The sequence below is a fragment of the Streptosporangium sp. NPDC051022 genome (assembly GCF_040683035.1).
Classification (GTDB): domain Bacteria; phylum Actinomycetota; class Actinomycetes; order Streptosporangiales; family Streptosporangiaceae; genus Streptosporangium.
This window is the reverse complement of record NZ_JBFBCF010000022.1, coordinates 1-110613: the sequence shown is the minus strand read 5'-3', so window position 1 is coordinate 110613 and position 110613 is coordinate 1. Positions and strand designations below refer to the sequence as shown.

Here is a 110613-nt window from a genome sequence, read left to right as displayed (position 1 = left end):
GCGAGTGGTAGACGAAGGCGGGAGGGAGGTTGCCCCACACGGTCTTGCCGATGACGACCTCCTCGAAGGTGTCGTGCAGGCGCCGGCGGAAGCGCTGCGCGGGCCGCATGACCTTGGCGAAGCTGTAGGCGAAGGTGGTGAAGGCCGTGTGCTGCCCCATGATCGCGACGACCGCGTCCATCAGGCGCGTCTGCGTCTCCTCCGAGAACGCCGCCCAGGGCAGTCCGCTCACGATCGCGTCCGCCCTGTCCAGACCCCGCTCGCGCAGCAGCTCGGGCAGCCGCGCCGCGTCGTCGACCACCACGTCCACCTTCGGGTGCCGGGCCGACAGGAACGAGGCCAGCGCCGGGTTGATCTCGACGGCCAGGTGGTAGCCCCTGCCACCGAGCCGCCGCTGGATCTCCGCGGTGAACGCCCCGGTGCCGGGACCGAGCTCGACGACCACGGGGTCGCCTCGATGGGGGACCGGGGTGGCCACCGTCTCGGCGAGCCGCTGCGAGCTCGGCGCCACCGCCCCAACGGTTCCCGGGGAGCGTAGCCACTGTCCCAGGAAGAGCGTGGTGTCTTTGGTCATGAACTGAAGGGTAGAGGCTGAGCCGGGCTCTACGACCCAGTAATTCGGCTGATTTTCGTGCCGATCCCTGGAAGGAGCTTTCCTTCCTGAGGAGGAGGGACACGAGAGATCTGTGGTGTTTTTTACCGTTTCGTAGACCGGCTGGATCCGTACGGTCTCACATGGCTGAGCTCTTCCGTGTCCAGGGGCCGTTCACGCCGATATGGAACGGCCCCGCGGCGAATCCCCCCTGCGGCGGATCGGCGGGTAAACCCCCGGGCTGACGACCCGGCGGGCCCGCGCGCCCACGATGTGTTCCGAACCGACCGCCGGAAGGAGCACATCCCATGCGGGAGATCGTCGCCCAGCCGTCCGCGGCGCCCGGGCGCGCCGTCTCCGGGGGCCTGCTGTACGGCCTGCGCGTCCTGGTCACCGCCCAGCTGGTCGGCCTGCTCGTCGCGGCGTCCTTCGCCGGGCAGGCGGTACGGGGCGGGGCGGTCCCGGCCGAGACCCACGTCATGGTCGGGACGGTGGTGCACCTGATCGCGCTGCTCCAGAGCGCCGCGGCCCTGCTGGTCTGGCGCCCGGGGCGGGGGGCCGGATGGCCCGCGGCGGCCAGCCTCGGCCTGCTCCTGGGCGGCCTCGGCCAGCACTTCGGCCCCGAGCCGCCGAGTCTCCACGTGGCCGGCGGCCTCGTCCTGTCCGGGCTGACCGCGGCCCTGCTCATCTGGGCCTGGTCGCCCCGGGCCGCGGTCCGCCGGTCCTGAGACGGGGCACGGCCGCGACCGGGGTTCGCGGAGGACCGGAATCCGGGCCGCGGCGGCGCGGCGGACCCGCCCGCCGTGCGACCGAGGCCTTCGCCGTGCGGCCGGAGCCGTCGCGGTCGGAAAGTTATTGACAGGGAGAGTTGCGAATAGTTGGATGCTACGTGGGTCAAGGAACATCCGTGGCCGGGTCCGTCACCCGCCGTCCTTGGTCACCCGCTCGATGGCGAGCGAAGTGTTCGGTGCACCAAATGCGCAGTTCCGGCCCCTTCTTGATGACACGTGCGATGGCGGCGCTTCACCATTCCCAAATGGTTCAATTTTCAATCACACGTCGACCTGTCGGGTGCCGGTTCACCCAGAGAACTACATCGCAACAGGAGAGACGTCATGCTGGAGAGAATCGGGCCATTCACCCTGCTGTTGGCGCGGGTCGTCATCGGCATCGTGTTCGTCGCACACGGACTGCAGAAGTTCTTCACCGAAGGGATGACCGAGGTCACCAAGGGGTTCGAGTCCCTGGGCATCCCCCTACCGTCAGTGGCGGCCCCCGTCGTGGCGGGCAGCGAGCTCCTCGGCGGCGCGGCCTTCATCGTCGGGGCGGCGCTTCCCTTCTTCGGGGTCTTCCTCGCCCTCGACATGGCCGGCGCGATCGTCTTCGTACACGGGAGCAGGGGATTCTTCTCCCAGCAGGGCGGCTACGAGTACGTCCTCGTCCTGATCGCCGTCTGCCTGGCCGTCGGCTTCAGCGGCGGCGGCGCCTTCGCCCTCGACCGTCTCTGGAGGCGGGACCGCCCACTGGCGGCCGTCGGGAACGCGCGCTGAGGGGCCGGTGACGGGCGCGGCGTCCGCTCCGAAGGGGAACCGCCGCCGCGCCCGTCCCGGTCCGCCTTCCCGCCCCGTCATCCCGCCCTGTGCGTTCCCGGAGCCGGGCCCGATCGTCCCCCGCCACCCGCCACCTGCCTGAATCGGACACAGTAGGGTCGGCATCAAGCACGGGGAGGGGAGACATTCGGGTGAATCCGGAAGCATCGGGAGCCGAAGACCGCATCTGGACGGTTCCCAACGCGCTGAGCCTGGCCAGGCTCCTCGGTGTGCCGGTCTTCCTCTGGCTGGTGCTGGGGCCCAAGGCCGACGGCTGGGCCGTCGCGTTGCTGATGCTGGCGGGCTTCTCCGACTGGCTCGACGGCAAGATCGCCCGCGCGTGGAACCAGACCAGCAGGCTCGGCCGCCTGCTCGACCCCCTGGCCGACCGGCTCTACATCCTGGCCACCCTGCTGGGCCTTGCCCTGCGCGAGATCATTCCCTGGTGGCTGGCCCTGGCGATCCCGCTGCGCGACGTCATGCTGCTGGGCATCCCGTTCTTCCTGCGCCGCCTGGGGTACGGCCCGGCGCTGCCGGTACACTTCCTCGGCAAGGCCGCGACCGCCAACCTGCTCTACGCCTTCCCGCTCCTCTTCCTCGCCCACCACGACGCCTGGTACGCCGGTCCCGCCCGAATCGTCGGATGGTCGCTGGCGATCTGGGGTACCGGCCTGTACTGGTGGTCGGGGGTGCTGTATTGGGTACAGGTGCGTCAGCTCATACGAGGAGCCGCACGCCTTAAGAGGTGATCTGTGAAGGCCGTCGTGATGGCGGGCGGGGAGGGGACACGGCTCCGGCCGATGACCGCGAACCAGCCCAAACCGCTGCTACCTGTAATCAACCGGCCGATCATGGAGCATGTGCTGCGCCTGCTGAAGCGGCACGGCTTCACCGAGACCGTGGTGACCGTGCAGTTCCTGGCGGTGCTGGTCCGCAACTACTTCGGCGACGGCGACGAACTCGGCATGAGCCTCTACTACGCGACCGAGGACACCCCGCTCGGCACCGCGGGCAGCGTCAAGAACGCCGCCGACAAGCTCCGTGACGACCGCTTCCTGGTCATCTCCGGCGACGCGCTCACCGACATCGACCTCGGCGACATGATCCGCTTCCACCGGGAGAACGGGGCCCTGGTCACCATCGGGCTCAAGCGCGTCCCCAACCCGCTGGAGTTCGGCATCGTCATCGTCGACGACCACGGCCGGGTCGAGCGCTTCCTGGAGAAGCCCACCTGGGGCCAGGTCTTCTCCGACACCGTCAACACCGGCATCTACGTGATGGAGCCGGAGGTGCTCGACGAGATCGCCGCCGGGGAGCAGGTCGACTGGTCGGCGGACGTCTTCCCCAGCCTGCTGGCGCGCGGAGCCCCGCTGTACGGCTACGTCGCCGACGGCTACTGGGAGGACGTCGGCACCCACGAGAGCTACCTCAAGGCCCAGGCCGACGTGCTGTCCGGGCGGGTCAGGGTGGACGTCGACGCCTTCGAGGTCTCCCCGGGCGTCTGGGTGGCCGAGGGGGCCTCGGTCGACGCGGACGCCGTGCTCAAGGGCCCCCTCTACGTCGGCGACTACGCCAAGGTCGAGGCGGGGGCCGAGCTGCGCGAGTACACCGTGCTGGGCAGCAACGTGGTCGTCCGCGAGGGCGCCTTCCTGCACCGCGCGGTCGTCCACGACAACGTCTACGTGGGGCCGAGCACCCACCTGAGAGGGTGCGTCGTCGGCAAGAACACCGACCTGATGACCGGCGTCAGGATCGAGGAGAGCGCCGTCGTCGGCGACGAGTGCATCATCGAGGCCGAGGCGTACGTCTCCTCCGGCGTCAAGGTGTATCCGTTCAAGACCATCGAGGCCGGCGCGGTGGTCAACACCAGCGTCATCTGGGAGCCGCGCGGCCAGCGCAGCCTGTTCGGCCCGCGAGGGGTCTCCGGGCTGGTCAACGTGGAGATCACCCCCGAGCTGTGCGTACGGCTCGCCAGCGCCTACGCGACCACCCTGAAGAAGGGCACCTCGGTCATCACCTCCCGGGACTCCTCACGCGCGGCCAGGGCGCTGAAACGGGCGGTGATCAGCGCGCTGAACGCCAGCGCGATCGACGTGCTCGACCTGGAGGCCGCCCCGCTGCCGGTCTCGCGCTTCCACACCGCCAGGGAGAACGCCGTCGGCGGCATCGCGCTGCGGACCACTCCCGGCGACCCGCAGAGCGTGGACATCGTCTTCATGGACGAGCGGGGCGCCGACCTCTCCCAGGGGGCCCAGCGCAAGCTGGAGCGGATCTTCTCCCGCCAGGAGTTCCGCCGCGCGTTCCCCGGGGAGATCGCCGAGCTCAGCTTCCCGGCCAGGGCGGTCGAGGACTACACCCACGAGTTGCTGCGCTGCGTGGACGTCGGCGGGGTCCGCGACGCCGACATGAAGGTCGTGGTCGACTGCGCGGGCGGCACCTCCTCGCTGGTGCTGCCCAGCCTCCTGGGACGGGTGGGCGTCGAGGTGCTCACCGTCAACAACCGCCTGGACGACGCCTCGCCGACCGAGACCCTCGCCGAGCGCCGCCGCGCCCTGCAACGCCTCTCCGAGCTCGTCGGCTCCTCCAGGGCGGCCTTCGGGGTGCGGTTCGACCCGGTGGGGGAGCGGATCGCGCTCGTGGACGAGATGGGCCAGCTGATCAGCGAGGAGCGGGCCCTGCTGGTGGTGCTGGACCTCGTCGCGGCCGAGCGCCGCGGCGGCCGGGTGGCGCTGCCGGTCACCACGACCCGGGTGGCCGAGCAGGTCTCCCGCTTCCACGGGGTGCGGGTCGAGTGGACCCCCACCGCGACCGACGCGCTGACCGCCTCGGCCAGGGGCCATGACATGATCTTCGCCGCCGACGGGCGGGGCGGCTTCGTCGTGCCCGAGTTCGGGCCCACGGTGGACGGCCTGGCGGTGTTCCTGCGCCTGCTCGGCCTGGTCGCCAGGACCCGCCTGTCGCTCAGCCAGATCGACGCCAGGATCCCCGAGGCGAGGCTGCTGCGCCGTACGGTCCCGACCCCGTGGGCGGCCAAGGGCGTGGTGATGCGCTCGGTCATCGAGGCGGCCGAGCTGTACCGCATCGACACCACCGACGGGGTGCGGGTCGTGGCCGACGACGGCAGCTGGGCGCTGGTGCTGCCCGATCCGGCCGAGGCGGTCACCCACCTGTGGGCCGAAGCCGCGGACGTCGACTCCGCGCAGAGCCTGCTGGAGCACTGGGCCGGGGTCGTCGAGGAGGCCGCGGAGACCTGAGGTGCCGCCGGGGCGAGAACGGCGCGGCGGGGTGTGAGGAGCGCGAGCGGGGGACGGGAGAGAGGTTTGCGGGTGGAGAGAGTGGGAAATCCCAGCGCGGCGGCATGGACCGGGGACGCCGCGCGGCTGTAGCTTTGTCAGCGACCCAACCCGTGGTCGAGCGTCGGCCTTGATCTTTGCGTCTCCTCGGTGTATGTTGCGGCATTCGCAGTCTGAGCAAATACTTGAGAAGCGATGAAGCGAGGCGCGCAACACTGAGTACCGTTGCCGCGTCTTCGCGGTAGGAGGCCGAGCCGATCGATGCCGAGCGTCTACTGCACGCAGTGCGGTCATGCCAACCCTGAGGATGCCCGTTTCTGTTCACGATGCGGGTCGCCGCTGACCAGGTCCGATTCTCCGGGAGACAGCACTTCGACGATCTCCCTGTCCGGAATCGAGGCCTACGAGGCGGAGACCGGAGAGACGCTTCTCGCCGAGCGGCAGGCCGTCGAGCAGCTGCCTCCGGGCACCGCGCTGCTCGTCGCCATGCGTGGCCCGAACGCGGGCAGCCGCTTCCTGCTGGACAGCGACCTGACCACGGTCGGCCGCCATCCCGAGAGCGACATCTTCCTCGACGACATCACCGTCTCGCGCCGTCACGTGGAGTTCTACCGCCGCGGCGGCGGGGTGTTCACCGTTCGCGACGTGGGCAGCCTCAACGGCACCTACGTCAACCGCGAGCGGATCGAGGAGGTTCCGCTGTACGGCGGCGACGAGGTGCAGATCGGCAAGTTCCGGCTGGTCTTCCTCACCCGTGGCGCCGCTGGAGGATGATGAGCTCCCAGGCGGCTCGTTCGCACATGAGCATCGGGGAGGTGCTCGCCCTTCTGCAGGGTGAGTTCCCCGACGTCAGCATCTCCAAGATCCGTTTCCTGGAGGGCGAGGGGCTGATCGAGCCGGAGCGCAGTCCCTCCGGCTACCGGAAGTTCAGCTACGCCGACGTCGAGCGGCTGCGCTACATCCTCGGCGAACAGCGTGACCGTTACCTGCCGCTGCGCGTGATCAAGGACCGGCTCGAGGCGGCGGACCGCGAGGAGCGGCCCGTCGCCCCTCCGCGCGCCCTCCCCGACGAGGCGCCGGCCGAGGTCCGGCTCACCCGGGCGGAGTTGCTGGCCGCCGCCGAGCTCGACGAGACGACCCTCGCCGAGCTCGAGGATTTCGGCCTGGTGGCCGCCGTGGCCCGCTACTACGGCGCCGAGGCGCTGGCCGTGGCCCGCAGTGTCGGGGCACTGGCGGCCTTCGGCCTGCGGGCGCGTCACCTGCGGGTCGTCAAGGCCGCGGCCGAGCGCGAGGCCGGGCTCGTGGAGCAGGCCGTCGCCCCGCTGCTTCGCCGCAGGGCCCCAGGAGCCATCGACCGGGCCGACGAGACGGCCAGGGAGATTTCCGGCCTTCTACTGGAATTGCACGCCTCACTCCTGCGTTCCGCCGTGCGTGGAGACTTGGGCCGGTGAGAACCTGACCAGGCACTCGTCCCCCCACGAGTGTTACGTTGAACAAACCGGTCGTAATCCAGCGAAGACGGAGCAGCCCGTGTTGCAGATGGAGGTCGTGGGCGTTCGGGTTGAGATGCCCTCAAACCAGCCTATTGTCCTGCTGAAGGAGGCGCATGGGGAGCGTTACCTGCCGATCTGGATCGGCATGACAGAGGCGACGGCGATCGCCATGGCTCAGGCCGAAGAGCCGCCGCCCCGGCCACTCACCCATGACCTCTTCCGCGACGTGCTCGACGCGCTCGGTGTCCGGCTGAGCACGGTGAACATCGTCGCACTCCGTGACGGGATATTTTTCGCCGATCTCGTGTTCTCCAACGGGGTCGAGGTGAGCGCCCGTCCTTCGGATTCCATAGCCCTGGCGCTTCGAACGGGTGCCCGCATCTTCGCCAGCGAGGACGTGGTCCGGGAAGCGGGGGTGATCATTCCCGACGACCAGGAGGACGAGGTGGAGAAGTTCAGGGAGTTCCTTGACACGATCACGCCCGAGGACTTCGGCCGCGCGGGGTAGGAATTTCGGTGCATTTACGCTTCACGACGCGCCGGGTAGGGTCGTTGACTGATCTTGGTCCCAGTCCTACGGTGCAAGTGAAACCCGTGGCCGTGCGCAAACCCCCAGATCAGGCCGCGGGATGAGAGAAAGCCGGAGGTCCGCGTGGCGGTCAGCAGCGGCGAGGGTAGAAACGCCGACCAGGATGACCCGGAACGGCGCGGGGAGGCACGCCAGCGTGCTGGTGAGGCAGGTCTGCTGTTCGACGGGCAGCCGGTGAAACCGCCCGCCGACATCGGATACCGCGGCCCGACCGCCTGCGCCGCGGCCGACATCACCTATCGGCAGCTGGACTACTGGGCGCGCACCGGTCTGGTCGAGCCGACCGTGAGGGCCGCCCACGGCTCCGGTTCCCAGCGGTTGTACGGCTTCCGCGACATCCTGGTCCTCAAGGTCGTCAAGCGGCTGCTCGACACGGGCGTCTCCCTCCAGCAGATCCGCATCGCCGTCCAGCACCTGCGTGACCGCGGCGTCAACGACCTCGCCCAGATCACGCTCATGAGCGACGGGGCGAGCGTCTACGAGTGCACCTCGCCCGACGAGGTCATCGACCTGCTCCAGGGCGGTCAGGGTGTCTTCGGCATCGCGCTCGGCCGGGTCTGGCAGGAGGTGGAGGGCTCCCTGGCGGACCTTCCCGGAGAGCGCGCGGAGTCGGGCCAGAACCCTTTAGGCGATCACCAGGCGGATGAGTTGGCCCGTCGTCGCCGGGCTCGCCGCACGGGGTAAGGTTGGGGGCGCTGCTGACTCCGCGCGGGAGAGACCCCGACGCGATCGGGGCGCCGAAGGAGCAACCTCCCCGGAATCTCTCAGGCACCCGGTACCGCATGGACGAGGCGACTCTGGAAAGCAGGCGCGTCCGCCAGGCGTGTCTCACCGACGGGGAAAGCCTCCCGCCCGAGGGAGGTGAAACTCTCAGGTTGAGATGACAGAGGGGGAGATCCGGCATACGCCCGCGCCCAGCGCCGGTCTCCACCGCCTCGGGAGGCTTTCCATGACCGATCTGTCACCGCTCAGCGAGCTGACCCCTCTGCCGTTCGTCGCCCGTCACATCGGGCCCGCCGACACCGACCAGACCCGCATGCTCGAGGCGGTCGGATTCGCCTCGACCGCAGACCTGATCGCGGTGGCCGTGCCGGAGGCGATCCGGGCCAAGGACCGGCTGAAGCTGCCGCCGGCCGCGAGCGAGACCGAGGCCATCGCCGAACTGCGCGCCCTGGCGGGGCGCAACACCGTGCTCACCTCCATGATCGGCCTGGGATACCACGACACGATCACCCCGGCCGTCATCCGCCGCAACCTCCTGGAGAACCCGGGCTGGTACACCGCCTACACCCCCTATCAGCCGGAGATCTCCCAGGGGCGCCTCGAGGCCCTGATCAACTTCCAGACGGTCGTCTCCGACCTGACCGGGCTCGCCGTCGCGGGCGCCTCCCTGCTCGACGAGGCGACCGCCGCCGCCGAGGCCATGACCCTGGCCCGCCGCGCCGGCCGTACGGCCTCGAACGTGTTCGTGGTCGACGCCGACGCGCTGCCGCAGACCAAGGCCGTGCTGAGGACCAGGGCCGAGCCGCTCGGCATCGAGCTGGTCGAGAGCGACTTCACCGCCGAGTTGCCCGAGTGTTTCGGTGTGCTGGTGCAGTACCCGGGCGCGAGCGGCCGGCTCGGGGACTTCCGCGCCGTCGCCGACGCCGCCCACGCGCGCGGCGCCCAGGTGGTCGCCGCCGCCGACCTGCTGGCCCTCACCCTGCTGGCCGCCCCCGGCGAGCTCGGCGCCGACATCGCGATCGGCTCCTCGCAGCGCTTCGGCGTCCCGCTGGGCTTCGGCGGCCCGCACGCCGCCTACATGGCGGTCCGCGACGGCCTGCAGCGGCAGATGCCCGGCCGCCTGGTCGGCGTCTCCCAGGACGCCGACGGGCGCCCGGCCTACCGCCTCGCGCTGCAGACCCGCGAGCAGCACATCCGCAGGGAGAAGGCGACCAGCAACATCTGCACCGCGCAGGTGCTGCTCGCGGTGATCGCGGGCATGTACGCCGTCTACCACGGGCCCGAGGGCCTGCGGCGGATCGCCCGGCGCGTCCACCGGCACGCCGTCGTCCTGGCTGAGGGCCTGCGCCACGGCGGCGTCGAGGTCGTCCACGCCGACTTCTTCGACACCGTGCTCGCCCGGGTGCCCGGCCGCGCGGCCCAGGTCGTCGCCGCGGCCAGGGAGATCGGGGTCAACCTGCGCCCGGTCGACGCCGACCACGTGGGCATCACCTGCGACGAGCGGACCGAGCTCATCCACCTGGAGCAGGTCCTGGCCGCCTTCGAGGTCAGCGGCGCCGTCCTGGCCGACGTGGACGCCGCCGCGCACGACGCGCTGCCCGCCGCCCTGACGCGCTCCGGCGACTACCTCACCCACCCGGTCTTCCACAGCCACCGGTCGGAGACGGCCCTGCTGCGCTACCTGCGCAGACTCCAGGACAAGGACATCGCGCTCGACCGGTCGATGATCCCGCTGGGCTCCTGCACCATGAAGCTCAACGCGACCACCGAGATGGAGCCGATCACCTGGCCGGAGTTCGCCGGGCTGCACCCCTACGCCCCCGAGGACCAGGCCGCGGGCTACGCGGAGCTGATCGGGGAGCTCGAGGGCTGGCTGGCCGAGGTCACCGGCTACGACGCAGTCTCGATCCAGCCGAACGCGGGCTCCCAGGGCGAGTTCGCCGGCCTGCTGGCGATCCGCGCCTACCACAAGGCCAACGGCGACTCCGAGCGCGACGTCTGCCTGATCCCCTCCTCGGCGCACGGGACCAACGCCGCCAGCGCGGTCATGGCGGGCATGCGCGTCGCCGTGGTCGCCTGCGACGACAACGGCAACGTCGACCTCGACGACCTCGAGGCCAAGATAGACAAGCACCGCGACCGGCTCGCCGCGATCATGGTGACCTACCCGTCGACGCACGGCGTCTACGAGGAGACCATCATCCAGATCTGCGAGCGGGTGCACGAGGCGGGCGGCCAGGTCTACGTCGACGGCGCCAACCTCAACGCCCTGGTCGGCCTGGCCAAGCTGGGCGAGTTCGGGGCGGACGTGTCCCACCTGAACCTGCACAAGACCTTCTGCATCCCGCACGGCGGCGGCGGCCCCGGCGTCGGCCCGGTCGCGGTCCGCGCGCACCTCGCCGGCTACCTGCCCGGCCATCCGCTGCGGGACGGCTCGGCGGTCGGGCCGGTCTCGGCGGCGCCGTACGGCTCGGCGGGCATCCTGCCCATCTCCTGGGCCTACATCCGGATGATGGGCGCGGACGGTCTCAAGGCGGCCACCGAGCAGGCCATCCTGTCGGCCAACTACCTGGCCCGCAGGCTCGCCCCGCACTACCCGGTCCTCTACACCGGCCGGGGCGGCCTGGTCGCCCACGAGTGCATCGTCGACCTGCGCCAGATCACCAAGGAGACCGGCGTGACCGTGGACGACGTGGCCAAGCGCCTGATCGACTACGGCTTCCACGCGCCGACCATGTCCTTCCCCGTCGCGGGCACGCTGATGATCGAGCCGACCGAGAGCGAGGACCTGGCCGAGCTCGACCGGTTCTGCGAGGCGATGATCGCGATCAGGGGCGAGATCGCGAAGGTCGCCTCGGGGGCGTACGACAAGACGGACAACCCGCTGCGCAACGCCCCGCACACGGCCGCCTGCCTGGTCGCCGACGACTGGAAGCACGCCTACGCCCGCACCGAGGCGGCCTACCCGCTGCCGTCGGTGCGCGAGGGCAAGTACTGGTCGCCGGTCCGCCGCATCGACCAGGCCTACGGCGACCGCAACCTCGTGTGCTCCTGCCCGCCGCTGGAGGCCTACGAGGACTGATTCACACCGTAAGATCCACTTCGTACGGCGGGAGACGAACAGGGCCCCGAGTCGTTAGGCTCGGGGCGATTCCTTATCCGGAAGGACCCTGCATGCCAGAGGTGGACACCCGTCCCTTGGACACCGCGCGCAAGCTGGCCGAGGACGGTGACCTTGACGGTGCCGCGAGGATCTTCGCGGAACTCGCCGCGGACGCGGCCGGCCCCAACCGGGCCCAGGCGGCGGTCGGCCTCGCGGTGGTGCTCCAGGAGCGCGGAGACGTGGCGGGCGCCAGGGCTGCCGCCCGCACCGCGCTGGCGACGGGGCATCCCGAGTTCGCCGCCCAGGCCGCCTGCCTGCTCGCCAGGAGCTTCGAGCGGGAGGAGCTGACCGACCAGGCCAGGGCCGCCTGGCAGGCCGCCCTCGGGGCGGGCAACCCCGCCTACGCCCCGTCGGCGCACATGGGCCTGGCCCGGCTGGCCGAGGACCGAGGCGAGACCGAGGAGGCCCTCAGGGCCGCCCTGGCGACCGCGGAGCCGGAGATCTCCTCCCAGGCGGCCCAGTGGCTGGCCGAGCTCCTGCTCGACGAGGGAGAGGCGGGCGAGGCGGCCGGAGTGCTCCTGGAGGCTCTGTCGGTGCCGGACGTCACGGACGTGGCGAGGCTGCGGGTGCTGCTGGGCATCGCCCACCTCGAACTGGCCTGCCTCGAGCTCACCCGGGCCGTCGAGGAGGGCGGCGACGCCGGGACCGGCGCGCTGGCCATCGAACTCCTGGCCCGCACGCTCCCGCTCAGGGGCCGTGACGAGGACGCCGAGCAGGTGTGGCGCTACGGCCTGGACAGTGAGGACCCGGACCTCGCCGAGGAGGTCAGGCTCCGGCTCAACCGCGGCGTCTGAGCGTTCGTCCCCTCACCCCGTATGGATCCGCCCCGCCGGATCCGTGGGGTCCCTCGTGCGGCGGGCCCGGCTCAGTCGCGGCTGCGCCAGCGGCCGATCGCGTGGGCGAAGTTGATCGCCACGATGCCGCCCCAGGCCAGCAGCAGTCCCGCGGTACCCGCGTTGCCCGCCGCGATGGCGGTCAGCGGAATGCCGATGCCCATCGAGCCCAGCGCGATCGTGATGGCGGGGTTGCCGCCCTTGCGCGGTGGAGGCGGCGGCGGGGCGTAGGGGTGATGGGCACGGAAGCCGTTCCCCTCCATCTCGGCGCGCACGCGGGCGGCGATGGTCGCGTCAAGGCGCTCCACGAACGACTCGATGAGCGCGGCCTCGTAGTCCGGGCCGAGGTCGCGCCGGGCCTCGATGGTGGCGCGCATGTCCTGTCGGATATCTTGATGCTCCTGCACGTTGTGATTGTCCGCTCATCTCCGCCTCATGGCATCGGCCGTTAGGACTAGATCTGTGTCCATCCGAAGTACGGCGCGGCTCATGGAGATCACAACGGCCCACGGCCCGGCCAGGGCGGAGATCGACGAGGTGGCCGATCCCCGCTTTCTATTGGTGCTCACCCACGGATCGGCCGGGGGAGTGGACGCTCCCGACCTGCTGGCCGTGCGGGACGCGGTGCTGCCGATCGGCGGGACGGTCGCCCGGGTGCTCCAGCCGTTCCGGATGCGGGGCGCCAGGGCGCCCGGCTCGGCGGTCAAACAGGACGAGGCCTGGACTGAGCTGGTGGGCGAGATCCGCCGTCACTACCCGGAGTTGCCGCTGACGCAGGGAGGGCGGAGCAACGGGGCCCGTGTCGCCTGCCGTACGGCTTCGCGTACGGGGGCCGAGGCGGTCGTCGCGCTGGCCTTCCCGCTGCACCCGCCGGGCCGGCCGGAGAGGTCTCGCGCGGGCGAGTTGCGGGCGGCGGGTGTGGACGTGCTGGTGGTCAGCGGGGAGCGTGACCCGTTCGGTGTTCCCGAGGCGGCGGACGCCTCGCGCCTGGTGGTGCTGCCAGGTGAAGGGCACGACCTCAAGAGGGATCCCGCGAGGGCGGGCGAGGCGGTGGCACAGTGGCTCGGCGCGAGGACGCGGCCGCTCCCGGAGTGACGCTCAGGCGGTCAGGAGACGCCGGCCAGCGGACGGTGCGGCTCGATGACGGCACCGTCGGGCAGGAGCTCGCCGGTGTCCTCGAACAGCACCACACCGTTGCAGAGCAGGCTCCATCCCTGCTCGGGGTGTGACGCCATCGTGCGGGCGGCTTCACGGTCCAGCGCCTCGGCGGACGGACAGGACGGCTGGTGCGGGCACATCGGCGTGCCTCCGGATCTCTCTTGTCGGCTCGCCGGATAGACATCGGGCAACCGGTGGTTACCGCGTCACCGATGGGATTTCCGCTCCCATCGTTCGACGGGGGACGAGCATCTGGTGGACATATGGCTGTGCGGCCTCGAACGGGGTGAGGCGCGCACATCAGGCAGATCAAGTGTGCGATCTGGATCGCATCCCGCGACATAGCCCGTTAGGACTGTTTGCGAACTCTGGAGAATGGTCCTTCGGAGCCCTCGGGGGTGTGACCTAAAGCACAGGATGCCTCATAAGGGACATCTGGCCAAGAGGAACACGCCGTCTGGCGGGTAAAAAACGATCGGCCGCGGGTTTCTTTGCCGTTCAGCGTGCGTTCAGGCCCGCCAGGAGCGCGCTCAGGCCGTGCTCGAAGTCGGCGTCGGCCGCCGTGGAACCGCCGCCCCTCGACGGTGGAAGCCACGGTTCGTCGTCCTCCCCGGACGGCTCGGCCCAGCCGGACTGCTGCACCTCCACCGCCACCGCGCCGAAGACGTAGGCCCGCAGCGCCCGCACCGCCTGGGCCGGGTCGGGGAGCCCGGCGTCGGTGAGCTGCTCGATCTGCTCCCTGAGGGCGATCGCGGTGCGGCCCTTCGGCGGCTTGGTCAGCGCCAGCGCCAGCACGCCCGGATGCTCCCTGAGCGAGGCCCGGCTCGCCCGGCACCAGGCCCTCGCGCTGTCCTGCCAGCTCCCGGCGGCCTCGACGTGGACGGCGGTGACGTGCTCGGCGAGGGCGTCCATCAGGGCCTCCTTGCCGCGCGGCAGATGGTGGTAGATGGCCATCGCCTCCACCTGGAGCGCGTCGCCGAGCCGCCGCATCGTCAGCCGCCGCAGCCCCTGGCTGTCGGCGATGTGCAGGGCGGCCTCGATGATGCGCTCCCTGGAGAGCGGGACGGGTGGTCGTTTGGCGGGCATGGGGCCGATCCTGTCATCGGTGACCTTACTGCGTAAAGGGCGCCGCGCCGGGAGAGCCCGTACCGCCGCGGCGCGCGAGCCCCGATCTCCGGGGTGGGGGAGGGCGAGGGCCGGTGCCGGGGGTGTCCGGGCGCGTGTGGCTCCCCGGCCGTGGGTGACCGGCCCGACGCCGTCCCCCGCGGAGGCGTCCCGGGTGCGCGCGGCTCCCTGAGTGCGTGATCCGGGGGCGGACGGCGTAGGCTACAGCCGGGATCTGCCGGGATGTGCCCGGCGACGGGCGAGAGAGGGCAGACGATGGCGTTTTTCCGACCGAGCGTGAGCCGGGAGGCGGAGGTTCGTCACCACGCTGACCAGGAGGTCGGGAAGAGCTTCCCCGAGCTTCTGGAGAAGGCGCGCGCGGCGGAGGCCGAGCTGCGGGCCAGGCAGGCCGCCGCCGCCTCTCCCGGGGACCTCAGGGCCGCCGGGCTGGCCTTCGACAAGGCGCTGACCGACGCGCTGTACGCGGCCGAGGCCGGCCAGCGGGCGACGTTCGGCGTCAAGTCCTACGACGACCGGATTCGCCGCCGCAAGGGCAAGGCGACCCCCAAGGGCGCGGAGTGGACCGCGGAGGTCGACCGGCTGCGCACTCTTCGCGAGGAGAACCGTCTGACCGGCATCGCCCGCGTCCCGCGCCCGGTCACCGGCGTCACCCGCTGACCCGCCGGAACGTCACCGTCCCCGGCGGCGCCCCGGGGCGGTAGGTCCGAAGGACCATTCTCCAGAGTTCGCAAGCGGTCACCCCGCCGCGATGTCCGGCCCCCGGGGATCCGCGTGGCCGAGCACGTGGTCGCGGAGCATCCGCCCGGCGGCCGGATCACGCCGCCGGAACGCCTCGGCGATCGGTTCGTGGGCGGCGGCGTCCTCGTGGAGCTCGGCGTCGAACAGGCGCATCGACAGATGGGTCCACACCTCGACGCCGAGCGACTCCCACACGTCCCGCAGCAGGACGTTGCCGGAGGCGCGGACGATCTCCCGGTGAAAGGCCGTGCCGTGCTCGATCCGCCCGGCCGTGTCGCCGTTCAGCGCCGCCTCGCGCAGGCGCGTCACATGGCGCTCCAGCGCCTCCGGGTCGACCGATGGCAGCGCCAGGGCGGCCGCGATCTCCTCCAGGCCCGCCCTGACCTCGCGGATCTCTCGCAGGTCCGACTCGGTGAAGGCCCGGACCCTGGCCCCCTTGTTGGGGGTCGACTCGACCAGGCGGAGCGTCTCCAGCTCCCTGAGCGCCTCGCGGACCGGCGCCTGGCTGACCTCCAGCTCGGCGGCGATCCGCCGTTCGACGATGCGCTCGCCGGGCTGCCAGCGCCCACTGACCAGCCCGTCCAGGAGAACCCGGCGGATCTGGTCGCGGAGCGGGACGCGCACGAGTGAGGACACCGGTCCACCCTACCCGGGGTGCTTTTGCCGTTCAATGATCGATCATTGCGCATTTGGATTTGGGAGGCCGGGTGGTGAGAGGGGCCGAGAGCCGGAGCGCCGGAGGTGAAGGGCCGGGGTGACCGGGCCGAGGACTGAAGGGCCGGAGACGAGCCGGAGGGGGGAGGGGGGCGGTCCCCGGGGCAATCATGTGGACAGGATGTCCGCTTATCGTTAAGCTGACCAAGTGGACAAAGCGTCCACTTTATCGGCATCGAGGACCGGAGAACCATGAGCCGCCTGCTGCACCTGGACGCCAGCGCCCGTCGCGAATCCTTCTCCCGTGACCTGTCGGGGATCTACGCCCGGGCGTGGCGCGCCGCCAACCCCGGGGGCGGATACACCTACCGGGACCTGGCGGCGGACCCGGTCCCGCACATCGGCCAGGCGTGGACCGAGCTGTGCGACCACGTCCTGGCCCACGGCATCACCGACATCGGCCGCTACCGGGAGGCGGTGCGGACGCCCGCCCAGGCGGAGGCCTGGGCGATCGTGGAGCCACTGCTGAGCGAGCTGGAGTCAGCCGACGTCGTGCTGATCGGAACGCCGATGTACAACTACTCCGTCCCCTCGGCGCTGAAGGCCTGGATCGACCAGGTGACCTTTCCCCGGATGAGGCTCACGGGCCGGGCCTTCGTCGTCGCGGGCGCGCGGGGCGGCGCCTACGGCCCCGGAACGCCCAGGGAACCCTTCGACCACGAGGAGCGCTACCTGCGCGACTTCTTCCTCGGCCACTTCGGCGTCGAGGACGTCACGTTCGTCCACGCGGAACTGACCAACGCGCTGGTCGATCCGGCGCTGGCGGGCCTGCGTGGCGAGCACGAACGTTCCGCGGCCGCCGCGCGGGAGCTCGCCGGGAAGACGGCCGTACGGTGAGCTGGGTTCTGCTCGTCCTGGCCGGGCTGGTGGAGATCGCCTGGTCGCAGAGCATCAAACCGACCGAGGGGTTCACCCGTCCCGTCCCCACGGTGATCTGCTTCGTCCTGGCGGCCGTCGCGGTGTGGCTGCTGTCGAAGGCCATGCAGGACCTTCCGGTCGGCACCGCCTACGCCGTCTTCACGGGGATCGGCGCCGTCGGCGCCATCACCCTCGGTGTGGCGCTGCACGGCGACCCGCTGAGCGCCGGCCGTGTCGCGGCGCTCACGCTGATCGTCGGCGGGATCGTGCTGGCCCGCGCCCTCGGCTGATCCGCCCGGCACGGAGACGTCCGGCACGGAGACGGCCGGCACGGAGACGGCCGGCACGGAGACGGCCGGGCGGCGCCGCGGACGGAGGTAGCGACGGCGCCCGGCGCGAGGTCAGCTGGCCCAGTCGAGCAGCGGGCGCGTGTTGCTGGGGTGACGCAGCTTGGACAGGGACTCCTTCTCCAGCTGGCGGATGCGCTCGCGGGTCAGGCCCAGGTGCTTGCCGATCTCGTCGAGGGTGTGGGGCTTGCCGTCGACGAGCCCGAAGCGAAGCGCCATGATCTTGGCCTCCCTGGGGGAGAGGTTGCCCAGCACCCCGCGCAGCTGCTCGCCGAGCAGCTGGCGGTCCACGACCTCGGAGGCCTCGGGCGAGTCGATGTCCTCGATGAGGTCGCCGATCGTGGTCTCGCCGTCGTCACCGATGGTGGCGTTGAGGCTGATCGGCTGGCGGCTGGTGCGCAGCAGCTCCTCGATCTGGTCGGGGGTCTTGTCCAGCTCGACCGCCAGCTCCTCCGGCGTGGGCTCACGGCCCAGACGCTGGTGCATGTCACGCTCGACGCGCGACAGCTTGGAGAGCATCTCCAGGACGTGGACGGGCAGGCGGATGGTGCGCGCCGAGTCGGCGAACCCGCGCTGGATGGCCTGGCGGATCCACCACATGGCGTAGGTGGAGAACTTGTAGCCCTTGGTGTAGTCGAACTTCTCCACCGCGCGGATCAGGCCGAGGTTGCCCTCCTGGACCACGTCGAGCAGTGCCATGCCGCGGTCGGTGTACTTCTTGGCGACCGAGACCACCAGGCGGAGGTTGGCCTCCAGCATGTGGTCCTTGGCGCGGCGGCCGTCGGCGGCCACCCACTCCAGGTCGTCGCGCATGGCGGGGGACAGGCCAGGCTCGGCCTCCAGCTTGGACTCGGCGTACAGCCCGGCCTCGATCCGCTTGGCGAGCTCGACCTCCTGGGCGGCGGTGAGCAGGGTGCGGCGGCCGATCGACTTGAGGTAGGTGTGGACCGAGTCGCCCATGACCGAGGACTGGTCGTCCAGGTCCATGGTCTGCTCGGCCTCCAGCTCCGCCTCGTCGGCGGCGGCGTTCCACTCCGCCTCGTCCGCCTCCGGGCCGAGATCGGCCGGATCCCCCGCGGGGCCCCCGGACTCGGCCTTCGTGCCGTCCGTGGCCTTCTTCGCCGGGGCGGTCTTGGACTTGCGGGCGGCGGTCTTGCGGCCGCCCGTCTTGGCCGCGGCCTTCTTGGTGGCGGCGGCCAGCGCGGGCTCGTCCTCGGCGGCCAGGATGACTCCCGCCTCGGTGAGATCCCGCAGGATCGACCGGCCCTCGGTGGGGCTGATCCCCGCCTCCGCGAAGGCATGACGCAGCTCCGCGAGTGAAAGGTGACCCTGGACTCGCCCTCGGTCAAGAAGCTGCTCGAGGGTCGTCGGGGCCTCCGATGAGGTCGCCACGGCGGTTTGGGGCATGAGGACACCTCCTCCATCACGGAGTCGTCTGTTCACAGATTGTTGGGTGGGGCGGTCCGGGGCCGCTCAACGCACCAGTACCAATAACCCCAGCCAAGAACTTTCTGTTCCCGACTTGACGGGGAAAATAAGATGGGTGGTCGTTCGGAGGCGATCCACCCCCTCACCGGTGCGGGGCAGGGGTTACTCGTTGACGTCCACCGGGCCCTCGACGGCGGGCATGGGGAACGGCTTGGCCTCCTGCATGCGCTGCTCGGTCCAGTAGGTCGTCACCTCTCCCGGATCGGGATTGACCTCCTTGGAGACCACCGTGTCGTCCGGGGGCGTCGTCCGGAAGACGGGCGGGACGTCGGACGGGTCCGTCCGCGGCGGGGCCGTGGGATCGGCGCCCTCCACCGCGCCACCCGGGCCGTCCGCCTCGGGGGTCCTCGCGGGACCCGTCCCGGAGCCCACGCCGGCCTCGCCGGTCTCCGCGTCCCTGCCGACGCCTCTGTCGATCCTGCCCGCCGAGGCCGCGGCCGTCACGGAGATGCCGCCCGCGAGGATCGCGCTGACGAGCCCGGCGGAGACCCACGTCCTGCGGGTGATGTGCATCGGTTCGTCCTTCCTGCTTCGGCTGTCTGTTTGACGTGCCGGGATGTTCTACGGTTCCCGCCGAAGACCATAACGGAGGGCCGCAAGGTCCGGCTTGCCATTGGACAAAAGTGGAATTTCAGGCATGACGACCAGTTCGGCGGGGGCCGCGTAGGCGGGCAGCCGCTTTTTGACGAAGGCACGCAGGTCGGCCAGGCTCGGGGGGGCGGACGAGACCACGACGGCGACCACCCGCTCGCCCCATTCGGGATCGGGGCGGCCGACCACGGCGGCGTCGGTGATCGCGGGATGCTCCGCCACGGCGGCGGACACGGCGGCCGCCACGACCTTCTCGCCGCCGGTGTTGATGACGTCGTCGGCACGGCCCAGCACGCGCAGCCGCCCCTCGGACAGCGTGCCGAGGTCGGAGGTCAGGAACCAGTCGCCGTCGCGGGCCGCGCCGGTCAGGTCGGGGCGCAGCCGGTAGCCGGAGAACAGCACGGGGCCCGCGACGCGGATACGCCCGTCGTCGCCGATTTTCAGATCTACATCGTAAAGGGGGGCGCCGTCGTAAACGCACCCTCCGCAGGTCTCGCTCATCCCGTAGGTGGTCACCACCCTGGCCCCGGCCGCCCTGGCCTCGGCGAGCAGGCCGGGGGAGGCGGCGGCGCCCCCCAGCAGGATCGTCTTGAAGACCGACAGGTCCGCGGGGAGCAGGCGGCGCAACTGCGTCGGCACCAGCGAGACGTGCCGGGCGCCGCTGGCGAGCACGGCCTCGGGGGAGAAGCCGTCGTGCACGATCGGCTCGGTCCCGCTCAGCAGCGACCTGACCAGCACCTGCAGGCCGGAGACGTGGGAGGGAGGCAGGCAGCACAGCCAGCGCTCGCCGGGACGGGCGTCCAGCCGGAGCAGCGAGGCCGAGGCGGACGCGCGCAGGGCGGCGGCCGACAGCTGGACCCCCTTGGGGGTGCCGGTCGTGCCGCTGGTGGCGATGACGACGGCCACCTCGGCGGGCACCCCGACGCCGTGCTCCCGCCGTACCCCGTTGACGTGGGTGGGGCGCAGGGCGTCGAGCGTCGCCCGCAGTGCCGGGGCGGGCAGCGTGGGCGGCAGGGGCAGCACCGCGGGGCCGTCGCCGTCGAGCGCCGCGGCGACGGCCCGGAACAGCTCGGGCCCCGCGGGCAGCACGACGGCGTGCAGCTCTCGCGGCCCGGAAGGCGACTCCGCGTGCACGGGACCGGTCATCACAGTCGTAAGGTTAGTGCCGGGAAGTCGGATAACGGCCGGGAGCACCCCGGCGCGGCGGAAGGGGCACAGCGATCGTGAGCACGGAGCGAGTCGAGCCGGGCACTGAGGAGCGAGTGGTGGGCGAGGCGAAGGCCGTGCCGGCGAGCGTCCAGACGCGCGCCGCCGACTGGAAGCGGTCGGGGGACTACGAGGACATCGTCTACGAGATCGCCGAGGGCATCGCCAAGATCACGATCAACCGGCCCGAGCGGCACAACGCGTTCCGCCCGACGACGCTCTTCGAGCTCAAGGACGCCTTCAACGTCGCCCAGGAGGACCCGGAGATCGGTGTGATCATCCTCACCGGCGCCGGGGACAGGGCCTTCTGCTCCGGCGGTGACCAGAAGATCCGCGGTGACGACGGCTACGTCGACAAGTCGACCCCGCACGTGGGCCGGCTGAACGTGCTGGACCTGCAGGTGCAGATCCGCCGCTGCCCCAAGCCGGTCATCGCGATGATCGCCGGTTACGCCATCGGCGGCGGCCACGTGCTGCACGTCTGCTGCGACCTGTCCGTCGCCGCGGAGAACGCGGTCTTCGGCCAGACCGGCCCGAAGGTCGGCTCCTTCGACGGCGGCTACGGCTCCTGGCTGCTGGCCGAGACCGTCGGCCTGAAGCGGGCCCGCGAGATCTGGTACCTCTGCCGTCAGTACGACGCCAAGACCGCCCTCGACTGGGGCCTGGTCAACACGGTGGTCCCCCTCGAGCGGCTGGAGGAGGAGACCGTCGCCTGGGCCAGGGAGCTGATGGAGAAGTCGCCGCTGGCGCTGCGCATGCTCAAGGGCGCGCTGAACGCGGTGACCGACGGCGCCGCCGGCATGCAGCAGTTCGCCGGTGACGCCACCCTCCTGTACTACATGAGCGAGGAGGCGCAGGAGGGCCGCGACGCCTTCAAGGAGAAGCGCGCCCCCGACTTCGGCAAGTTCCCGCGCAGGCCGTAACAGGCCGGGCGTCATGAGCGGAACCCGGGCCGGTCTCGGAACACGCCGTCCCGGGCCGGTGGAGGCGGCACCGGTCCGCTACCAGAGGCGTCCGACCGCCAGGACGCGACGACCAGAGGAGGCAGTGCGGTGAACCCCGCCACCGCGCTCGCGACCGTGCTGGTCGACGAGCTCGTGCGCTGCGGCCTTAACGACGTGGTGCTCGCACCGGGCTCTCGCTCGGCCCCGCTCGCCCTCGCCGCGCACGCCGACAGCCGTATCCGTCTGCACGTGCGCATCGACGAGCGCTCGGCCGCCTTCCTCGCCCTGGGCCTGGCCCGGCGAGGGGAGCGCCCGGTCGCGCTGGTGTGCACCTCGGGCACCGCGGCGGCCAACTTCCACCCCGCGGTCGTCGAGGCCCACGAGTCCGGGGTGCCGCTGCTGCTGCTCACCGCGGACCGGCCGCCCGAGCTGCGCGACACCGGCGCCAGCCAGACCATCGACCAGGTCAAGCTGTACGGCACGGCCGTCCGCTGGTTCAGCGAGGTCGGCGTGCCGGAGGACCGGCCCGGCCAGGTCGCCTACTGGCGGTCGCTGGCCTGCCGCGCCTACCAGCGCTCGCTGGGCCCGTCCGACCCGGGCCCGGTCCACCTCAACCTCGCCTTCCGCGAACCGCTCGTCCCCGACGGCGACGACTCCTGGTGCGAGCCCCTCGACGGCGACGCCAACGGGCCGTGGATCCGCGCCCGGGTGGCGCCCCCGGCGGTCGCGCTGCACCTGCCGCCGACCCGCAGGGGAGTGCTCGTCGTCGGAGACGGCGCGGCCAACATGCGCAGATACGTCGCGGCCGCGGGAATGGCCGGGTGGCCGGTGCTGTCGGAGCCCAACGGCGGCGCCCGCTACGGGGACCACGCGATGTCGACCTACCACTTCCTGCTCGGCACCCCGGAGTTCGCCGACCGGCACCGCCCCGAGCTCGTGGTCACCCTGGGCCGTCCAGGCCTGTCCCGGCCGCTGCTGAACTGGCTCAGGCACGCCGACGAGCACGTCGTGGTCGCCCCCGACCTGACCCGCTGGCCCGACCCGACCCGCTCGGCGACCCAGGTGGCGCAGGCCGTCGAGATCCCGGTCGCCGCCGGGGACGACGCCTGGCTGCGCTCCTGGCGGCGGGCGGACGCCGCGGCCAGGGCGGCGATCGACGAGGTGCTGGACGGGGCCGGGCTCAGCGAGCCGCGCCTGGCACGCGACCTGGTCGACCTGCTGCCCAACGGGTCGCTGCTGTTCTCCGGCTCCTCCATGCCGATCCGCGATCTCGACCAGGCGATGCGGCCCCGGCGGGGGCTGCGGGTCCTGGCCAACCGGGGCGCCGCCGGCATCGACGGCGTGGTCTCCTCGGCGATGGGCGCGGCGCTGGCGCACAACGGCCCCACCTACGCGCTGATGGGCGACCTGACGTTCCTGCACGACCAGAACGGGCTCATCCTCGGCCCCCGTGAGCCCCGGCCCGACCTTTGCCTGGTCGTGGTGAACAACGACGGCGGCGGGATCTTCTCGCTGCTGCCCCAGGCCGCGCTGCGCGACCCGTTCGAGCGGATCTTCGGCACCTCCCACGGGGTCGACCTGGCCCACGTCGCCGCCGCCACCGGCACCCCGTACACGTTCGTGAGCGAGCCCGACCAGCTTCCGAAGGCGCTGCGCGGGGAGGGCGTGCGGATCGTCGAGGCCCGCACCGACCGGGAGCCGAACGCGGTGCTGCACGCGATGATGCGCGACGCTGCCCACGCGGCGATCCGCGAGGTCATCTGACGGCACTCGGGACCGTTCCCGGCGGCCCGCTCCGCGGGGTCCCACGGGATCCGCCGAGGTGGGAAAGGCCTCGCGCCGGGCCTGGACGGTCCGGGTGACGCAATAGGGTGACGGGCATGCATGTCGACGAGTGGCTCCAGGCGATCCCCTCCGTGTGGGTCTGCGTCCTGGTCGGACTGGTGATCGGCATCGAGAGCCTCGGCATCCCGCTGCCCGGCGAGATCGTCCTGGTCAGCTCGGCGCTGCTGGCGGCCAAGGGCGTGGTCGACCCGCTCTGGGTCGGCATCTGCGCCAGTGCCGGGGCCGTCGTCGGCGACTCGATCGGCTACGCCATCGGGCGCAGGGGCGGCAAGCCCATGTTCGACCGGCTCGGGCGCAGGTTCCCCAAGCACTTCGGCCCGGAGCACATCGGCAGGGCCCAGCGCTACTTCCACCGTTACGGCATGTGGACGGTGTTCTTCGGGCGGTTCATCGCGCTGCTGCGCATCCTGGCGGGCCCGCTGGCGGGCGCGCTGCACATGCCGTACTGGAGGTTCCTGATCGCCAACGTGCTCGGCGGCGTCGCCTGGGCGGGCGGGACGACCGCGGTGGTGTACTACCTGGGCATCGCCGCGGAGAGATGGCTGCGGGGCTTCTCCTGGGTCGGGCTGGTGGTGGCGCTGCTGTTCGGCGCCGCGACCACGCTGATCGTCAAGCGCAGGGCGGCCAGGATGGCCGCGGAGGAGGAAGAGGAGACGCGGGAGCGGCCGAGTTCCGGCGAGCCGGGAGAGCCCGTCGGCGCGGGCTGATTACCAGACCTGGGGATGTGCGGATGCCGCACCCTCATCACGCTGGGTGAAACGAACTCACCGTGAAGGGGAAGTCCCATGGGACTTGACGACACTCTCACCGGCTACGAACAGGTGGCCACCTACACCAGCTACCCGGAGGCCCAGCGGGCCGTCGACTACCTTTCGGACCAGCGGTTCCCCGTCGAGCACGCGATGATCGTCGGAATGGACCTGCGGATGGTCGAGAAGGTGATGGGACGGCTGACCTACATGCGCGCCGCCGGAATGGGGGCGGGGACCGGCGCCTGGCTGGGTCTGCTGATCGGCCTGTTCTTCGCCGTCTTCACCCCGGGCCGCTTCCCCTGGAGCCTGGTGCTGTGGAGCCTGCTCTGGGGCCTGGTGGCCGGAGCGATCTTCGGGCTCATCGCCCACGCCTTCACCGGCGGCAAACGGGACTTCCTGTCCTCCAGCTCGATCGTCGCCAGGCGTTACGAGCTGCTGATCACGACGCCCCAGGCGGCCGAGGCGCGCAGGCTCCTCGAAACCGGCATCGCGCAGCCGCACCTGGCCGGGCCGTAGCCGGGGCGGCGCTCCCCGGACCGGGCGGCCCCGGAGGCGGCGTCCCGGCCGGTCGGCCGCCGCGGGACACGCGCTTCCTCCGGCGGCAGAACTGTCAGATCTGAGGATGTGGCGGCGCGCCCCGAAGACCAGTGTCGGCGGTACAGCGCGCACAACAGGGCCACGAGGGGGAGATCAGCATGGCCAAAGCAGTCGGGATCGACCTGGGCACCACCAACTCGGTGATCGCCACGATGGAGGGCGACAAGCCCACCGTGATCCCCAATGCCGAAGGGTCGCGCACGACACCGTCGGTCGTGGCCTTCACCGAGGACGGCGAGCGTCTGGTGGGACAACTGGCCAGGCGCCAGGCGATCCTCAATCCCAAGGGGACGATCTACTCGGCCAAACGCTTCATCGGACGCCGGTACGACGAGGTCACCAGCGAGATGAACGCCGTGTCGTTCGACGTGGTGTCCGGCCCGGACGACGCCGTCCGCTTCCAGGTCCGCGGCAAGCAGTACGCGCCGGAGGAGATAGCGGCCCTGGTCATGCGCAAACTCGTCGACGACGCCTCCAAGTTCCTCGGGGAGAAGATCACCGAGGCGGTCATCACCGTGCCGGCCTACTTCAACGACTCCCAGCGCCAGGCGACCAAGGACGCGGGAAAGATCGCCGGGCTGGAGGTGCTGCGGATCATCAACGAGCCGACCGCGGCCGCCCTCGCCTACGGTCTCGACCGCAAGGAGAACGAGACCGTGGTCGTCTTCGACCTGGGCGGCGGAACGTTCGACGTCAGCATCCTGACCATCGGCGACGGCGTCGTCGAGGTGCGCGCGACCGCGGGCGACACCCACCTCGGCGGCGACGACTTCGACCGCCGCATCGTCGACTACCTCGCCGACGAGTTCCAGCGCGACAACGGCATCGACCTGCGCACCGACCCCCAGGCCCTGCAACGGCTGTTCGAGGCCGCGGAGAAGGCCAAGGTCGAGCTGTCCTCGGTGACCCAGACGCAGATCAACCTGCCGTTCATCACGGCGGACGCCTCCGGCCCCAAGCACCTGAACACCACGCTGCGCCGGGCGACGTTCGAGGAGATCACCTCTGACCTGCTGGAGCGGTGCAAGGGACCCGTCGAGCAGGCCATGGCCGACGCCAGGCTCACCCCGGACGACATCGACGAGGTCATCCTGGTCGGCGGGTCGACCCGGATGCCGGCCGTACAGAACCTGGTGCGCCGGATGACCGGCGGCAAGGACCCGAACATGACGGTCAACCCCGACGAGGTCGTGGCACTCGGCGCCGCGGTACAGGCCGCCGTCATCAAGGGCGAGCTGAAGGACGTCGTCCTGCTCGACGTGACGCCGCTGTCGCTCGGCATCGAGACGCTCGGGGGCATCATGACCAAGGTCATCGAGCGCAACACGACGATTCCGGCACGTCGCAGCGAGGTGTTCAGCACCGCCGAGGACAACCAGAACGCCGTCGACGTCGTGGTGCTCCAGGGCGAGCGCGAGCGCGCCGCGGACAACCGAGCCCTCGGCCGCTTCCGCCTGGAGAACATCAGGCCCGCGCCGCGCGGTGTGCCCCAGGTCGACGTCACCTTCGACGTCGACGCCAACGGGATCCTCAACGTCTCCGCCAAGGACAAGGACACCGGCGCCGAGCAGCGCATCACCATCAGTGAGAGCTCGACCCTCGACAAGAGCGAGGTCGAGCGGATGGTCAGGGACGCCGAGCAGCACCGGGACGAGGACCTGCGGCTGCGCCAGCTCGTCGACGCCAGGAACGAGCTCGACAGCGTCGCCTACCAGGCGGAGCGGCGCCTGTCCGAGCTGGGGGACGCGGTGCCCGTCCACGAGAAGGCGCGGACCGAGATGCTCGTCTCCGACGCCCGCGAGGCGATCAAGCAGCACGAGACGCCGATCGACCGGCTGCGTTCCCTGACCGGCGAGCTGCAGCAGGTCTACCAGAGTCTCGGCGCCTCCGCCGCGGGAGCCGGGGGAGCAGGGGGAGCAGGAGCAGGGGGAGCCGGCGGCCCCGGCGGTCCCGGTGGTGGTCCCGGCGGCGGTGCCGGTGGCGCGGGCGGCGCCGGCGGACGGCAGGACGACGACGTCATCGACGCGGAGTTCACGACCGATGAGTGAGGCATCCGAGCGGCACGACGCCGACGCCCGTGAGGCCGGAGCCGGAGGGGCGGCCGCGCACGAGGACGGCACCGGCGCCGCCGGGTCCCGGGCGGCCGAGCCGCCGGAGCGGGTCACCGAGTTGCAGGAGCGGGTCGCCGAGCTGGAGGACCGGTGGCGGCGCGCCCTGGCCGACCTCGACAACCTGCGTAAACGGGTCAGCCGCGACGCCGCGAGGGTGCGTGCCGAGGAACGGGCGAGGGCGGCCGCCGAGTGGCTGCCCGTGCTCGACAACCTGGAACGCGCCCTGGACCACGCCGACACCGATCCGGCCTCCATCGTCGAGGGCATGCGGGCGATCCGCGACCAGGCGCTCGACGTGCTCGCCCGGCTGGGCTTCCCGCGCCGCGACGACACCGGTGCGAAGTTCGATCCCGCCAGGCACGAGGCGGTGGGCGTGCTCACCCAGGAGGGCACGCCCGACGGGACCGTCCTGCACGTGGTACAGCCCGCGTACGGGGACGGTGAACAGCAACTGCGGCCCGCGCTGGTCGTCGTCTCCAAGGCGGAATGATGCCACCGAACCGGGACTTCTACGAGATCCTCGGCGTGCCGAGGAACGCCGGTCAGGAGGACATCCAGCGCGCCTACCGCAAACTCGCCCGGGCCAACCACCCCGACGTCAACAAGGACCCGGTGGCCGAGGACCGCTTCAAGGACATCTCGGAGGCCTACAGCGTCCTGTCCGACCCCAAGACCCGCCGCCGCTACGACGCCTTCGGCCCCGACTTCCGCCAGGTCCCCGAGGACGTGGACCCGGAGACCTGGGCGCGCGCCAGGGCCGGGCGGGCCGGAGCGGGGCGCGGAGCGGGCGGATGGACCGGTCAGGCGGGCCCGGCGGGCTTCGAGGGCGTCGACATCGACGACCTCCTGGAGGGACTCTTCGCGGGCAGGGGAGGCCGGGCGGGCCGGGCCGGTCCCGGCTGGGGGCCCATTCCCGGTGCCGATCAGGAGGCCGAGATCGAGCTGAGCCTGGAGGAGGCCTACCGGGGCGGCCGCCGGGCGATCACCGTGGGGGGCCGCAGGATCGAGGTGGAGATCCCCGCGGGGGTGACCGACGGCCAGCGGATCCGGCTGGCGGGACAGGGCGGCAGGGGCAGCGACGGAGCTCCCCCGGGAGACCTCTACCTGATCGTCAGGATCGCGCCGCATCCCCGGTACCGGATCGAGGGCCGCGACATCCACCTCCGGCTTCCGATCACCCCGTGGGAGGGGGCGCTCGGCGCGACCGTCGCCGTCGACACGCCGGGCGGCGAGGCCAAGGTCAAGATGCCCGCGGGCACCTCCAGCGGGCAGCGGCTGCGGTTGCGCGGCCGGGGAATGCCCAATCCCCGGGGCCGGCCGGGAGACCTGTTCGCCGAAATACGGATCATGGTCCCGTCCCATCTCACCGACGAGGAGCGGGGGCTGTTCGAGCAGCTCGCCGCGGTCTCGTCGTTCGAGCCGGAGGGACGGCGATGACCCGCCCGCCGGCCGGAGCCCGGCGTCATGCACGGGGGAGGCGGAGATGATCTATTCCCTCGCCAGGCCGGAGCGCCTGGACATCGAGTCGTTCGCCAGGGTCACCGGGACGCACCCGGAACTGGTACGGCGCCTGGTCGCCCTGGGCGTGCTCGACGCGCAACGCGACGCGGCCGGGCGCCTGTGGTTCCCGGCGTCCCAGCTGGCCGCCATGGCCAGGCTCCAGCGGCTGCGCGCCGGGTTCGCGCTCAACTACGCCGCCCTCGGCCTCGTGGTCGACCTGCTCGACCGCATCGCCGAGCTGGAGAACGCCGCGCGTGACCGTTCCCGAACCACAGGAGGCCCGAAGTGGACGTCAACCAGCTGACGCAGAAGTCGCAGGAGGCGCTGCACGACGCGCAGACCAAGGCCCTTCGCTTCGGGCACACCGAGATCGACGGAGAACACCTGCTGCTGGCGCTGCTGGACCAGCCGGAGGGCCTCATCCCGAGACTGCTCCTGCGCGCCGCCGTCGACACCGAGCGGCTCAAGGACGACCTGGAGGCCGAGCTGAGCCGCAGGCCCCGGGTCAGCGGCCCCGGTGTCGACCCCGGCCAGGTCCGGGTGACCCGGCGCCTGTCGCAGCTGCTGGAGACGGCCAAACGGGAGGCCGACCGGCTCAAGGACGAGTACGTCTCGGTCGAGCACCTGCTGATCGCCCTGCTGGAGGAGGGGAGCGAGACCTCCTCGGGAAGGCTGCTGCACCAGCAGGGACTGAGCAGGGACGCCTTCCTGCAGGCGCTCACCGCCATCCGCGGCAACCAGCGGGTCACCTCGGCGATGCCCGAGGTCGCCTACGAGGCGCTGGCCAAGTACGGCCGGGACCTGGTCGCCGCCGCCGCGTCCGGCAAGCTCGACCCGGTCATCGGGCGCGACGCCGACATCCGGCGCGTCGTGCAGATCCTGTCGCGCAAGACCAAGAACAACCCGGTGCTGGTCGGCGACCCCGGAGTCGGCAAGACCGCCATCGTGGAGGGCCTGGCCCAGCGGATCAGCAACGGCGACGTGCCCGAGGGGCTCAAGGACAAGATGATCTTCAGTCTCGACATGGGCGCGCTCGTGGCCGGGGCGAAGTACCGGGGCGAGTTCGAAGAACGTCTCAAGGCGGTGCTCACCGAGGTCGTGGCCGCCGAGGGCAGGATCCTGCTCTTCGTCGACGAGCTGCACACGGTCGTGGGCGCGGGCGCGGCCGAGGGCGCCATGGACGCGGGCAACATGCTCAAGCCCATGCTGGCCCGCGGTGAGCTGCACATGATCGGGGCGACGACCCTGGAGGAGTACCGCAAGCACATCGAGAAGGACGCCGCCCTGGAACGCCGCTTCCAGCCCGTCATGATCGACGAGCCCTCGGTCGAGGACGCCGTCTCGATCCTGCGCGGCCTGCGCGAGCGGCTCGAGGTCTTCCACGGGGTGACGATCCAGGACGCCGCGCTGGTGGCCGCCGTGGTGCTCAGCCACCGCTACATCTCCGACCGGTTCCTGCCCGACAAGGCCATCGACCTGGTCGACGAGGCCTGCGCGATGCTCAGGACCGAGATCGACTCGATGCCCGCCGAGCTCGACGAGCTCACCCGCAGGGTGATGCGCCTGGAGATCGAGGAGGCCGCGCTGGCCAAGGAGGAGGACCAGCCGAGCATGGCCCGGCTGGAGGAGCTGCGCAGGGAGCTCTCCGACCTGCGCGCCGAGGCCGACGCCATGCGCGCCCAGTGGGAGGCCGAACGGCGCGCGCTGCGCAACGTCCAGGGGTTGCGCGAGGAGATAGAGCGCGTGCGGGCCGAGGCTGAGCGGGCCGAGCGCGACTACGACCTCAACCGCGCCGCCGAACTGCGGCACGGCAGGCTGCCCGAGCTGGAGCGGCGGCTGGGGGCCGAGGAGGAACGCCTGCGCAGCAAGCAGGGGGTGGGGCGGCTGCTGCGCGAGGTCGTCACCGAGGACGAGATCGCGATGATCGTCTCCCGGTGGACGGGCATCCCGGTCAGCCGCCTGCAGGAGGGGGAGCGCGAGAAGCTCCTGCACCTGGACGAGGTCCTGCACGAGCGGGTGATCGGCCAGGACGAGGCCGTGCAGTCGGTGTCCGACGCCATCATCAGGGCCCGCTCCGGCATCAAGGACCCGCGCCGCCCGATCGGGTCGTTCATCTTCCTCGGGCCCACCGGCGTGGGCAAGACCGAGCTGGCCAAGGCGCTGGCCGAGGCGCTGTTCGACACCGAGGACAACATGATCCGCGTCGACATGAGCGAGTACCAGGAGCGCCACACCGTCAGCCGTCTCGTCGGCGCCCCTCCCGGCTACGTGGGCTACGAGGAGGGCGGCCAGCTCACCGAGGCCGTACGGCGCAAGCCGTACTCGGTGGTGCTCTTCGACGAGATCGAGAAGGCGCACACCGACGTGTTCAACATCCTGCTGCAGGTCCTCGACGACGGGCGGCTCACCGACGGGCAGGGCCGGACCGTCGACTTCCGTAACACCGTCCTGATCATGACCTCCAACATCGGCTCCGTCTACCTGCTGGAGGGCGTCACCTCGAGCGGGGAGATCAAGCAGGACACGCAGGAGCGGGTCCTGGCGGAGCTGCGCTCGCACTTCCGGCCCGAGTTCCTCAACCGCGTCGACGACATCGTGATCTTCAAGCCGCTCACCGAGGCGGAGATCGAGCGCATCGTCGAGCTGATGTTCGGCGACCTGCGGGCGAGGCTCGACGAGCGGGGGATCCGCCTGGAGGTCTCGGAGGAGGCGCGCCGGTACATCGCCGAGCGGGGTTACGACCCGGTGTACGGGGCCCGCCCGCTGCGCCGGTTCATCTCCAGGGAGGTGGAGACCCGGATCGGGCGCGCGCTGCTCACCGGGGAGGCGCACGAGGGTGCCGTGATCCGGGTCGCCCTGGCCGAGGGCGAGCTCGCGGTCACCTACGAGTGAGGAGAGACGGGCATGTCGGCGAACATCGTGCGGTGCGAGAACTGCGGCAGGAGGAACAGGGTGCCCTCGGCCGCCGCGGGCGTCCCGAACTGCGGCGACTGCCACCGGCCGTTGCCGTGGATCGTCGAGGCGGGCGACGACGACTTCGCCGACGTGGTGGAGGCGTCGGGGGTCCCGGTGATCGTGGACTTCTGGGCGTCGTGGTGCGGGCCGTGCCGGATGGTCAGCCCCGCGCTCGACCGGATCGCCGGGGACCTCGCCGGCCGGGTCAAGCTGGTCAAGATCGACGTGGACCGGGCACCCAAGCTCTCCGAGCGCTTCGCGATCCGCAACATCCCCTACCTGATGGCGGTCGGCGCGGGGCACGTCGTGGCCGAGAGGGCGGGCGCCGCCCCGGAACCCGAGCTGCGCGCCTGGGTCGACCGGGCGATCGCGACGGTGGGGCGGGAGAGTGCCTGAGATGGACGCGTTCGCGGAGACACCCGACCACCACGGGGCCTTCCCCCGGCTGGGCGACGCGCAGATCGGCGGGCTCGCCCTCCACGGGACCCGGCGGCCGACCAGGCCCGGGGACGTACTGATCCGGGAGGGCGAGGACGCCCCGGGCTTCTTCGTCATCCTGGCGGGAAAGGTCGCCGTCATCGAGGGCGAGCGGGTCACGCTCGTCCACGGCCCGGGCCGCTTCCTCGGCGAGCTGGGGACGCTCACCGGCCAGCGGGCGTTCGTGACGTCGGTCGTCTGCGAGGCGGGCGAGGTCCTGGCGGTCCCCCTGGAGGATCTGCGCCGGATCGTCACCCACGACCCCGAACTCGGCGACCTGATCCTGCGGGCTTTCATGATCCGCCGCCGTTCGCTGCTGATCGGCGGCGGCACCGGGCTGAGGATCATCGGCTCCCGCTACTCGCCCGGCAGCCGGCGGCTGCGCGAGTTCGTCACCCGGAACCGGCTGCCGCACCGGTGGGTGGACCTGGAGGAGGACCGGGAGGCCGAGGCGCTGGTCCGCAACCTCGGCATAGCCCCACAGGAGACGCCGGTCGTGATCCTCGGCGGGACCCGGGTGCTGCGCAACCCCGGCAACGCCGAACTGGCCCGTGCCGTCGGCCTGCCGGTGCCCCCGGTGCCCGACGACGTGTTCGACCTCGTCGTCGTCGGGGCGGGCCCGGCGGGCCTGGCCGCCGCGGTGTACGGGGCCTCGGAGGGGTTGCGCACGATAGTGCTCGACGCGGTCGCGACCGGCGGCCAGGCGGGCACCTCCTCCCGCATCGAGAACTACCTGGGCTTTCCGGCGGGGATCTCCGGCGGGGAGCTGGCCGAGCGGGCGGTCATCCAGGCCAGGAAGTTCGGCGCGCGCCTCGGCGTGCCCGCCGAGGCCGTCTCGCTCGAGGCGCGGGACGGGCACTACTCCGTCGGGCTCGGCGACGGGCCGCCGGTCCGGGGCCGCACGATCGTCATCGCCACCGGGGCGCGTTACCGCAGGCTCGGCGTGCCGCGGCTGGAGGAGTTCGAGGGCAACGGCGTCTACTACGCGGCGACCCTGGCCGAGGCGGGCCTCTGCACCGGCCTGCCGGTCGTGGTCGTGGGCGGGGGGAACTCGGCGGGGCAGGCGGCGGTCTTCCTGTCCGAGCACGCCGCGTCGGTGCGCCTGCTGGTCCGCGGCGACGACCTCGGGGAGGACATGTCGCGCTACCTCGTCGACCGGATCAGGCACAGTCCCGGCGTGGAGGTGATGCTCCACACGGAGATCCGCGAGTTCGTCGGCGGGGAGGAGAGTCTGGAGGCCGTCGTCGCCGAGGACACACACACCGGGCGGCGGTGGAGCGTCGGCACGCGGGCCGTGTTCGTCTTCATCGGCGCCGAGCCGTGCACGACCTGGCTGGCCTCGGCGGTCGTCGTCGACGACAAGGGGTTCGTCGTCACCGGCTTCGACGGCGGCCTGCCGCTGGAGACCAGCCTGCCGGGCGTCTTCGCGGTCGGCGACGTCAGGAGCCAGTCGGTCAAGAGGGTCGCCTCCGCGGTCGGGGAGGGCGCCATGGCGATCAGGCTGGTGCACGAGCACTTCGCCCACGAGACCTCCCGGCAGCCCGGCCCGCCCCGTGACGCCGGCGCGCCCGGGACGGTGGGCGCGGTCCCGGCGGCACGGCCGGCGCGCAGGGCGCAGACGTCTCAGGGGGCCCGGTGACCGTCGCGCTCCACGGCGAGCCTGGCCAGCTCGACACGCGAGTGGATGCCCAGCTTGCGGAAGACCTGGCGCAGGTGGAAGGCGACGGTGTGCTCGCTGATGAACATCTGTTCGGCGGCCTGCCGGTTGGTCAGGCCCTGGGCGACGAGGTCGCAGACGCTGCGCTCGGTCCCGGTCAGGCTGGCCCACCCGGACGCGGGGTGCTCGGTCCGCACCCAGTGGCGGCGGCGCTCCCCGAGCGTCCGCAGCCTGCCCCGCACCCGCGCGGCGTCACGGGTCGCCTCCATCGCCCCGTAGCGGGACAGCGCGTCGCTGAGGCTCTCGACGGCCAGGTCTCGGCAGCCGCCGTCGGCGCTGAGCAGCACGCCCAGGTCCTCGGCGGCCGAGGCCCTCGACCACGGGTCGGTGTGCTCGGCCACGGCGCGTTCCAGTGCCTTCCGGTCGCGTTCGCGCAGGCCCCGCGCGTGGGCCGCGGCCACGGCCGGATTGGGCAGGCCGGGGTTGCGCCAGGCGATGCCCTCGGCCGCGTCCACCACGGCGTCGGCCCGCCGCTCGTCGTCCACCGCCATGGCCACCCGCACCAGCCACGCCGCGGCGGTCGGCTCGCTGGTCAGCGCCCCGGTGTGGCGGGGCAGCGCGTCGTAGACCCGGCTCAGCGAGCCCATCACGCCCGCCGCGCCGTCACGGGCCTCGCCGATCCGCCCGGCCGCGAGCTCCGAGCGCAGCCGCGCGTACGGCGGCGCGCCCCGCGGCCCCCGCGCCAGCTCGCTCTCCAGATACTTGATCGCCCTGGGCAGATCGCCCGCCCGCAGTGACGCGGTGCCCAGGATCGACAGCGCGGAGGAGGCCAGGGCCGGCACGCCCAGGGTCTCGGCGGCGGTCAGTCCGGTCTCGGCCCGCTCGATGGCGCTGCCGAACCGGCAGGCGGCCAGGTCGAGGCGGGCGCGCAGCACGGGGATCTCGGCCGCCCACGCGGGGTGCCCGGCCGCCTCGGCCGCGGCGCCCGCCGTCATGGCCGCCGCCTCGTCCAGCAGCCACAGATCGGTGAGCATCGTCGCCAGCACGGCCCGGGGCTGCGGGTAGTTGCCGTTGCCGGGCAGTTCGGCGGCCTCGCGGGCCAGTTCGAGCCCGCGTGAGAGCCTGCCCTCGTCCCAGGCGAGCAGCGCCAGGAGCACGAGCGTCTCGGCTGTGACGCCGTCGGCGGAGTGGCGGGCCCGCGGGGTCACGGGGGGCGCGCCCTGTTCGATCTGGTGACGCAGCGCCTGCCGTACCGGGGCGGGGACCGTCTCCACGACCGACCGCCACAGCAGCTCGTGCCGGAACGACAGCTCGTCCGCGGTGGCGACGAGCACGTCCGCCGCCAGCGCCTCCTCCAGGGCCGGCAGCAGGGCGGCCGGGGGCTCGCCGAGCATCTCGGCGGCGTACGTCGGGGAGAACGAGCGGCCGAGCACGGCCGTCGCCTCCAGCAGGTGCCTGGTCCTGGTGCTCACCTCGTCCAGGCGCCGCCGGACGGCGGTGTGCACGCGCCGCGGCAGCGCGGCCCCGGTCAGCCGGGCGGTGCCGGCCTCGATCCGCACGGCGTTCTCCTCGCGCAGCCCGGTGAGGAGCTCCAGAAGCAGGGAGGGGTTGCCCCCGGCCTGCGCGGCCAGCGTCGTCAGCTCCTCGTCGGGAGCGGCGCCCAGCGCGTCGGCGGCCACCTCGGCCACGGCGTCCTCGTCGAGGGGGTGCAGCGTGATCCGTATCGCCCCCTCCCGCTGCAGCAGATCGAACAGCCGGGCGTCGTCGTGCCCCTCCCCGGCGCGGCGGGCCAGCAACCACACCAGGGGACGGCCGGTCAGCTGGGACGGCAGCGTCCGCAGCGCCATCAGCGTGGCGGGGTCGGCCCACTGCAGGTCGTCCAGGGTCACCAGCAGCGGGCCCCGCTCCGTGCGCCGCTCCAGCGCGGTCCGCACCTGCTCGGCCAGCCACATCAGCAGACCGGCGCCGTCGGGCACGGCGCTTCTGGTGACGGCCATGGTGGCCGGCGACTCCTGCAACGCGGACAGCAGCGGCCCCAGCGGCACCAGCCTGCCCAGCTCGTCCGCCCTGCCCGAGGCGACCGCCGTCCCCCGCGCGGACGCCACGGTCGCCGCCTCGGCGAGCATGAGGGTCTTGCCGATCCCCGGCTCGCCTTCGACGAGCATCACGTTCTCCGTCATGCCCGTGGTCCCCAGCAGCCGCAGGACCGTCGCCCACTCATCGGCACGGCCGCGCATCGTCTCGCCCAGGATTCGAGGTCATATAGGTGGTTTTCTACCCGGCGTTCTTTCCGGGCATGTCTCCGGAGAGGAAAAACACCTGGTCAGGGCGGTTTCGTGGGTGATTCCCCAGATCGGTCCGGCGGCCGGTGCGCCGGGGACGCAAGGGGGCGCCCGTCCCCGTGTCACCCGTCCGGCATGGGGGTGAGCACACGGAATCGCCCGGTCCGCGCATACGCCCTCCGCTGCGACGACAGCCGTAGTAGCCTGCCTTTTGTACCCGGGGAGACGTCACCGACCTCGTGAGTCTCAGAATTACCTATTGATCCTGTAGGAAATGGGGGTAAACTGGTGGTCTCGCCGTACGAAGGAGCAGCCATGAGCCCGGAACCGGGGACCGAGGGCCTGTTGCTCGCGGCCGTCGAGGCCGCGCGATGGATCCGGTCGGCGGCGGTGGACGACGAACGGGGCAGGCACTGGCGGGCGAACCCCGATCCGCGGGGCAAGGCCGCGATGCCCGGCCAGCCGCTGTCGCTGTACTCCGGGGCCGCGGGCATCGTGCTGTTCTTCCTTGAGCTGGCCGCCGCGACCGGGGACGACACCTACCTCGACGACGTCAGGGCCGGGGCCCGCTACCTCGCGGCCACCTGGCGCGACCAGGCCGACCTCTCCCTCCACCACGGCCTGTCGGGAGTGATGTTCGCGCTGACCGAGGCGGGCTGGGCCACCGGCGAGGGCTCCTTCGAGGTCGAGGCGGGGGCGGTCGCCGACCACGTCGTGCGCAGCGCCCGCTCCATCGACGGCGGTCTCGGCTGGACCGGCGACCCCGCCCAGCGCGGCGACGGCGGCATCATCCTCGCCCTGCTGCACGCCGCGGGCATCCTCGGTGTCCCCGCCTACCAGGAGGTCGCCGTCGAGGCGGGCGCGCGCATCGCCGCCCTCGCCGTGCCCGGGCACAGCTTCGGCACCGGCGCCTACGCCGACCTCCCGCTGGACGCCGTCACACCGGGCTTCCTGTCCGGCACCGCGGGCACCGCCTTCCTGCTGGCCCGCCTCTACGGCGTGACCGGCGAGACCCGCTTCCTCGGCGCCGCGCGCAGGGGAGCCGACTTCGTCCGTGCGGTCAGCACCGTGACCGAGCGGTGCGCGCTGGTCCCGCACCACATCCCGCAGGGCCGAGATCTGCACTATCTCGGATTCTGCTCGGGCTCGGCCGGTGTCTCGCGGATGTTCTACGAGCTGTACCGCGTGGCGGGCGACGCCGGGGACCTCGACTGGGTCGAACGGCTGGCCAGGGGGATCGTCCGCAGCGGGGTCCCCGGGCGCCAGAGCGAGGGCTACTGGAACGTGGCCTGCCAGTGCTGCGGTACGGCGGGCCTGGTCGAGCTGTACGTCGGCCTCTGGGCGGCGACGGGCCGCCCCGCCCACCTGGAGTTCGCCCACGAGTTGGGGGAGAACCTCATGGGCAGGGCCGCGCGGCATGACGAGCGGGGCTCGCGGTGGTACCAGGCGTACCGCAGGCTGCGGCCCTGGGAGGTCACCGCGGACACCGGCTACATGATCGGCGCCGCGGGGATCGGCGCAGCGCTGCTCCACCTGGACGCCACCATGCGCCCGGAGGAGGCCCGCAGGCTCGTCCTGCCGCCGGACAACCCGTTCCCCGCCATCCCGCTCCCCACGGCGACGCTCCGCCGATCCTGAGAGCCGGGAACGTCCGGGAGGGGGTGAGTCGACCATCACGCGAGAGCCGGCGCGAACACCGCCCGCACCGCCCCCGCACGACCCCGCGGTCCTCGCGGTCCCCTCAGCGGCCCCGTCCGGCCCCGGGACCTGCGCCGACGCCTGTACGAAGCGCGTCGCCGGTCACCTACCCTTCGACACATACCCAGGCACACCGGATCGTGCCGCCCCGCCACAGGAGAGGCAGCGGTCGCTGGCGCTCCTGGCCCGGGAGATCCTGAAGGCGGTCTGACCCAGTGATCGTCAAAGGACGACCAAAGTTCGTGACCATGATTGGTGATTCTTCGTGAGCACTGCGGAAGCCTTGCCTACCGTCGATGTCGTGCCGACAATCGAGGACCTTCTTCCCGACCCCGACCGCGCGACGGTGGCCGTCGAGCCGGCCCAGGCCGCTCCCGGCCACTGGGCGGGCGCCCCGAGCGCGGTGGCGAGCGACGGGCTGATCTACCTGGCCTACCGGCTGCGCCGGCCGGTCGGCGAGGGGCGCGGTTACGCGGTCGTCGTCGCCAGGTCGGAGGACGGCGAGCGCTTCGAGACCCTCCTCACGATCCACCAGCGGGAGATGGACACCGAGTCGCTGGAGCGCCCGACGCTGGTGCGCACCCCGCAGGGCCGCTGGCGGCTCTATCTCAGCTGTGCCACCCACGGCACCAAGCACTGGCGGGTCGAGGTGCTGGAGGCCGACGACCCCGCCGGATTCGACCCGGCGCAGCGCAAGGTCGTGCTCCCCGGCGACCCCAAGACCGGCGTCAAGGACCCCGTGATCGTACGGCACGGAGGCCTGTGGCACCTGTGGGCCTCCTGCCACCCGCTGGCCGAGCCCGAGGAGGCGGACCAGATGGTGAGCGACTACGCCACCAGCGCCGACGGGATCGAGTGGACCTGGCAGGGGACGGCGCTCAGCGGCCGGCCCGGCGCCTGGGACGCCCGGGGCACCCGGGTCGCGGCCGTCCGGTTCGCCGGCGACAAGGTGATCGCCCTGTACGACGGCCGGGCCACCGCCGAGGAGAACTACGAGGAGAAGACGGGGGTGGCCGTCGGCCTCGATCCGGCCGAGCTGACGCCGACCGGCGACGGGCCCGCGGCGTTCTCCCCGCACGCGGGTGGCGGCCTGCGCTACATGGCGATCGTGGACCTGCCGGACGGCGGGCGGCGGCTCTACTACGAGTACACCCGTGCCGACGGCGCGCACGAACTCCGCACCGAGCTGCGCTGACACGCCGCCCGCGGGGCGGGCGATCCGGCCGGTGCCCTCGAAGAGAGAGGGCACCGGGCCGGTTCTCAGATCTGCGGGCGCCCGTTGCGGGCCTGACGCTGGCCGTGGGGACGGATGCCCACCAGGCCTCCCGACCGCTCGCGGGGCAGCAGCCAGTCGCTGAAATCCTCCCCGGTCACCTGCTGCAGCAGCGCCACGTCGTCGGTGAAGTAGCCGATCAGCTGTTCGCGCTGCTCCCAGGTCAGCGGCTGGCGCGAGGGGGCGCGCTCCTGCAGCCGCCGCTCCAGCGGATCGGTCAGGGCGCCGCTGATCCGCGCCGGCAGGTAGCGGCCGATCGCCGCGCCGGCCCGCAGCGTCCGGGACAGCAGCCGGTGGCCGCGCGTGGGCTCGGGGTGGGCGGTCACGTTCTCGCGCGGCACCTCGGCGAGGATGCCGGTCTCGACACCGAGGAAGCGGCAGATCCGGTCGAGGGTGTCGACCGGCCGGTCGACCAGGTCCCGGTAGCGGAAGACGAACACCTGCTCGCGGGGGAACAGGGTGAGCAGGTGTTCCAGCTGCTCGCCGTACCGGCCGAGCGCGCGGTAGTGCCAGAACGGCGCCCAGCCCGCCGCGATCCGCCGCTCCTCCTCCTCGCAGGCGCGCACCACGTCGCCGATCGGGTCGAGCCCGGCCGACCACAGGTGCGTCCAGTTGGAGTGCGCCCGCTCCACGGGGTCGCGCAGCGCCGCGATCAGCCTGACCTCGGGGATCGCGGCGCGGATGCGCCGCTGGGCGGCCCGGTCGTAGAGATAGAAGGGGGTGGACTCGCCGGTGAGCGTGCCCGGCGGGGCGTCGGCGAACAACGCCTCGTAGTCCTCGCGCCGCCAGACGTGCTCACGGTAGGTCTGGGCGTCGCCCGGACCGCCCCTGGTCGGCGGCGGCCCGTCGCTGAGGAAGAACTTCGGCTCCTTCACCGACGAGAGGAAGAGTCTCGGGTGCCGGGACAGCGCGGCGTGCAGTGCCGTCGTCCCGGCTTTGGGAGCGCCGATCGTGAGGAAGTCTGGCAACGGCATCGCTATTACCCTCAATCCCTACTTCTTTTATAGCAAATATAGCCTTTTCGAAGATGAAGGCAAGCGTCAGGCGTGGGAGGTTCCATGCCTGGAGGGATCTCCCGGTCAGGGGGGCTCTGGGCACCGTCTCGGGTGTCTGGCCGCGGAGGACGCGATGTCGTCTCACCCCGCGCGTGCGGGATCGGCGTTTCCCCTGGTCGTCGTGGCGGGGGAGCCGAGCCTGTCGTGAACCCTCAGGATACCCGGAGGCCCGGGGACGGGGTCTTCCTGGCGGCGGCCGGGGGCGGAGCCCCGGCGGGGTGCCGCCGGCCCGCAGCCGGCCCGGCGGCCCGCGGCCGGGCCCCGGGGTAAAACGAATCTACTTTGTAAAGGGCAGCGGCCGGCGCGGCGTGCCCGTACGGTAAAGGAACCACCAGCCTGCGAAGGAGAGAACGAACGTGGCACGCGAAGCCGTCTGGGCGGTCATCACCGAGATGTACGACGCCTACCGGCGTGGTGACCGGGCAGGGATCGACCGGTTGCTGCACCCGGAGGCGACGATCTGGGACTCGGCGGAACCGGTGCTGATCACCAGCCGGGAGCAGTTGGAGAAGGTCCGCGACGCCCGGCCCGCGGACGGGCCGGGGGAGACCGGCGTGCGCGCCTACGACGAGGTCGTCGACGTCTGGCAGGACGCGGCGCTCGCCCGCTACCTGCTGCGCGTCGACTTCGCCGAGGGAGAGCCGGAGATCGTGCGGACCACCGCCGTGCTGCGGCTGGTCGAGGGGGAGTGGCTCATCGTGCACGTCCACGAGAACACGCTCTGACCTGCGGCTGTCCTGAGGCGACAGGGCCGGCAGGGCTTGGTGCCCGCCCGGTGAAGCGGCGAGAAGCTGTCCCCACAGCCGGTCTCGACCTCACCGAACCGTTTCAGCGCGGCACCGGAAGAATACGCGACGACCACGCAGGCGTCGGCCTCGGCCTGACGGGGGATCGGGGGAGCGCATCCCTGCGGCTTCAGGGCGTTCACCGCTCCAGGGCGTTCAGGAACCTCGCGGCGATCGGCGCGGCCACCGCTCCGCCGCTGCCGCCGTTCTGGACGAACACCGCGAAGGCCAGGGAGCCCCGGTAGCCGATGAACCAGGCGTGGCTCCGCTCACCGGCGACCTCGGCGGTGCCGGTCTTGCCCGCCGTATCCGGGGGCAGGCCCGCGGAGGCGGCGGTGCCCTGGGTGACCACGGCGCTCATCATCGCCCGCAGGCCCGAGGCCACGTTCTCGTCCAGGGGCACGGGCGGAGGTGAGTCGGCGGGAGGCTCGGAGGTCACGACGGCCGGTTTCCAGTCGCCTCCGGCGACCGCGGCGGCGACCTCGGCCATGCAGAGGGGACTGGCCTGCACCGAGTTCTGCCCGATGGCGTCGGAGCCCAGCTCGTTCAGGTCGGTGTACGGCCGGATCCGGCAGGAGCTCAGACCGGGCTTCTCCCGGAACCCGAACCGGTCGGCGGCCTCGGCGCGCAGCCCGCCGTCGCGCAGCCGTTCGTAGGCCTGCTGGACGAAGGTGGTGTTGCAGGAGAGCGCGAAGGCCGTGGAGAGGGGGACGACGCCGTGGTCGGTGCCGTCCGAGTCGGTGAAGCGCCTGGCGTTGGGGATGGTGTAGGCGGCAGGGCAGGGGACCGGTGACTGCGGGGTCAGACCGCCACGGAGCAGCCCGGCGGCGGTCACCACCTTGAACGTCGAACCGGGCGGGTAGAGGCCGTTGAACGCCCTTTTTCCCCCCAGCGTGTCGGCCACCGCGCGTATCTGGCGGCTCTGGACGTCCACCGCCACGATCGCGGCGGGTCCCTGCAGGCCGTCCAGGGCACGGGCGGCGGCGGCCTGCACGGACTGGGAGATCGTGGTGCGGGTCGCCGTCTCCCGCGGGGAGGGGGAGGCCAGCAGCACGCGGCCCGAGGGGACCTCCCGCAGCGTCAGCTCGATCGTCGTGCCGTCCAGGCCGGTGAAGTAGTCGCCGGCCCTGCTGTCGCGGGGGAAGGGCAGGCCTTCGCGGGTGAGCGTGGCCGGCCGCCGGACCCGGTTCTCCCGCAGCCGCAGTTCTCCGCCGTCCCTGAGCGAGGGATGGAGCGTCTGCGGGGCCCAGAGCACCTTCCAGGTGCCGGCCCGCCGCGCCAGGCGCAGGACCGAGGAGAACGGCCACCGGCCCAGCCCCGCGACCTGCCGCACCCCCTGGAAGGGCACCTCGGCCTCCAGCGCGCTCCTGCGGCGCAGCGGGCCGGGGGTGAGCGACAGCAGGGACGCCCGCAGTTCGGTGTCGAAGCGCCGGTGCCGTTCGGTGAAGTCGGCAGGGGAACCGGCGACCAGGGCGGCCATGGAGGACAGGTCGTTGACCCGCCAGGCGGCGAAGTATCTCGCCGCGACCGGCTCGGGGCCCTCCTGCGGGGCCGGTACGGCCGGCCCCGGCGTGGAGGCGAACGGCGAGGGCGAGAGCGGGGGCGGAGGCGGGGTTTCGGTCTCGGGGAGGAAGGACAGCATGGGCGGCGCGGGCGAGGACCGCGGCGGCGAGCCCTCGGGCGAGGTGTCGGCGGGCACGTGACCGGCCGAGCCCTCCTCGGCCGTCTCCGCCGGGAAGGCGCGTGGCCGCGGGGCGTCCTCGCCACCTCCGACGGCGATCACCACCCCGTACACGCCGAAGGCCACGATCGCCAGCGCCGAGGCGATCAACGCGAGAATCCACCGGTCACGCATACCGTCCACCCCCGGGTTCGATGGGTGCGCACCGGTGTCCCGCGGCGTCGTCCTCCCGTCTCCGGCGCCGAGGGGGAGCGCTCGTTCCCCGGACCCGCGAAACGTTTGGGAAAAGGCCTTATGCGGCCCTCGGAACGGTTGCGCGATCTTGATTGTGCACCATGTATCGCGAAATTACGTAATCTGTGGATCAGGTGAAATGTTATTGTGAACAGCGCATCGCCGGACGTGACCGCTTCATCATGGTGTTCCGGGGACAATGCTTTCCGGAAAACCCGGCCGTCTCGTGGGGAAAAGGCAGGTCTCACGCGCCTCGGAGCCGTTTCGGGGAAGTGAGAGGGCCTCCCGGACCGGTGACACCCGAGGCCGGGCCGGAAAATCCGGCCGCTCCGGAAAAAGGGGACGACGGCGGACGCAGATCGCCCCCGTTCGCGTCCGCCGGACCGGGAAAGGAACGTTTCCGCTCCGAGTCGTGCGCCCCGGAGCGCCGCCGGAAATCCGGCCGTTCTCCGGTGGAAAGCCGCCTCGGTGGCGTTTCCGTTCAGTCGTCCGGTCCGGCCAGTGCCTCGCGGAACGGCGCGTGGGCCGGGTCGTCGAGCGTCCGCGCGGCGTCGGCGATGCGCAGGCGGAAGGAACGGCGCCGCAGCGCGTCGGACAGCGCCGTCAGCATCTCCTCCAGCGAGCACGGCAGTTCGGCGTCCAGCGCGGTGGCGGCCAGGTTCGTCGCCGCCCACTCGGCCTGGATCGCGGGCAGCAGCGACCGCGCCTTCTCGGTCAGGTGCACGATGTGCTGCCGGGCGTCGTCACCGGCTTCGAGCACGACGAGGCCGCTCCGGCTCATCTGCGCCACCGTCTGGCTGGCCGCGGAGTGGGTGACCGAGGTCGCGCGCGCCAGGTCGCGGATGGAGCACGGCCCCAGCGTGACGAGCGCCCGTATGACGGGGGAGAAGCGGGTCCGGTAGTCCGGCAGTCCCAGATCGGCGCAGGCCCTGGCCACGTCGCCGTCCATCAGGTCCAGGAGATGCCGCAGCCGGGGGCCCGCCCCCTTCTCCTGAGGTGACGCGTCCACACGGGGACTTTAACAGCGCTGTCGCATCGGTCGCGGCAGCGGGCCTTCCCGCTCCCGGGCGCGCATCGGCACGGGCCGGTCCAGGCCGGTCCGGGTGGTCCGCACTCGCCGTCCCGGCGGGGGTACCTGGAAATCTACTTTGTAAAGGCGAGTAGCCTGGGCAAATGGCCGAACCGTACCTGACCCCGGAGAACATCACCGAGCACGAGATCGAGATCAAACGGTCGCGGTTCATCTGCACCCTGGCCCCCGTGGGCTCCGAGGGGGAGGCGCGGGCGTTCGTCGCCGGGTGCAAGGAGCGCTACGCCGACGCCACCCACAACTGCTCGGCCTACGTGATCGGCGGGGACCGGCGGCTGCAGAAGGCCGACGACGACGGCGAACCCGGCGGCACGGCGGGGACCCCGATGCTGGAGACCCTGCTGCGCCGGGGGCTGGGCGACGTGGTGGCGGTGGTCACCCGCTACTTCGGCGGGGTGAAGCTGGGTGCGGGCGGCCTGGTCAGGGCGTACGGCTCCGCCGTCGGCAAGACCCTGGACCTCGCGCCCCTGGCCGAGATGGTCCCGGCGAGGGTGATGACGGTGACCGTGGACCACGTCCAGGCGGGGCGCCTGGAGAACGACCTGCGTGCCTCGCCGTACGAGGTCAGGGAGGTCGGTTACGGCGCGGAGGTCGCCTTCCGGGTCGCGGTGCGGGAGCCGGACCTGGCCGTCTTCCCCGGCTGGGTCGCCACGCTGACCGCGGGCCGGGCGGCGGTCGAACCGGGCGAGACGGTCTACCTCAGGAAGGCGTGACCGGGCCCGGGGAATCACGGCGGGCGGCGGTGGCCCGGCGTTCGCCGGAGAGGGAGTACCACGCTCCCTTTCTCTTTCTTCGCCTCGGTTGTGGAGATCGTAAGGAGCGGTGGGGGAAATGTCCTGATCTTTGGTCGGGAACCTCGGGGCCGGGCGGGGGCGCGGTCGCGTGTCGGCCTTCGAGGAGGCTGAGTGCAGGAATTAGCGGTAGCGACCTGTGCCTTCTTCGCTTGTTAGCGATCCGTGATTTGTTGATCAGTGGGTACGTCGGCGGGGCGCGAGGACCTCGGTGACCTTGGCGATCGCCTCGGCGCCGGGTTTGACGTAGCGCATGGCGGTGCGGGGGTTCTTGTGGCGGGTCTTGCCCATGATGAGCTGCAGCAGTACTTCGGCCTCGCCGAGGTGGGTCGCGGCGGAGTGGCGCAGCTGATGGAGGTCGAGGCCGGCGTGCTTCTCCAGCAGGACTCGGGCGCGGTCGTAGCCGAGGCGGGCGCGGCCGGTGTGCGGGCAGATGTCGGCGGCAGCCGGGCGGCGGGCGGGGCGGCGTTCGGCGTCGGCCGGGACCGAGGGGGCGGCCCAGTGCTTCTTGGTCTGGCACCACAGCAGCCAGGAGGTGACGGCGGCGCGGTTGCGGTTCCAGGTGGCGGGCGCGCGTCCGCCCCACAGTTCGGTGAGCGCGCTGCCGATCTCGGTGTCGGTGACGTCGGCGAGCGTCCGGTCGCGGCCAAGCAGGGCGATGGTGCGGTCGATGGCCGAGGCGTAGGCACGGTGGGTGTTCGGGGTGGCCGTGCGCGCCGTGGCGAGAAAAGCGTCGGCGGCCGCGGCTAGGGTGACGTGCTCGCCGCGCAGGACGGTGATCTTCGACGCGGCGCTCATGCCTGCCGCCGCGTGCCGTCGGACGCGATGTACCGGATAACGTGCCGGAGTCGCGCACCGTCCCGGCGCAGGGATGTCCTGGTCGCCGCGCCCCCGTGATCGCTCATGTACGTGATAACAGTCCGTTATCACGTACATTGCTGAGGGGTGATGTTTCGCGTTCGGCACCGTCTTGAGCATCCAACCTCCGCGCCGATGGTGGCTCCTTGGCGCCATAACTCGCGATGTAGCAGGCCCAAGACCAAGCGCAGTGAGCGTGACGTGGAGCACACCCTCAACCCCGAGGCCGGATTTGTCCGCCGTTCCGTTTCATGAGCGGCCGACGGCCCCTGCGGGAGTCTCGGGTCTCTCAGCGCGGGACCGAGCCCGCACGGCGTTCAAGGCGGTCATGAAACGGGTGAGGAGTTGGTCCATGTCTCCGGCTCGCCAGACCAGGTGCAGGGTGGTGGCGGTACCCGTGAGCCGCCGCGGTGTCACGCCCTCCCGGTGCAGCACCCGGTAGGAGTCGGCCATCACGGCGGCGCCGAACCCGGCGGCGACCAGCGCGAGGATCGTCTGAACGGTACGGCCCCGTGCGCCGACGCGCGGCACGATCCCGGCGTGGTGGCACAACGTGGTGATCTCGTCGTGCGCGTGGGGCGCGGATTCGCGTGGCCACAGCACCAGGGGGATCTCGCCGAGCACGGACACCGGTGCGGGCTCACGGGTCCTGGCGAGGGGGTGCCTGGCCGGCAGGAAAAGGGTCAGCGGCTCGCGTGTCCAGACTTGTGTGGCGAGACGGGCGTCGCGGACCGGTAGCCGCTGTACCGCTATGTCGAGTCTTCCGTCCAGGATGCCGGTCGACATCTCGGCGTCGTCGAATAGCTCTATCAGGGACAGCTCGACGTCGGGGAGTTCTGCTCGCAGCCGTCCGAGGGCGTCTCCCAATACGCCGTTGATGCCCGAACCGGCGAACCCTACCGTCAGGTGGCCGACCTTGCCCTCGGCGGCCAGCCGTACGTCGTCCAGAGCAGCTTCGGCTTCGGCCAGCAGGTGCACGGCCCGCCGGAGCAGAGCCTCTCCGGCAGCGGTCGGCACGAGCCCGCGGCCGGCACGGGCGAACAGCTCAGCCCCCAATCGCCGTTCCAGCTCCCGCAACTGCCGGCTCAAGGTCGGCTGGGTCAGCCGCAGCCGGCGGGCGGCACCGCTGATGGATCCCTCCTCGGCGATCGCGACCACATAACCCAGCAACCGTAGATCCATCCATACCTCCAAGGCATGGCTGCCATATCAATCGATGCCTCAGAGTAGGCATGTCAGGGACCCACGGCAAAGATTGGAGTCGTCCCGATTCCGGAAACGCTGGAGCTGTCGTGAAACACCTGGGAGTTCTCGCCCACAGCACGGGAGGAGCCGCCCTGTGCTTCCTCACCTTCTGTGATGAGGGATTCCGCCGCACCGGCCGTAACGAGCATCCCGACGTCAGCCTGGACTACATCGCCTTCGGCTACAGCATGCCCGCCTGGGATGCGGGGGATCATGCGACCGTCCGGGCCACCCTGGCCACCAGCGCGCAGCGACTAGCCCGGGCCGGCGCCGACTTCTTCGTATGCCCGGACAACACCGCCCACCTGGCGCTGGAGGTGCCGGGACCGGACTTCCCGCTGCCGGGCCTGCACATCGCCGAGGTCGTCGCGGACCAGGCCGCAGTCGAGGGGCGCACCCGCGTCGGCGTGCTTGGCACCAGATACACCATGGATGGCCCGCTGTACCCGCGCGCACTCGGCGCCCGGGGGATCACCGCGGAGCTGCCGGACGCCGCGGACCGCGAGCTCGTCAACGAGATCATCTTCACGGAACTGGTGAACGGCGTGATCAGCGACGCGTCGCGCCAGGAGTACCTCCGCGTAATCGAACGGCTGGCCGACCGTGGCTGTGACGCGGTCGCCCTGGTCTGCACCGAGATCCCGTTGCTCATCACGCCCGAGGTCTCCTCGCTGCCGACGCTGGATTCGACCCGGCTGCTGGCACGCGCGGCCTATGACACCGCTGTCGGCGAGCGGGCGATGCCCGACTGGCGCGGCGGCCCCCGATGAGCCCGGTACGCCGCGGAACGGAGCGCATGATGTCACATCCCGAACGGCGCCTCGGCGAGCTGGGTCTGATGCTGCCGGAGGCCGTCCCCCCGGTCGCGACCTACCTGCCCGCCGTGCGCAGCGGTGATCACGTCTACATATCGGGCCAAGTGCCGCTGCGGGAGGGGCGCCTGATCACGACCGGCCGGCTCGGTGACACGGTCGGCGTAGAACTTGGGTATGCGTGCGCGCGCCAGTGCGCCCTGAACGCACTGGCGGCGCTGAAGGCGGAGATCAGCGACCTGGCGGCGGTGGCCCGCGTGGTCAAGGCCACGGTGTACGTCGCGTCGACGGAGGACTTCACCCGACACCCCCAAGTCGCCGACGGTGCGTCGGACCTGCTCTGCGAGGTTTTCGGCGACGCCGGACGGCATGCCCGCTCGGCGGTCGGGGTGTCGACGCTGCCGCTGAGCGCACCCGTCGAACTGGAACTACTGGTCGAGCTCCACTGAGCCCGCGAATCCCCTGAGCCCCCAGGCCACCGGCCCGCGGGGAAGGCAACACCTTTCGGTCACGAGGAGGGCGCCCATGCCCGCGAAAGTCCCGGCGGCGATCGTCGGTTCAGGCAACATCGGAACAGACCTGCTCTACAAGCTCCGCCGATCCGAACTCATCGACCCGCGTTTCATGATCGGCATTGACCCGGACAGCGAGGGCCTGCGGCGGGCGAAGGACCTCGGCGTCGAGGTGTCCGCGGAGGGCGCCGACTGGCTGCTCGGCCGATCGGACCAGCCCCCGCTGCTCTTCGAGGCAACCTCGGCGAAGGTGCACGCCGCGGCCGCACCGCGTTACGCGGCCGCGGGGATCACCGCGATCGACCTGACGCCCGCTTCGGTCGGGCCATGGGTCGTACCCGCCGTCAACCTCGACGAGCACCTGCAGGCGCCGAACCTCAACATGGTCAGCTGCGCGGGACAGGCCACCATCCCCCTCCTGTATGCGATCGATCAGGTCGCCGACGTCTCCTATGGCGAGATCATCGCGACCATCGCCAGCGCCAGCGCCGGTCCGGGCACCCGGTGGAACCTCAGCGAGTTCAGCGAGAAGACCCGGCAAGCCCTGACCGCGGTCGCCGGAGTGGACGAGGCCAAGGCCTTCTCACTGATCAATCCGGCCGAGCCTCCCATGGTCATGCGCGACACCGTGTACGCGAAGGTACGCCGGAGCGACGCCGACCGGATCGAGCAGGCCGTGCGGGACATGGTCGCGGAGGTCCAGCGGTACGTGCCGGGCTACCGGCTGCGACTCGTGGAGGTCGACGGCGACCTGGTCACCGTCATGGTGCAGGTGGAGGGCGCGGGCGACTTTCTGCCCGCCTACGCCGGCAATCTCGACATCATCACCGCCGCCGCGGTTGCCGTCGCCGAACGGATCGCGGAGCAGACCCTGGGAGCCACCCGATGATCACTCTTGTGGACACGAGCCTGCGCGACGGCATGAGCAGCGTCTCACACAAGTTCACCCCGGAACAGGTCGCCGCGGTGGCCAGAGGCCTCGACAAGGCGGGTGTGCGGGTCATCGAGGTCGCCCACGGCATCGGCATCGGCGCCTCCTCGATCCAGTACGGGATCGCCGCCGCGACCGACGTCGAGTACGTCCAGGCCGCCGTCGCCGCGGTGCACAGCGCGGACGTTGCCGTGTTGTACGTGCCGGGAATCTCGACGCTCGCGGCCCTGGACGCCGTCCGCGACGCGGGCGCAACCACGGTACGGGTCGCCACGCACTGCACCGAGGCCGACTGCGCCGAGCAGCCGATCCGCCACGCCCGCGACCACGGCATGCGCGTCATGAGCTTCCTGATGATGAGCCACAAGCTCGAACCCCCGGCACTCGCCGAGCAAGCCGCCAAGCTGGACTCCTACGGCGCGCAGGTGATCTACGTGGTCGACTCCGCTGGGGCGCTCGTGCCTGGTTCCGCCGGGGCCCGCGTCGCCGCGCTGCGCGACGCGGTCCACGCCGACATCGGCTTCCACGCCCACAACAACCTGGGTGTGGGCATCGGCAACGCGATCGCCGCAGTCGAGCACGGCGCGACCTACATCGACGGGTCGCTGCGAGGTCTGGGGGCCAGCGCCGGCAACGCCCAGACAGAGGTTCTCGCGGCGGCGCTGGAAAGAGCCGGTCACGACCCGGGAGTCGACGTCTTCGCACTGATCGAGGTCGCCGAACACGTCCTCGCGCCGTTGATGACCGAACCCCAGATCGTCGACGAGACCGCGCTCCTGCTCGGGTACGCCGGTCTGTACTCCACCTTCTTCCACCCGGCCAAACGCGCCGCGGGCAAGTACGGCGTGCCCGTGCGCGAACTCCTCCTGGAGTTGGGCCGACGCGAGGTCATCGGCGGCCAGGAGGACATGATCATCGACGTCGCGGCGGAGCTTTCGAGTCGTGCTGGGAGGGCGTGAGTGAGGCCTTTCGAGGTGCGTGAGGCGGCCGTCGCGCTGCTCGACGCCTACCGGTCGGGCACGCCGATTCCTCCCCTGAGCACCACCTACCCCAGCGCGACGATCGCCGACGCCTACCGGATCCAGCAGGAGCAGGTGCGGTCCTGGTCCGCGGCCGGAGACCAGGTCCGCGGCCACAAGATCGGCCTGGTCTCGGCCGCGATCCAGCGGCAGATGGGCGTCCACGAGCCTGACTACGGTCATCTGACCGCGAGCCTGTTCCACCCGGAGCACCGGCCGATCCCGGCCAGCGCGTTCATCCAGCCCCGGATCGAGCCGGAGATCGCCTTCGTCCTCGGCGCTCCGCTCCGCGGACCCGGCGTGACGATCAACGACGCCACCAGGGCGGTTCGACACCTGCTGCCAGCTCTTGAGATCGTCGACTCCCGGATCCGGGACTGGGAGATCACGATCGTCGACACCATCGCCGACAACGCGTCGTCCGGGGCGGTGGTCCTTGGAACCACGCCGATCGATCCGGCCCAGGTCGACCTGCGGTCCGCGAACTGCGCTCTGCTCAGGAACGGGACAGTCGCTGAAACCGGCACGGCGGCAGCGGTCCTCGGCACACCGTTCCACGCCCTGACCTGGCTGGCCAACGCCATCGGTGCACTGGGTGTATCGCTGGAGCCAGGCCAGATCGTACTGTCCGGCTCCCTCACCAGGGCCATCACGATCGCATCGGGCGACCGCATCACGGCGGACTTTCCCGGAATCGGAACCGTCACGGCGGTACTGGCCGAGCACGCCAACGAGCTGCGGCACGAGCCCGGAGCGGGCGTCAGGCGAGGACCGGAAAGGCGTACCGATCCGCCCGACACCACCAGCACCGCCACCGCGTGACCCGCCATGACGACCGAGCGCACAGCGGCGGATTGGGAAGTACACCTACGGACCTCCGGTGGAGGAAGTGAGGGCCGATAACGCTGCGCAGCCCCGGCATGACGACCGGCACCGACGTTCTCCCGCTCAAGGCCCGGTCGGCGGGCCGGAGCCGTCGATCGCCGACAGGGCCAGGCGCTTGTCGAGGTTGAGCTGGATCTCCCCATAGGGAGTCATGTTGGTGTGGAAGACCGGGGTGAGGCCGCAGGGCTACCCGTCGACCAGGCTGCGCAGTTGCTTCATCAGCGGCGGCTCGGCCAGCGGGCCGAGCTTCTCCAGCCGCAGCCGGCCGCCGATGAACTGCACCGCGGTGTTGTGCCCGAGCCCGTCCAGCACGCGGACGTAGGCGCCCTCCAGCGCGCCGGCGAGCTCGACCAGGTGCCCGGCCGGCTCCAGTTCGAGTTCCAGCGAGGTCAGCAGGCGTGGCCGCGCCTGCTCCCACGCCGCCCCGTCCAGCAGCCGGGCTCGCGGATCGCTCCACCGCTCCAAGCCTTCGGCGAACACATCGCGCCGGCGCAGCACGGTGTGCAGGTGCATGAGCGCGCACAGCACGAACGCGGCCTTGTCGACCTGTCCCTCAGGAAGATCCGGGTTGCGGTACACCAGCGGCCGCCAGGACCCGGTGATCAGCTCGTCATGCGCGGCGATGTCACCGGGCGCATAGCGGCGGCGGCTCTTGGCCATCACCGCGGCGGCGCGCACCATGGCCAGCACCGGCGTGCCGGCCTCGACCGCGCGGAACCGGATCGTGGACAGCAGCTGCTCGATGAAGCCCTGCACGGTGCGGTAGCGCTTGACCAGCTCGGCCCGCCACTGCGCGGCCGCGTCGTCATCGCTGACCGGCACGAACGCCGCCACCGTCTCCACCGCCGAGGCCAGCTTCTCGCGCGGCACCACCTCCTCGATCGCCTTCCACACCTCCACCAGCGAAACCAGCCGCTCCTCGGTCGCCTCCGGCACCGCCATCAGCACCTCCATCGCCAACGCGTGCAGCCGCTCGTTCTCCGCACCTCGCCGACCAGCCGCACCGGCACGGTCATGCCCGGCAGCAGAACGCGTTCCTTGAGCATGTGCACCCGGGCCCGGTCGAACAGCGCCCGCGGCCCCTCCGCCGAGGCCCACACCCGGGCCGCCACGTACTGGCGCACCTCGCTCTCGCACGAGCCGAAGTCGCGATACCCCAGCAGCTCCCGAATCTCCCAGGCATGCTCGTAGACCGTCTGCTGCCGCTGCCCATAGTCGGCCAAGTGCGCCGGATCCACGCCGAGCTGCTCGGCGACGAACGCCACCGCCTCCGGCGGAACCGCCAGCGGATCGTCGGTCAGGAACACCCCCAGCATGCGTACCGTGCCCCACTGCACCGCCCAGCCGAGCTTCGTGGCCGGACGCCGCTTCGAGGCCAGCGCATCCAAGGCACGGCGATCCAGCCGGAAGAACTGCTCCAGCTCAGCGGCGGAGGGCTCCTCAGGGAAGCGGCCATAGCGGGCGATCTGTTCGTCAGAGAGAAATTCGAACGGCATAGCCCAGGAACGTAGGGCCCGCAACCTGCCCAAACGGGGGCCGTCATCGAACCGGTACGAAGATCAACTCCCTACCGCTAATTTCTGCACTCAGCCTCCTCGAAGGCCTGTCGCGGGACTGGGGTTTTCCGCACCCCGGACGCTGGGGTGCGGGGGAGCCGGACTCCGCGGTCTCCCTCATACCGGTCATACATCGGTTTTCCTAACCTTCTGGGCATGAGTTCAACGACTGCCGACGGAATCGCCGGGTGGGCGATCAATCTCATGGAGACCCTCGGGGCGCCCGGCGCGGGGGTGGCGATCGCGCTGGAGAACCTGTTCCCGCCCCTGCCGAGCGAGGTGATCCTGCCACTGGCGGGGTTCACCGCGAGCCGGGGGGACATGACCCTGTTCGACGCCGTGCTCTGGACCACGCTCGGCTCGGTGGCCGGCGCCCTGGCGCTCTACGGGGTCGGGGCGCTGCTGGGACGTGAGCGGGTGGTGGCGATCGCGGCGAAGCTGCCGCTGGTCGATGTCTCCGACATCGAGAAGGCCGAGGCGTGGTTCGCCAGGCACGGCGGCAAGACGGTGTTCTTCGGAAGGATGATTCCCATCTTCCGCAGCCTCATCTCGATCCCCGCCGGGGTCGAACGCATGCCGTTGGCCACCTTCACCCTGCTCACCACGCTGGGCAGCCTCATCTGGAACACCGCCTTCGTGATGGCCGGATACCTGCTGGGAGAGAATTGGTCACTGGTCGAGGAGTACATGGGCGTCGTCTCCCGGGTTGTGCTGGGCGTCGTCGTGCTCGCGGCGGTGGCCTTCGTGGTGGTCCGGCTGACCGGCAGGCGCAAGGGCGGTCACCGGGTCCGGTGACGGGCGGGTACGGAAGTGGGGGAGGGCGGAGAGCGGCGTGACGGACGGGGCGGGGAACAGGCCGGTGAACGGCGGCGCGGCCGGGATGGCGGTACGGGCGGCGCTGGCGCTGGCCGGGCTCGCGCTGGGGGTCTCCACGACGGTGGCCGGGCCGGTCTTCCTCCTGGTGGCCAGCCCGTTCCTGGCGCACCGGCGCGGTCGGCGATACGCGCTGGCGGCGGCCGTACGGCTGGCCGGCCTGGAGGTCGCGAGGCTGCGCCTGCTCGGCGGGGTGGAGGTCTCCGGCTACGACGGACGGCGGGCGCTGCGCTACCTGCTGCGGCGCTGGCCCGTCGGAGTGCTGGGGTTCCTGGTGCTGTTCCTGCTGGGGGCCGGGATCGTCGCCGGGGTGCGGATCGCCTGGCACTGGGGGAGGGGCGAGCCGTTCGACGGCATGGAGCCGACCACGCCGATCATGCTCTACGTCGTCGTGGCCGGGCTGGTGCTGTTCTTCCTCGAGGTCATGGGGCTGATCGGGCTGGTGGCCCTGGAACGGCTGATCGCCCTGCGGACGCTCGGCCCGAGCCCCACCGAACTGCTCGAACGCCGCATCGCCGAGCTGGCCGAGAGCAGGGCGGGCATCGTGGCGGCCGTGGACTCCGAGCGCAGGCGCATCGAGCGCGACCTCCACGACGGTGTGCAGCAGCGCCTGGTCGCGCTGGCCATGTTGATCGGCAGGGCACGGAGGGGACGCTCCCCCGAACTGCTCGACGAGTTGCTGGGCCAGGCACACGACGAGGCGAGGGCGGCGCTGGGCGACCTGCGGGACGTGGCCTGGCGGGTCTACCCGACCGGTCTGGACTCCCTCGGTCTCAACGACGCCCTCGCGACCGTCGCCGAGCGTGCCGGGGTCCCGGTCACGGTGCGCTACGGTCTGCGGGAGCGTCCCGCGGGCCGGGTGGAGACGGCGGCGTACTTCGTGGTCTGCGAGGCCGTCACCAACGCGGCCAAACACGCGGCGGCGCGTGCCGTGACCGTCGAGATTCTCAAGGAGGGCACCGTGCTCGTGGTGCGGACACGTGACGACGGCCGAGGGGGCGCCGATCCCCGCGGCGGAGGGTTGTCGGGTCTGGCCCGCCGGGTGGCAGCGCTCGACGGCCGTTTCCACGTCGACAGCCCGCCCGGCGGGCCCACCACGATCACCGCGGAGCTGCCGTGCGAGTGATCCTGGCCGAGGACTCCACGCTGCTGCGCGAGGGGCTCGTCCGGCTGCTGGTGGAGGAAGGGCACCAGGTGCAGGCCGCGGTCGGCGACGGCGTCGCGCTGGTCGACGCGGTGGCCGGGCACCGGCCCGACATCGTGGTCGCCGACGTGCGGATGCCGCCGACCCACACCGACGAGGGACTGCGGGCGGTGCTGGAGATCCGGCGCCGCTGGCCGGGGACGCGCGTGCTGGTCCTGTCCCAGTACGTCGAGAAGCGTTACGCGACCGAGCTGATGAGCGGGGACGTCGGCGGGGTCGGCTACCTGCTCAAGGACCGGGTGGCCCACGTCGCCGACTTCCTCGACGCGCTGGAGCGGGTCGGCGCCGGGGGAGCGGCCTTCGACCCCGAGGTGGTGCGCCAGCTGCTGGCGCGTACCACGCACGCCGACCCGCTCGCCCGGCTCACCCCCCGCGAGCGTGACGTGCTGGACGCCATGGCGCAGGGCTGCACCAACGCCTCCATCGCCGAGCGGCTCCACGTCTCCCAGAGCGCCGTCGAAAAGCACGTCAACGCCATCTTCGACAAGCTCGGGCTGCTGCACGTCACCGGCTACAGCCGCCGGGTGCTCGCCGTGCTGCGCTATCTCGGCTCCTAGGCGGCGCCGGGAACGCGAGGGCTTCCCCGGCCCGATCCGCGCGTACGGCGCCGCCGGGGGAGGCGGGGGCCGCCGGCTTACCCCCCCTCCAGGGCGTACTGCATGACGCGCAGCTTGGCCTGGGCCTCGGCGAGCTCGGCGGCGGGGACGGAGTCGCCCATGATGCCGCAGCCCGCGAACAGGCGGGCCCGGGAGCCTTCGATCTGCGCGCATCGCAGCGCGATGCCCCATTCGCCGTCGCCCCTGGCGTCGATCCAGCCGACCGGGCCCGCGTAACCGGCGCGGTCCATGCCCTCCAGCTCGCGGATGACCTCCAGCGCCGTCCGCGTGGGCGTGCCGCCGACGGCGGCGGTCGGGTGCATGGCGGCCACTACGTCCAGGACCGAGGTCCCGGCGGCCAGGCGCCCGCTCACCGGGCTGGCCAGGTGCTGGACGTTCGACAGCAGCAGCAGCTCGGGCTCCTCGGGCACCTTCAGCTCCGAGCAGAGCGGGGTCAGCGCCTCGCGCACCGACTCGACCGCGCAGGCGTGCTCGTAGCGGTCCTTCTCCGAGGCGAACAGCGCGGCCCCGCGCGCCATGTCGTCGGCCTGGTCGGTGCCCCGCGGGGTCGTGCCCGCCAGCACCAGCGACTCGATCGTCTCGCCGGTGCGCCTGACCAGCAGCTCGGGGGTGGCGCCGACCAGGCCCGCGCAGGAGAAGGTGTAGCACTCGGGGTAGCGGTGGGCCAGGCGTGACAGCAGCACGCGGACGTCGATGGCCCGGTCGGCGGTCGCGGTCAGGTCCCGGGCCAGCACGGCCTTCTCCAGGCGGCCGGACCTGATCTGCCCTACGGCGAGCGCCACGGCGTGCGCCCATTCGGGGGCGGTCAGGCTGCCGTCGCCGTAGCGGATCCTGCCGGGGGTGCGCGGCGCGGTGACCAGGTCGAGCCGTTCCTCTCCGATGGTGGTCAGCCAGGCGCGGCCGTCGCGGCGGGCCAGGATGACCCGGGGGACGACGAGGACCGATCCGTGAGCGTCCGGGTCGAAGGTGAAGGAGCCGAAGGCGACGGGACCCGATCCGGGGGCGCCGACGCGGTCGTCGACGTGGGCCTCGTCGAAGAGGCTGGACAGCCAGCTGCGGGCCCAGTCGAAACGTCCTGAACCCGGGGGCACCGCCACCCGCACGGCCTCCCCCCACGCCGCCAGGCCCTCACCGTGCCTGATCCAGGCGTACGGGGCGGCCTCGTCGGGCAGCCGTGCGAGCAGGTCGCCGGGATCGTCGACGAGGGCGGTTCTCACCAAGAGGGGACGGGTCAGTCCGAGCGCGACACTCACCCGGAACACTCTATGCCGCGAACTGAACGTGTTCGGCGCCCGGTCCCCGCTGAGCGGGGCCGCCACGCTCTGTCAAGAAAACCAAGGCGCTCGGTCAACGGAGGGCACCCCGCTGTCCTGCGGTGATAGATCCGAGGCAGAGGCGATCTCTCAGACGGAGGTGTCATGCGCGGCAGGACTGTGACCGCATTCACAGCGGTGACCGTGTCCACGGCCCTGTCCTCGGCACTGTGGACTGCACTGTGGACGGCCCCCTCGGCGGCGGACACCGGTCAGGTGTGGCGTCCGGTGGTGATGGCCGCGCTCGGAGACTCGATCACCGCCGGGTTCAACGCCTGCGGCTGGTACGTCACCTGCCCGTCGAACTCCTGGTCGGCGGGGGAGGACCCGGCCGTGCAGAGCCACTACATGAGACTGCTGGACCTGGACGAGGGGGTCGTCGGGCACAACGTGAACCTCGCTGTCCCCGGGGCGACCAGCGCCGCCCTGGCGGGTCAGGTGGCCGAGGCGGTCGAGCTGGGCGCCGACTACGTGACGGTGCTGGTCGGCGCCCAGGACGCGTGCGCGTCCGAGGAGCGGCGGATGACACCGGTGGCGGTCTACGAGAAGCGGGTGGCCGAGGCGCTGACGCGGTTCCGGGCGGGGCGCCCGGACGGCAGGGTGTTCGTGGCCAGCATCCCCGACATCAAGCGGCTGTGGCGGGTCGGCAAGGACAACCTGGTGGCGCGTGGTTTCTGGGCGGTCGGCCGGATCTGTCCCACCATGCTGGCCAGTCCGACCTCGACCGAGCGGGCCGACCAGGCCCGCCGTGACCGGGTGCGCGCCCGGGTGGTGGGCTACAACGCCGCCCTGGCCCGGGTCTGCGCCGCCTACGGCCCGGCCTGCCGGTTCGACGGCAACGCCCTCTTCGACTGCCCCTTCACGCTGAACCACGTCAGCAGATGGGACTTCTTCCACCCCAACGCCGCGGGGCAGCGGCTGATCGCGCAGAGGACCTATCCGGTGATCCGCGACTGGTTCGAAGAGCCGGTGCCCGAGCCCGCACGCCGGGGCTGACGGCCCCGCCCGCTCGATCGCTCGATACCGTCCCCCTTTAATAATCTACATTGTAAAGGGGGTGGGGTTGGCGAAAAACACAATCCAGCCACAAAAACCAGGCCACCAAGGGGAGAAGGCACGGTCCGGCGGCCTGCGTTACCGTGTGCTCGCAGGCTCTCCGCCCTCGGACGCGCAGACGGGGAAAACTTTTCGCGACCCGGTGGCGGACGGGTGTCCGGAGCGGGTCGGCGGCTCCGACGTCTCTGGTGAGAGGCGCCTGCGGCAGGCGGGCGCCGGCGGAGAGGAGAGACCGTGAAGTACATGATCCTGACCTACGCGTCGCAGCGGGACTACGACGGCAGGGGGGATTCTCCGGCGGGGCCGGGTGGGTTCAGCGGGGTGGAAGGCGGGGGACGATGAGCCGGGGGCGGTCGGCGGGGTTGGGGGTGTGTGGGGGATACATGATCAGGCGTTCCAGGGTGATCTCGATCGCCTTTTCGAGCTGGGCGTCCACGCCGTGGGCGTAGTCCTGCGGGGTGATGTCCACTTCGATGTCGGGGTCGGTGCCGTAGTTCTCCACCCGCCAGCCCACGTCGTCGAAGGCGAAGGAGAACTCCGGCTGGGTGGTGACCGTTCCGTCGGCCAGTTGGTGGCGGGGCCAGATGCCGATCACTCCGCCCCAGGTGCGTTTGCCGATCAGCGGGCCGAGGCCGAGTAGTTTGAAGGTGTGGCTGAAGATGTCGCCGTCTGAGCCGGCCCATTCGTTGGTGATCGCGGCCATTGGGCCGCGCGGTGATTCGTCGGGGTAGGGTTCGGGCACGCTCCAGCGGGGGAAGTTGTAGCCGAGGCGGCGGCGGGCGAGTTTCTCCAGTAGCAGCGCCGACACGTGGCCGCCGCCGTTGAAGCGCACGTCCACGATCAGGCCTTCGCGGTCGTATTCGGTGAGGAAGCCGCGGTGGAACTCCGCGTAGCCGTCGGGGCCCATGTCGGGGATGTGCAGGTAGCCGATTCGTCCTCCGCTGCGCTGGTGGCAGTGGGCTCGGTTGGTTTCGACCCAGTCGCGGTAGCGGGCCGGTTGCTCGTCGCCGATGGCTTTGACGGTGACGGTTCGTTTGTCCTGTCCGCGTCTGACGGTGAGCTGGACCTCTTGGTCGGCTTGGTTGACCAGGCGTTCGTCCGGGCTCGCCGATGGGCCGACGGGCTGGCCGTTGACGGCGATCACCGTGTCGCCGGGCCGTACGTCCACGCCCAGGCGATTCAGTGGCGAGGTCGTCTCGGGGTCCCAGCGGTCGCCGCCGACGATGCCGGCGATTCGGTAGAGGCCGTCCTCGTAGGACCAGTCGACGCCGAGTTTGCCCTGCCGGTAGTGCGGGCGGGAGCGGTAGGCGCCGCCGCTCTCGTAGGCGTGGGAGGTGCCCAGTTCGCCGAGCACCTCCCACAGCAGGTCGGAGAACTCTCCTCGGGTGGTGATCCGGTCGACCAGTGGCAGGTAGCGTTCGTAGACGCCGTCCCAGTCGATGCCGGCCATGTCCTGTGCCCAGAAGTTCTCTCGTTGCAGCCGCCAGGCCTCGCGGAACATCTGCCGCCATTCGGCCTCGGGGCGGATGGACACTTTGACTCGTGACAGGTCGATCCATCCGCTTGTACGGCCTGGTGTGTCGTCGTCCTCGGGGGTTTCGCCTGCCTTGACCATGCGCAGGCGTTTGCCTGACTGGTAGAGCAGGGTGGTGCCGTCGCGGCCGAGCTGGAACTCCGAGACGTCTCCGACCAGGGTTTCCTGTTTCTGGGTGGCGAGGTCGTAGACGTGCAGTGTGCCGTCGGAGGAGTCGGCGTAGTCGTCGCCGAGGCTGCCTTCGACGGGGAAGGTGAGGTAGACGGCTTTGCCCTTGATGGCGGCGATGCGGTCGTAGCGTCCTTCGGGGACGGGGAAGGTGACGATGCGGTTTTCGATGCCGTCGAGGTCGATGACGATCTCGGTCTCCTCCTCTTCGTCGTCGTTCTTGTCGTCCTCGTCGTCTTGGAGTGGCCGGGGTTGGGGGACGAAGGGGGAGCCGACGTCCGTGCGCAGTCCGATGGCGTAGGGGCGTGAGCCGAGGGGGAAGCCCAGGGCGGACTGGAGTTCGTCGTAGACGGGGTTGAAGACGCGCTGGCCGATGAAGTAGAGGTAGTCGCCGCCGGGGTCGAAGCTGGGGCTGGAGTCCCAGAGGAGGGGGCGGGTGGCGAAGAACGTTTCGCCGGTTTCGGTGCGGCACAGTTTGACGGCGGTGGTCTGCGCGGTGTCGCGGCAGGCGTAGGCGAGCCAGCGGCCGTCGGGGGACCAGGTGAGGTCCTCGATCGTGCCGAATCTACTGTTGTCGATCAGGGTGGCGCGGGCTTCGGTGGTTGTGTCGGTTTCCTGTGGCAGGTCGATCAGGAACAGTTCGTTGCGGTGGTTGGCGACGGCGATGCGGTCGTCCTTGGGGGAGACCTCCAGTGCGGTGACGCGGCCGGTGTCGAGGTGGTCGAGTCGTGCTGGTTCGGTGCCGCCGTCGGCGGTGAGCACGACCAGCACTTCGCGGTCGCTGTCGTCGCTGGCCGCGGCGATGAGTCGTTGGCCGTCGTTCAGCCAGTTCAGCAGGCGGTAGCGGACGCCGTAGGGGGCGCCGTGCTGGCGGACGGGGCCTTCCCAGGCGGCGAAGGAGAACGCCTTGCCTCGGGTGGTGATGGCCAGGCCGCTGCCGTCGGGGGTGAGGGTCGCGCTGTCGAGGAAGTTCTCGGCCGGGGCGAAGCGGCGGTTGCGCTGGGTGCGGGAGCTGTGCAGGCGTACTTCGACGTGGTGTGATTCTTCGTTCTCGATCAGGTAGAGCTCGGCTCCGGCGTGGTAGACCAGCCGGTGGCCGTCGCCGGACAGGTTGCGGGCGTAGTAGTCGCCGTGGTCGGAGTGTCTGCGCAGGTCGTCGCCGTCGGCGGTGCAGGAGTAGACGTTGCCGACGCCTTCGTGGTCGGAGATGAAGTAGACGCGGTCGCCGATCCAGCAGGGGGAGGCCAGGTTGCCGGGCAGTGTGATGAGCCGCCGGAATCGTTCGAGGCCGATCCACAGGTCGCCGGCGGTGCCGCCTCGGTAGCGCTTCCAGCGGGCCGGGTCGGAGGTGTTGCGGCCCAGTACGATCTGCGGGCCGTAGGAGATGGAGTTGGCCGGTCCGTACGGCAGTCGCTCGGGGATGCCGTCGGGCAGGATGCGGTGCAGCCATCTGTGGCCTTCGAAGGGCTGGGATTCGTCGCTGGCGTACAGGATGGCGCCTTCGGGGTCCCAGCCGGTGACGGTCGTGGCGGCTCCGTGGTAGGTGATCCGCCGGGTGGTTCCGCCGTCGGCGGGCATCACGTAGACCTCTTCCGGGCCTTCCTCGCGGCCGGTGAAGGCCAGTTGGTCGCCGTTCGGTGAGAAGCGGGGGTAGGCCGCCTCTGCGACTCCGGCGGTCAGCCGGAAGGCCCGTCCGCCGGTGGCGGGCACCATCCACAGGTCGTCTTCGGCGGCGAAGACGACTGTGTCGCCGGAGATCGTCGGGAATCGCAGGTAGGCGGACATCGTGTCACTCCGTGATCGGTTGACCGGGGGGTTCGCGCCGGTCGTCGTGTCCGATCATGATTTCACGCTTGTCGTGGGCGGTGGGCCGCCGGTCCCGGCGGTGGTCCGGCCTGGTGAGGGGGCAGGTGGAGTGCTTGGAAAGAAGCGGTAAATCACGGCCATGGAAATGGATAACGATCTTTATGATTGGGCAGGAAACCGGCACACGCCTTGCGTTCCGGGGAGGTACGGCATGGCCTGGTCGCAAGACGAGGAGCGAATGCTGCTGCAGATCGAGCGTCACCTCATCGATGAGGACCCACGGCTGGCAGCGCGGCTGGAGTCGTTCAACGAGCGTGTCCAGCGTAGGGAGCGGGGTCGTGGCGGGCGTCGGCTCCGGCGGCAGAAGGCGCGCCTGTCCGGGGTGCCGCGTCGGGCGACAGTCATCATCATGATCAGCTGGTTGCTGATCGCGACTCTGATTGCGACACTTCTCGTTCTGGTTCTACGACACGAGGCCGCCGCGGCGTTTCCGCTCTGACGGCGAGGGGTGTCAGCGGCCTGTCGGCATGGGAGTGTCCACCTTGTGTGGTTCGCGTGCGAGCCTGGGGACGGCGCGGACGAGGACGATCATCGCCACCAGTTCGACCAGCGTCTGCGTGACCACCGCCAGGGGTGCGATGTCGAGTGCGGCGGGCAGGGCCAGGGCGAGCGGCAGCACGACCAGGGAGTTGCGGGTGGCGGAGGAGAACATCACCGCCCGTGTGGCCGCGACGTCGAGACGCGCCGTACGGGCGGCGAGTTTGCCCACGGCCACGGCGAGCACCACGAAGGCGGCGTAGAGCGGGATCAGGCGTGCCAGGGTCAGGGCCTGGGAGCCGACGGCGGCGATCTGGGAGCCGATGACGACGGCGAGGGTGGTCATCATCAGCGGCACCATGGCCCCGGCTGTGATCTTCTCGGTGATCCGGCCGGCCCGATGCCGGCGTGCGAGTGCCTGCACGATGGCCGCGGCGGCCAGTGGTGCGGCGATGAGCGCGAGGAACGCTTCCAGGAACGGGGTGGTCTCGATCGCGGCGAGCACGTCCGAGCCCGCGAACACCGGCAGGTAGACGGGCAGCAGGAGCATCTGCACGAGCATCAGTAGCGGTGCGGCGGCCAGCAGGCGTGCGCGGGCTCCACCGGCCAGGCCGGTGAACACGATCACGTAGTCGATGCAGGGGGTCAAGAGCACCAGTAGCAGCCCGAGCGTCAGGCCTCGGTCGTCGGCGACGAATCGGGACAGGCCGTAGACGAGCACCGGTACGGCGGCGAAGTTCGCCGCCAGCACCGTGGTGAGGAAGCGTACGTCACGAAAGGCGCGCCCGACTTCGGCCATCGGCACGGCGAGGAAGGTCGCGAACAGCAGCAGCGCCAGCACCGGGTTGATCGTGTGCTCCAGTGCCGGGGCGGCCTGAGGGGCGGCGAGTCCGGCGAGTGCGCCGGTGGTGATCGCGGCCAGGTAGAGGGGGATCTGGTGCTTGTCCCACCACTCCACGGCTCGGCTCATGGTCACGGTGTTCCTTCGTTCGTCTCGTCCTAAGGGCGGCGTAGGTGTCGCTTTTCCCCCAGGAGCGTGCAGCGGCGTGGTCGCGGGTGCGCCGGACCGGGCTGTGACCTCGGAAAAGGGTGTGTCAGCAAGGGTAGACCTTCAAGCCGGCTCGAAGGTCCAGCCTGGTGTTCATGGTGCAGGCGGCTGGGGGTGCCGGCGATCATCCCGTGCGTCGCCCTCTCGGGAACAGACGGCGATGTGGGCGGCGGCCCATCCTGTGACTTGCTTCACTACTATGTGGTACCGTGTACTGGTACTCAGTGGCACCGAGTACTGGAGAGGGCGGAAGAGGACCCAACGATGGACGACCTGACGGAGATGCTGAAGGGCACGCTTGAGGGCTGTGTGCTTGAAATCATCGGCAGCGAGGAGACCTACGGGTACGCCATCACGCGCCGGCTGAACGAACTCGGCTTCGCCGACGTCGTCGAGGGGACGGTTTACACCATCCTGCTGCGGCTGGAGAAGAAAGGGCTCGTCCAGGCGACGAAACGACCGTCCGGGCTGGGCCCGCCGCGCAAGTTCTATGCGCTCAACGATGCGGGGCGCGAAGAGCTTGCAACGTTCTGGGCGAAATGGGAGTACATCACATCACGGATCGACAAGCTCAGGGAGGGCGGGAGATGAACTTCTGGGAGACCATGACAGGCAGCGATCTCACCAGGGAATGGAAGGCTTTCGAAGCCCGGGCCGAGGCATTGCCGGCCGGCCACCGGGCGGCGTGGGAAGAGATCAAGGGTCATCTTTCTCCCTACTCGGACTTCACAGGCCGAAACCTGATGCCGATTCTCGACGGTGCTCTGGGACTGCTCGAAGAGACAGCGTCCGACGGGCAGGGCATTCACGAGGTGCTGGGTGACGACATCGGGGGTTTCTGCGCGGCACTGGCCGGCGGAGAAGGCGCTCGAAGCTATCGCGACCGGTGGCGCGAGCAGTTGAACAGGAACGTCGCAAGGAAACTGGGCCGGCTAGGAGGCTGACGTGGGCATCCAGGACATCATCGAGGGCAAGAGGCAGTGGCGGGCGCACATGGCGCGGGTCAAGGCGCTACCGCCGGACTATCAGATCGTCTACAAGGAGATTCAGAGGTACATCTTCAAGGTCGGACCGGTCGACCTGCTTGACGGGCCCCTGCTCTCAGGGATCCTCGATTTCTTCGAGGAGGGCGTCGCGGCCGGCAGGGGAGTCCTGGAACTCATCGGCAACGACGTCGCCGCCTTCTGCGACGACCTGATCAAGGACTCGCGCACCTACGCGGACATCTATCAGGAGTCCATCGGCGGGAAACCCGGCACGCCTGCCGGCTGATGCCGCCGGTGTTTCATGAGCCCTGACTTACGCCCTCGGCGACGCGAGCACACGCCAGAGACCCAATACGGCCAGCAGGGACGCCGTGCCCGCCGCGCCGACGACCAGGCCGGGCGCTGACACCTCGCCCAGCGCCCCGCCGCCGGCCGCGAACAGCCCCTGCAACGTCATGGTCCCTGTCAGCGCCAGCCCGAAGGCCTGGCCTCGGTTCGCCTCCGGCACCGCCTTCAAAAAGCGCCGGGCCAGCCCCAGCTGGTACGCGACCCCGAACCCGGACACGGAGAGCAGCAGCGCCGCGATGACCGGCCCGGGCGAGAGCACGAACCCGAGCAGCGGCGCGCCGAGCAGCAGTGCCAGCGGCCCGGCCAGTCGTTCCCTTCGTTCCGGGGTGACCAGCCGGCCGATCACGAGGTCGCCGGTGAGCATGCCGAGCGCCACGGCGGTGAACAGCAGCCCGGCCGAGTCCGGCATGCCGATCTCGACTGCGTACGGGACGAGCACGCCTTCGGCGCCGACCACGAGCGCGGGCGGCAGCCACTGGGCCAGCAGCAGCGAACGGATCGCCGGCCGGCGCAGCAGTTCACGATTGACGCGCCAGGTCTCGCGTACCGCGTACCCTGCGGCCGTGCCGCGGCGCGGCTGCTCGGCCAGCCGCAGGCGCAGCAGCGCGGCGGACAGCAGGCAGCTCGCCACGGTGATCCAGAGCGCGCCGTACGGGCCGAGCGCCGCGATCAGCATCCCGCCCACGGCGAAGCCGAGCACCTGAGTGCCGCCGGCGGCCATGGAGAACACGGCCCGGCCGAGCACGTACCGGTCGCCGTCGAGCAGTTCGGGCAGCAGCGCGCTGCGCGCCGCGGAGGCGACCGCGCTGGGGATACCGGTGACGAACACCAGCACCAGCGTCGCGGTGGGGGAGAGCAGCCCGGCGGCGAGCACAGCGGCGACCACGGCGCGGACCAGGTCGTAGCCGACCATCACGGCCCGCGGCGGCCACCGGTCGGCGTACGCCAGCAGCAGCGTGCCGCCGAGGGCGTAGGGCAGGAAGCCGGCGACGTAGGCCAGCGCGGCCAGCAGGGGCGAGCCGGTGCCGGCGTAGACGGTCACCGAGAGCGCGAGCATCTTCACCGTCTCGCCGCCGAGGAAGAGCGTGTAGCCGGTGAACAGCACGCGGAACCGGCGTACCGCGAACACCTCGCGGTAGGTGGCCCGCGCCGGTGCGGCCTGGAGTGTCGTCATGCGGGCCAGTCTCGGGGCGGTGCGGGCGGAGCCGTTAAGCTTTCGCGTGGAGGCGAAAGATGCTTGCCATCGAAGTCGGGCCGGTCGACGTGGCGCACACCCGCTACGGGATCTCGCCGCTGGGTGAGGCGATGAACGCGCTGCGGGTCGCGGCGGGCAAGCAGCCGGCCGGGCCGCTGCGGCCCTGGGCGGAGCGCATCGCGCCGCGGTACGCGCGGCTGCTCTGCGAGACGCCCGCGGTCGGGGCGCTGACAACGCTGTTCCGCCGCGGCGGCTACAACGCCGACTTCATCCATCCTCCGCCTTCGGGCCCCGGCGACGACTTCGCCGTCGAACTCGCCGCGGTGCGGGCGACCCCGCTGCGCCAGGTCCGCGCGGAGATCGCCCGCAACCTGGCCGGACTGCGTACGCCGCCGCGCCACGTCCAGCAGATCCTGGCCGCCCCGGACGTGCTCACCCGGCTCTCGGATGCGATCGAGGCGACCTGGCACGCGCTGGTCGAGCCCGACTGGCCGCGGCTGCGTACGGTGCTGGAGCGCGACCTGGTGCACCGCGCCGGGCACCTCGCCATGTACGGCTGGGCCGCGGCGCTGTCCGACCTGGATCCGCGGGTGAGCTGGCGCTCCGAGGGGGCCGACGGTGTGATCGAGGTGCGCACCAGCCCCCGGAACGAGTGGGAGCGGCACCGGCTGGGCGGCAAGGGACTGCTGCTGATGCCGACCGTCTTCGGCACCCTCATCAGCTACGTCGAGCCGCCCTGGCCGTACGCCCTGGTGTATCCGGCGCGTGGCGTCGCGAACCTGCTCGGGCCGCCGCCCCCGCAGGGCGGTGCGGCGGCGCTGGCGCGGCTGGTCGGCCCGCACCGCGCGCAGGTGCTGCGGGCGCTCGCGGTACCGGCGACGACCACGCAGTTGGTCCGCCAGCTGGGTCTCAGCCTGGGCGCAGTCGGCGGCCACCTGGCCGTGCTGCGCGAATCCGGCTTGGTCACGCGGACGCGGACCGGCCGATCCGTGCACTACGAGCGCACCCCTCTGGGCGGGGCCCTGGCCGGCGACTGAGCGCGGCCACCGGTGGCGGGGACGTACGCGAGCCCCGGAGGCAAGCCACTGCAGTCGGTGTTCGGTGCCGGCGGGCTCCATCTCCCGCTACGGTAGGCCGAACCAGGCCCGCGCCTGTTCCAGGTGCACCACGTCGGAGGAGATCAGGTGATCGGCCGATAGGGCTCGGTGTGCAGCTCACGGTAGAGCTTGCGTGCCGCGTCGAGCAGGCCCACGATGATGGAGGCGACCAGCACGACCTTCACGATCTGGTCGGCGGGCTCGGCGGCGAACATCGCACCCGCCAAGGTGACCCAGCCGAAGACCGCGCACGCGGCGAGTGTCAGCCCGATCTCGATGCGCCTGGTCAGCGGCTGCCACCTCCCACGGACGATCAGCACCGCGTACAGCGCGAAGTGCCCGGCCATCACCGCCACCAGCCAGGGCGCGCGCTCACGCAGGAACCCCTCGTCCATCGCCAGCGCCCGGTAGGCTTCGGGCGCGGCCCGGCTCCCGAGCAGCACGTCCCCGTTGAACAGCAGGAACAACCCCACTCCTCCTGCGACGACGGCGGCCAGACAGCCGAGGCGGCTGACCTGATCGCGCCCGAAGCGGCGAGGCCGCCACGCGACGGCACCTGGCCGGGCACGGCGCCACCACGCGGCAGTGGCGAAACCGGCCACGAGCACGCCAGGCCACCACAGCGCGCCCACGCCGGAGTCGGTCCACCACTGACCGAGCGCGCCGAGCAGGTCGCCTGCCGACGCGATCGGATGCTGCATGAGTGTGTCGAGCAGGCCGAGCACCCAGATGACGGCGACACCGATTACGGCGAGCCTGACGAATCGGTGTGAGTCGGCGGGATCGACGAGGATCAGCGGCTGACGGTATCTCGCGGCGGTCTCGGCGGGACGGCCGTAGCCGAGCACCAGGGCGGTGGCCATCGCCTCGTCGGCGGGGCGGCCCGCCTGCTCGGCTTCGGCGGCGAGTTGTTCGGTCAGCAGGCTGCGCAGCTCATAGCCGACGTCGCGCCGCTGCGCCCGCGGCAGCAGCCTGGCCACGTCGTCCACATAACTTTGGATGAGGTCGTCGGGGGTCACGGGTGCTCTCCGCCTTTCAGGAGAAGATCCATGGTGTGGTTGAGTCCGCGCCATGAGGCCGTGAGCTGTCGATACAGCTCCAGGCCGTCGGCGCTGAGCACGTAGTAGCGGCGTGGCGGGCCGCCGTCGGTGCGCCATTCGCTGGTCAGCACGCCTTGGGACTCCAGCCGCCTGAGCAGGGGGTAGAGCGTGCCCTCCTCGATCGGCATGCCGCTTTCCGTCAGCGATTGGCGCAGTTCGTAGCCGTAGCGCGCGGTGCGCAGCTGCGACAGTGCGGCGAGGACGACGACGCCACGCCGCAGCTCCAGTTCGAGCTTGTCGTACACACCTTCTGTCACCATGTGGCACACAGTACTATGCGCCACACAGCTAGTCCATATCTCAGGCCTCGGTACTGGCGGGCGCGCCGTGATCCCCGCTCTGCGGGCGGCACCGGCGGCCGGGCCCGAAGGGAGCCGCTCGGGTTCGTGTCATGGTTCGACCGGGTACAGGCGATGGACCGGAGCGGCCTGGCCACCACACCCCCGGGCTCCGGGCCTACGAGAGGTCGAAGGGGGCGGGGGAGTGGCCTTCCCAGATCCGGCGGGAGGCCTGTTCGGGGTAGGGCAGAGTCTCCGGCTCGGCGTCCAGGACGCGGGTGAGCTGCTGGTCGGGTCGGTAGGTGGCCCATCCCGCGTCGCCGGTGGTGACGAAGCGGATCCATGCCCCCTTGAGTTCGTGGGCGAGCGCGATGGCCTCGGGGGTGGGCTCGTCGCCGATGAGCTGCGCGCCGACGGGGCTGTCCAGCGTGCCGAACGCCAGGGGGACGTCGAGGCTGTGGCAGGCGCCCAGGGCACCGCCGAGGACCGGGGCGGTCCAGCGCAGTTCGAACAGGTACGAGGTGCCGCCGGCTGCGGCGTTCGCCTCGGCCAGCTTCTGTGACGGCATGCGGAAGAGGGCGTCGGAGTACACCGTCTCCACCAGCTCCTCCGGGCCGGCCTGCGGAAACGCGGCACGGTACGCCTCCGCGCCGTGCGGCTGGGGGGCGAGCAGTTCCAGGGCTGTACGGGCGTCCTGCTCGGTGAAGGTGCCCTGCCGGCCGCTCATGACGCTGAACAGCCGGAACTCGTCCCGGGTGTGGCCGACGAGCAGCTCGGTCCCGCTCGCGCGCCCGCCGGTCAGCGCGGGCCAGGGCGCTTCGGGGAGGACCTCGCCGTCGACGACGGGGCACAGGGCGGTGCCGGTCTCCGTGAGACGGCCCCAGCTCTCCCGGTGTGCATGGAGGCCGGCGTTGAAGGAGGTGAGCTCTGCGGCCAGGTGCCAGGGGTCGATGTCGCGCAAGGCCGCAGCGGTGGGGGCCGCCGCGCCGAGCCGGTCCGCGAGCGCGGCGGTGACCTGCCGTGCCAGCGCGGGGGTGCTGTACAGCCCCGGCACCGAGTGGGCGATGGCCCGCCGGAACAGGCCGCGCGCCGGTTTCATCGTGAGGAGGGCGGCGACCGACCCCGCCCCGGCAGACTGTCCGGCCACGGTGACCTGGCCGGGGTCGCCTCCGAAGGCGGCGATGTTCCGCTGCACCCACTCCAGCGCCGCGATCTGGTCGAGGAATCCGCGGTTGGGCGGCGCGTCGCCGAGGAACGCGAAACCCTCCGCGCCCACGCGGCAGTTGACGGTCACCACGACGAGTCCCGCCTCGGCCAGCACTGCCGGGTCGTACATCGGGTCGCTCGACGCCGCCGAGATGTAGCCGCCTACGGGGATCCACACCAGCACCGGCAGTCCGGCCGCGCCCGGATCCGGAGTGCCGACGTTGAGCGTCAGCCAGTCCGTGCCCTGCGGCGGACCCACGTCGCCCGGCAGGGACATCGGTACCGCGGGGCCGAACTCTGCCGCCTGCCTCGTCCCCTCCCAGCGGTGCGGCGGGGCGGGCGCGGCGAAGCGGAGCGCTCCCACCGGGGGCTGGGCATAGGGGATGCCGCGGAACACCGCGTGCCCCCGCCGCCGGCGCCCCTGCACCACACCTTCCGTGGTCCGCACCCTTGGCCGTTCAGGCATGACGCTTCCTTCCCCGAGTGGACTCCAGGGTTATAGGTCAACTGTATTATGTCAACCGTATGGGAAAGGCTCCGGGGTACGAGGAAGAGGCCGGCGATGCCGAAACAGGTGGATCACCGCGGACGCCGCGAAGTGATCGCCCGCGCGCTGTGGCGGGTGGTGGAGCAGCGCGGCGTCGCGCATCTGACGATGCGCGTGGTGGCGCAGGAGGCGGGCATCTCCCTCGGGCAGCTGCAGCACTATTTCGCCTCCCGGGCCGCCATGCTCTCCTTCGCCATGGACTTCGCGTCCGAGCAGACCTCGCTGCGCGTCGGCCAGGGCCTCGAGAAGCTCGGTGACCGTCCGCACCCCCGGGACGTGCTGCGGCTGACGCTCGTGGAAATGCTCCCCCTGCATGCCGACGCCCGCGCGACCAGCCGGATGAGCGCCGCCTACGTCCTGGAGGCGCTGCACGACGAGGCCGTCCACGAGCAGGCGCGCCGTGGCCTCGTCCAGGGACGGGCCCTCATCGAGCAGCTGGTCCGCCATGCGGTCGCCGACGGGCACATCGACCCTGACCGCGACCCGGCGACCGAGACCAACCTGCTCCTCGCCCTCACCGGCCTCACCCCCCTGATCGAACTGGACGTGATCGAGCCCCGGGACGCGCTCACCGCGATCGATCTGCATCTGGACAGGCTGTTCAGCGGGACCGATCGGAGCGCGTGACCTGCGCCCGCACGGGGACAGGGGCGACGGGGTCCATCGACGGCGATGACGCCGAGGGCGGCTTACCGGTGGGGGCGGCACGTCCTCGGCGATCGGCTGCCGTCGCCATGGAGAAGGCCCCTGCGAGCGGAGACTGCTGGCGCACCGCGACCGTCGACCGGTGGATGTTGACCGACCCCACGCGCAGCCATGTGCTGGAGGGAGGACGCTCTGCAGAGGTATGGCTCCACCTGGAGCGAGAGCCGGTGGAGTGGGGACTTGAGCACCCACCGAGAACCTGCGCCCCCTACGTGGGCTCGATCGCAGGTCCCGGTGGAGTCAGCCGGCACGATCGTGGTCGGCCAGGACCTCGTCGATGACGCGGCGGTTGCCCGCAGCTTTCCTCTCGTCCCTGTCGATGTCCTCGGCCAGGCTGATCAGCGCCTTCCACAGGGCCCAGCCGCGAGCCCGCGCCCACATGGCGGGATCCTGACCGACAGCGCTGCGGAAGGCCTCCCGGCTGTCGCCCGAGAACATCGTCCACGCGATCACCAGATCGCAGGCGGGATCACCGACCCCTGATGTCCCGAAGTCGATGACGGCGGCCAGCCTTCCGTTCCTGACCAGCAGGTTGCCGCTCGCAACGTCGCCGTGGAACCACACCGGCGGCCCGGACCAGGCCGCCTTGAGGGCGGCGTCCCACACGGCTGATGTCCGGGTGGTGTCGACGCGGCCGTCCAACACGGCGAGGGAGCGGCGTGTCTCATCGTCGTAGTAAGCCGGTGACGTGCCCCGATAGAAGCTGTGCGCGCCTGCCGGCGGCCCGTCCGCCGCGTCGATGCGCTGCAGGGCAAGAATGAAGTCGGCAACCGACGTCGCGAATTCGGACAGGTCGTCGATGCGGTCAAGGCTCGCGGTCTCACCGTCCAGCCAGCCGCGGATCGACCAGCTGAACAGGTACCCCTCGCCCGGAACCCCCTTCGCCAGAGGCCTGGGAATGGCAACAGGCAACGACGGTGCGAGAATCGGCAGCCATCGATGTTCCTTGTCGATCGCCGGGGCATAGCCGGCGGCAGTGGGAAGACGCGCCGTCATCTCGTCACCGAGACGGTAGGTGCGGTTGTCCCACCCGTCCATCTCGACAGGGGTCACGGGAAGGGCGCTCCACTGCGGGAACTGGGTCATGACCAGTCGCCTCACCAGCCCCGCGTCGATGCCGGCGCGCCCGTCCGTGTGCAGGCTCTCGACCATCCCGAAAGTGTGTCGGCCGCTACCTCTGCCGCGCAAAGGGTTTTGGGCACCCATTGGCGCATCGCCTGGGTCGGCATAGGGGTCGCCGCCGGCCTGGCGACCCTGGTGAGCTGGACGGCCGCGAGCCCCGGCGGGGAGGAGCCGGCCGCCACCGCCGGACGAGCGCGACTGCGCCCTCTGCGGCGCGTGCTCCTGGCCTACTTGCTGTTCGCGACCGGATACATCACCTACATCACTTTCCTGTCCGCCTACCTCGCCGGGCGCCACGCCCCCCTCGCGCGGGTGACGCTCATCTGGACGGCCCTGGGGGCGGCGGTCGTGGCGGCACCGGCGCTGTGGAGCCGTCCCGTCACGCACTGGCGCGGCGGCAGCGCGCTCGCCGTACTGCTGGTCCTGCTCGCCGGTGGAGCGGCACTCGCCCTGGTATCCCCGGCCCTCGTTCTCGCGTCCGCGATCGTCTATGGCGCGACGTTCATGAGTGTGCCCGCCGCCGTCACCGCGCTGGTCAAGGCCGGAACCCCGCCCGCCGACTGGACGGCCACGCTGGCGGCCTTCACCACCGTGTTCGCGGTGGGCCAGACCGCCGGTCCGTGGATCGCCGGCATCCTGGCCGATCACACCTCGACCGACGCCACGCTGGCCTGGACCGCGATCCTGTGCGCGGCCGCAGCGGTGATCGCCGCCACCGCAGGCCACCACCGACCGTCCGTGCAGCCCGCCACCGCAACGCACCGAACCCGGAACCTGGGATCACCCACACGCCGGCCTTCGCCGGCCACCGGACAAGGAGAACGACAATGACCACCTTCGTACTGATTCCCGGCATGTGCCACGGCGGCTGGTGCTTCCACGAGCTCACCGAACAGTTGCGCTCCCACGGGCACCGCCCATACCTCCTGACCTTGACCGGGCTGTCCGAGCGCAGCCATCTCCTGCACGGCGGCGTGAACCTGGACACCCACATCCAGGACGTGACCGGCGTGCTGGCGGCCGAGCAACTCCAGGACGCGGTCCTGGTCGGCCACAGCTACGGCGGAATGGTGATCACCGGAGTCGCCGACCGCATGCCCGAGCGCGTCAGATCACTGGTCTACCTGGACGCCGTTGTGCCAGGCGACGGCGAATCCATGTGGAACCTGGTCTCCGACAACGAACGGCAGTGGTACCTGGAGGTCACCGCGACCGGCAACGCGGTCCGCCCGATGCCCTTCTTCGACCCGCGAGCCACACCCCACCCCCTCGCCTCCCTCCTGCAGCCACTGCGCGTCACCGGCGGCCCCGCCCACAGCCGCCGCAACGTCTACGTTTATGCGGCAGGATGGCCGACCCCGTCACCGTTCACCACCACCTACCAGCGGCTACGCCAGGACCCCGCATGGACCACCCACGCACTCGACAGCGGGCACAACCTCATGCGCGACGCCCCGCAGGACCTGCTGAAAATCCTGCTCGAAACCGGCGAAACCAGCTGACCCACCGATCTCGGCCATCGGACCCGACCGCAGGCCAGTCCTCCACACCATCCTCATCACCCCAGAGCGGGGCACCCGCCTCCATCTGACGACGTCTCGTACCCGGCTACCTGGCCGGGGAGGCACCGGCGGCCGAACAGCCGCGCGACGTCTTCCTCGGCCAGCGGATAGTCCTCGGCCTTGAGCTGATCGAGCGCCCGGCCCATGCAGAAGGTGTTCCACAGCCTGACGCAGTCGAGGGGGTCACATCGGCGAAGTTCTCATTCTTCGCCGGCGTCGCACGGCCACCACCGTCGATGCCGGCGAAGGCATGCGAGCAACAGCGCGGATCATGATCGCCGCATGCGGAACGTGGACGCGGTCACCACTCGATGGGCAGAGGTGTCACCTGAGGCCGGTCAGCAGTCGATGGTCACCTCGCGGTCCACCCACATCTGGTCGACGCCCTTGTTCCCGAACACGGAAGCGAAGATGGTGCCCTGGTAGGTGCCGTCGACGCATGGCACGGTGCTGCTCGCAGAGTGGAACTTCTCGGGGCCGCTTCCCTCGCCGACCGCTTCGTCGTAGGGCGCGTTGTTCTGCGGGGTGAGCCAGACGAGCAGCCAGTCAACGGTGGCCGGAGCGGATTCCGAGCATCGCGCGCCGCCGTTGAAACGCACCTTGCCGTCCACCACGTGTGGATCTTCGAAGAACACCTCGCACCCGGGGTAGACCTCCGACACCTGGATCCCGCCTCCGAGCTGAGCGAGCCTGGGGGATAACGGGGCGGCGCTCGCCATCCCGGTTGGCGTGATGCCTACCAGGACGGCAATGATCGCCGCAACTGCGGTGGTGGATGTTCGGAGTCGGTTCATGAGTCCTCCAATCAAAGGCGTTGCGGAACGGCTCTGACGACCCGGAAAGGAAATCCGAAACCTCAACCCGGCGGTTCCGTACGGGCACGGGTTGATCACGCATTTCAATCGAGTGATGTAGAGGTGCCGTTGTCTTATGACAGCCCAGGATCGAAGCGTGATCAACGACTGATCGCCGTATGTCCGACAGGCCGCGCCTGTCGATCCTGTCCACGCCTGTCAAGTCGCTGAAATCATGAAGGCGTGGAGCTCCGCCAGCTTGAATACGCCATCGCGGTCGCCGAGGAACTGCACTTCGGCAAGGCCGCGGCCCGGATGCACGTCACCCAGCAATCGGTCAGCGAGCAGATTCGCCGGCTGGAAAAGGAGATCGGCGCCCCGCTGTTCGTCCGCACCAGCCGCCGGGTCACCGTGACCGCGGTGGGTGAGGCGTTCCTGCCCGAGGCCCGCCGGGCGGTGGCCGCCGTCCGCCACGCGCTCGACGCCGGACGCCGCGCCGCCGCCGGCCCGGCCGGCGAACTTCGCATCGGTCACGCCGCGGACCTCGGCCTCCGCCTGTTCCAGCTCGTCATCCCCGTGCTACGCGCGCGTCTGCCCGAGGTGCGGCCGGCGCCGTGCCCGATGACCACCGCCGACCAGCTCACCGCACTGGAGGACCGCCGCCTGGACATCGGTTTCTGCTGGAACGTCGAAGCCCGGCCGGGGCTGGACTCGCTGCTGGTGGTCCGCGAACCGTTCGTCCTCGCCCTGGCCGCCGCCCATCCCCTCGCCGCCGAGGCCGCCGTCGATCCCGTACGGCTCTCCCACCGGCCGATCATCGTGCACGAGCGGGACCTCAGCCCCTGGCTGTACGACCACATCGTCGGCCACCTGCGAGACCACGGCACCGTGGTGACGATCCACCGGGAGATCTCCAGCCTGGACCGGCTGCTGCCGCTGGTCCTCGCCGACACGGCGATCGGGATCACGGTCGCGGCCTCCGCCGCGGCCCGGCCGTTCGCCGGCGTGGTGTACCGGCCCTTCACCGAGCCGAGCCCGCTCGCCGACCAGCGCATCGTATGGCGGCGGGACACCACCGATCCCGCCGTCCTGGCCTTCGTCCAGATCGTCCGCGAACTCCGGGACGCCGGGGCGTTCCTCCCCGGCTACCCGGACCCGTGGAACGGGCCGCCAGACGGGCTCGATCCCCTCAACAGAGCATCAGGATGAGCGACCGGCCGGGCGCCACCGGCGCCCACCGCCTACACGCACCCGCCGGGCACAGAGCCCCCCGCCACCACGGACTCGGGGTCGAGCAGGCCAGTGGCGGTAACCCGAACCCGGACGGCTCGCTAACGCCACTGGCCGTTCGATTAACGGGTCGGAGACGCCGACGAACCCGGGAGCCGGTTCGGTCGTCGCAGGCGCCTGGAAGGTCACCGCGAGCGGGCAGACCTCAAGATCGAAATTGCATCTTCCGGATTCACCTTGGACCCCCGAAAGCCAACTCTTGATAGCATCAAGAGTTGGCGATATAAAGAGATGGTGCATGAAGAGACGTCCGAGGACACGTTCTTCCGCGAGCTCGGCGGCGTGTGTGCCGATCTGCGGCAGGCGTTCGCCCGGCATGTGGGCATGAGCCCGCACCGGGTACAGGTGCTCGTCCGGCTGCGGCGTAACGGTGAGACCAGCCACAGCGATCTGCGCCAGGCGCTGGGCGTCGACGGCGCGAGCGTCACCCGGCTGGTCAAGGAGTTCGAGGCCGAAGGGCTTGTCAGGCGTCGTCTCGACCCGACCGACAACCGCTACACCCTGGCCGCGTTGACCTCCGCCGGCGAGCGGGTAGCGGCCGACCTCGAGCGATCGCACCAGGCGTACCAGGAGCGGCTGCTCGCCGGTTCCACTGCGCAACAGCAGGAGATCGTGCTGGACGTCCTACGGCGCGTCCGCGCGAACGTGACCGAACAGGAAAGCCAATGACAGACGAAGTGCGGGCCGCCGCACGGCGCATGTACGCGGCGTTCAACGCCCGCGAGCACACCGCCACGGAGGAGATCTTCACAACGGACTTCTACAGCCACCCCCTGAGCACCACCGGACCTGAAGGCGTCACCCGGGCATGGCAACGGTTCCACGAGGCCTTCCCTGACGCGCAGGTCGTCGTCGAGGACATGGTCGTCGAGGGGAACACCGCCGCCGTCCGCACGAGCGTGCGCGGCGTTCCGGGTCGGCAGACGACGACCATGCTGGAGATCTTCCGGGTGCGTGACGGGCGTATCGCCGAACTGTGGGGCCTGTCCTCCCTGCGCCGCGACTCCTGAAGCCGGCCCCGAACCACGACCGTGAGTCTCTTACCGGCACCCCTCGTTGAGCGTCCCCTGCCGCACTCCGCTAGACGCGGTCGTAGCGCATCACCACCACCTGCGAATCACAGGTAAGCGACTCGGCCAGCCGCAGGCCCAGCCGTTCGTCGCGCGGGACGAACAGCGGCCGGCCGCCGCCCAGCACGACCGGGTGCACCGCGATGTGGTACTCGTCGATCAGGCCGTGGCCGGTGAGCGCGGCGGCCAGGCTGGAGCCGCCGGTGAGCAGCAGGTCCTTGCCGTCCTGTCGCTTGAGCTCGGCGACCTGCCCGGCGAGGTCGTCGCCGATGATCCGGGTGGCCCAGTCGGTCTCCTTCAGCGTCCTCGAGAAGACGATCTTCGGCGTGCCGCGCCAGCGAGGGGCGAACTTCAGGACGTGCGGGTGGTCCGACATCGACTCGGCGTCCGGCCAGAAGGCCACCATGCCCTGCCAGACGCCGCGCCCGTACAGGAAGGTGTCGCAACGGCCGCTCAGCGCCTCGGAGTACGCCGACAGTTCCTCGCCCATCACGGGCCAGTCGAACTCGCCGTTCGGGCCGTCGATGTGGCCGTCGATCGAGGTGTGCACCCAAAAGATGATCTTACGCATGTCCGGTTCCTGTTCTCTTCGCCTTCGCGGGTGAGTCGGAGTCGTGGCGACGTTCTCTACATCTGGCGGAAGAGTTTTTCGGGTTAACTCATCGGCGTCGGGGCCGGGCGTCGGCGGTCGAGCAGCGCCAGCAGGCTGACCGTGACCAGCCCCAGAGCGGACAGCTCCAGCTTGTCGGCGAGGGTGGCGGCGTTGGCCACCACCCCGAACGCGGTGTGCCCGGCCAACGCCCCACCGGCCAGGAAGAGGCTGTGCCGGTCCGTCCACCCGCCGCTCGCCGTCCACCGGCGTAGCAGCCACCCGGCCAGCGCCGCGCCCACCGCCGCGCCCAGCATCGGCACCGCCACCCAGCCGCCGTGGGTGAAGGCGGGCCGACCGGCCCCGCCGAACGGGAACAGCAGCGCCAGATACCCGAACCCCGCCAAAACCCCGAAGACCCCCACCGTCCAGGGGCCGGGAACAGCCCCGGCCCGCATGCCGTCCACCCTCGTTTGGAGGGCGGCGGACGGTACGCGCGCTGCGGGTGCAGGGGACGCCTCGCGCGCACCGGGCATTGTGGGAGCAGTGGGCGGGAGTACGCGCAGGGCCACCACTGCCAGCAGCGCCACGGCGGCCACGCACCCCGCCAGCACCGCGACCGGTGCCTGGTAGCCGGGGTCGATGGAGGTCGCCACGGTCACCCGCAGCAGCAGTCCGCCCAGCACGAACACCACTCCGGCCACCACGACCCCCGTCCGCTTCAGGTACGGCCGGTCGCGTAGGGACGGGAACGCCAGGTCGACCAGGAGAATCGGCAGCGCCACGCTGAACACGGCGTGGTAGAGCAGGTTGAGCTCGGCATAGGCGCTGTTCAGCCCGAGGAACCTCGGCGCCCACCCGGCCGCCCCATACATGGTGGGGCTGCTGAGCGCCTGCAACACCAGTCCCTCCTCGACGACGCCGTACGCCAGTCCGAGCAGCAGGATCGACGGCCAGCCCCCGCGGCGCCGTCGTACCAGCTCCCGGATCAGCACCGTTCCGGCGCCGTAGATCGGGATCCACAGGAGCATCAGCCAGATCCGGCTGAGCGGCGGGTTGCCCAGGGTGAGCTCGGCGACGACCGGGGTGATCACCGCGAGCAGCGACGCGGCGCGCCGGCCACCCTTCGGTACATCGGATGCGTTCATGGGGCCAGCGTGCCGGGCGGTGGGAGCCTGCCTCTGCCGACGGACGGCCGGAACGTGGCAGCCGAGGTTGCTTCCGCCGGACACTCCGGACACCTTTCCCGGTGACTTTGGTTGTGGTCCACGGGTGACCTCGGTTGCTCACGCGAGACTCCGGGGCGGGCTACGATCGGCGGTTGTGTTCCTGACCAGCGCGGATGAGACGCGGATCGGCTGGATGTGGTCGCGGAGCGGCTGGGTCGTGGGCCTGGGCGGGTTCCTGCCCGCGCTCGCCGGAGCGGTGGCGGTGGTCTGGGGGGATCTGGCGGGCGGGCCGGGCTGGTACCTGGTCGCCGACCTGGTGGGTGGCGCGTCGGCCTGCGCGGGGGTGTGGCTGTGCCGGAGGTGGCCCGTGTCCGCGGGGCTGGGGGTGATCGCGCTGTCGGTGCCCGCCGCTTCGGCGTCGGTGGCGGCGGGGATCGCCGCGCTGATCGCGGCCCTGTATCGGCGTCCACGCGTGGCGATCGCGGTGGGGGCGGCGGAGGTGGGGGCGACGCTGGTCAGGTTCGCGTTGCGGCCGCCCGGGCTTGCGCCGTATCCGGTGTGGGCGCTGGTCGGGGTGCTGTTCGGGGTGGCGGTGACCGTGTGGGGGATGCTGGCGCGCACCCGCCGGGAGCTGGTGCTGTCGCTGGCCGAGCGGGCTCTCCGGGCGGAGGCCGACCAGCGGCTGCGCGCCGAGGAGGCCCGCCGTGCCGAACGGCTCGGGATCGCCCGGGAGATGCACGACGTGCTCGCTCACCGGCTGTCGCTGCTGGTGGTGCACGCGGGGGCGCTGGAGTTCAATGCGGATGCGACGCCGGGCGAGGTCGCGGAGGCGGCCGGGGTGATCCGGCTGAGCGCCCGCCTGGCGCTGGAGGAGCTACGGACCGTCGTCTCGGTCCTCCGTGATCCAGCACCACCGCCGCCGCCGGACACCGCGTCGCCGTCGGGCGGTGGGGTGGATCTGGGGGCGCTGGTGGAGGAGTCGCGGCGGGCCGGGATGCGGGTTGAACTGCCCGATCATGGGGTGCGCCTGTCCGAGACGCCGGATGCGGTAGGCCGCGCCGCGTACAGGATCGTGCAGGAGGGGCTCACGAACGCGCGCAAGCACGCGCCCGGGCAGCCCGTCACAGTGCTCGTGTCGGGAACGAGAGGGGCCGAGCTGGTGGTCGAGGTGCGCAACCCGCTTCACAGCGGACCGGCCGCCCTCGCGGGGACCGGGGCGGGGGCGGGGCTGGCCGGACTGGCGGAGCGGGCGTCGCTGGCCGGTGGCCGGTTGGAGTGCGGGAAGACGGCCGACGGCGGGTTCCGGCTGGCGGCCCGGCTGCCGTGGCCGCGGTGAGGACGTGGCCACGCCGCGGTGGGAGGCCTGGCTAGCATGGCCCAGGTGAGAGCCGACGAGAGCGCGCCGATCCGGGTGCTGATCGTGGACGACGACGCCCTCGTGCGCGCCGGTCTGACGTTGATGCTCAAAGGCGCGCCCGACCTGCACATCGTCGGCGCGGTGGCCGACGGCGGCGAGGTGGAGGGCGCCGTGGCCGAGCACAGGCCGGACGTGGTGCTCATGGACATCCGGATGAACGGCCTCGACGGCCTCGACGGCATCGAGGCGACCCGGCGGCTGCGGGCGCGGACGGGGGCGCCAGAGGTGGTGGTGCTCACCACGTTCGACGCCGACGAGCTGGTGTTCAGGGCGTTACGGTCGGGGGCGAGCGGGTTCCTGCTCAAGGACACCCCGCCGGAGGGCATCGTGGAGGCCGTGCGGAAGGTCGTGGCGGGGGAGCCGACCTTGTCTCCGAGCGTCACGCGCAAGCTGATCGCCCACCTGGTGCCCGAGGAGGAGAACCGACGACGTACCGACGCCCGTCAGGTGCTGGCGCGGCTGAGTGAGCGGGAGCGCGAGGTGGCGCTGGCGGTCGGCCAGGGGAAGCCGAACGCGGTGATCGCCGGTGAGCTGCACATGAGCGTGGGCACCGTGAAGGGGTACATCTCCCGCATTCTCACCAAGGCGGACCTGGACAACCGGGTCCAGCTAGCCCTCATCGTCCACGACGCCGGGCTGGGGTAGAGGCCCGGAGCGTCAGCTCGATGGATCGAGCGCGGGGACAGCCGTCCGCCGGGTCGGCGGGCGGCGATGGACGCGGCCGGCAGGAACGGCGCGAGCCGGGAACCTTCGAGTTTTCCCGATCACCGGCAAACGCGAGCCGGCCGAACGCATACTTAGGCGAGCGCCCCGATGATCCCCCGTCCCGGGAGACGTAGATGGCCAGATCCAAGCGGGCCCGCACCAAGAAGCGAGAAGAACCCCCGCAGGAGGAGCCCGCGCCGAAACCATTGTGGGAACGGCTGCTGTCCGGGCCGCGTTTCGTCGTGGTAACGATCTTTACCGTGGCCATCGGGGCGGCGGTGCCGAAGGTTGTCGACCTGGCGGCCGACGGCGTCCTTCCGGAGATCCACGTGATCGCGAAGGAGGACGACGACTTTCTCAAGGACTGGTCGAGGTCGTCTCCTGACGCGATCGGCCCTGGCGTAGTCGCCGGGCTGGTCCACGGTGAGCAGATCTTTGGAGACCCCAAGGTGGCGGCACGCCTGGTCAAGACAGAAATGCAGGGCGTCAGGCTGGTCGTCGAGGGGGCCAGGAACGAAGCCGTGAGGATCATCGGGATGCGGGCCCGGGTGCACAAAACCCGGCCGGTCGTGGCGGGCACATATTTCAGTTTCGGCCCGCAGGGAGAAGAAGACAGCGTGAAGGTGGGCTTCGATCTGGGATCACCACAGCCGATCGCCCGCGACGTGCTCGAAAAGGAGGGCGTGCAGCTCGGCGGTCCCTATTTCGGCGGGCGGAGCGTGGTGCTCAAGAAGGGTGAATCCAAGGTTTACGACGTGACCGCCGTCGCCGGGCCGTTCACCTACGAGTGGGACATCCAGATAGATCTGGCCGCCCAAGGGCGGATCTGGTCCGTCTACCGCCCTGAGCGCCCCCTGGTCGTATCGGGAAAGGCCACGAAATATGCGGCCGCATATGAATTCGATCTCGGTGAAGACCCTGGCCGCTGGATCCCGCTCAAGGACACCGGCCTGTGAAGGGCGCCGTCCGGCTGGGCGTCCTTGCGATCGCGGGCGCGGGCGCCTTCACGCTCTCGTGGTTCCTGCCTCAGGAGAATCCTCCCGAGCCGCCGCTCACCGACATTCACTCCGAGGCCGAACTGCTGCGGTTGCTGCCCGGACCGGGTGACATCCCCGATCTGCACAGCATCGTGACCAATGACATCGTCGACGGTGTAACGATACCGAGCTGCCTGCCCCAGAAAGTCGAGGACGTCGCGCCGCCCTACATCCGGGTGGCCTACGACCTGTACAGCGGCTCTGACATAGCGGTGGCGTTCACCCGAATCGGCCCCGGCTTTGCAGGCAGGGCGCGTTACCTGCTGCGATCAGCAAAACAGCGGTGCTCGGAAAAGGGACACGCCTACGAGGGCAGTCCCGAGGGCACCTGGACGTTTCAGCAGGTGAAGGCGCCCCGGATCGGCGAGCTCTCCGTCGCCTTCACAGGGAAGTACCTGCCGCCGTCCGACTTCGCCCGGGACAGTGAAGCATGGATCGTGTATGCGATCTCCAAGGAATGGACGATCACCTTCACCGTCAACAAGGCGGCACCGGATGAGATGACGAACGAAATCATGTCTCGCATCCTCACCGGCCTGGACGCGCACGTGGGATCGGTGTTCGCCGCGAGCGGCTGACCGACGGGCCATGCACGCGGAGCGCCCGGCGCATCGTCGGCCTGCCGGCCGGAGGAGCCTCGGGGCCCGTGGGGCGCCGCGGGCGGAGCGCCTCGCCTCGGTGGCCGGCGTCGGGGAGGAGGGTTCGCGGGTACGGTCCTCGATATGACGCTTCTTCCGGATCTTCAGGGATGGATCGATCGGGCCGCTGGGCGGCATGGGGTGCCGGGGGCTGCGGTGGCCGTCGGGATGGGGGATCAGCTGGCTGAGGCGGCCACCGGGGTGATCAATCTGGACACCGGGGTGGAGGCCACCGCCGACAGCCTGTTCCAGATCGGGTCGGTTACCAAGGTCTGGACGGCCGCCCTGGTGATGCAGCTTGCCGGGGAAGGGCTGGTCGATCTCGACGAGCCGGTCCGAAGGTATCTTCCCGAGTTCGGGGTGCTGGACGCCGCCGCCTCGGAGAGCATCACCGTGCGGCAGCTGCTGTCGCACACCGGCGGGTTCGACGGGGATCTGTTCGAGGACACCGGACGCGGGGACGACGCGGTGGCCAAGTTTGTTGCGTTCATGCGTGGCAACGCCCGGCAGGTCAGCGGGCCGGGGGAGCTGTTCTCGTACTGCAACGCCGGCTATTGCGCGCTCGGTGCCCTCGTCGCCAAGCTGCGCGGGCGCACGTGGGAGGCCGCCATGCGGGAGCTGCTGATCGAGCCTCTCGGGGCGCGGCACATGGCGCTCTACGCTGAGGAGGCGATCATGTTCCGGGCCGCGGTCGGGCACGTCGGCGAGCCGCTGCGGGTGTCGCCCCGGCGGCAGCTGCCACGGTCGAACGCGCCGGCTGGGTCCACGCCGAGCGCCGCGCCGCGCGACCTGGTGCGGTTCGGGCGGATGCTGCTGGCCGACGGCGTGGCGGCCGACGGGACGCGGGTGCTGCCCGCGGGAACCTTCGCCGAGATGCGCCGGCCGCAGGTCACGCTGCCGCGGCTGGGGGAGCGGTACCCGGCCGCCTGGGGCCTCGGGCTGATGCTCTCCGACTGGGACGGCAAGCCCGTGGTCGGCCACGACGGCAGCACCCCGGGTCAGAGCACGACCTGGCGCATCGTGCCCGACCGCGGCCTGGTGCTCGCCATCCATGCGAACGGCGGCCACGCCTCGGCCTTCATCGACGAGGTGCTGGCGGAGATCCTCTCGTCCGCGGCAGGGATCCGCCTGCCGTCGCGGGTGCTGCCGCCGGACACCCCGGTGCCGTTCCGGCCGGAGACCTACGCCGGAAGCTACTCCGCACCGTCGGTCACCTACGAGGTGAAGGCCGACGCCGACGGGCTGGAGATCACCGACATCCCGCACGGCCTCGCGGCGCAGTTCGGGGAGGGTGGCACGACCACCCGTTACGTCCACGCCGGCGACAACCGCTTCGTCGGCGTCGAGCCGGACGAGGGGCTGCACCCACTGATCGCCTTCCTCCAGGACGGGCGCTTCCTCTACAACTTGCGCGCCGTGCCACGTGTCACGGACTAGGGTTCGAGGCGGCGCCGGCCGGGCCTGCTCGGAAGGCCGGCGGAGCCCACGCCCGGACTGTCCCTTGCGGGACCGGGCGGCCCGTCAGGGCGTGACGATGGCGAAGTCCGGTGTGGGCTCCTCCAGGACGGCGGTCAGCCGCCGCAGGACGTCAAGATCGCCATCGTGGTCGAGGCCATTGACGCCATCGACGCCGTTTCCGGCGAGCAGGCCGAGCAGGCGCTGTTTCGTCAGCCGTAGCGTCAGGTCCGCTCCGTCGCCGGACGTCGTCCACTCGTGGATCAGGGCTCCGTTGGACATCGTGGTGCGGTGGTGCTCGTCCAGGTCGGTGAGGTGCCAGTCGATGGCGAAGCGTTCGTTCCAGGCGTTGGGGCCGTGAACGCGGATGGCGAGGGAGCCGAAGATCTGTTCTGGGGTGAGCGCGCGGAACATGCCCGGTGAGGTGGTGTCGGTCGCGGCCGCCGAGGGGTGGCCGGTCAGTTCGGCGGCGCCGGTGAGGTAGAAGTTGCGCCAGGTGGCGTTCTCGGCGCCGTGGCCCAGCCGGGTGTATACCTGCGCCAGAAGCTCGCGGGCCGCAGAGTCGCCCTCGTCGGCGAACACGGCGTGGTTGAGCAGGGTCGCCGCGAAGCGCAGGTCGCCTTCCCGGATGTAGCGTCCGGCCAGGGCGAGCACGGCGGAGGCGCCGCCGAGGCATTCGACGTACCGCCTGGCCTGCTGGGCGGGCGGGTGCTCCCACAGGTGGGCGGGGTTGCCGTCGAACCAGCCCAGGTAGCGCTGGTAGATCGCTTTGACGTTGTGGCTGACCGAGCCGTAGTAGCCGTGGGTGTGCCAGACCTGTTCCAGGGCGGGCGGCAACCGCATGGCCTCGGCGATCTCGTTGCCGGTCAGGCCGCGGTTCAGCAGGCGCACGGTCTGATCGTGCAGGTAGGCGTACAGATCGCGTTGCCGGGACAGGAAGGTGACGATGTCGTCCCTGCCCCAGGTGGGCCAGTGGTGGGAGGCGAAGGCGACGTCGGCCTGGTCGGCGAACAGTGCGACGGCCTCGGTCAGGTAGCGGGCCCAGATGCGCGCGTCGCGCACCGGTGCGCCGCGCAGGGTGAGCACGTTGTGCAGGTTGTGGGTGGCGTTCTCGGCCATGCACAGGGCGCGGTGGTCGGGGAAGAGGAAGTTCATCTCCGCCGGGGCCTCGGTGCCGGGGGTGAGCTGGAAGACGATGCGCACCCCGTCGATCGTCTCCTCCTGGCCGGTGCGGGTGATGTCGAGGGTGGGCGGGATGAGGGAGACGGTGCCGGCCGAGGTGCCCATGCCCAGCCCGCAGCCGAGCTGGCCCTCGGGGGAGCGCGGCAGCAGCTGGCCGTACATGTAGGAGGCCCGGCGGTTCATGGCGGTGCCGGCGTAGACGTTCTCGGAGACGGCGTGCTCCATGAAGTGGGCCGGGGCGAGGATGGGGATGCCGGTGCCGTCGGTGACGCCGAGGGCGCCGCCGAAGTGGTCGACGTGGGAGTGGGTGTAGATCAGACCGGTCACCGGCCGCTCTCCCCGATGGTCCCGGTAAAGCTGGAGCGCGGCGGCGGCGCACTCGGTGGAGACCAGCGGGTCGACGACGATGACGCCACGTTCGCCCTCGACGAGGGTCATGTTGGACAGGTCGAGGCCGCGTACCTGGTAGATGCCGTCGGTCACCTCGAACAGCCCCTGTTTGGCGCACAGCTGCGCCTGCCGCCACAGACTCGGGTGCGCGCTCTTCGGACAGTCGCCGTCAAGGAAGTCGTAGGAGTCGTTGTCCCAGACGACCCCGCCGTCGGCCGCCCGGATCAGGGCGGGGGTGAGTTTCGCGACGAAACCACGCTCGGCGGCGTCGAAGTCGGTCCGATCGTGAAAGGGAAGGTCTGCCATGGGACCGTGGTGCCCGTCCCCTCCACCACTAAGGCAAGGAAAACCCCAAAAAGAAGATGCAGGGACGAATCTGAATGAGCGGCCGCATGCGGCTGTACGGTCCCCATCGGCTCAGTCGCGGACGGCTCGTTGCAGGACGGCTTGGATGTGATCAGGGTCGGAGGGGGCGTTGTCGAGGAGGATCGCGGTGCACAGTCCATCGGAGGCCGCGACGAGGGCGGCGATGGCCGCAGGGTCGTCGGTCAGCGTAGTGGCGAGTTCGGCGATGTTCTCCCGCCAGCGTCGTGCCACGGATCGTAGTGCGGGGCGGCGGGCGGCCAGGGTTGCCAGCTCGCGTTCGGCCAGGGCGCGTTCACGTCCGGGACCGGCGGACTCGGCGATGAGGTGGGCCAGGCCGGTGAGCTTGTCGCCGGGGGTGTCGATGATGTCGCGGATGCGGGCGGTGTAGGCGTCGGCGACACTCGTGAGGGCGGCGACGAGCAGGTCGTCGAGGGTCGCGAAGTAGTAGGTGCTCAGGGACGTCGTGGTGCCGGCCTGTTTGGCGACCGTGCGATGGGTGACGCCTGCCGCGCCGTCGCGAGTGACCACGGCAAGGGTGGCCTCGATGATCTCCGCGCGTCGTTTCTCGCCACGCGCGCGGCGTCCGTCGGTGTGCTCGCTGTCGTCGGTGGTGTCGTCCATGCTGCTCCTCGGCCCGACCCTCAGGATAGTCGGACCGTCGTTCAAACGTCGGTGTCGCGGTTCTGCGCCTCCCCGAGTGTGGGCACGTGACGCAGCATCCCGAGGCACAGCGCCGTGGCAGCGGCGATGGCGACCCCCGCGACCAGGGAAGCGATGTTGAGTCCGCTGGTGAAGGCCTGCTGGGCCACCTTGAGGGTCCCGGGCGGAAGGCTCTCGGTGATCGCCACGGTCGCGTTCAGGCTGTCGGTGAGGGGACCGGAGGTCTCCGACGTCAGATCTTCGGGCACCGTCACCTGAGCGCGGTAGACGGCGGCGGTGAGACTGCCGAGCAGGGCGACGCCGACGGCGATGCCGAGTTCCTGGACCGTCTCGGAGATCGACGCCGCCGACCCGGATCGCGCTGCCGGCACTGCGCCCACCACCATGTCGGTGCCCAGGGCGGCGAGGGCGCCCAGCCCGAGATAGACGAACGCGAAGCCGGCCGCCACATGGACCTCGTCGTCGAGTCCCGCGGTGGCGAGCAGCGCGTAGCCGGCGAGGGACGCCCCGAGGGCGGCGCCCATGACCGAGCCGGGGCGGAAGCGCCGGGCGACCAGGGGAGCACCGATGGCGGCGGCGAACATCGCCAGCGCCGGTGGTCCCATCCAGAGCCCCGCGTCGAAGGGCGTGAGTCCTTCGACGAGCTGGAGGTACTGCGTGACCAGGTACATCGAGCCCCCGACTCCGGCCAGGCCGATGAGCAGCACACTCAAGGCCACGGTGAAGGCCCGGTTGCCGAACAGTGTCATGTCCAGCAGTGGGTCGGGGAGGCGGCGTTGGCGGCGTACGAACACGATTCCAGCCAGAACCCCCGCCATGGCACAGACGAGGGTTGGGCCGCCGGGACCGTCGGAGGCGATGCGCTTGACGGCGTAGATGACCGGAAGGATCGCTGCCAGGGACAGGCCCACGCTGATCAGGTCCAGCCGGCCGGTGGGCGGGGCCGCGTACTCGGGGAGCAGGGCGCGTGCCCCGGCCAGGACGACGAGGGCGATGGGCACCGCCGTCAGGAACGGCGCTCCCCACCAGAAGGAGTCCACCAGCGATCCGCCCACGATCGGCCCGGCGGCCATCCCGAGCGCGAACATCGTGGCCCAGACCCCGATCGCGACCGCGCGCTGACGCGCGTCGGGGAACATGTTCGAGATCAGCGACAGCGTGGAGGGCATGAGCGTCGCCCCCGCCACCCCCAGCAGGGCTCGCGCGAGGATCAACAGCTCGGCAGTGGGGGCGAACGCGGCGAACACCGAGGCCGCCGCGAAGGCGATCATCCCGGTCTTCAGCAACCGGCGCCGCCCGATCCGGTCGCCCAGCGTACCCATGGTGACGAGGAACCCGGCGACGAGGAACCCGTAGGCGTCCATGATCCATAGCAGTTGGGTGGCTGACGGGGACAGATCGGCCGCCATGCTCGGCGCCACCAGGTACAGCACGGTCACGTCCAGTCCCAGCAGCACCGTCGGCATGGCCAGCAGGCCCAGGCCCGCCCACTGGCGCGTCCCTGCCCGCGTGAACTGTCGCTGCGTCATCACGCCCCCTTCGCTCCTTATTTTGAACGCTAGTACAACTAGTACTATCGTTCAATATGATGAGAGCGGGTGTGAAGCGGATGGCACCGGTCGGGTCCAGGACGTACATCTCGTTCCTGATCGGGCAGGTCATCAGCCGGTCGGGGCCGCCGTCGGGGATCGCCATGCTTCCTCACGCATCCGGCCGTATGCCGGGATCGGCAGACCTGCCGGTGTCGGCGTCATAAGCGTCAGGACGAAGAAGCGCCCCAGGCCGGCGTTGGTCGTGGCACCGGCGTACGGCGAGTCGTTCGCGTCGTGGGCTGATCGGATGGCCCTGCGGAACGGATGTCACGGGCGCGCCGCCCGCGATTCCCGATCGCCGGAGTCAGCGATCGCCGTGCGCGCCGGTGAAGGTGGTGCCGATCTCCGCCATCCGCTCGGCCGCGTAGCCGGGGTCGATCAACGCCTCGGGGGTGTGGAGGCCGGGTGGCACGGGGGCACCGCGCAGGCCGAGCAGTCGCTCGACGCCGAGGGCGACGCCGAGCGCCGTCAGGGGGCGCTGCCCCTCCGGGTGGAAGAGGTAGCGGCTCGTCCTGAGCGGCGCGCCCGCGCGGTCCACGCCTTCGAGGTCGATCTTGACCTCCGTGGATGCGGGCCCGCCGCGCCGCCTGCCCGCCGATTCACCGATCGCGAACGCGAAGCGGACGTTGGGCGCGCCCGTCGCGAGGGCCAGGCTCGGCACGTCGAGGATGGGGACGATCTGGCCGGGCAGCACGGTGCCGTCGACGTCGGTGACCTCCACCTCCGCATCGGGGCCGCTGACCCAGTGGAAGACGCCGTCGCGGCGGACGTGCCCCGCCGAGGTGGCGGCCAGCAGGCGTTCCATGTCCGCCATGGCCGCGGGCCCGCCGCTGTCCTGTTCGTCCAGCACGCCGCTGACCTCGATGGTGTCGAGCCGGTCGAACTCCCTGGCGAGGCCGAGCACCGCGAGGACGACGAGCCCCGCGTACCAGTGGCTGGCCAGCAGGATCGGTGCCGCGCCGGCTCGCAGGCCGGCGGCGACAACCTCGGGTCCGATGTCGACCAGGCCGCTGGAGATGCTGACGTACGGCAGGCCGCGGTCCTGTGCGTAACGCAGTCCGTTCAGGTGGCTGTCCCACACCGTTGCCACGACCGCCGAGTAGCCGCCGGTCTCCTGGAGGCCGAGGTCGCCTCGCCGCAGATCGATGGTCGCGGCTGTCGCGCCGCCGAGCTCGTCGGCGACCCGCCGGGCGCGGCCGAGATCGCGGCCCGCGATCGTCAGCGGCAGCTCCGGATACCACCGGCGCAGGAGGGTTGCGGTCCCCTCGCCCGCCTGGCCGGATCCGCCCATGATCAGTACGGAGTGCTCCACGGTGATGTCCTCTCACTAACCTACATTCTGTAACTTACATTTTGTAGCTTAGGGTGGGAGGCGACGCAAGGGAGGACGATGGCCACGGGATCGACTCGCCTGTCCAAGCCGGCCAGGCGGGAGCAGTTGCTCGACACCGCCATGGCGATCGCGCGCGCCCACGGCACCGACAGCCTCACGCTGCTCAGCCTGGCGGAGGCCGCCGGAGTGAGCAGGCCGGTCGTCTACGACCACTTCGGCACCCGCCCCGGCCTGCTGATCGCGCTCTACCGGCGGCTCGACGAGCGGCATCGGGCCGCCTCGGAGGAGGCCCTGCGTGACGCCCCGGCCGTCCCCCACGAGATCGCCCGCGTCCTGAGTGCCGCCTACTTCGCCTGCGCCACCGACATGCCGGAGTGGACCGCCATCTCGGCCGCGCTCAAGGGGAGCCAGGAGATGGAGGCGATCGAGCGTGAGCTGCTCGACGGCTACACGGACCTGATGGCCACCGCCCTGCGGCCGTACTCCGGGCTCGCACAGGAAGCCCTCCGGCTCCGCTGCGTCGGCGTGCTGGGCGCGGCCGAGGCGATCGCCGCGGAGCTGAACCGGGGGCGTGTCACCGTCGCCGCGGCCATCGCGGCGCTGACGGACCTGACCGTCGGCAGCATCGACGCCGGAGCTCAGGACTGACGCTGTCGCGGCCCGTTGTGTGGTGGTGCTGCCGGAGGCCAGGACTCTGCCCGAGGCCGCGCTGCGCCTGGCCGGCGAAGGACTACGCCCCTGGGAGAGCGTCACAGCCCCAGGTCGGCCTCAGCTCTGGGCCGGAACAACCATGAACTTCGGAGTAACAGCCCTCGCTCAAGAGGTTTCCTCGGCCCAGGTGAGGTGGCCTGCGGCCTTGGATGTGATGGCTCGGCGGAGCGATCCTTCGGTGCCGGGGATCCCCCTTCCGGGCTCGGTGGTCTGCGCCGCCTGGAGCAACTCGGCGGCCGTGAGCTTGCGGCGGTTGGCAGTGCTGATCAGGACCCGGATAGTGTTCCGATTTCGCCGCGCTGCGTTCACGTCACAGGCCCGAAGCCCTTCACTGCACGGCCTTGGCTCTCAGGCGAGTGGCTCCGTGGCATTCACCCACGGAGTCTCCGCAAAAACCTGTTGGCGGACCACGGCGACCACTGCTAGTTTTCCAGTGGCCGTGCGAGAGAACGAGGAGGTGGTACCCGTGAACGCAGTATCGACGTGGGTGCTCCCCTCCGGGGTCACGGTCGGGCGGTAGGTCGTCCGGGAGCGCCATTCAAGAGCACTCCCGAAAGGCAGAACCATGCAATTCACCTCTGAGCAGCGCCTCGACGACGGCGTTCTCGAACGCGAATTCACCCTCGGCGAGATCCCCGGCATCCTGTGGACGCCCGCGTCCGCATCCGCGCCGGTCCCGCTGATTCTGCTCGGCCACCCCCCGCTCGGACTGCGCAGAATGTACCCCCGGCTGGTGGCGCGGGCCCGGCACTGTGCGGCGGAGGGCTTCGCCGCGGCCACCATCGAGCTCCCAGGGAGCGGTGACCGGCCCCGTTGGGCCGCCGCCGAACAGGCCCGCGCCGACCTGCGCCGGGTCATGGAGGCCGGCGAGCCGGTCAGCGACGAGATCATCGACGCACTCATCCTCCCGCTCGTCGACAAGGCGGTTCCGGAGTCGCGGGCCGCCCTGGACGCCCTCCTGTCGCTGCCCGAGATCGGCGGCCCGGTCGGGTACTCGGGGGGAGTGATCTCCATCGGGGTCCGGCTGGCGGTGGTCGAGCCGCGCATTGTGGCCGCCGGCTTCTTCGCAGGGAGTTTCGTGCCTCGCGCCATGTTCGAGGAGGCCCGGCAGGTCACCATTCCGCTGCACGTCCTGCTGCAGTGGGACGACGAAGGGAACGACCGGCAGGCGGCCTTGGACCTGTTCGACGCCTTCGGCTCCAATGAGAAGACGCTGCTCGCCAACATGGGCGGGCACACCGGCGTCCCGCAGTTCGCAGGGGAGGACGCGGCCGGGTTCTTCGCCCGGCATCTGCGCTAGCAGCGGGCCGGGGCCTCGCCGCCAGGCCGGCAGCAGACGGTAGGCGGTAGGCGGCGCCGGCCGGCACGCCGCTCATCGAGGACAGGCCCCGGCCCTCCTCGATGAGCGGTGGCCGGCAGATGCACAACCGCCCCGATCGCGGCGGTACCGGCCGTCGGCGGTGCCGGCCGGTCGGGGCGGCGCCCGGCCACCGGCGCCTCCATCGGCCGGGCCCACGCCGCGAGGCACTCGGCCCGCACCGGTGGCCGGCTCCAGCAGCGCCGCGGTCGAGTCGGCCGATGGGCACCCGGTCGCCCGCTCACAGAACGCGCACTCGAACCGAGCCCGGCAGCCACGCACGATGCGTTCGGTCCGCCCGGGCGGCTCGGCCTTTGTCCGCCCCGAAGCTGCTTTGAGGCTGGGATCACCTTCGAGAGAAGGAGCCTCGGTGGCGCGTCCACGCCGTCCATGCCACACTCACTGTTATAGAACTCATTGCAGAGTTATAGAACGATCGGAGTATGGCGTGCGAGACGTGTTGCCGTGGCGTGAGCCACTCCCGCCGGACGGGACGATGGGCGAGCCCCGGGCGCGGGGCCGTTTCGGCGGGTACGGCGGGCGGTACGCGCCGGAGTCCCTGGTGGAGGCGTGCCGCGAGGTGGACGAGGCGTTCCGGGAGGCCTGGGCGGATCCGGGGTTCCGCGGCGCCCTGGCGCGGCTGCTCGCCGTGCACGCCGGGAGGCCGACCCCGCTCACACCGGCCCACCGGCTGTCGGAGGCGCTGGGCGTGCAGCTGTACCTCAAGCGCGAGGATCTCACCCACACCGGATCCCACAAGATCAACAACGTGCTGGGCCAGGCCCTGCTGGCCACCCGGATGGGACGGCGCAGGCTGATCGCCGAGACGGGGGCGGGCCAGCACGGGGTGGCCACCGCGACCGCCGCCGCGCTGCTCGGGCTGGAGGCCACGGTGTTCATGGGCGAGCGCGACATCGAGCGGCAGGCGCTGAACGTCTTCCGGATGCACATGCTGGGCGCCGAGGTGGTCCCGGTGACCACGGGCAGCCGTACCCTCAAGGACGCGACCAGCGAGGCCATGCGGCACTGGGTGGGCGCGACCGGCGACTCCCACTACTGCGTCGGCTCGGTCGTCGGGCCGGATCCGTACCCGTGGATGGTCAGGGAGTTCCAGCGGATCATCGGCGACGAGGCCCGCGGGCAGTGCGCCGCCGAGCTGCGGACCGGCGTCCCGGACCACGTGGTCGCGTGCGTCGGCGGCGGCTCCAACGCGGCCGGCACGTTCGCCGGATTCGCCGACACCTCGGCGCGCCTGGTCGGTGTCGAGGCGGAGGGCGGCGCCGGGGCGACCCACGGCCGGCTCGGTGTCCTGCACGGCTGCCGCTCGCTGTTCCTGCAGGACGACGACGGGCAGATCATCCAGGCGCACTCCATCTCCGCCGGGCTCGACTACCCGGGAGTCGGCCCGGAGCACGCCCACCTGCGCGACCTGGGCCGGGCCCGCTACGTCACGGTGACCGACGACGAGGCGGTCGGCGCGGCGGTACGGCTGGCGCGTACCGAAGGCATCGTCCCGGCGCTCGAATCGGCGCACGCCCTCGCATGGGTGATCCGCGCGGCGGGCGAGGGCGACCTGCCCGCAGGGTCGACGGTGCTGATGACGTTGTCCGGCCGGGGCGACAAGGACGTCTCAACCCTGAAGGAGCTGCTGTGACGAACCCCACCCTTGCCGCGGGCGCGGTCGAACACCACCTGCGTGCCCGCCGGGACACCGGCCGCGGCCTGCTCATGCCGTACGTCACCGGGGGAATCACGCCCGGCTGGACGGACTACCTGCGGGCGTTCGCCGCCGCCGGGGCGGACGCGATCGAGCTCGGCCTGCCCTTCTCCGACCCCACACTGGACGGCGTCACCATCCAGCAGGCCAGCGACACGGCACTGGCCCGGGGGGCGAGCACCCGCCGGATCCTCGCCGATCTGTCCGGCATGCCGGACCTGGGTGTGCCGCTGGTCGTCAGCACCTACTACAACCTGGTGCTGCACGACGGCCCCGAAGCGTTCTGCGCCGCGCTGCGCCGGGCCGGTGTCGACGGCCTGATCGTGCCCGACCTGCCGGTGCACGAGGCGGACGAGCTGACGGACGTGGCCGCCGCCGCCGGGATCGAGCTGGTCCTGCTGGCGTCGCCGGCGACGCCGCAGCCGCGGCTGGCGGAGATCTCGTGCCGCAGCCGCGGATTCGTCTACGCGGTGTCGCTGATGGGCACCACCGGTGAGCGGGCCGCCCTCGCCGCCTCGGCGGCGGAGCTCACCGAGCGGATCAGGTGCGTCACCGACCGGCCGGTCTTGCTAGGATTTGGCATTTCCACCCCGGAGCAGGCACGCGAAGCCCGCCGGCACGCCGACGGCGTGGTGGTCGGCGCCGCGGTCATGCGGCGGGTGCTCGACGGAGCTGGACCGGACGACCTGCGGGTCTTCCTCACGACCCTGCGGCAAGCCCTCGACCAGGAGTGTGACCGACCACGATGACCCCCGACGCCGGGCACGAGGCGAGATACCGCGCCATCGCCGCCGACCTCGCCGCGAAGATCCGGTCGGGACACTACGCCCCCGGTGAGGCCCTGCCGCCGCAACGGGAGCTGAGCGCCTCCTACGGGGTGACCCTCATGACGCTGCGCCAGGCGTTGCGGGAGCTCAGCGACGAGAGGCTGATCGTGCAGCAGCCCGGCAGGGGCACGTTCGTCGCCCCGCCCCACCTGGCGTACCAGCTCGACTCGCTCCGCAGCCTGGTCGACGACCTGCGTAAACAGGGCCACGACGTGCGCACCGCGGTGGCCGGGCGGGCGGTGCGCCGGGTCCCCGCCCGGATCGCCGCGGAGCTGCGGCTGCGTCCCGGCGACACCGCCCTGCGGCTGGAACGGGTCCGCGAGTTCGCGGGACGTCCCGCCGTGCACCAGGTGTCCTGGGTCCGCCGGCCGGCGGCCGACCAGATCCGCGACCGTGACTTCACCGCCGTCTCCCTCTACGCGGCCCTCGCCGACGCGGGGGTGACGGTCGCCCAGGCGTCCGAGGTGGTCCGGCCCGGTTTGCTCGACCCCGCCGCCGCCCGCCACCTCCACGAACCGCAGGGCAGCCCGGTGCTCGTCAGCACCCGGATCACCTACACGCTCGACGCCACGCCCGTGGTGTCCGACCATGCCACCATCCTCGGCAGCATGATGGAGATCCGCACCGAACGCGCCGCCACCGGTCTCTCTCTCACCTGGGGCGCCACCAGCTGAGAACCCGCTGACGGCAGAACGAGGCGCTCATCGGCCGATCCGGCCCGTGCGGGCTGGACGCCCGCACGCCCAGGGACCAAGGGCCCTACCCGATCACCTGGCGAGCGGAAATGCTCATAGGCATGGACACGCTGCAGAGAGTCGACATGTACTGGCGGGCGGCGAACTATCTGTCGGTGGGGCAGATCTACCTGCTGGACAACCCGCTGCTGACCGAGCCGCTGGCACCTGAGCACATCAAGCCCCGGCTGCTGGGGCACTGGGGCACCACCCCGGGCCTGAACTTCTGCTTTGCGCACCTGAACCGGATCATCGCCGAGCGTGACCAGGACATGATCTACATCGCCGGTCCCGGGCACGGCGGCCCGGCCGCGGTGGCGCACGCCTGGCTGGAGGGCACCTACACCGAGCGCTACCCGCACATCGCCCAGGACGCCGCCGGGATGCGGCGGCTGTTTCGGCAGTTCTCCTTCCCCGGCGGGATTCCCAGCCATGTCGCGCCCGAGACGCCCGGTTCGATTCACGAGGGCGGCGAGCTGGGCTACAGCCTGGCGCACGCCTACGGGGCGGCGTTCGACAACCCTCACCTGGTGGTGGCGTGTGTGGTCGGTGACGGGGAGGCCGAGACCGGGCCGCTGGCCGCTTCCTGGCATTCCAACAAGTTCCTGGATCCGGTCCGGGACGGGGTGGTGCTGCCGATCCTGCACCTGAACGGCTACAAGATCGCCAACCCGGCGGTGCTGGCCCGCATTCCCGAGGACGAGCTGGTCAAGCTCCTGGAGGGCTACGGGTACCGCCCGCACATCGTGGCCGGCGACGACCCGCAGGCCATGCACACGCTGATGGCCGAGACCCTGGACATCGTCTTCGACCAGATCACCGACTACAAACAGGGACGTGCCGAACGCCTGCCGATGATCGTCCTGCGGACCCCGAAGGGCTGGACCGGGCCACACGAGGTGGACGGGCTGCCGGTGGAGGGGACCTGGCGTGCGCACCAGGTCCCCCTGTCCGGAGTGCGCGACAACCCCGCCCATCTAGAGATGCTGGCCGAGTGGATGCGCTCCTACCGGCCCGAGGAACTGTTCGACGCCGACGGGCGGCCGGTCGCCCAGATCCTGCGCACGGTACCCGAGGGCCCGCGTCGGATGAGCGCCAACCCGCACGCCAACGGGGGCGAGCTGCTGCGTCCGCTGGCCTTGCCCGACTTCCGTGACTACGCGGTCGAGGTGAAAGCCCCGGCCGCCCAGTCAAGCGAGCCGACCCGGGTGCTGGGGACGTTCCTGCGTGACGTCATCGCCGCCAACCCGCACACCTTCCGGCTGATGGGCCCGGACGAGACCGCCTCCAACCGCCTCTCAGCGGTCTTCGAGGTCACCGACCGCGCCTGGAACGCCGAGCACCTGCCGACCGATGAGCATCTGGGGGCGGGCGGGCGGGTGATGGAGGTGCTCAGTGAGCATCTGTGCCAGGGCTGGCTGGAGGGCTACCTGCTGACCGGCCGGCACGGGCTGTTCAACTGCTACGAGGCCTTCATCCACATCATCGACGCGATGTTCAACCAGCACGCCAAATGGCTGGAGGCCTCCAAGAAGATCACCTGGCGGCCCCCGGTGGCGTCGCTGAACTATCTGCTGTCGTCGCATGTGTGGCGCCAGGACCACAACGGCTTCTCCCACCAGGACCCCGGCTTCCTCGACGTCGTGATGAACAAGAAAGCCTCGGTGGTGCGCGTCTACCTGCCGCCGGACGCCAACACGCTGCTGTCGACCGCCGACCACGCCCTGCGCTCCCGCGACTACGTCAACGTGATCGTGGCCGGTAAGCAGCCGGTGCTGGACGTGTTCACCATGGAGGAGGCGATCGCGCACTGCACCCGCGGCCTGGGCGTCATCGAGTGGGCCGGGACCGATGAGGGCCGGGAGCCCGATGTGGTGCTGGCGTGCGCGGGCGACGTGCCCACCCTGGAGACCCTCGCCGCCGTCGCCCTGTTGCGCGAGCACCTGCCCGAGCTGAGCGTGCGCGTGGTCAACGTGGTGGACCTGATGCGGCTGCAGCCGCCCACCGAGCACCCCCACGGCCTGCCGGATGCGGAGTTCGACGCGTTGTTCACCCCGGACAAACCGGTGATCTTCAACTTCCACGGGTATCCGTGGCTGATCCACCGGCTGACCTACCGGCGCACCAACCACGCCAACCTGCACGTGCGCGGTTACAAGGAGGAGGGCACGACCACCACGCCGTTCGACATGGCCATGCTCAACGACATCGACCGCTTCCACCTGGTGATCGATGTGATCGACCGGGTGCCGGGGCTGGCGGTGCGGGCGGCGGGCCTGCGGCAGCGGATGGTGGACGCCCGGTTGCGGGCGCGGGCGTATACACGTGAGCACGGGGAGGACGCCCCGGAGATCCGCGACTGGACCTGGCCCAGCTAGACCGGCCGGGCGAGGTTTCGAAAACTCGGCCCCCATCCCGAGGCTCCTCGAGCGGCCGGCTGTCACCTGCGGATCGCCCGCCGGCCGCACCGCCGACGCCCGCCTGATCGAAGCGCGCTTCTGCCCGTCGCGGACGACGGACGACGCTACCGACCCTGCGGCGCCGGGGTGTCGTCCTCGTCCCACTCCAGTTCGTCGACCACGTCGAGCACGCCGTCCACCCTGGTCGCCATGTGCGCCGTGACCCGCGCGTCGCTGCGCCGTCCCACCCGACCGGCCAGCCTCACCACGCCCTGCTCCACCGACAGCACGACATCGGAGACGTCCTGAGGGGCGTAACGGCCCAGGACCTCCTCTCGGATCTGCCTGGCGATATCGGCGTCCGGGCGGATGAGGGCCTTGAGCAGGTCACGACGGCTGACGATGCCCACGAGCCTGCCCTCATGGTCGACGACCGGCAGGCGCTTGACCCCGCCGCCGTCCATCAGTCTCATGGCGTAGGCCGTGGCCTGCTGCGGTCTGACCGTGATGGCGGGAGAGGTCATCACGTCCGCGGCGGTGTTCTCGTGCGTCCTGTCGCCGTCTTCCTCGGGGCCGAGCGGGTGACGGGGGCGGGACCGCGACGCCGGCCGGCGTTCCTCGTGGTGGTAGCGGTCCTTGAGCTCCTCCTTCAGCAGCAGGTCGGCTTCGGAGATGACGCCGACGACGCGGCCGTCGGCGTCCAGTACGGGAACCGCACTGATGCCGTGGGTGATGAGAGCCTCGGCGACGTCCTTGCACGGCGTGTCACCGCTTACCGACACCACCGTGCGGGTCATCACATCGCTGACGTTCACACGCATCGCTTCCTCCCGGGGTGGCCTTTCCTCCATCCCAGCGCGTCTCCCGCGACGGGTGGAGAGCCGGAAGTCCTTCTTCGCCGGCCTTTCGGCACCTGGCGCTCGCCCGGCTTTCGCCGATCACGTCGACCACGCCGTTGATCCGACGCGTCAGCCGTACACGGTCTGTGTCTCGCCGCGCAGCTCCATGCGGCCGGTGAGAGTGTCACCGCCCCGTGTGCGACGTGGACGTCGATGTCGGAGGTCTCCGGCAGGGCACGTCCCAGGACGTCGGCACCGGTTCCGGGCGGGGGGCGGAACCGGTCGTGTGACTCCCGGGTACATCGGGCCGGACACGGCCGCCGACCGGTTCATCGCCGGGGCGGGGCAAGAGGGCCGAAGGTCCCGGCGGACCGAGTCGTACGGCACTGCACACCGGTCGCCGCGGCAGGTGTGATGGGAGGTGACACCCCCCCGAAAGGAACGGCCATGGCCAGCACCGAAGAACGCGGCGTTTCCCCCCTCGCCCCTCAGAACGCCACTCCGTCCTTGGACGGCATGCACCGGGTCCGTCACACCTGGGCCGTGGCGCGCATCGCTCTGGGCTGGGTCTTCCTGTGGGCGTTCCTGGACAAGACCTTCGGCTGGGGGTTCGCCACCCCCGCGGGCAAGGCCTGGATCTCCGGCGGCAGCCCCACCACCGGCTTCCTCAAGGGCACCGGTGAGAACGCCCTGGGCGGCTTCTTCGCCGGCCTGGCCGGGCAGGGGTGGGTCGACTGGCTGTTCATGCTCGGCCTGCTCGGCGTCGGCACCGCCCTGATCCTGGGCGCCGGAATCCGCGTCGCCGCCGTCGCGGGCACTGCGATGCTGATCCTCATGTGGGCCGCCGAACTGCCCCTGACCACCAACCCGTTCATGGACGACCATCTGATCTACTCGATCGTCCTGATCGGGCTGGCCCGGGCGGACGCCGGCGACACCTGGGGCATCGGCACCTGGTGGAGCCGTACCCCGCTGGTCCGCGCCTACCCGGTGCTCAAGTAGATGCCCGCCCGCACCCCTGCTCCACGTCCACGGCGCCCCCCTCCCAGAGGGTGGGCGCCGTCGTGGTTTGATGCCAGACTTCGGGACATGGCGATCAGTGAGCGGCGTTCGGTGATCCCGAACATGCGGCTGGACGAACTGCTGTCGGAGCTTCAGGTGCGCCTTGAGGCGGTGCTGGCCACACGCGACCGGGTACACGCCCTGCTGGACGCGGTCGTCTCGGTCGGCAGTGACCTGGACCTGGAGACGGTGCTGCACCGGATCGTGAAGACCGCCACCACCCTGGTCGACGCCGGCTACGGCGCGCTGGGCGTGGTGGGCATGGAGAACACCCTGGTGCAGTTCGTCCCGGTCGGGCTGAGCGAGGAGGAGATCGCCCGGATCGAGCACTGGCCGCACGGTCTGGGCCTGCTCGGCCTGCTGATCAAGGAGCCGCGGTCGCTGCGGCTGGCCCGCATCTCCGACCATCCGGAGTCCTACGGCTTCCCGCCCGGCCATCCGCCGATGGGGTCGTTCCTCGGTGTCCCGATCCGGGTCCGCGAGGAGGTGTTCGGCAACCTCTACCTCACCGAGAAACGCGGCGGCGCCGAGTTCGACGAGGAGGACGAGGCGATCGTCGTCGCGCTCGCCACCGCCGCCGGTGTGGCGATCGAGAACGCCCGGCTGTACGAGGACACCCGGCGCAGGGAGACCTGGCTGGAGGCCTCCTCCGAGGTCACCACGAGCCTGCTGTCGGGCGCCGACCCACAGGAGGTGCTCGCCCTGGTGGCGCGACGGGCCCGGCAGATGGTCGACGCCGACATCGTGGCGATCCTCCTGCCCGACAAGACGAGGGAGAACCTCAACCTGGTGATCGCGGACGGACCGGCCGCCGAACAGCTCACCCGGACCCAGATCTCCGTCGCCGGTTCGCTGGCGGGGCGGGCCTTCGTGAACGGCGACCCCTTCGCCATCAGCGACCCGGCGGAGACGGACATCGTGACGATCTTCGAAGGCGCCGTGCCGATCGGATCGGTCGGCGCCGTGCCGCTCGGTGCGAGTGAGGCGGTGCGGGGGGTGCTGTCGCTGGCCAGACGGGTGGGCCGGATGCCGCTCGGGCAGGCTGAGCTGCGCCTCCTGCACGCCTTCGCGGGACAGGCGGCGATCGCCCTGGAGCTGGCCGAGGCCCGGCAGGACGCCGAACGCCTGAGCCTGCTGGAGGATCGGGACCGAATCGCCAAAGACCTGCACGATGTGATCATTCAACGGTTGTTCGCGGTTGCGATGACCCTGATGAGCGTGGTGCGGCTGGTGGAGCGCCCCGAGGCGTCCGGCCGCCTGCAGCGCGCGATCGACGAGCTGGACGAGACCATCCGGCAGATCCGTTCCACCATCTTCGCGCTACAGACGCCACGCGAAGCCGACGTCCCCGGTCTGCGTGCGCGCGTCGTCACCCTGGTGGAGGACGCACGCGACCGCCTCGGCTTCATGCCGGCCCTGCGGATGGAGGGTCACCTGGACAGCGAGGTACCCGAGCAGGTGTCGGCACATCTGCTGGCGGTTCTGCGGGAGGCGCTGTCCAACCTGGTCAGACACGCCCAGGCGACCAAGGCCGAGGTGTCGGCACAGGTGGCTGACGGCCGCGTCACCCTGACGGTGACCGACAACGGGATCGGGCTGCCCTCCGGCGGTCGCCGCAGCGGCCTGCGCAACCTCGAGGAACGGGCCACGCAACTCGGAGGCACCTTCACCGTCGAGTCTGCCCCCGAAGGCGGGACCCGGCTGCTGTGGAGCGCGCCGCTGGGCTAACGGCGGATGCGTCGCCCGGAGATCTGCTCGGTGTCCACCACGATGAAGTGATCCTCTCCGCCGGAGAGCCACCACGTCGCCACGGGAAGCCCGGCCAGCCTGGCCGCTTCCCCGGGGCGGACGGCGCGTGCGTGCCCGACGGCGGTCACCGACCAGCCGGTGCGCAGGACGGCGTCGAAGTCGTCGGCCTCGAACGCCACCACCGCGTCTCGGGTGGCGGTGGCCAGCTTGGACCCGGCCGTCGTGCGGATGACGATGTCCTCGCCGTCCAGGCGGAAACCGACGGGCTGTACCGCGGGCAGCGCCCGGTCGGTGAAGACGACGCGGCCGATCGGCGTGGTGGACAGCAGGAGCAGACACTCCTCACGGGAGAGCACCTGCAACCCTGCCGAATCGAGTTTCATGTCCCAAGACTGCCCCGTCGGCCCGGAGCGGAGATAGGGCCGAAAGTCGTCCCGGTACGGCCATCGGTCCAGGACCTTCCGCAGGCGTCGTGGCCCCCGCCGGGACACCGCACGCCGGGTACGGCCACATCGACAAGATCCTCCTTCATCCCGGTTGATCTATCGGGCATAGGGTGGACGGCATGGCGCTGCGACTCGTTCAGGTGAATTTCAAAGCTCGGGATGACTCGGCGCTCGGCCGGTTCTGGGCGGAGGCGCTCGGCTGGGGTGTTTCCAGCGAGGGCCCCGGTGTGACCAACGTCGAACCCGTGGGCTTCGTCTGGCCGGACCCCGCCGCCGTCTGCGTCGATGTCGTCACCGTTCCGGACCCCGAAACGGTGAGGTACCGCGTGCACCTCGATCTCGCCACCACCTCCGCGGCCCATCAGGCGGAGTTGGTCGCGCGCCTGAAGGAGCTCGGTGCGACGCCCGCCGACGTGGGTCAGGGCGACGTCCCGTGGACGGTTCTGGCCGACCCGGAAGGCAACGTGTTCTGCGTGCTGGAGCCTCGGGAGATCTACCGGGACACCGGGCCGATCGCCGTGGTGGTGGTCGACTGCGCGGACCCGCGGGCCATGGCCCGGTTCTGGGGCGAGGCGATGGACTGGACCCTGCACGAGGTGACCGACGATCATGCGGTGCTGCGCTCCGCCAAGGGTGTCGGGCCCTATCTTGAGTTCCTCCGCACAACGCCCGGCGAGAAAACCGTGTGGAACCGCATCCATCTCGACCTGCTGCCGTACCGCGGTGACGATCAGGCGGCGGAGGTGGCCCGGCTGCGGACCCTCGGCGCGACGCTCGTCGACGTCGGCCAGGGCGACGTCCCGTGGGTCGTCCTCGCCGATCCGGCGGGCAACGAGTTCTGCGTCCTCGCCCCGCGCTGACGCGGGGCCCCGCCCGCGTGCCGGGCAAGGGAGGTCACATCTCGAAGACCAGCCGGGCCGGGACGGCACTGCCGAGAATCTCGGTGAAGGAGGAGTTGATCTCCTCCAGCTCGCGGGTCTCGTAGATCACCCTGGTCCGCCCGGCGGCGTGCAGCCGGAAGACCTCGGCCAGGTCACCACGGGTGCCGACGATGGAGCCGATCACGCTGATGCCGCCCAGGACCGTCTCAAAGATCGGCAGGTTCATCGCGTTGTCCTTGGGCAGGGAAACCAGCACCAGGCGGCCGCCGCGCCGCAGGCAGGCGTGGGCCTGTTCCAGCACGCGCGGGCTGGCGGCCAGCACGATCGCCACGTCGGCCCCGCCGAGGGCCTTGATCTCGGCGACCGGGTCGTCGACGGCGGCGTTGACGGTGTGGGCGGCGCCCAGTTCCTCGGCGAGCCGGAGCTTGTCGGCGGTGATGTCGACGGCGATGGTCTCGGCGCCGAAGATCTGCGCGTACTGCTGGGCGAGATGCCCCAGGCCGCCGATGCCGAAGATCGCGGCGCGCTCGGCCGGGCGCAGGCCGGATACCTTGACGGCCTTGTAGGTGGTGACGCCCGCGCAGGTCAGCGGGGCGGCCTCGGCGGGGGAGATGCCACCGGGAACCGGGACGACGTAGTCGGCGTGGGCGACGGCGTACTCGGCATGGCCGCCGTTGAGGGCGTAGCCGGTGTTCTTCTGGGACTCGCACAGGGTCTCGCGGCCGCTGACGCAGTACTCGCAGGTGCCGCAGGCGTAACCCAGCCACGGAACGGCGACGCGCTCACCGACGGCGCGGCCGGTCACCGCGGAGCCGATCTTCTCGATGACGCCGACGCCCTCGTGCCCGGGGGTGAAGGGCAGCGTCGGCTTGACCGGCCAGTCGCCGTGGGCGGCGTGGATGTCGGTGTGACACAGGCCGCTGGCCTCGATGCGGACCAGGACCTGGCGGGGGCCGGGTTCGGGAACGGGGATCTCCTGGATCTCCAGGGGCTCACCGAACGCGGTGACGACGGCGGCGCGCATGTTCATGGTGTCGGTCCTCCCAGATGACTGCTTCCAGACTCGTGTCCGAGGAGGTCTGGGAGCAGGGGCGAAGGTCCCGGCCGGAGCGGACGTCAGCCCCGTGTCCGCGAACCGCGGGATCGCGAGGGGACTCCGGCGGCTGATCACACTGAGGCGGGCCCCTGGATGAAGCTCATTCCTCCACGGTAGGCCGCGGCCGGTTTCGACGTCGAAGCGGCTGGTCCCACATGGGTGCCGACGGTGTCGGGTCAGCGTCGCAGCGGCCATCGGGAGGGGACGACGATCCCTGCCGCGGCGAGCGTGTCGGCGGCGACACGCCGGGCCCGCTCCTGCAACTCCGGCTCGTCGATCCGGGTCGAGCGGCCCTCGCGGAGCACCGGCTCACCGCCGACGACGACGTCGCGGACGGTGCGCCCGTCGCCGCCCCAGACCAGGGCGAGGACCGGATCGACCGCCGGCGGCCACCCGGACCTGCCGGCGTCGTGCACCACGAGGTCGGCGAGCTTGCCCGGCTCCAGCGATCCGATGCGGCCGCCCATGCCCGCCGCGACCGCGCCCGTGACGGTCGCCCACTCGAACGCGTCGTGCGCGCCGAAGACCTGGGGGTCGGTCCGAGTGTCACGGACCAGGCCGGCGGCGAGGGCGGCCGCCTTCAGCATGTCGCTGTGGTCTCCGGCGTTGGCGGAGTCCCCTCCCAGGCCGATCGGTATGCCCCGCGCGCACATTTCGGCATGCCTGCCCGCGACGGTCACCCCTTGGCCCAGGCGCAGGTACGCCCACGGACAGTAGGCGACCGACGTACCGGATCCGGCGAGGGCGTCGAGTTCCTCGTCGTCGAGCCAGACGGCGTGGCCCAGCAGCAGATGCGGGCCCAGCACGCCAAGCCGGTCGAGGTGCACGGCCGGGCGGCGGCCGACGCGGCGCAGATAGGCGGCGGGATCGGCCGCGCTGGGGGACAGATGCATGGTCATCCGCGCGCCGCTGTCACGGGCGAGGTCGGCCGCGGCCGTGAGCAGAGCATCGGAAGCGAGGTCATGGCCTACAAGGGTCACCCACCCCTCCACGCGTCCCCCCGCGGGGAAACGCTCCAGCACGTCTCGCTGGCGGGCCAGAACCTCTGGGACGTCCGCGCTGAACGGGACGCCCGGAACGTCCCAGCCCCAGGTACCGACGGATCCGCGGACACCCGCAGCGTGCATGCCCGCCGCCGCGCGGGCGGGGTGGGCTACGGTGCCGGCCTCGATCACGGTGGTGACCCCGTTGCGCAGGCAGTCCAGAGCCCCCACGGTGGCCGCGACCTCATCGTGCTCGGGGGTGTGCGCGGCGTGCAGCGGCAGGGACCAGTCCCGGATCGACGCGCCGGGGGGAAGCCGGTCGGGGATGCAGCTTCGCAACAGCGGATCCCCGGTCAGGTGTTGATGGACGTTGATCAGGCCGGGTGTGACGATGGAGTCGGGGCGCTCGAGCACCGGCGCGTGCGGCCACCGTTCCCGCAGCTCCCGGGCCGGGCCGACGGCGACGATCAGGTCTTTCCGCACGGCGACGCCGCCGTCGAGGAGGATTTCCCGCTCGGCGTTCATCGTGACCACGGCGGAGCCGCACACGATCAGGTCCGCCTGGGTCATGGGGTCTCACGCACCTGGCGCCGGAAGTCCTCTCCGTCCCAGTAGTCGACGCGATGCGCGACGAGACCGTCCCGCATGGCGAGGCGGAACATCCCGCGGATCGACACAGGGACGCTCCCGCCCTGCGGCGTTCGGTAGGTGCACCGCATCCGGTAGGCGACGGCAGCCCGATTCTCCTGCACGAGCAGCTCTTCGATCTCGTAGTGCAGCTCGGTGAAGCGTGCGAGGAACTCGGGGAGCCGGGCGCGGTAGGCCTTCCGTCCGTGTAGCCCGGTCCCGAGCACCGCGGCCTTCTCGTTGTGGAAGTCCTCGGTCACCCATGCCGCGATCCGGTCGGGATCGCCGGTGTTGAGGGCGTCGAGGAAGCCCCGCGCGACCTGGGTCGCGCAGGGCTCCGCGGTGTGGGTCATCCCAGGACCTGCTCGACCGAGAATTCGACGTTGTTGCCGTCGGGGTCGCGGACGAAGCAGATGTAGCCCACGACCTCGTTGCGGTACATCGGGCCGAGCAGCAGGATCCCGTCGTCACGCGCCATGTCGGCGATGCGATCGACGTCGTCGCGCGAGTCGACGGAGATTCCGAGGTGGCTGATGGAGGTGAGGAAGGTGTACTGCTCCTCCATCGTCTCGCCGACGATCTGCCGGGGGAGGGACCCCTCGATGAGCACGATGACGAACCGGGCGGCCTCCTCGGTGAGGTCGCGCTCGTTGGCGATCCAGGCGGTGCGCAGCTTCGTCTGCTCGTCCATCCGCTGGTGGATGACCCTCATGTTCGTGTACTTGGTGTAGAACTCCAGCTGCGCGTCGAGGTTGCGGACGGGCAGTGCGAGGTGGGTGAGGACGGTGTTACGGGTACTCATGTCGGTTCCTTTCTGAGGGGTTGGATTGAACCTGGGAGTCAGTGGCGGAGGATCAGCTTGCCGCGCAGCTCGCCGTCCTCCATGAGCTGATGGGCACGGGGTACATCGGTGATCGACATCTGCCGGTCGACGATCGAGCGCAGGCCGGCCGACCAGCAGAAACGCAGCATGGCCGCGAAGTCGGCCGACCCGTAGCTCTCCGAGCCCAGCAGCCGGATCCCGCGCTGATAGGCCTGGGCCAGCCGCAGCTCGGTGCTGCTGCCCGTGGTGGTCCCGCAGAACACCAGCCTGCCCCGCGGCCGCAGGGCCTGGATCGACTCGTTGAACAGCGCCGGGCCGAGATGGTCGAGCACCAGGTCGGCGCCCACACCGTCGGTCAGTTCCCGCACGGCCGAGACGAGGTTCTCGGTGCCGGTGTCGATCGTGGCGTGCGCCCCGAAGCGGAGGCCGTGCTCCAGCTCGACCTCCGAGCGGCCGGTGACGATCACCCGAGCGCCCGCTCGGGTGGCGAGCTGGACCGCCGCGGTGGTCACGCCGCTGGCGGCGGCATGCACGAGCAAGGTCTCGCCGGCGGTGAGTCCGCCGGTCCTGAACAGCGCGTACCAGGCCAGTGAGTAGACGGTCGGCATGGCGGCGGCCTCGGCGAGGTCGACGTGGTCGGGAACGGGATGGGCGTGCGTGGCGGGCACCGCGCACAGCGCGCCGTACCCGCCGGGCCGGTTGCCGCCGACGACGGCCTTGGTGTCGCACAGGCCGTCGTCGCCGCGGCGGCAGAATCGGCAGTGGCCGCAGGCGATCGCCGGGTTGACCACGATCCGCTGCCCGATCCGTTCCCGATCGACGCCCGGTCCGACGTCGACGACGGTCCCGGCGACGTCCATGCCCGGAATGTGCGGCAGCGCGAACCTGGGCATGGCGGCGGAACCCTGGCGCTGCAGGACGTCGAGCCTGTTCAGTCCCGCCGCGCTGACCTGGACGAGAACCTCGCCTGCTTCGGGGACGGGATCGGCGATGTCGGTGTGTTCCAGGACCTCGACCCCACCGAGTGCCTTCTGGACGACGGCCTTCATGATGTTCCTTTCGGAAGGGTGATCAGGGCAGGCCGCGGGTGAACGGCTGGCCGAGCGCGGACGGGCTGCGGTTGCTCCTGGCGAACAGGACCATCGCGAGCAGCGCCAGGATGTACGGCGAGGCGATCAGCAACTGCGGGTTGAGCTGCACACCGAGCGCGGGCAGCGCGAGCCTCATCGCGTCGGCCGCTCCGAAGACCAGACAGCCCGCCATCGCGCCGCGCAGTGTCCATGCGCCGAAGATGACCGCGGCGATGACGACGTAGCCGCGGCCCGAGGTCATGTTCTGGTTGAACATCCCGACCTCACCGACCGCGAGGTAGGCGCCGCCGAGCCCGGAGAGCAGGCCGCAGAGCAGCAGCCCCTCCCGGCGCCGCCTGTTGACGTCGATCCCGGTGGCGTCGACCGCGGAGGGGTTCTCCCCGGACGCACGTATCTGCAAGCCCCACCGCGTGCGGTACATCGCGTACCAGATCGCCGGGAGCAGCAACCACAGCAGGTAGGCGGGCCACCGCTGGGCGAACAGCGCCGGGCCGATCACCGGGATGTCGGACAGCAGGGGGATGGCCAGCACCGTCACCTGGGAGGGCGTCAGGGTGACGAGGTCGAGCATGAAGCTGGTCAAGCCGAGCACGAGAAGGTTCAGCGTCAGACCGACGACGTAGGTGTTGACCGTGAGGCGGTGGCTGAAGTTGGCGTGCACGAAGCCGATCAGGAGCCCGGCGAGCACACCGAATACCAGCCCGATGGCCGGAGAACCGGTGGCCGAGGCGCCCAGGACGGCCGAGAACGCGCCGCCGAGCATCATCGCCTCGATCGAGATGTTGATCGTCCCGGAGCGTTCGGCGATGTACTCCCCGCAGGCGGCGAACGCCAACGGGAGCGCCAGCCGGATGGAGCTGGCCAGGACGAGTGTGAGTGCCTCGATCATGCCGCCGCCCCTGTCCCGCGCACGGCCAGCGCCCGCGCGGCGGCCCTGGCCTGCCATTCGCGGCGCAGGATCCGGAATACCGGGGGAAAGGCGACGGCCAGGACGAGGACGGCCGTGACCACATCGACGAGGTAGCGCGGCACCCCGGTGGAGGCAAGGAAGCCGCCGCCGGCGCGGAGGATGCCGAAGAAGAACGCCACCGGTATGGCGAGGACGGGGTTCTCCCTGGCGACGAGCGCGACGAGCAGGCCGTCCCAGCCGCTGTTCTCGGAGATGCCCGGCTGCAGCCGGTGATTGCCGCCGGTGAGCAGCACCGCCCCGCCGAGCCCGGCGAAGGCGCCGGACCACAGCAGTGCCGTGCCGCCCAGGACGGCCGTGCTGATGCCCACACGACGAGCGGTCAGCTTGTTCATCCCGAGCATCTTCATCTTGAAGCCCCACATGCTGTGCCGCAGCAGGACGGTGACGATCGCGGTGAGGGCCAGCGCGATGAGCACACCGCTGGTGAAGTTCAGACCGGGGTAATCCCCGATGTGGGGCAGCCAGACCTCGGTGCGCAGCAGCTCGGACTGGGGAGACATCACGTCGCCCTTGTGACCGGCTTCCTGCAGCAGCCAGGGCTGGGTGACGGCGAAGAACACCACCTGGACGGCGATGAATGTCAGCAGCAGGGTGCCGATGACGATGGGGACTCCGGTCTTGTAGAACAGCAGCGCCGCGATGCCCGCCCACGCCGCCCCGGCCAACGCACCCCCGAGCAGGGACAGCACCAGTACCACCGGTCCGGGGCCGGGCACGAAGAGCGCGACGGCACACGCGGCGGTGGCGCCGACGGTGAGCTGCCCCTCCTGACCGATGTTGAACAGCCCGGCGCGGGCGGCGATCACCGTGCCCGCCGCGACGATCAGCAGCGGTGCGGCCTTGTCCAGGGCGAGGCCGACGGAGGCGGGGGTGCTGAGGCTGCCCTCGTAGAGGGCGACGACCGCGGTCCAGGGGGAGGCCCCGGTCATCGTCACCAGCGTGGCGGAGATGCCCAGCGCGACCAGGAGCGAGGCGAGGTACGTGAGCAAGGTCGGGTAGCCTCTGAGCCACGATCGGAGGCGGGAAGAAGCGCGGCCTCGGGGGGCGGCGATTCTTTCCTCCGCTGGGACGGTGGTGTCGCTCAAGCTTCCTGCCCTCCCATGAGCATGCCGAGGCGTTCGATGTCGACGTCCACGCGTGGCATCTCCCCGACCACGGCGCCGCGGTGGATGACCGCCACCCGATGGGAGAGGGTGAGGATCTCCTCCAGCTCGGTGGAGATCAGCAGCACCGCGATGCCCGCCTGGGATGCTTTGTGCAGTTGTTCGGTCATGTATTCGATCGCGCCGACATCCAGCCCGCGGGTGGGGTAGGCGGCGACGAGGATCTTCGGCTGCTGGGACAGCTCCCTGGCCAGGACGACCTTCTGCTGGTTGCCGCCCGAGAGGTCGCGCATCGGCGTATCGGGGGAGGGGGTGGCGATCGCGAAGCGCTCGATGAGCTCCTCCGCCCGCTCGCGCATCCGTCTCCTGCTGACGAACTTGCGGCGGCTGACCGTCTGCACAGCGGACAGGACGAGGTTCTCGGCCACGGACATGTCCAGCACGCAACCGGACTGATGACGGTCCTCGGGGATCACTCCGATCCCCGCGTAGTGCATCGCGCCCGGCCGTCCGGCCGGGACCGGGGTTCCGTCGACCCTGACTTCGCCGGAGTCGAGCGGGAGAAGGCTTGAGAGCAGATCACCCAGCGCGTGCTGGCCGTTGCCCTCGATTCCGGCGAGCCCGAGGATCTCCCCGGCGCGCAGCTCCAGCGTCAGCCCCTGCAACAGTGGCCGGCCGTCCCTGCTCGCGACCGCGGCGTCGATCTGCATGCGGACCGCCGGCCGGTCCTCCACCGGCCGGCCCGCGGTGAACATCGCCGGATCGTTCGACAGGCCGGGGTCGACGAGGGCGTCCAGGTCACCGAGGGCCGACGCGGCCACCCACTTGGACAGCTCACGGCCCACCATCTCGCGGGCGAGCTCGCGTTCGTCGGTCTCGGCGGTCCGCCGCTGTGCGACCACCCGGCCCGATCGCATGATCGTGACCCGATCGGTCGCGTTGAGGATCTCGTCGAGCTTGTGACTGATCAGGATGACGGTGCGCTGCTCGTCCTGGGCGACCCTGCGCAGAACCGAGAACAGTTCCCGCGAGTCAGCCAGGGTGAGCACGGAGGTCGGTTCGTCGAGGATGAGGACGCTGGGGTTACGCCGCAGGCACTTGACGATCTCGACACGTTGACGCTGCCCGGTCGAGAGGTCCTCGACCTTGGCGAGCGGGTCGACGACGAGACCGTAGCGCTCGCCGATGGAGCGGACGATCTCGCACGTCGCGTCGGCGTCGGGCTTGCCGGTGTCGCTGAGGGTGACGTTCTCCCACACCGTCAACTCGTTCACCAGGCTGAAGTGCTGGTGGACCATCGCCAGTCCCAGCTCCGCGGCTGCGAACGGGTCGGGGATCTCGGTGGGCCGACCGTGCAGCAGGATCTGCCCCGCGTCCCGGCTGGCCAGCCCGAGCAGGATCTTCACCAGAGTGCTCTTGCCCGCGCCGTTCTGACCGAGCAGCCCATGGATCTCACCGGAGGCGACCGACAGGTGGACATCGTCGCAGGCGATCGTCGTGCCGTAGCGCTTGGTGATCCCTCGCAGCTCGACCGCCGGGGCAACCTTCCCCTCCACCAGGGACGCCCCGAGGGGTTCCGGCCGCATGACGGTGGCTACCTTCCGGAGGCGCCGGCCAGCGCCTCGATGTCGAACTTGCCCGCCGCGATATCGGCCATGAACTGGTCCACCTGAGGCTGCAGGCGGGTGTGCTCACCACACATCACAACGGTCGGAACGTCGTCCACCCCGATTCGCCACATTCGGGCCTTGCCCATCGTGAGGGTGCCTTTCTGGAACTCCCCAAGGGCGGCCGCGAAGTACGCCCCCGGGCTGAAGACCATGGAGATGTCGAAGCCGGCGTCGTCGGCGCACCGGTCGGTACCCGGGGTGAGGGTGTAGACCTGCTTGTCACGAGCGAGGGAGGCGACCACGTCGGTGGCGCCACCGAGGTAGGGGTAGATGACCTTGACGCCAAGGGAGAGCTGCGCCTGGGCGGCTTCACGCGCCTTGCCGGAGTCGTTGAAGTCGCCGGTGTAGGTCTCGACGAGCGTGGCCTCGGGGACGACGGCCCGCAGACCGGCACGGAAGCCCGCGGCCGCCTGCTTGGAGAAGTCGACCTCGGGACCGCTGATGTAGCCCGCCTTCGTGGAGCCGCTCTCCTTGAGCAGCAGGCCCGCCGCCACGCCGCCGGAGAAGAGGATCTCCTTGATGACCTGCTGGGACTGCGCGAAGTGCTCGGTCTGCTCGACGCCGACCCCGCCGTTGATGTACCAGTCGACCCCCTTGCACACCGGCTCCGGCGCCGCGCTGAGCGCGTCCTTGAGCTCGCTGGCACCGATGGCGATGAGGTCGACGGACTGGCGGCACAGGTTCTTGGCCTGGGTGATGCTGTCCGAAGGGTTAATCTTGTCCAGGATGACGACGGTCCAGTCATGCGCCTCGGCGAACGTCTTGGCCTCGTCAACGAAGCTCTGGTAATAGCCTTTGTCCTTGGTGTCGCCGGGGCTCATGACCCCGACGACGACCTTGCCGTCGCCATTGACGTCGGGCTGGCGACCGGCCGTCCCGCCGCCGGCGGAGGCCGGGAGTGTGCTGCCGCAGCCTGTCGCGAGCAGACTTGACACGACGGTCGTCGCCAGAATGGCGCGGGACCACTTCGCCGAGGTGTTCATCGCGTTGCCTCCAAAGGACGCGCGGGGGGGTGGTTCAGTCTTTGTGCGCCTCGGGCTGGGCGCCCCACTGGATGATCTGGACGTAGTTGCCGTCGGGGTCGGCGACGGTGCCGATGAGGCCGAAGGGCATCTGCTCCACCTCGCGCACCCAGGTGACGTCCAGCGTCTTCAGGTGCGCCTCGACGGCGCGGCAGTCCTCGACGTCGAGGTTGAGGATGACCCGGGCGGGCTCCTGGGTCGGTCCGGCGATCTCGCTGTGCTCCTCGATGAACAGTTGCGTCGGGCCGAAGGGGAAGGCGCCCATCTCGTTCTCCTTGACGTCGAACGCGGCGCGGTACCAGTTCTTCATCGTCTCGACGGCGGAGGAGCCGATCAGCAGGCTGCCGAGATTCATTGGGGGTCTCCTATCCGTTGCGGTAGTCCTCGCGGGGCGGGGTGAAGATGTCGAGAATCCAGGTCTCCCCGTGCTCGGGGTCCCCGATGAAGTGGCTGTCGCCGTGCAGGTGGCCCT

The 110613-nt window shown here is 70.9% G+C and carries 106 protein-coding genes and 1 riboswitch (1 of these 107 only partly in view); of the genes, 63 read left to right on the top strand and 43 right to left on the bottom strand.

Going from position 1 to position 110613, the window contains the following annotated elements:
• A protein-coding gene (locus AB0N02_RS30600) for an SAM-dependent methyltransferase (protein ID WP_363953466.1) crosses the window boundary here: on the bottom strand, positions 1-574 show its 5' portion. It extends 41 nt beyond the left edge of the window; only the first 574 of its 615 coding nucleotides appear in the window; it begins with the start codon at positions 572-574; its stop codon lies off the left edge, out of view.
• A gap of 326 nt (positions 575-900) precedes the next feature.
• On the opposite strand from AB0N02_RS30600, the gene AB0N02_RS30595 reads away from it, so the two are divergent.
• The 10 genes from AB0N02_RS30595 (at position 901) to AB0N02_RS30550 (ending at position 12236) form a co-directional block, all read left to right on the top strand.
• Positions 901-1320 (top strand): hypothetical protein, encoded by a 420-nt coding sequence (locus tag AB0N02_RS30595; protein ID WP_363953464.1) that lies wholly within the window; start codon positions 901-903, stop codon positions 1318-1320.
• Positions 1321-1707: 387 nt separating this feature from the next.
• Entirely contained in the window at positions 1708-2142 is a 435-nt protein-coding gene (locus AB0N02_RS30590; protein ID WP_363953462.1) for a DoxX family protein, read from the top strand.
• A gap of 191 nt (positions 2143-2333) precedes the next feature.
• The gene (locus AB0N02_RS30585; protein WP_363953460.1) at positions 2334-2930 is read left to right on the top strand and encodes a CDP-alcohol phosphatidyltransferase family protein; all 597 of its coding nucleotides are present in this window, start codon (positions 2334-2336) and stop codon (positions 2928-2930) included.
• 3 nt (positions 2931-2933) lie between these two features.
• Complete coding sequence (locus AB0N02_RS30580) at positions 2934-5435, top strand: mannose-1-phosphate guanyltransferase (RefSeq protein WP_363953458.1); 2502 nt, start codon at positions 2934-2936, stop codon at positions 5433-5435.
• A gap of 300 nt (positions 5436-5735) precedes the next feature.
• On the top strand, positions 5736-6248 hold the full coding sequence (locus tag AB0N02_RS30575) for an FHA domain-containing protein (RefSeq protein ID WP_363953456.1): 513 nt from the start codon (positions 5736-5738) through the stop codon (positions 6246-6248).
• Positions 6249-6274: 26 nt separating this feature from the next.
• Positions 6275-6925 (top strand): MerR family transcriptional regulator, encoded by a 651-nt coding sequence (locus AB0N02_RS30570; RefSeq protein ID WP_363953454.1) that lies wholly within the window; start codon positions 6275-6277, stop codon positions 6923-6925.
• 79 nt (positions 6926-7004) lie between these two features.
• A complete protein-coding gene (locus AB0N02_RS30565; protein WP_086012361.1) occupies positions 7005-7475 on the top strand; it encodes a bifunctional nuclease family protein in 471 nt (156 codons plus the stop codon).
• Positions 7476-7709: 234 nt separating this feature from the next.
• Complete coding sequence (locus tag AB0N02_RS30560; RefSeq protein ID WP_363953584.1) at positions 7710-8240, top strand: MerR family transcriptional regulator; 531 nt, start codon at positions 7710-7712, stop codon at positions 8238-8240.
• 15 nt (positions 8241-8255) lie between these two features.
• Positions 8256-8347: riboswitch (glycine riboswitch) on the top strand.
• A 158-nt stretch (positions 8348-8505) separates the two neighbouring features.
• Positions 8506-11361 (top strand): aminomethyl-transferring glycine dehydrogenase, encoded by a 2856-nt coding sequence (gcvP, locus tag AB0N02_RS30555; RefSeq protein WP_363953451.1) that lies wholly within the window; start codon positions 8506-8508, stop codon positions 11359-11361.
• Positions 11362-11453: 92 nt separating this feature from the next.
• A complete protein-coding gene (locus tag AB0N02_RS30550) occupies positions 11454-12236 on the top strand; it encodes a hypothetical protein (protein WP_363953449.1) in 783 nt (260 codons plus the stop codon).
• Between the two features lie 71 nt (positions 12237-12307).
• On the opposite strand, the gene AB0N02_RS30545 is transcribed toward AB0N02_RS30550, so the two are convergent.
• Entirely contained in the window at positions 12308-12652 is a 345-nt protein-coding gene (locus AB0N02_RS30545) for a hypothetical protein (RefSeq protein ID WP_363953447.1), read from the bottom strand.
• 112 nt (positions 12653-12764) lie between these two features.
• Here AB0N02_RS30545 and AB0N02_RS30540 point away from each other — a divergent pair, with 112 nt between their 5' ends.
• Positions 12765-13370 (top strand): alpha/beta family hydrolase, encoded by a 606-nt coding sequence (locus AB0N02_RS30540; RefSeq protein ID WP_363953445.1) that lies wholly within the window; start codon positions 12765-12767, stop codon positions 13368-13370.
• 11 nt (positions 13371-13381) lie between these two features.
• Here AB0N02_RS30540 and AB0N02_RS30535 read toward each other — a convergent pair whose 3' ends face one another.
• Both AB0N02_RS30535 and AB0N02_RS30530 read right to left on the bottom strand, forming a co-directional pair.
• Positions 13382-13573, bottom strand: coding sequence for a DUF5999 family protein (locus tag AB0N02_RS30535; protein ID WP_363953443.1), 192 nt, complete (start codon positions 13571-13573; stop codon positions 13382-13384).
• 358 nt (positions 13574-13931) lie between these two features.
• Entirely contained in the window at positions 13932-14519 is a 588-nt protein-coding gene (locus AB0N02_RS30530; RefSeq protein WP_363953441.1) for a TetR/AcrR family transcriptional regulator C-terminal domain-containing protein, read from the bottom strand.
• 294 nt (positions 14520-14813) lie between these two features.
• On the opposite strand from AB0N02_RS30530, the gene AB0N02_RS30525 reads away from it, so the two are divergent.
• Positions 14814-15215, top strand: coding sequence for a hypothetical protein (locus AB0N02_RS30525; protein WP_363953439.1), 402 nt, complete (start codon positions 14814-14816; stop codon positions 15213-15215).
• A 78-nt stretch (positions 15216-15293) separates the two neighbouring features.
• Here the strand turns inward: AB0N02_RS30525 and AB0N02_RS30520 are convergent, their stop codons facing one another.
• Positions 15294-15932 (bottom strand): GntR family transcriptional regulator, encoded by a 639-nt coding sequence (locus tag AB0N02_RS30520; RefSeq protein WP_363953437.1) that lies wholly within the window; start codon positions 15930-15932, stop codon positions 15294-15296.
• A gap of 270 nt (positions 15933-16202) precedes the next feature.
• On the opposite strand from AB0N02_RS30520, the gene AB0N02_RS30515 reads away from it, so the two are divergent.
• A complete protein-coding gene (locus AB0N02_RS30515; protein WP_363953435.1) occupies positions 16203-16847 on the top strand; it encodes an NAD(P)H-dependent oxidoreductase in 645 nt (214 codons plus the stop codon).
• On the top strand, positions 16844-17158 hold the full coding sequence (locus AB0N02_RS30510) for a multidrug efflux SMR transporter (RefSeq protein WP_363953433.1): 315 nt from the start codon (positions 16844-16846) through the stop codon (positions 17156-17158). The genes AB0N02_RS30515 and AB0N02_RS30510 overlap by 4 nt, the downstream gene beginning before the upstream one ends.
• Before the next feature lie 111 nt (positions 17159-17269).
• On the opposite strand, the gene AB0N02_RS30505 is transcribed toward AB0N02_RS30510, so the two are convergent.
• From AB0N02_RS30505 to AB0N02_RS30495, 3 genes are all read right to left on the bottom strand, one after another.
• Positions 17270-18622 carry an RNA polymerase sigma factor gene (locus tag AB0N02_RS30505; RefSeq protein WP_363953431.1) on the bottom strand — a complete coding sequence of 451 codons (1353 nt, stop codon included), beginning with the start codon at positions 18620-18622 and terminating at the stop codon, positions 17270-17272.
• A 183-nt stretch (positions 18623-18805) separates the two neighbouring features.
• A complete protein-coding gene (locus tag AB0N02_RS30500) occupies positions 18806-19216 on the bottom strand; it encodes a hypothetical protein (RefSeq protein ID WP_363953429.1) in 411 nt (136 codons plus the stop codon).
• A gap of 48 nt (positions 19217-19264) precedes the next feature.
• Positions 19265-20440 carry an AMP-binding protein gene (locus AB0N02_RS30495; protein WP_363953582.1) on the bottom strand — a complete coding sequence of 392 codons (1176 nt, stop codon included), beginning with the start codon at positions 20438-20440 and terminating at the stop codon, positions 19265-19267.
• Between the two features lie 137 nt (positions 20441-20577).
• Between AB0N02_RS30495 and menB the strand changes: the two genes are divergently transcribed.
• From menB to AB0N02_RS30440, 11 genes are all read left to right on the top strand, one after another.
• The gene (menB, locus tag AB0N02_RS30490) at positions 20578-21423 is read left to right on the top strand and encodes a 1,4-dihydroxy-2-naphthoyl-CoA synthase (protein ID WP_363953580.1); all 846 of its coding nucleotides are present in this window, start codon (positions 20578-20580) and stop codon (positions 21421-21423) included.
• Positions 21424-21552: 129 nt separating this feature from the next.
• Entirely contained in the window at positions 21553-23208 is a 1656-nt protein-coding gene (menD, locus tag AB0N02_RS30485) for a 2-succinyl-5-enolpyruvyl-6-hydroxy-3-cyclohexene-1-carboxylic-acid synthase (protein ID WP_363953427.1), read from the top strand.
• A 116-nt stretch (positions 23209-23324) separates the two neighbouring features.
• Positions 23325-23996: a DedA family protein gene (locus AB0N02_RS30480; RefSeq protein ID WP_363953425.1), complete on the top strand. Its 672-nt coding sequence runs from the start codon at positions 23325-23327 to the stop codon at positions 23994-23996.
• Between the two features lie 78 nt (positions 23997-24074).
• Positions 24075-24557 carry a general stress protein gene (locus AB0N02_RS30475; protein ID WP_363953423.1) on the top strand — a complete coding sequence of 161 codons (483 nt, stop codon included), beginning with the start codon at positions 24075-24077 and terminating at the stop codon, positions 24555-24557.
• A 179-nt stretch (positions 24558-24736) separates the two neighbouring features.
• A complete protein-coding gene (gene dnaK / locus AB0N02_RS30470; protein WP_363953421.1) occupies positions 24737-26686 on the top strand; it encodes a molecular chaperone DnaK in 1950 nt (649 codons plus the stop codon).
• On the top strand, positions 26679-27239 hold the full coding sequence (locus tag AB0N02_RS30465; protein WP_363953419.1) for a nucleotide exchange factor GrpE: 561 nt from the start codon (positions 26679-26681) through the stop codon (positions 27237-27239). The genes dnaK and AB0N02_RS30465 overlap by 8 nt, the downstream gene beginning before the upstream one ends.
• Positions 27239-28186: a J domain-containing protein gene (locus AB0N02_RS30460; protein WP_363953417.1), complete on the top strand. Its 948-nt coding sequence runs from the start codon at positions 27239-27241 to the stop codon at positions 28184-28186. The genes AB0N02_RS30465 and AB0N02_RS30460 overlap by 1 nt, the downstream gene beginning before the upstream one ends.
• Before the next feature lie 46 nt (positions 28187-28232).
• Entirely contained in the window at positions 28233-28553 is a 321-nt protein-coding gene (locus AB0N02_RS30455; protein WP_363953415.1) for a chaperone modulator CbpM, read from the top strand.
• Positions 28535-31141: an ATP-dependent chaperone ClpB gene (clpB, locus tag AB0N02_RS30450; RefSeq protein ID WP_363953413.1), complete on the top strand. Its 2607-nt coding sequence runs from the start codon at positions 28535-28537 to the stop codon at positions 31139-31141. The genes AB0N02_RS30455 and clpB overlap by 19 nt, the downstream gene beginning before the upstream one ends.
• 12 nt (positions 31142-31153) lie before the next feature.
• The gene (gene trxA, locus AB0N02_RS30445) at positions 31154-31600 is read left to right on the top strand and encodes a thioredoxin (RefSeq protein WP_363953411.1); all 447 of its coding nucleotides are present in this window, start codon (positions 31154-31156) and stop codon (positions 31598-31600) included.
• Position 31601: 1 nt separating this feature from the next.
• Positions 31602-33320: an FAD-dependent oxidoreductase gene (locus AB0N02_RS30440; RefSeq protein ID WP_363953409.1), complete on the top strand. Its 1719-nt coding sequence runs from the start codon at positions 31602-31604 to the stop codon at positions 33318-33320.
• Here AB0N02_RS30440 and AB0N02_RS30435 read toward each other — a convergent pair.
• Positions 33305-35575, bottom strand: a complete 2271-nt coding sequence (locus tag AB0N02_RS30435) for an AAA family ATPase (RefSeq protein WP_363953407.1) — start codon at positions 35573-35575, stop codon at positions 33305-33307. The genes AB0N02_RS30440 and AB0N02_RS30435 overlap by 16 nt on opposite strands.
• 360 nt (positions 35576-35935) lie before the next feature.
• On the opposite strand from AB0N02_RS30435, the gene AB0N02_RS30430 reads away from it, so the two are divergent.
• Positions 35936-37258, top strand: a complete 1323-nt coding sequence (locus tag AB0N02_RS30430; protein ID WP_363953405.1) for a lanthionine synthetase LanC family protein — start codon at positions 35936-35938, stop codon at positions 37256-37258.
• A gap of 361 nt (positions 37259-37619) precedes the next feature.
• A complete protein-coding gene (locus AB0N02_RS30425) occupies positions 37620-38513 on the top strand; it encodes a hypothetical protein (protein WP_363953403.1) in 894 nt (297 codons plus the stop codon).
• A gap of 65 nt (positions 38514-38578) precedes the next feature.
• Here the strand turns inward: AB0N02_RS30425 and AB0N02_RS30420 are convergent, their stop codons facing one another.
• Positions 38579-39565, bottom strand: a complete 987-nt coding sequence (locus AB0N02_RS30420; protein ID WP_363953401.1) for a sulfotransferase — start codon at positions 39563-39565, stop codon at positions 38579-38581.
• A gap of 437 nt (positions 39566-40002) precedes the next feature.
• Between AB0N02_RS30420 and AB0N02_RS30415 the strand changes: the two genes are divergently transcribed.
• Positions 40003-40371 (top strand): nuclear transport factor 2 family protein, encoded by a 369-nt coding sequence (locus AB0N02_RS30415; RefSeq protein ID WP_363953399.1) that lies wholly within the window; start codon positions 40003-40005, stop codon positions 40369-40371.
• 199 nt (positions 40372-40570) lie between these two features.
• Here AB0N02_RS30415 and AB0N02_RS30410 read toward each other — a convergent pair whose 3' ends face one another.
• Entirely contained in the window at positions 40571-42286 is a 1716-nt protein-coding gene (locus AB0N02_RS30410; RefSeq protein ID WP_363953397.1) for a penicillin-binding transpeptidase domain-containing protein, read from the bottom strand.
• 541 nt (positions 42287-42827) lie between these two features.
• Positions 42828-43355: a MarR family transcriptional regulator gene (locus AB0N02_RS30405; RefSeq protein WP_363953395.1), complete on the bottom strand. Its 528-nt coding sequence runs from the start codon at positions 43353-43355 to the stop codon at positions 42828-42830.
• 164 nt (positions 43356-43519) lie between these two features.
• On the opposite strand from AB0N02_RS30405, the gene AB0N02_RS30400 reads away from it, so the two are divergent.
• Positions 43520-44149, top strand: coding sequence for a YigZ family protein (locus tag AB0N02_RS30400; protein ID WP_363953394.1), 630 nt, complete (start codon positions 43520-43522; stop codon positions 44147-44149).
• Positions 44150-44404: 255 nt separating this feature from the next.
• Here the strand turns inward: AB0N02_RS30400 and AB0N02_RS30395 are convergent, their stop codons facing one another.
• Both AB0N02_RS30395 and AB0N02_RS30390 read right to left on the bottom strand, forming a co-directional pair.
• Positions 44405-45025 (bottom strand): hypothetical protein, encoded by a 621-nt coding sequence (locus AB0N02_RS30395; protein ID WP_363953392.1) that lies wholly within the window; start codon positions 45023-45025, stop codon positions 44405-44407.
• 309 nt (positions 45026-45334) lie between these two features.
• Positions 45335-46267, bottom strand: coding sequence for a LysR family transcriptional regulator (locus tag AB0N02_RS30390; protein WP_363953390.1), 933 nt, complete (start codon positions 46265-46267; stop codon positions 45335-45337).
• 110 nt (positions 46268-46377) lie between these two features.
• Between AB0N02_RS30390 and AB0N02_RS30385 the strand changes: the two genes are divergently transcribed.
• The 5 genes from AB0N02_RS30385 to AB0N02_RS30365 all read left to right on the top strand — a co-directional run bounded on the left by AB0N02_RS30385 (position 46378) and on the right by AB0N02_RS30365 (position 50426).
• Positions 46378-47100, top strand: coding sequence for an amino acid racemase (locus tag AB0N02_RS30385; protein ID WP_363953388.1), 723 nt, complete (start codon positions 46378-46380; stop codon positions 47098-47100).
• A gap of 29 nt (positions 47101-47129) precedes the next feature.
• On the top strand, positions 47130-47591 hold the full coding sequence (locus AB0N02_RS30380; protein WP_363953386.1) for a RidA family protein: 462 nt from the start codon (positions 47130-47132) through the stop codon (positions 47589-47591).
• A gap of 76 nt (positions 47592-47667) precedes the next feature.
• A complete protein-coding gene (locus tag AB0N02_RS30375; RefSeq protein WP_363953384.1) occupies positions 47668-48543 on the top strand; it encodes an acetaldehyde dehydrogenase (acetylating) in 876 nt (291 codons plus the stop codon).
• Positions 48540-49544, top strand: coding sequence for a 4-hydroxy-2-oxovalerate aldolase (gene dmpG / locus AB0N02_RS30370; RefSeq protein ID WP_363953382.1), 1005 nt, complete (start codon positions 48540-48542; stop codon positions 49542-49544). The genes AB0N02_RS30375 and dmpG overlap by 4 nt, the downstream gene beginning before the upstream one ends.
• Positions 49545-50426, top strand: coding sequence for a 2-keto-4-pentenoate hydratase (locus AB0N02_RS30365; protein ID WP_363953380.1), 882 nt, complete (start codon positions 49545-49547; stop codon positions 50424-50426).
• A 249-nt stretch (positions 50427-50675) separates the two neighbouring features.
• Here the strand turns inward: AB0N02_RS30365 and AB0N02_RS30360 are convergent, their stop codons facing one another.
• The gene (locus AB0N02_RS30360; protein WP_363953378.1) at positions 50676-51431 is read right to left on the bottom strand and encodes a hypothetical protein; all 756 of its coding nucleotides are present in this window, start codon (positions 51429-51431) and stop codon (positions 50676-50678) included.
• Positions 51431-51985 (bottom strand): DUF4158 domain-containing protein, encoded by a 555-nt coding sequence (locus AB0N02_RS30355; protein ID WP_363953376.1) that lies wholly within the window; start codon positions 51983-51985, stop codon positions 51431-51433. Before AB0N02_RS30355 ends, AB0N02_RS30360 begins: the two co-directional genes overlap by 1 nt.
• A gap of 216 nt (positions 51986-52201) precedes the next feature.
• On the opposite strand from AB0N02_RS30355, the gene AB0N02_RS30350 reads away from it, so the two are divergent.
• From AB0N02_RS30350 to AB0N02_RS30340, 3 genes are read left to right on the top strand one after another with little or no spacing between them, the layout of a single operon-like run.
• Positions 52202-52840 carry a DedA family protein gene (locus AB0N02_RS30350; protein ID WP_363953374.1) on the top strand — a complete coding sequence of 213 codons (639 nt, stop codon included), beginning with the start codon at positions 52202-52204 and terminating at the stop codon, positions 52838-52840.
• A gap of 37 nt (positions 52841-52877) precedes the next feature.
• On the top strand, positions 52878-54044 hold the full coding sequence (locus AB0N02_RS30345; protein WP_363953372.1) for a histidine kinase: 1167 nt from the start codon (positions 52878-52880) through the stop codon (positions 54042-54044).
• The gene (locus AB0N02_RS30340) at positions 54035-54679 is read left to right on the top strand and encodes a response regulator transcription factor (RefSeq protein WP_363953370.1); all 645 of its coding nucleotides are present in this window, start codon (positions 54035-54037) and stop codon (positions 54677-54679) included. Before AB0N02_RS30345 ends, AB0N02_RS30340 begins: the two co-directional genes overlap by 10 nt.
• A gap of 77 nt (positions 54680-54756) precedes the next feature.
• Here the strand turns inward: AB0N02_RS30340 and AB0N02_RS30335 are convergent, their stop codons facing one another.
• On the bottom strand, positions 54757-56001 hold the full coding sequence (locus AB0N02_RS30335) for an isochorismate synthase (protein WP_363953368.1): 1245 nt from the start codon (positions 55999-56001) through the stop codon (positions 54757-54759).
• Positions 56002-56157: 156 nt separating this feature from the next.
• Between AB0N02_RS30335 and AB0N02_RS30330 the strand changes: the two genes are divergently transcribed.
• Entirely contained in the window at positions 56158-57048 is an 891-nt protein-coding gene (locus tag AB0N02_RS30330) for a GDSL-type esterase/lipase family protein (RefSeq protein WP_363953366.1), read from the top strand.
• Between the two features lie 373 nt (positions 57049-57421).
• On the opposite strand, the gene AB0N02_RS30325 is transcribed toward AB0N02_RS30330, so the two are convergent.
• Positions 57422-60595, bottom strand: coding sequence for a PDZ domain-containing protein (locus AB0N02_RS30325; RefSeq protein WP_363953364.1), 3174 nt, complete (start codon positions 60593-60595; stop codon positions 57422-57424).
• 232 nt (positions 60596-60827) lie between these two features.
• Here AB0N02_RS30325 and AB0N02_RS30320 point away from each other — a divergent pair, with 232 nt between their 5' ends.
• A complete protein-coding gene (locus AB0N02_RS30320) occupies positions 60828-61115 on the top strand; it encodes a DUF3040 domain-containing protein (RefSeq protein ID WP_363953362.1) in 288 nt (95 codons plus the stop codon).
• A gap of 12 nt (positions 61116-61127) precedes the next feature.
• Here AB0N02_RS30320 and AB0N02_RS30315 read toward each other — a convergent pair whose 3' ends face one another.
• Positions 61128-62123 (bottom strand): bile acid:sodium symporter, encoded by a 996-nt coding sequence (locus AB0N02_RS30315; RefSeq protein WP_363953360.1) that lies wholly within the window; start codon positions 62121-62123, stop codon positions 61128-61130.
• 342 nt (positions 62124-62465) lie between these two features.
• Between AB0N02_RS30315 and AB0N02_RS30310 the strand changes: the two genes are divergently transcribed.
• The 3 genes from AB0N02_RS30310 to AB0N02_RS30300 are packed head-to-tail and all read left to right on the top strand — an operon-like array spanning position 62466 to position 63473.
• Positions 62466-62792, top strand: coding sequence for a PadR family transcriptional regulator (locus tag AB0N02_RS30310; RefSeq protein WP_363953358.1), 327 nt, complete (start codon positions 62466-62468; stop codon positions 62790-62792).
• On the top strand, positions 62789-63145 hold the full coding sequence (locus tag AB0N02_RS30305; protein WP_363953356.1) for a DUF1048 domain-containing protein: 357 nt from the start codon (positions 62789-62791) through the stop codon (positions 63143-63145). The genes AB0N02_RS30310 and AB0N02_RS30305 overlap by 4 nt, the downstream gene beginning before the upstream one ends.
• Position 63146: 1 nt before the next feature.
• Positions 63147-63473 carry a DUF1048 domain-containing protein gene (locus AB0N02_RS30300; RefSeq protein ID WP_363953354.1) on the top strand — a complete coding sequence of 109 codons (327 nt, stop codon included), beginning with the start codon at positions 63147-63149 and terminating at the stop codon, positions 63471-63473.
• 27 nt (positions 63474-63500) lie between these two features.
• Here the strand turns inward: AB0N02_RS30300 and AB0N02_RS30295 are convergent, their stop codons facing one another.
• Positions 63501-64709 (bottom strand): MFS transporter, encoded by a 1209-nt coding sequence (locus AB0N02_RS30295; RefSeq protein ID WP_363953352.1) that lies wholly within the window; start codon positions 64707-64709, stop codon positions 63501-63503.
• 59 nt (positions 64710-64768) lie between these two features.
• Here AB0N02_RS30295 and AB0N02_RS30290 point away from each other — a divergent pair, with 59 nt between their 5' ends.
• A complete protein-coding gene (locus AB0N02_RS30290) occupies positions 64769-65767 on the top strand; it encodes a winged helix-turn-helix domain-containing protein (RefSeq protein WP_363953349.1) in 999 nt (332 codons plus the stop codon).
• Positions 65768-65910: 143 nt separating this feature from the next.
• On the opposite strand, the gene AB0N02_RS30285 is transcribed toward AB0N02_RS30290, so the two are convergent.
• The 3 genes from AB0N02_RS30285 to AB0N02_RS30275 all read right to left on the bottom strand — a co-directional run bounded on the left by AB0N02_RS30285 (position 65911) and on the right by AB0N02_RS30275 (position 68877).
• A complete protein-coding gene (locus tag AB0N02_RS30285; protein ID WP_363953347.1) occupies positions 65911-66846 on the bottom strand; it encodes a hypothetical protein in 936 nt (311 codons plus the stop codon).
• Positions 66843-67187 carry a PadR family transcriptional regulator gene (locus AB0N02_RS30280; RefSeq protein WP_363953345.1) on the bottom strand — a complete coding sequence of 115 codons (345 nt, stop codon included), beginning with the start codon at positions 67185-67187 and terminating at the stop codon, positions 66843-66845. Before AB0N02_RS30280 ends, AB0N02_RS30285 begins: the two co-directional genes overlap by 4 nt.
• A gap of 196 nt (positions 67188-67383) precedes the next feature.
• Positions 67384-68877, bottom strand: coding sequence for a carboxylesterase family protein (locus AB0N02_RS30275; protein WP_363953343.1), 1494 nt, complete (start codon positions 68875-68877; stop codon positions 67384-67386).
• 96 nt (positions 68878-68973) lie between these two features.
• Here AB0N02_RS30275 and AB0N02_RS30270 point away from each other — a divergent pair, with 96 nt between their 5' ends.
• Positions 68974-69585, top strand: a complete 612-nt coding sequence (locus tag AB0N02_RS30270; protein WP_363953341.1) for a TetR family transcriptional regulator C-terminal domain-containing protein — start codon at positions 68974-68976, stop codon at positions 69583-69585.
• 318 nt (positions 69586-69903) lie between these two features.
• On the opposite strand, the gene AB0N02_RS30265 is transcribed toward AB0N02_RS30270, so the two are convergent.
• Complete coding sequence (locus AB0N02_RS30265; protein WP_363953339.1) at positions 69904-70815, bottom strand: aminoglycoside phosphotransferase family protein; 912 nt, start codon at positions 70813-70815, stop codon at positions 69904-69906.
• Positions 70816-70857: 42 nt separating this feature from the next.
• On the opposite strand from AB0N02_RS30265, the gene AB0N02_RS30260 reads away from it, so the two are divergent.
• Together AB0N02_RS30260 and AB0N02_RS30255 are read left to right on the top strand one after the other, a co-directional pair.
• Positions 70858-71616, top strand: coding sequence for a YbfB/YjiJ family MFS transporter (locus AB0N02_RS30260; protein WP_363953337.1), 759 nt, complete (start codon positions 70858-70860; stop codon positions 71614-71616).
• Positions 71613-72287 carry an alpha/beta fold hydrolase gene (locus tag AB0N02_RS30255; protein ID WP_363953335.1) on the top strand — a complete coding sequence of 225 codons (675 nt, stop codon included), beginning with the start codon at positions 71613-71615 and terminating at the stop codon, positions 72285-72287. The genes AB0N02_RS30260 and AB0N02_RS30255 overlap by 4 nt, the downstream gene beginning before the upstream one ends.
• Positions 72288-72685: 398 nt before the next feature.
• Here the strand turns inward: AB0N02_RS30255 and AB0N02_RS30250 are convergent, their stop codons facing one another.
• On the bottom strand, positions 72686-73009 hold the full coding sequence (locus AB0N02_RS30250) for a hypothetical protein (protein WP_363953333.1): 324 nt from the start codon (positions 73007-73009) through the stop codon (positions 72686-72688).
• A gap of 375 nt (positions 73010-73384) precedes the next feature.
• Between AB0N02_RS30250 and AB0N02_RS30245 the strand changes: the two genes are divergently transcribed.
• From AB0N02_RS30245 to AB0N02_RS30235, 3 genes are all read left to right on the top strand, one after another.
• Entirely contained in the window at positions 73385-74350 is a 966-nt protein-coding gene (locus AB0N02_RS30245) for a LysR substrate-binding domain-containing protein (protein WP_363953331.1), read from the top strand.
• A gap of 315 nt (positions 74351-74665) precedes the next feature.
• On the top strand, positions 74666-75100 hold the full coding sequence (locus AB0N02_RS30240; RefSeq protein WP_363953329.1) for a MarR family winged helix-turn-helix transcriptional regulator: 435 nt from the start codon (positions 74666-74668) through the stop codon (positions 75098-75100).
• Entirely contained in the window at positions 75097-75441 is a 345-nt protein-coding gene (locus tag AB0N02_RS30235) for a nuclear transport factor 2 family protein (RefSeq protein ID WP_363953327.1), read from the top strand. The genes AB0N02_RS30240 and AB0N02_RS30235 overlap by 4 nt, the downstream gene beginning before the upstream one ends.
• Before the next feature lie 70 nt (positions 75442-75511).
• Here AB0N02_RS30235 and AB0N02_RS30230 read toward each other — a convergent pair whose 3' ends face one another.
• Positions 75512-76072 (bottom strand): dihydrofolate reductase family protein, encoded by a 561-nt coding sequence (locus AB0N02_RS30230; RefSeq protein ID WP_363953325.1) that lies wholly within the window; start codon positions 76070-76072, stop codon positions 75512-75514.
• 83 nt (positions 76073-76155) lie between these two features.
• The gene (locus tag AB0N02_RS30225) at positions 76156-77238 is read right to left on the bottom strand and encodes a hypothetical protein (protein ID WP_363953323.1); all 1083 of its coding nucleotides are present in this window, start codon (positions 77236-77238) and stop codon (positions 76156-76158) included.
• Between the two features lie 175 nt (positions 77239-77413).
• Between AB0N02_RS30225 and AB0N02_RS30220 the strand changes: the two genes are divergently transcribed.
• From AB0N02_RS30220 to AB0N02_RS30200, 5 genes are all read left to right on the top strand, one after another.
• A complete protein-coding gene (locus tag AB0N02_RS30220; protein ID WP_363953321.1) occupies positions 77414-78595 on the top strand; it encodes a histidine kinase in 1182 nt (393 codons plus the stop codon).
• Positions 78596-78640: 45 nt separating this feature from the next.
• Positions 78641-79321 (top strand): response regulator transcription factor, encoded by a 681-nt coding sequence (locus tag AB0N02_RS30215; RefSeq protein WP_363953319.1) that lies wholly within the window; start codon positions 78641-78643, stop codon positions 79319-79321.
• 320 nt (positions 79322-79641) lie between these two features.
• On the top strand, positions 79642-80337 hold the full coding sequence (locus tag AB0N02_RS30210; protein ID WP_363953317.1) for a hypothetical protein: 696 nt from the start codon (positions 79642-79644) through the stop codon (positions 80335-80337).
• Positions 80334-80996: a hypothetical protein gene (locus AB0N02_RS30205; RefSeq protein WP_363953315.1), complete on the top strand. Its 663-nt coding sequence runs from the start codon at positions 80334-80336 to the stop codon at positions 80994-80996. Before AB0N02_RS30210 ends, AB0N02_RS30205 begins: the two co-directional genes overlap by 4 nt.
• Positions 80997-81140: 144 nt before the next feature.
• Positions 81141-82493, top strand: coding sequence for a serine hydrolase domain-containing protein (locus tag AB0N02_RS30200; RefSeq protein WP_363953313.1), 1353 nt, complete (start codon positions 81141-81143; stop codon positions 82491-82493).
• An 84-nt stretch (positions 82494-82577) separates the two neighbouring features.
• Here AB0N02_RS30200 and AB0N02_RS30195 read toward each other — a convergent pair whose 3' ends face one another.
• The 4 genes from AB0N02_RS30195 to AB0N02_RS30180 all read right to left on the bottom strand — a co-directional run bounded on the left by AB0N02_RS30195 (position 82578) and on the right by AB0N02_RS30180 (position 88013).
• Positions 82578-84389, bottom strand: a complete 1812-nt coding sequence (locus tag AB0N02_RS30195; protein WP_363953311.1) for an alkyl sulfatase dimerization domain-containing protein — start codon at positions 84387-84389, stop codon at positions 82578-82580.
• A 111-nt stretch (positions 84390-84500) separates the two neighbouring features.
• A complete protein-coding gene (locus AB0N02_RS30190; protein ID WP_363953309.1) occupies positions 84501-85070 on the bottom strand; it encodes a TetR family transcriptional regulator in 570 nt (189 codons plus the stop codon).
• A 41-nt stretch (positions 85071-85111) separates the two neighbouring features.
• Positions 85112-86638: an MFS transporter gene (locus AB0N02_RS30185; protein ID WP_363953307.1), complete on the bottom strand. Its 1527-nt coding sequence runs from the start codon at positions 86636-86638 to the stop codon at positions 85112-85114.
• A 367-nt stretch (positions 86639-87005) separates the two neighbouring features.
• On the bottom strand, positions 87006-88013 hold the full coding sequence (locus AB0N02_RS30180) for a hypothetical protein (RefSeq protein WP_363953305.1): 1008 nt from the start codon (positions 88011-88013) through the stop codon (positions 87006-87008).
• Between the two features lie 78 nt (positions 88014-88091).
• On the opposite strand from AB0N02_RS30180, the gene AB0N02_RS30175 reads away from it, so the two are divergent.
• From AB0N02_RS30175 to AB0N02_RS30150, 6 genes are all read left to right on the top strand, one after another.
• A complete protein-coding gene (locus tag AB0N02_RS30175) occupies positions 88092-88682 on the top strand; it encodes a TetR/AcrR family transcriptional regulator (RefSeq protein WP_363953303.1) in 591 nt (196 codons plus the stop codon).
• 628 nt (positions 88683-89310) lie between these two features.
• Complete coding sequence (locus AB0N02_RS30170) at positions 89311-90045, top strand: alpha/beta hydrolase (protein ID WP_363953301.1); 735 nt, start codon at positions 89311-89313, stop codon at positions 90043-90045.
• A gap of 553 nt (positions 90046-90598) precedes the next feature.
• A complete protein-coding gene (gene trpB, locus AB0N02_RS30165) occupies positions 90599-91756 on the top strand; it encodes a tryptophan synthase subunit beta (protein WP_363953578.1) in 1158 nt (385 codons plus the stop codon).
• The gene (trpA, locus tag AB0N02_RS30160; RefSeq protein WP_363953299.1) at positions 91753-92568 is read left to right on the top strand and encodes a tryptophan synthase subunit alpha; all 816 of its coding nucleotides are present in this window, start codon (positions 91753-91755) and stop codon (positions 92566-92568) included. Before trpB ends, trpA begins: the two co-directional genes overlap by 4 nt.
• Positions 92565-93320: a GntR family transcriptional regulator gene (locus tag AB0N02_RS30155; RefSeq protein ID WP_363953297.1), complete on the top strand. Its 756-nt coding sequence runs from the start codon at positions 92565-92567 to the stop codon at positions 93318-93320. The genes trpA and AB0N02_RS30155 overlap by 4 nt, the downstream gene beginning before the upstream one ends.
• Before the next feature lie 122 nt (positions 93321-93442).
• Positions 93443-95758 carry a phosphoketolase family protein gene (locus tag AB0N02_RS30150; protein ID WP_363953295.1) on the top strand — a complete coding sequence of 772 codons (2316 nt, stop codon included), beginning with the start codon at positions 93443-93445 and terminating at the stop codon, positions 95756-95758.
• A 146-nt stretch (positions 95759-95904) separates the two neighbouring features.
• Here the strand turns inward: AB0N02_RS30150 and AB0N02_RS30145 are convergent, their stop codons facing one another.
• The gene (locus AB0N02_RS30145; protein WP_363953293.1) at positions 95905-96600 is read right to left on the bottom strand and encodes a CBS domain-containing protein; all 696 of its coding nucleotides are present in this window, start codon (positions 96598-96600) and stop codon (positions 95905-95907) included.
• A 534-nt stretch (positions 96601-97134) separates the two neighbouring features.
• Between AB0N02_RS30145 and AB0N02_RS30140 the strand changes: the two genes are divergently transcribed.
• Both AB0N02_RS30140 and AB0N02_RS30135 read left to right on the top strand, forming a co-directional pair.
• Positions 97135-97620 (top strand): hypothetical protein, encoded by a 486-nt coding sequence (locus AB0N02_RS30140; protein WP_363953576.1) that lies wholly within the window; start codon positions 97135-97137, stop codon positions 97618-97620.
• Positions 97621-97707: 87 nt separating this feature from the next.
• Positions 97708-99408, top strand: a complete 1701-nt coding sequence (locus AB0N02_RS30135) for a GAF domain-containing protein (protein WP_363953291.1) — start codon at positions 97708-97710, stop codon at positions 99406-99408.
• On the opposite strand, the gene AB0N02_RS30130 is transcribed toward AB0N02_RS30135, so the two are convergent.
• Positions 99405-99812: a pyridoxamine 5'-phosphate oxidase family protein gene (locus AB0N02_RS30130; RefSeq protein ID WP_363953289.1), complete on the bottom strand. Its 408-nt coding sequence runs from the start codon at positions 99810-99812 to the stop codon at positions 99405-99407. The two genes, AB0N02_RS30135 and AB0N02_RS30130, sit on opposite strands and share 4 nt — an antisense overlap.
• Positions 99813-99994: 182 nt before the next feature.
• On the opposite strand from AB0N02_RS30130, the gene AB0N02_RS30125 reads away from it, so the two are divergent.
• Complete coding sequence (locus AB0N02_RS30125; RefSeq protein WP_363953288.1) at positions 99995-100735, top strand: VOC family protein; 741 nt, start codon at positions 99995-99997, stop codon at positions 100733-100735.
• 34 nt (positions 100736-100769) lie between these two features.
• On the opposite strand, the gene AB0N02_RS30120 is transcribed toward AB0N02_RS30125, so the two are convergent.
• The 10 genes from AB0N02_RS30120 to AB0N02_RS30075 all read right to left on the bottom strand — a co-directional run bounded on the left by AB0N02_RS30120 (position 100770) and on the right by AB0N02_RS30075 (position 110496).
• Complete coding sequence (locus AB0N02_RS30120) at positions 100770-101786, bottom strand: zinc-dependent alcohol dehydrogenase (RefSeq protein WP_363953286.1); 1017 nt, start codon at positions 101784-101786, stop codon at positions 100770-100772.
• A gap of 242 nt (positions 101787-102028) precedes the next feature.
• Positions 102029-103405 (bottom strand): amidohydrolase family protein, encoded by a 1377-nt coding sequence (locus tag AB0N02_RS30115; RefSeq protein ID WP_363953284.1) that lies wholly within the window; start codon positions 103403-103405, stop codon positions 102029-102031.
• On the bottom strand, positions 103402-103815 hold the full coding sequence (locus AB0N02_RS30110) for a nuclear transport factor 2 family protein (protein WP_363953282.1): 414 nt from the start codon (positions 103813-103815) through the stop codon (positions 103402-103404). The genes AB0N02_RS30115 and AB0N02_RS30110 overlap by 4 nt, the downstream gene beginning before the upstream one ends.
• Positions 103812-104264, bottom strand: a complete 453-nt coding sequence (locus tag AB0N02_RS30105) for a VOC family protein (protein WP_363953280.1) — start codon at positions 104262-104264, stop codon at positions 103812-103814. Before AB0N02_RS30105 ends, AB0N02_RS30110 begins: the two co-directional genes overlap by 4 nt.
• A gap of 38 nt (positions 104265-104302) precedes the next feature.
• Positions 104303-105334 carry a zinc-binding dehydrogenase gene (locus AB0N02_RS30100; RefSeq protein WP_363953278.1) on the bottom strand — a complete coding sequence of 344 codons (1032 nt, stop codon included), beginning with the start codon at positions 105332-105334 and terminating at the stop codon, positions 104303-104305.
• Between the two features lie 22 nt (positions 105335-105356).
• Positions 105357-106265: an ABC transporter permease gene (locus AB0N02_RS30095; RefSeq protein ID WP_363953276.1), complete on the bottom strand. Its 909-nt coding sequence runs from the start codon at positions 106263-106265 to the stop codon at positions 105357-105359.
• On the bottom strand, positions 106262-107335 hold the full coding sequence (locus AB0N02_RS30090) for an ABC transporter permease (RefSeq protein WP_363953274.1): 1074 nt from the start codon (positions 107333-107335) through the stop codon (positions 106262-106264). Before AB0N02_RS30090 ends, AB0N02_RS30095 begins: the two co-directional genes overlap by 4 nt.
• Positions 107336-107427: 92 nt before the next feature.
• On the bottom strand, positions 107428-109035 hold the full coding sequence (locus AB0N02_RS30085; protein ID WP_363953272.1) for an ABC transporter ATP-binding protein: 1608 nt from the start codon (positions 109033-109035) through the stop codon (positions 107428-107430).
• An 8-nt stretch (positions 109036-109043) separates the two neighbouring features.
• On the bottom strand, positions 109044-110102 hold the full coding sequence (locus AB0N02_RS30080; RefSeq protein ID WP_363953270.1) for a BMP family ABC transporter substrate-binding protein: 1059 nt from the start codon (positions 110100-110102) through the stop codon (positions 109044-109046).
• 34 nt (positions 110103-110136) lie between these two features.
• Positions 110137-110496: a VOC family protein gene (locus AB0N02_RS30075; protein WP_363953269.1), complete on the bottom strand. Its 360-nt coding sequence runs from the start codon at positions 110494-110496 to the stop codon at positions 110137-110139.
• Positions 110497-110613: the final 117 nt, after the last annotated feature.

What these genes read in the sequence shown, in the direction of transcription:
- AB0N02_RS30170 (WP_363953301.1), top strand. Translation starts at nt 89,311, where the DNA reads ATGCAATTCACCTCTGAGCAGCGCCTCGACGACGGCGTTCTCGAACGC.
- AB0N02_RS30145 (WP_363953293.1), bottom strand. Translation starts at nt 96,600, where the DNA reads ATGCGTGTGAACGTCAGCGATGTGATGACCCGCACGGTGGTGTCGGTA.
- AB0N02_RS30175 (WP_363953303.1), top strand. Translation starts at nt 88,092, where the DNA reads ATGGCCACGGGATCGACTCGCCTGTCCAAGCCGGCCAGGCGGGAGCAG.
- AB0N02_RS30380 (WP_363953386.1), top strand. Translation starts at nt 47,130, where the DNA reads ATGTCACATCCCGAACGGCGCCTCGGCGAGCTGGGTCTGATGCTGCCG.
- AB0N02_RS30545 (WP_363953447.1), bottom strand. Translation starts at nt 12,652, where the DNA reads ATGCGCGCCACCATCGAGGCCCGGCGCGACCTCGGCCCGGACTACGAG.
- AB0N02_RS30075 (WP_363953269.1), bottom strand. Translation starts at nt 110,496, where the DNA reads ATGAATCTCGGCAGCCTGCTGATCGGCTCCTCCGCCGTCGAGACGATG.
- AB0N02_RS30130 (WP_363953289.1), bottom strand. Translation starts at nt 99,812, where the DNA reads ATGAAACTCGATTCGGCAGGGTTGCAGGTGCTCTCCCGTGAGGAGTGT.
- AB0N02_RS30105 (WP_363953280.1), bottom strand. Translation starts at nt 104,264, where the DNA reads ATGAGTACCCGTAACACCGTCCTCACCCACCTCGCACTGCCCGTCCGC.
- AB0N02_RS30440 (WP_363953409.1), top strand. Translation starts at nt 31,602, where the DNA reads ATGGACGCGTTCGCGGAGACACCCGACCACCACGGGGCCTTCCCCCGG.
- AB0N02_RS30460 (WP_363953417.1), top strand. Translation starts at nt 27,239, where the DNA reads ATGCCACCGAACCGGGACTTCTACGAGATCCTCGGCGTGCCGAGGAAC.
- AB0N02_RS30595 (WP_363953464.1), top strand. Translation starts at nt 901, where the DNA reads ATGCGGGAGATCGTCGCCCAGCCGTCCGCGGCGCCCGGGCGCGCCGTC.
- AB0N02_RS30190 (WP_363953309.1), bottom strand. Translation starts at nt 85,070, where the DNA reads ATGGACGACACCACCGACGACAGCGAGCACACCGACGGACGCCGCGCG.
- AB0N02_RS30360 (WP_363953378.1), bottom strand. Translation starts at nt 51,431, where the DNA reads ATGGCGGTGCCGGAGGCGACCGAGGAGCGGCTGGTTTCGCTGGTGGAG.
- AB0N02_RS30355 (WP_363953376.1), bottom strand. Translation starts at nt 51,985, where the DNA reads ATGCCGTTCGAATTTCTCTCTGACGAACAGATCGCCCGCTATGGCCGC.
- trxA (WP_363953411.1), top strand. Translation starts at nt 31,154, where the DNA reads ATGTCGGCGAACATCGTGCGGTGCGAGAACTGCGGCAGGAGGAACAGG.
- AB0N02_RS30155 (WP_363953297.1), top strand. Translation starts at nt 92,565, where the DNA reads ATGACCCCCGACGCCGGGCACGAGGCGAGATACCGCGCCATCGCCGCC.
- AB0N02_RS30495 (WP_363953582.1), bottom strand. Translation starts at nt 20,440, where the DNA reads ATGACCGGTCCCGTGCACGCGGAGTCGCCTTCCGGGCCGCGAGAGCTG.
- AB0N02_RS30265 (WP_363953339.1), bottom strand. Translation starts at nt 70,815, where the DNA reads ATGGTCGAGAGCCTGCACACGGACGGGCGCGCCGGCATCGACGCGGGG.
- AB0N02_RS30095 (WP_363953276.1), bottom strand. Translation starts at nt 106,265, where the DNA reads ATGATCGAGGCACTCACACTCGTCCTGGCCAGCTCCATCCGGCTGGCG.
- dnaK (WP_363953421.1), top strand. Translation starts at nt 24,737, where the DNA reads ATGGCCAAAGCAGTCGGGATCGACCTGGGCACCACCAACTCGGTGATC.
- AB0N02_RS30475 (WP_363953423.1), top strand. Translation starts at nt 24,075, where the DNA reads ATGGGACTTGACGACACTCTCACCGGCTACGAACAGGTGGCCACCTAC.
- AB0N02_RS30235 (WP_363953327.1), top strand. Translation starts at nt 75,097, where the DNA reads ATGACAGACGAAGTGCGGGCCGCCGCACGGCGCATGTACGCGGCGTTC.
- AB0N02_RS30455 (WP_363953415.1), top strand. Translation starts at nt 28,233, where the DNA reads ATGATCTATTCCCTCGCCAGGCCGGAGCGCCTGGACATCGAGTCGTTC.
- AB0N02_RS30325 (WP_363953364.1), bottom strand. Translation starts at nt 60,595, where the DNA reads ATGTCCGCCTACCTGCGATTCCCGACGATCTCCGGCGACACAGTCGTC.
- AB0N02_RS30140 (WP_363953576.1), top strand. Translation starts at nt 97,135, where the DNA reads ATGCACCGGGTCCGTCACACCTGGGCCGTGGCGCGCATCGCTCTGGGC.
- AB0N02_RS30305 (WP_363953356.1), top strand. Translation starts at nt 62,789, where the DNA reads ATGAACTTCTGGGAGACCATGACAGGCAGCGATCTCACCAGGGAATGG.
- AB0N02_RS30540 (WP_363953445.1), top strand. Translation starts at nt 12,765, where the DNA reads ATGGAGATCACAACGGCCCACGGCCCGGCCAGGGCGGAGATCGACGAG.
- AB0N02_RS30465 (WP_363953419.1), top strand. Translation starts at nt 26,679, where the DNA reads ATGAGTGAGGCATCCGAGCGGCACGACGCCGACGCCCGTGAGGCCGGA.
- AB0N02_RS30505 (WP_363953431.1), bottom strand. Translation starts at nt 18,622, where the DNA reads ATGCCCCAAACCGCCGTGGCGACCTCATCGGAGGCCCCGACGACCCTC.
- AB0N02_RS30100 (WP_363953278.1), bottom strand. Translation starts at nt 105,334, where the DNA reads ATGAAGGCCGTCGTCCAGAAGGCACTCGGTGGGGTCGAGGTCCTGGAA.
- AB0N02_RS30200 (WP_363953313.1), top strand. Translation starts at nt 81,141, where the DNA reads ATGACGCTTCTTCCGGATCTTCAGGGATGGATCGATCGGGCCGCTGGG.
- AB0N02_RS30290 (WP_363953349.1), top strand. Translation starts at nt 64,769, where the DNA reads ATGCTTGCCATCGAAGTCGGGCCGGTCGACGTGGCGCACACCCGCTAC.
- AB0N02_RS30255 (WP_363953335.1), top strand. Translation starts at nt 71,613, where the DNA reads ATGACCACCTTCGTACTGATTCCCGGCATGTGCCACGGCGGCTGGTGC.
- AB0N02_RS30270 (WP_363953341.1), top strand. Translation starts at nt 68,974, where the DNA reads ATGCCGAAACAGGTGGATCACCGCGGACGCCGCGAAGTGATCGCCCGC.
- AB0N02_RS30080 (WP_363953270.1), bottom strand. Translation starts at nt 110,102, where the DNA reads ATGAACACCTCGGCGAAGTGGTCCCGCGCCATTCTGGCGACGACCGTC.
- AB0N02_RS30230 (WP_363953325.1), bottom strand. Translation starts at nt 76,072, where the DNA reads ATGCGTAAGATCATCTTTTGGGTGCACACCTCGATCGACGGCCACATC.
- AB0N02_RS30530 (WP_363953441.1), bottom strand. Translation starts at nt 14,519, where the DNA reads ATGCCCGCCAAACGACCACCCGTCCCGCTCTCCAGGGAGCGCATCATC.
- trpB (WP_363953578.1), top strand. Translation starts at nt 90,599, where the DNA reads ATGGGCGAGCCCCGGGCGCGGGGCCGTTTCGGCGGGTACGGCGGGCGG.
- AB0N02_RS30410 (WP_363953397.1), bottom strand. Translation starts at nt 42,286, where the DNA reads ATGCGTGACCGGTGGATTCTCGCGTTGATCGCCTCGGCGCTGGCGATC.
- AB0N02_RS30375 (WP_363953384.1), top strand. Translation starts at nt 47,668, where the DNA reads ATGCCCGCGAAAGTCCCGGCGGCGATCGTCGGTTCAGGCAACATCGGA.
- AB0N02_RS30185 (WP_363953307.1), bottom strand. Translation starts at nt 86,638, where the DNA reads ATGACGCAGCGACAGTTCACGCGGGCAGGGACGCGCCAGTGGGCGGGC.
- AB0N02_RS30110 (WP_363953282.1), bottom strand. Translation starts at nt 103,815, where the DNA reads ATGACCCACACCGCGGAGCCCTGCGCGACCCAGGTCGCGCGGGGCTTC.
- dmpG (WP_363953382.1), top strand. Translation starts at nt 48,540, where the DNA reads ATGATCACTCTTGTGGACACGAGCCTGCGCGACGGCATGAGCAGCGTC.
- AB0N02_RS30515 (WP_363953435.1), top strand. Translation starts at nt 16,203, where the DNA reads ATGAGCCGCCTGCTGCACCTGGACGCCAGCGCCCGTCGCGAATCCTTC.
- AB0N02_RS30195 (WP_363953311.1), bottom strand. Translation starts at nt 84,389, where the DNA reads ATGGCAGACCTTCCCTTTCACGATCGGACCGACTTCGACGCCGCCGAG.
- AB0N02_RS30435 (WP_363953407.1), bottom strand. Translation starts at nt 35,575, where the DNA reads ATGCGCGGCCGTGCCGATGAGTGGGCGACGGTCCTGCGGCTGCTGGGG.
- AB0N02_RS30315 (WP_363953360.1), bottom strand. Translation starts at nt 62,123, where the DNA reads ATGAGCCGAGCCGTGGAGTGGTGGGACAAGCACCAGATCCCCCTCTAC.
- AB0N02_RS30525 (WP_363953439.1), top strand. Translation starts at nt 14,814, where the DNA reads ATGGCGTTTTTCCGACCGAGCGTGAGCCGGGAGGCGGAGGTTCGTCAC.
- AB0N02_RS30295 (WP_363953352.1), bottom strand. Translation starts at nt 64,709, where the DNA reads ATGACGACACTCCAGGCCGCACCGGCGCGGGCCACCTACCGCGAGGTG.
- AB0N02_RS30310 (WP_363953358.1), top strand. Translation starts at nt 62,466, where the DNA reads ATGGACGACCTGACGGAGATGCTGAAGGGCACGCTTGAGGGCTGTGTG.
- AB0N02_RS30275 (WP_363953343.1), bottom strand. Translation starts at nt 68,877, where the DNA reads ATGCCTGAACGGCCAAGGGTGCGGACCACGGAAGGTGTGGTGCAGGGG.
- AB0N02_RS30430 (WP_363953405.1), top strand. Translation starts at nt 35,936, where the DNA reads ATGAGCCCGGAACCGGGGACCGAGGGCCTGTTGCTCGCGGCCGTCGAG.
- gcvP (WP_363953451.1), top strand. Translation starts at nt 8,506, where the DNA reads ATGACCGATCTGTCACCGCTCAGCGAGCTGACCCCTCTGCCGTTCGTC.
- AB0N02_RS30480 (WP_363953425.1), top strand. Translation starts at nt 23,325, where the DNA reads ATGCATGTCGACGAGTGGCTCCAGGCGATCCCCTCCGTGTGGGTCTGC.
- AB0N02_RS30590 (WP_363953462.1), top strand. Translation starts at nt 1,708, where the DNA reads ATGCTGGAGAGAATCGGGCCATTCACCCTGCTGTTGGCGCGGGTCGTC.
- AB0N02_RS30535 (WP_363953443.1), bottom strand. Translation starts at nt 13,573, where the DNA reads ATGTGCCCGCACCAGCCGTCCTGTCCGTCCGCCGAGGCGCTGGACCGT.
- AB0N02_RS30120 (WP_363953286.1), bottom strand. Translation starts at nt 101,786, where the DNA reads ATGAACATGCGCGCCGCCGTCGTCACCGCGTTCGGTGAGCCCCTGGAG.
- AB0N02_RS30550 (WP_363953449.1), top strand. Translation starts at nt 11,454, where the DNA reads ATGCCAGAGGTGGACACCCGTCCCTTGGACACCGCGCGCAAGCTGGCC.
- AB0N02_RS30150 (WP_363953295.1), top strand. Translation starts at nt 93,443, where the DNA reads ATGGACACGCTGCAGAGAGTCGACATGTACTGGCGGGCGGCGAACTAT.
- AB0N02_RS30570 (WP_363953454.1), top strand. Translation starts at nt 6,275, where the DNA reads ATGAGCATCGGGGAGGTGCTCGCCCTTCTGCAGGGTGAGTTCCCCGAC.
- AB0N02_RS30085 (WP_363953272.1), bottom strand. Translation starts at nt 109,035, where the DNA reads ATGCGGCCGGAACCCCTCGGGGCGTCCCTGGTGGAGGGGAAGGTTGCC.
- AB0N02_RS30135 (WP_363953291.1), top strand. Translation starts at nt 97,708, where the DNA reads ATGGCGATCAGTGAGCGGCGTTCGGTGATCCCGAACATGCGGCTGGAC.
- AB0N02_RS30320 (WP_363953362.1), top strand. Translation starts at nt 60,828, where the DNA reads ATGGCCTGGTCGCAAGACGAGGAGCGAATGCTGCTGCAGATCGAGCGT.
- AB0N02_RS30225 (WP_363953323.1), bottom strand. Translation starts at nt 77,238, where the DNA reads ATGAACGCATCCGATGTACCGAAGGGTGGCCGGCGCGCCGCGTCGCTG.
- AB0N02_RS30115 (WP_363953284.1), bottom strand. Translation starts at nt 103,405, where the DNA reads ATGACCCAGGCGGACCTGATCGTGTGCGGCTCCGCCGTGGTCACGATG.
- AB0N02_RS30420 (WP_363953401.1), bottom strand. Translation starts at nt 39,565, where the DNA reads ATGCCGTTGCCAGACTTCCTCACGATCGGCGCTCCCAAAGCCGGGACG.
- AB0N02_RS30575 (WP_363953456.1), top strand. Translation starts at nt 5,736, where the DNA reads ATGCCGAGCGTCTACTGCACGCAGTGCGGTCATGCCAACCCTGAGGAT.
- AB0N02_RS30390 (WP_363953390.1), bottom strand. Translation starts at nt 46,267, where the DNA reads ATGGATCTACGGTTGCTGGGTTATGTGGTCGCGATCGCCGAGGAGGGA.
- AB0N02_RS30350 (WP_363953374.1), top strand. Translation starts at nt 52,202, where the DNA reads ATGAGTTCAACGACTGCCGACGGAATCGCCGGGTGGGCGATCAATCTC.
- AB0N02_RS30395 (WP_363953392.1), bottom strand. Translation starts at nt 45,025, where the DNA reads ATGAGCGCCGCGTCGAAGATCACCGTCCTGCGCGGCGAGCACGTCACC.
- AB0N02_RS30330 (WP_363953366.1), top strand. Translation starts at nt 56,158, where the DNA reads ATGCGCGGCAGGACTGTGACCGCATTCACAGCGGTGACCGTGTCCACG.
- AB0N02_RS30280 (WP_363953345.1), bottom strand. Translation starts at nt 67,187, where the DNA reads ATGGTGACAGAAGGTGTGTACGACAAGCTCGAACTGGAGCTGCGGCGT.
- AB0N02_RS30125 (WP_363953288.1), top strand. Translation starts at nt 99,995, where the DNA reads ATGGCGCTGCGACTCGTTCAGGTGAATTTCAAAGCTCGGGATGACTCG.
- AB0N02_RS30500 (WP_363953429.1), bottom strand. Translation starts at nt 19,216, where the DNA reads ATGCACATCACCCGCAGGACGTGGGTCTCCGCCGGGCTCGTCAGCGCG.
- AB0N02_RS30400 (WP_363953394.1), top strand. Translation starts at nt 43,520, where the DNA reads ATGGCCGAACCGTACCTGACCCCGGAGAACATCACCGAGCACGAGATC.